The sequence below is a fragment of the Rhizobium sp. CCGE 510 genome (assembly GCF_000292525.1).
Lineage (GTDB): Bacteria > Pseudomonadota > Alphaproteobacteria > Rhizobiales > Rhizobiaceae > Rhizobium.
The window spans coordinates 795,087-910,429 of record NZ_AEYF01000045.1 but is presented as its reverse complement, the minus strand read 5'-3'; the positions used below and the strand labels follow the sequence as shown (position 1 = coordinate 910,429).

Genomic DNA, 115,343 nt, shown 5'->3' with positions numbered 1-115,343 from the left:
GGCCTGTGATCGCAACGACCGGCTGCAGCGTCAAAGCATCTCTGACGGCAACGACCTCTGGCTTTGCCAGAGGCTCGCGACTGAGAAACGCCGTCAGCTTTTTCTCGAGCTCTCCCGGATCCGTCAGGCCGCCGGCGACGAGACGTTCCGCTTCGTCGAGGGTCTGAGGCACGATGACCGCGGCGCGGCGCTCCGCCTCGCTGAGATAGACGTTGCGCGACGACAATGCGAGGCCGTCGGCGTCCCTGATTGTCGGCACCGATATCACCCGCACCGGCACAGCCAGATCATCCACCATGCGCTTGATGATGACGACCTGCTGGTAGTCCTTCTCTCCGAAATAGGCGGTCTGCGGCTGCACGATGTTGAAAAGCTTATTGACGACGGTGGCGACACCGGCAAAGTGCCCGGGCCGGACCGCCCCTTCGAGCTCGCGGCCGAGATCGGGAACGTCGACGACGGTCAGCATCGGCTGGGGATACATGTCCTCGACGCCGGGCGAAAAAAGGAAATTGACCCCGACTTGCTTCAGCATGGCTGCGTCGCGTTCCAGATCGCGCGGATATTTGCTCAGGTCTTCGGCCGGGCCGAACTGCAGTGGATTGACGAAAATCGAGACGACGACGATGTCGTTCTCGGCGCGCGCGCGCGCAACGAGTTCCATATGACCGGCATGAAGATAGCCCATCGTCGGAACGAGACCGACAGTCCTGCCCTGCCGCTTCAGCGCATCGAGCGTGTGGCGCAGCTCGTCAATACTCGAGAAAACCCGCATATATCCTCCCCGCGGCCGGTCACTCCATCTTGGGCGCGGATAAGGACTGTAATCGATGCTGGAGGTCAATGCATTTGCTTGATAAAAACGATTAGATGAAACGACATTCCGAAACGCCGAGGGACATCAGCCGGGGAAACGGCATTTCGCCACAGGGCTGCCGCGCCGCTTCCGAGCGGCTTGCAGCGCGAGCGACGATGTGCGACTTCCATCACTCGCCCTTTTCGTCAAGATACCATCATAGTCGGTCGCTATGGACGTTACATGGAGGACGCATGGACAAGCCCTGGAAGATCAGCCGTGGACCGATTGCGGCAACCGAGCTCGACGTTGAGAAGGCAACCGCAATCAATATGCTGTTGATCCGGCCGGTCGGCGTGCTTCCGGCCAAGCCTGGAGATCCGATCCTTCCCTTTGCCGTCGGCCTCTTCAACGAACTCCGCCCGCTCCTGAAGCCCGAAGGCGGCGTGACGACGTTGAGGCGGGCGACCGCCGCCTATGTTCACTGCCGGCGCTACTATTTTGCAAGCGCCCAGCCCGATTCCGTGCGGCATGGCGTTGACGGCGAACCGGTCGAACCAATGTCGCCCGAAGACCGGCTGGTCGCGCAAAAACGCTTCCTGAGCCTCAAGCAAAGCGCCGGTAAAGTCGACGCGCCCGAGCCGGCAGCACCGGTTCCCCCTCCCTTGTTGAGCAAGAGCGAACAGATCCGCGCAGCCCTTCTCGGCAGGAAGGGCGCGTCAGCCAGAGCAGGATGACAATGGGTTTGCCGACATCCTTCAAGCCGTTCGTGCGTCTGCAACACCGATATAAGTAGAACCTGGTGTTGTATTTCGCCGGAGATAATATCCGAACTGCTGGCAAAACCTTCATGCCGGCCTCAAGTATATTTTGCTTTACATACCGTTAATGCAATTGCGCTAATTTTAGCATCAGTCAGAAACCTCCTTCGGACCTGTTAGAATGACGCGTCTCCTGATTGCAGCTTCCCTATTCGCATTGGCCGCAGTCCAGCCCGGCGCGGCCGCCGATCTTTCCGCCTATAAACGGCCGCTGACGGTCCCTTTCGAGGGGGTGACGGCCTATTCCCCGCAATTGGCGACGCTTGGCAAGATGCTGTTCTTCGACCCCAGGCTTTCCGGCAACAAGAACATGACCTGCGCCAGCTGTCATAATCCTTCCTTCGGCTTCGAGACGCCGGTGAAGACCCCGATCGGCGCGGCCAATACCGCGCTGGCACGCCAGGCGCCGACGGTTTTGAACGTTGCCTGGGTGTCACCCTTCTTCTGGGACGGCCGCGCGCCGAACCTGGAGCAGCAGGCGGCGGGGCCGATCACCGCTGCCGCCGAAATGAACGGCAAGCTCGACGACGCCGTGGCCGAAATGCAGGACATACCCGATTACAAGAATTGGTTCGGCGAGGTGTTTCCCGACAAGGGCATCAGCAAAGAGACCCTTCTGACGGCGATCGCCACCTATGAGCGGACGGTGGTTTCCAACTGGTCGCCCTTCGATCGCTGGGTGGACGGTGACGAGAAGGCGGTCTCCGACAGTGCCAAGCGGGGCTTCGAGTTGTTCACCGGCACGGCGGGCTGTTCCTCCTGCCACACGGGTTGGAATTTCACCGACAACAAATTCCATGACATCGGCCTGCCAGGCGACGATATCGGCCGCTACAAGATCGATGCGAGCAGCCCTGGCAATAAATACGCTTTCAAGACGCCGGGCCTGCGCAACACGCTCTACCGTGGCCCTTACATGCATGACGGAAGCCTGAAGAGCATGGACGAGGTGATCGTCCATTACGAAAGCGGCGGCGTCAGCCGCCCATCGCTCGATCCGGCGATGTCGCCCTTCCTGCTGACGGAAGAGGAGAGCAAGGATCTGATCGCCTTTCTGGGAACTTTGACCGCCGAAAAGCAAGACATCCCCTTGCCGACGCTGCCGAACTGAGGTGCAGGCAATGAAACTCTCCATACGCATGCAAATTCTCGTGCCGATGGTGGTCACGATCGTCGTCGGCTTCGGCAGCGCATTCCTGATCGGCGACCAGGCGGTTACCGGCCAGACCCGGGTCGCCGCGGTGGTGCAGGAGGCGGTGAACGCCAAGCTGGCCTCCGCTCATATCGAACAACAGTTCCGGCAGGCCACATCGGTGGTCGAGCGGGTGCTATCGATGACGAACTTCGTACCGGCGACCGAGGTCAAGGCTCAGTTTGACGCGACCGACGGTGCGCTCGCGCAATCGCTCGATGAGCTTGGCCGCATCGATCTAGCGACGTCGTTGACCGAGGGGGTACGATCCCTCCGCCAAGCGCATGAGGTCTGGGAAAAGGATGTCAGGATCAGCCTTGGGCTGCAGCACGCGGACGAGGTCCCGACGACCGAAAAGCTGGTGCGTTCGCAGCAGGCGATCCTGACCGGGATTGCTGCCGTCAATGCCATCGTCGACAAGATTGCGACAGAGAGTGTGGCCGACGCCGGCAGCGCGCTGGAGACGAAGATCGAAATCGAATTGGCCTTGGCGGGCCTTGCGGCGGTCGTCGGCCTGGGCATTCTGATCGCCATCGCCCGGCACGTGTCGCGCCCGATCCAGCGCATCACGCAATCCATGCAGCAGCTCGCGAGCGGCGAGACGGACAAGGCGATCCCCTATGCGGGGCGCCGCGACGAGATCGGCCTGATGGCGGGCTCGGTGGAAGTCTTCCGCCAAAACGCCATTGCCCGCACCCAGCTCGAAGGCGAAGCCGCGGAGAACCGGCGGCTTGCGGAGGCAAACCGACTTGCCGACCAGGAGCAGGCGGAGGCGAGCGCGGCCGAGCGGTTGACGGTTGCCACGTCGGGGCTCGCGGCCGGTCTGAAGCGGATGGCGGAGGGCGATCTCGCCTTCAAGCTCTCGGACCGGTTCGCGCCGGAATTCGAACCCCTCCGAAATGATTTCAACGCCTCCGTCGAGCAGCTCGGCGGTACGCTCCTTTCCGTTTCCGAAAGCGTGTCGATCATCAATTCCGGCACTCGCGAGATCAGCAACGGCTCCAATGAACTCTCCGGTCGCACCGAGCGGCAGGCGGCGACGCTCGAACAGACCGCCGCGGCGCTCAGCGCCGTGACTGCCAAGGTCAACGAAGCCTCCAAGATCGCCGAAGAGGCCCGCGGTGTCGCCGACAGCGCCAATCGCAGCGCCGTGGCCTCAGGCAAGGTCGTGGCCCAGACGGTCGAGGCCATGGGGCAGATCGAGGAATCGTCCAAGCAGATCAACAACATCATTAGCGTCATCGACCAGATTGCCTTCCAAACCAACCTCTTGGCGCTCAATGCCGGTGTCGAGGCTGCCCGAGCCGGCGAGGCCGGCAAGGGTTTTGCCGTCGTCGCCCAGGAGGTGCGCGAACTCGCACAGCGCTCGGCCCAGGCCGCCAAGGAGATCAAGGACCTGATCGGGCGGTCGTCCGCCAAGGTCACCACCGGCGTCGAACTGGTCAGTCAGACCGGCGCAGCACTTGGCGACATCGGCCGCTTCATCGTCGATATCAACCGGTTCATGGAAGCACTGGCAGGCGCGGCGCGCGAACAGTCCACCAACCTGTCGGAAGTCAATGCGGCCATGCACCAACTCGACCAGGTGACGCAGCAAAATGCCGCGATGGTGGAGGAAACCACAGCCGCCAGCGTCACGCTTGCCGGCGAGGCCGAGCGCCTGCGCGAACTGGTCACCCAGTTCGAACTGGGCAGGACGGAACCCGGCGCACGGAGCTATCGCGACGCTGCCTGAGCGGGTGCGAGGGAGATGAGCCCCTCGCCCGCGATAGCGCCATCAGCATCGGGCCGAGCGCGAACTCGCTGCGTTCGGCGCGGCGCGCCAGATCCCTGAGATAGCCGCCGGCGGAGTTGATGCTCTCTCCCCGCTGTAGAATACAGGCCATGACGGCGGCGGTGTTCTCCGGTCCCATCACCTTCGCCGCTTCTTCATAGGCTGACGGGCTTACGCCCAGCATCGAGCGCACGACGACCGCCGCTGTCATCAGGTCCCGCCAACTGGCGATCGTGGCGCCTGGCCCATAGTCGACAATGTCAGGGCAGGCCTGCAGAACCATGCCGAGCGGGAAAGATTTCAATACCGCAGCATTCTTCCGGGCAATGGCCCGCGATCCCTCCCCGTCCTTCCCCGCCATTCCGGATTCGCGCCTTTCCAGCCCTGCCCTCGGCTCGTAGTCTCGGTTCGCCTTCTGCCGCGTTTCCAAGCTCGGTTCAGATTCAGATGTGGATTCAGGGTTCGAATTCTGTATGTGGCGCTCAATATGGGATTCATTGGTGCTCGCTATCTGACTTTCTTCTTGCGATTCCAATGTGTTGATGATGCCAAGTCGCATCGCCTCGAGTTCTTCGAGTATAGGCGACAGATTTTCGAGTGTTGCTGCCCTCGGGATGCGCTGCAGGAGCCCATGAAGCATCGAAGAGATGCGCTCCCAGTCGCCGGGGATCGCCTCCGCAACGGCCGCGGAGACAAGCTTGGCGATATCCCGACGGCAGATCGTCAGCCGCTCCTTCATTGCGCGCAGCATCTGCCGGTCGGCGGCGATGCGGGCGGCGATCGTTTCGATCTCGGTGGCGCGGGCAAGAAGCGGCGCCAGGCTGAAGCCGTAGGCCTCGTCGACCCCGCCTTCCCTGTTGCGCTTGATATAGCGCTTGCCGTTCGGACTGTCTTTGCGGGAGACAAGCCCGGCCTCGACGAGACCAGCGAGATGCCGGCGCAATGTCGCGGCGGCCATGCCGCGTGCCCTGAGGCAAAGCTGCATGTTCGAGGGAAAGACGACCAGTCCTTTTTCGCCGGACAGCTCGTCGTCAGGAAAAAATGTCAGCAGCGCATCGAGCACCGTCAGTGCACGATCGCTCACGCCGAGACTCGCGCGGGCCTCGCAGACCGATCTGAACAGCTTCCACTTGTTACGCCTCGTTCCGGCCTCGATCGCTTCGCCTCGCCGCTGTTTCAGCAGCATGGCAAGCGACATCGGCCGCCGCCCGAAGGGCGTCGTCACACATTCACTCTCCATTTCCTTCACCTTTCAATCAGGCAAAAGAAATCCGCTCACCAAACGGTGCCGACTCTTGACTGGAATTCGTGAAAATGCGATTCTCTGTCTTGCTTAAGGATAGGAGAAGGGCTTCCACGACCTGGTCGTTTGGGGGCCTTTTTCTTTTGCGGTTTCAGTCTCCTTGATTGCTCTCCTCGGCGAGGAATTGCTCATAGAGCGCATCCAGCTTGCTGGAGAGAAATTTTCCGAAGCGGCCGGCATTCCTGGCTTTCATCGAAAGCGAAAATGCCTTGCCGTCATTCTTGATTTCCGCCTGGATTGCCTTGTCCCCCGGCTGCCATTTGACCCTGCCTGCCGCGGCCTGGGATTTTTTCACCGGCCGGTCGCTTTTGTTCAGCGCCGTGTAGAGCGCTTCGAAACGTTTGTCGGAGGGTAATCCAAGAAAGTCGTTGCCTTTCAGGACCTTGACGATATCCGCCGCATTGGATGCCTTGCCGGCGAGCAGCGAAAGCTCCACCCAGCGCTCACGGCCGATACCTGGCGCTGCGCCGATCGCCTGGACGACCTCCGGTGAGATCCGATCCGTCACCGAAATCATCTTCGAGATCGAAGCTGCATTGGCGGCGAGTGCTGTCGATATGACCTCCCTATCGTAGCCAAGCTCCTCCAGCCGCCTGGCGAAGAGCGCGCGCTCGATGAAGGTAAGATCGGCTCGGGCCGAATTTTCCTGCCCCTGGGCGATGACATGAGTCCGGTCGTCGATCGCCTTGACGACCGCCCTGACATTGCGGCCGAGTTCGCGGGCCGCGCGCAGCCGCCGATGGCCGAAGACGACCTGATAGCGGCCGTCGATCTTGCCGTGGGGACGCACCAGGATCGGCGTATCCTGCCCGCGGGCGCGGATCGCTTCGACCAGCGCGCGGAATTCCTCGTCGTCCTCGGACAGGCGGTCCTTGACGAAGGAGGCCTCGACGACATCCGGATCAAGATCGACGACCGCCTCGCCCTCCAGGAACTTCTCCGCCTGTTTGGCCAGTTCATCCAGCGAGCGGACAAGCGACCGGCCGGCCCCGCGCATCGGATAGTTGGGCGCGCCAGCGCTCTCGTCAGGCATGTCGGCCAGCCCTTCCAGAAGATTCTTTCGTGCCATCACGTCCTCCGATTGCGGTCAATCAATTGATTCGGTTCAAGGAAACGGTGAATTTGTCAGCCGACAAGTTCATCGCCCCCATGCCTGGTGAATGAGATCGGCAATCTCTGCGTTGACCGAACCCATCGCCTCCAGCGCCCGATCGTAGGTTCCCCGGTTCATCGACGAACGCTCCACCTCGTAGAGCGTCTGCTTGGTGATCCCGGCATCCGAGATCGCCGTCGACTTGACCATCTGGTTCCGGAGCATGAACTCGTGGAACATCGTCGACATGAAGCCGACCATCTGCGCCTGCGGCACGTCGGTCGGCTCGTAGCGGGTGATCAGATAGCGATACCAGGAGAGGTTCACTTCGGCGCCGGCGGCGCGGATCGGCTTCAGGATGCCGCCGAGCATCAGCAGGAACTGGCCCATCGACATGACGTCGAGCATCTGCGGATGGATGGTGATCAGCACGCTTGTTGCCGCCGTCAGCGCCGTCAAGGTGAGGTAACCGAGCTGTGGTGGGCAATCGATGACGACGACATCGTAGCGATCGTCGACTTCGGCAAGGGCGCGCGAGATGCGGGTGAAAAACGTCTTGCCCTCATTGGTCGATTTGTCGGCCATGGCGAGCGGCGTGTCGTATTCGTATTCCTGCAGATCGAGATTGGCCGGCACGATATCGAGGCCGGGAAAATTCGTCCTGTGGATGATGTCTGCGAGCGGCTTCCTCTCGCCGTCGTAGCGGATCGCTTCGTAAATGGATGAGGCCTGGTCGAACTCCGGCTGAAAACCGTGCAGGGAGGACAGCGATGCCTGCGGATCGAGATCGACGGCAAGCACGCGGTGGCCGGTCAGCGCAAGATGCTGGGCAAGATGGGCTGATGTCGTCGTCTTGCCGGAGCCACCCTTGAAATTGACGACGGCCAACACCTGCAGCTTCTCTTTACCGCGGCGATGGGGAACATACATCCGGCTTTCGGAGCGGCCATGGACATCGAGATATCGCCTCAGTTCCAGCATCTGCTCGGCTGTGTAAGAACGGCGCCCGGAAGGCGACGTCTGCGGGCAGGGGCCTTTGCCTTCGAGATGCAGTTTCTTCAACGTGCTTTGCGAGGCGCCGACATAATTCGCCACCTCCGCCAGGGAGAAGCGGCGCAGCGTCTTCTGCGCATTGGGCGGAAAGCGCTGCACGCTGAGCAGATGCAGCTTCTTTGAAATCACGTCGCCCTGTTCGAGAATCTGATCCTCGAATTGCAACGGCGCCTTGTTCAAGGCGGTCAAATTAGCGTTCATCGGCAGCAATCTTTCGGATAACGATTTTCGGGCTCAAAAGCCCTTCTAATCGTTATTATCCGCGATTCTCCGATGCCGGCCAAGAATTTTAAGGTTAACGCATATTAACCTTTTCGGTGCTCGTCCAGGTACTTGGCCGATGCAGCATGAATGTCGGGAGGGACTGAAAACTTCGGGGCCGGGGGCACGGAAAGCGCGCCCCCGGCCGCCACCCGGCCGAAGGGGAGGGGGCATCGGCCGGCTTAATTCACAGGGGTTTCCCCTGACGTGATCCGCTGCTCATCGGCGGCAAACAGGTGAACGGCATCATGGATCGGAGCAATCCTCAGCACTTCGCCGGGAGCCGCCCTGATCCGCTCCCGGAAGACGCAGGTGAGTGTCTGGGTTCCCAACCGGACGATCACCAGTGTTTCCGAACCCGTGGGCTCGACGACGACGGTCGTCGCCTCGATGCCGCTGGGATCCAGGAGAATATGCTCGGGACGAATGCCATAGGTCACGGCATCGCTCGGGCGGCGCTCGCTTGGAAGCAGCAGCCCGTCGGCAGTTTGGAACCCGTCCTCGGTCATGTTGCCGCCGATGAAATTCATCGCGGGCGAACCGATAAAGCCGGCAACGAAAAGGTTGTTGGGGCGGTCGTACAATTCCAGCGGCGAGCCCGACTGTTCGATCACCCCGTCCTTCATCACCACGATCTTGTCGGCCATGGTCATGGCTTCGATCTGGTCGTGGGTGACGTAGATGGTGGTCGTCTGCAGCCGTTGATGCAGTTCCTTGATCTCGGAGCGCATCTGCACCCTGAGCTTGGCGTCGAGGTTCGACAACGGCTCATCGAAGAGGAAGACGGCCGGGTCACGCACGATCGCCCGACCCATGGCGACGCGCTGCCTCTGGCCGCCCGACAGCTGTTTCGGATATCTCTCCAGCAGACTTTCCAGGCCGAGGATCTTGGCGGCGTTGCCGACCCGCTGATCGATTTCCGTCTTCGGCATTCGTTTCAGCCGCAACGAAAAACCCATATTCTTGGCAACGGTCATGTGCGGGTAGAGCGCGTAATTCTGGAACACCATGGCGATGTCCCGATCCTTGGGCGCAAGCTCGTTGACGATATGCCTGCCGATCTGGATCTGCCCTGAGGTGATGCCCTCCAGGCCGGCGATCATCCTGAGCAACGTCGACTTCCCGCAGCCCGAGGGGCCGACCAGAACGACGAACTCGCCGTCGCCGATGTCGACCGATACGCCTTTGATGGCTTTGAAAGCGCCGTAATCCTTGCGCGCATTGTTGACCGAAACATGGGCCATTGCAGTCCTCCTGAAATCGCTATCAAAGCCTGCTCAAGACATTTTTGAGATAATCGAGGCCGAGACGCTCGCCCTCCTTACGCGCCGACAGATCCTTGCCAGGCCAGCCATAGGCGGCGTCCTCGTGCTCGATCGACAGCGTGCCGTCAAAGCCGGCCCCACGCGCCTGGCGCAGCAACCGCGGCCAGTCGATGAGGCCTTGCCCCGGCAGCTTGTATTGCCACCAGCCCTTGCCGTGATAGCCGACGGCCTGCAGGACCTCTGTATCGACTGCCGTGTCCTTGGCATGCAGGATGGCGATGCGATCCTTCACCGCTTCCATCGCCTGATAGGGATCGACGCCGATGCGGATGAGGTGCGAGGGGTCGAATTCCAAGCCGAAGCGAGGATCCGGGATCCGCCGAAAAAGCTCCTGCCATCCTCTCGGCGTCGTACCGATGAAATTATCCCTAGGACCCGGCCAGTTTTCGATCGCGAAGATCAGGCCGGAGGATTGCGCCTCGGCGATCAGCTTGATTGCGAATTCGGCGAAGTCGTCATAATTGGCGTCTTCGCCGGCGCTGTCGTCGCGGCCGGGGAAAATCACGAAGATCGGGACGTCGGCCTCACCGATTGCCTTGGCAAAATCGGCGGTTTTCGCCCGAAGCTCCCGGCGCTTGTCGCGGTCGGCGTCGAGCTGATTGCCGAAATAGGTGATCGAAGAGACGAACAGGCCGCGGCTGCGGGCGAGGGCGACGGCGTTCGGCACCTGATCCGGCGTTTTGATATGGCCGCCGACATCAATTTCGATGGCGTCGAACCCCGCCGATGCGGCGAAATCCACCACCTCCTCGAATGGGCGATCATTGAATGTCGAGGTATAAAAGCCGATCTTCATCAAATCCTCCCATCCCTACCAAAATCACTGGGTCCGTGCCGGCCGTTTCAGCTGTTCAGGCGATCCATGTTTTTGAGCGGCGACCGGGTACGTTGAGCGGCGTCAGCCGATGCGAGCATCAGCGCCGCCGCCATCGGCATGGCCGCCGCCCCCATCGCCGAAGCATCCTCGCCGAGCGACGCGCGATGAAGCGAGGGCAGGTTCCTATCCTCAGGGTCGAGATGCTCGTGCACATAACGCAGCAACTCGTCGACGATGCGGATCGGCAGCCTGCCGCCGACGAGGACGGCGTCGGGATCGACGATCATGCCGATATGCTTGACGGCAACGGCCAGATGCGCGCTCATTTCCTTCAGCCACTGCGAAACCAGGCGCCTGCCATGCGCGTCCAGGGTCAGGAGGTCGTGTGGAACACTCACCTCGACATCATGCCGCGCAAGAAAATCGTAAAGCGAAAACAGCGAGAATATCTCGCCGAGGAGCTGGACCTTATGGCTCTTCTCGTCCCTGCCATCGGCAATTGGAAGCCAGCCAATCTCGCCGCTGAGGCCCATGGCGCCGCGATGACCGTTGCCGTCAAGCACGAGACCTCCGCCGGGGCAGGCATTGATGGCGATGTAGAAGAAGCTGCTGCTTTCGGCACCCAGTCCATAATCGAGCTCGGCAAGTGCTGCGGCATTGGCTTCATTTTCGATGAAGACAGGATGCTGTGTCAGGTTCTCCAGTGCCGCGCGCACGTCGAATGCCGTCCATTCCTGATAGGTCTTGGGTTTGCCGAGGAGCGAAATCTCCCCAAGCCAATCCGGCATCGCCAGACCGATGCCGGCCAGGCGCGCGTCGTCGATCAGCCGGCTGCGCTGGAAATGCGAAATCGCATCTGATGTCAGCTGCAGGAATTCCGCCGGCAGGATGAAGCGCTTTTCATGATGCACGCGGGCACGAACATTGCCGACGGCATCGACGGCCAGGACGGTCAGATGATCGCGATCGATATTGATGCCGATCGCAAAACAGGCATCCGGATTGATCTCGAGCTCGATCGCCGGCTGCCCTCTCAACCCATGCCGCCGGCGGGCTTCCATGATCAGCCCCTCATCCAGCAGGCGATCGACGATCCGGGCGATCGCCGGTTTGGTAAAACCCGTCTGCCGAGCGATTTCGGCGCGTGAGATCGGTGCCTGGCGATGGATGCAGCGCAGGACGACGGCCCTATTGTGCTCGCCTGCATCTTCGACATTGGCGCCGGTCAGATCTGGCGACGGCCTTGCGCCGAGCGTCTGGTTCATGGGGTCGAATCCTTCCTCACGCATGGAGATTGACCGACCCTCATCCCTTCACCGCGCCGCTGGTCATCGCGCCGAGGATCAGCCTCTGGAGCGACAGGAAGGCCACGATCGCCGGAACGACCGAGATCAGGCAGGCGGCGGCGAGAAGCTGGATGGACGAGTCGGTCTGCATGCCACGGAAGTTAAAGATTCCGACGCCGATCGGCATCAGGTCATTTTTGGTGAGCAACAGGAAAGGCACCAGGAATTGCGACCAGCCGGCAATCACCGTGATGATGAAGACCGAGGCGATGCCCGGCGCCGACAAGGGCAGAACAATACGCCAGAACACCGAAAACCTGTTGCAGCCGTCGATCATCGCGGCTTCGTCAAGGCTGCGCGGAATGCCGTCGACCGTGCTTTTCAAGAGCCAGGTCGCCAGCGGAACGCCGAGCGCGATATAGACCATGACGACGGCAAAATGGGTGTCCAGCATTCCGAGACGGTTCATGTAGCGGTAGAGCGGCACCATGATGACAAGCGGCGAAATCATCTGGAAAAGCAGCAGACCCATCATCGACAGGCCTTTGCCGCGGAATTGAAAGCGGGAAAAGGCGTATGCCGCGGGCAGTGCTACGATCAGCACGCCGAAGCCGCTCAAGGCCGCAAGCTTGAGACCGTTCCAGAGATAGACCGGAAAATAGCTGTTGTTCAAAACGGTGATGAAATTGTCGATGGTGGGGTTCTGAGGAATATAGCGCGCCGCGCCGCGATAGATCTCGCGCTTGTCACGCATCGCCATCGACAGGAGATAGGTGAGGGGGCCGGCGAAGAAGATGAACATCACCAGCATGAAGAGATAGCTGAAGGCATCGCCGAGCCGCGTTCCGGTCCGTCCGCTCATTGCTCCTCCTCCTTCGGCAGGAATGACGCGTAGACGAAGGCAAGCCCGAGGCTGATGATCAGCATCAGCACGGAGAGCACGCTGCCGCCTGACAGATCGTAGTTTCTGAAGACGATATTGAAAACGTAGAGCGAGATGACCTCGGTCGCGCGCCCCGGACCGCCGCCGGTCAGCGTGATGATCGCATCGAAGGTATTCACCGTCTGGATCGTGATGAGGATCATATTGACGAGGATCGCCGCGCGCAGCTGCGGAAGGGTAATGAAGAAGAACTGCTGCGATGCGGTTGCGCCATCGACCTCGGCTGCTTCGTAGAGCGAGGGATCGATCGCCTTCAGCGCCGCATACATGACGACCATCGAAAAGGCCGTGCCACGCCATATGTTGGAGATCAGCGTCGACCATGGGGCAATTGCGGGATCGGAAAGCCAGGCGACGGTCGGCATGTGCATCAGCCGCAGGATGCTGTTCAGCGCGCCGTACGGCGCTTCGGAAAACAGCATCTGCCAGATGATGCCGCCGGCAATGCCGGGGACGACCCAGGCGATCAGCGCCGTCGTTCTCAGGATCGTGGTGCCGAACAGGCCGCGTTTTTCGCCGCGGATAACCACGACGGCAACGGCAATACCCAGAATTTGCTGGCCGATGACGCTGCCGCCGACGAAAATCAGCGTCGCCCATAAAATGTCGGGCAGCTGCGGCGAGCTCAAGGCATTGACGATCGAGCCCAGCGTATAGTCCTGATTGTCGCCGATCAGCGTCGCATTGGTAAATGACAGCCTGAAAACGTCGATGACCGGATAAAGATAGAAAATGCCGATGACGATGATCACCGGCATGATCCAGGGCAGGGGCGCCCCGGCGAAACGGCGCATGAACGATCTGCTTTGAGGCGGGATGTCAGCCTCGATGGCAATAGGGCTCATTGGCTTCTCTGTCCTGACTTGGCAAAGCCGGCGACGCCTACGGGCAGGCGCGGCCGTTGTCTGAGGCGTTGGAGATAGCTGCCCCTCACCCTAACCCTCTCCCCGTAAAACGGGGAGAGGGGACGTGCCTTACGAGGCGCTGGTGAGGGACGGAGAACTCGCGGCTTGTCCCTTCGCCCCGTTTACGGGGAGAAGGTGGCGGCAGCCGGATGAGGGGCTGGCCACGCACAGCATCACAGACGCTTGTAAGCCTCCATTGCCGCATTGAAGGCGGCCTTCAAAGCGTCCTCCGGCTTTTTGGTGCCCGAGAGAACGTCGCCCATCATGATCTGGATCTGGTTGGAGATCTCGGGGTAGATCGGCACGCCGGGGCGTGCCTGTCCGTCGACCAGAGCCGCGGCGAAGGTCTTGTTGGCTTCGGTGGAGAACACCTCATATTTGTCGAACAGCGATTTGCGGGTCGGCAGCTGCTGCTGCAGCGCGTTTGCCGGCCCCATATAGACCTCGCGTGCGAGGTTGGCGCACATCTCGACCTTGTCCTTATCCTTGCTGAAGGAGGCGATCGTCCAGCCGCCGGTCCCGGTCGAGCGCTGATCGGCACTGGGACCAGGGATTGGCGAGAAGGTCCAGTTCTTGAACTCGTCCTCGTCGAGCGTGGTCTTCAACTGCGCATATTGCCAGTTGCCGCCGATGAAGAGCGCCGTCGTCGCCGCTGCGGCCGCAGCATTCATGTCGTCGTAATTGGCGATGGTGCTGACGCGCTTGGGCGCTGCGCCGGAATCGACGAGATCCTTGAAGTAATTCAGTGCTTTGAGGAATTTCTCCTTGTTCTCGCCTTCGCCGAATACCGGCTTGCCCGAGTCGTCAACGAGCTTGCCGCCGAGCGCCCAATAATTTGCGAGCCAGTCGAAGGTCGTCCCTTCCCAGCGCCCGCCGTTGAAGAGCACGCCTTCCATGCCTTCCTTGGTGGAGGCGAGCGCGGCCTTTTTCAGATCGTCCCAGGTCTGCGGCGCATCCGCGACGATCGACTTGTTGCGGTAGAGCACCCGAAGGTCCGTGTCCCACCACCATGCCCGGACCGTCTGGTCTTTGTCGGTGATGCCGCTGCGGATGAAGGGGAAGAGGTCAGCCACTTCGTCTTTCGAGAAGTAAGGCGTGAAGTCCGCCAGCACGTGATTGACCATGAACTGCGAAAGCACGAAGGAGTCGACTGCGGCGCAATCGGGCGCATTGCCGGCCTTGGCCTGCTCCAGCATCTTGGCCTGTTCGGTGCCGATATCAGACGACATGAACTGCATCTGCAGTTTCCAGTCGGGATGCTTCTTGATGAAATAGACGAAGAGCTTCTGATAGCCCTCGGCGATCGCCGGATCCGCATTGTTCGGACTGTCGTTCGTCAGACGGACGACAAGGGATTTCGGGGCATCGGCAAGGCCGATCCTGTCCTTGGTAGCAAGTTCCTGGGCATATGAAACGGATGCTGAAAATAACATTGTGCTCAGCGCAAATGCGCTGACGGTGGCGCTCTTCATGATGGGTCTCCTCCCCATTTGGAACGAATACAGCCTGGCGGTCGGTTGACCTCTCCTCATTTCCGTGCTGCATTAATTAGATTAAGTTACTTTGATTTGATGTCAAGCCAGAGCTTTGGCAGGCCAGACCTTGGGAGGTTGAGATGCTGGCGACGATCAACAGCAGCTAGCGCATATTCCGGCAATTTCCAGAGGAAGAGCACGAGGCAATCGCGGATCGCCGCGACGGCCCGGGCCGTCTTGCCCGGCTGCGGAGGCGGCCGGAAACTGTAACTCTATGGGAGGAAAACATGCGCTTACTCATTCTCGGCACCGGCGGCATGGCCAACCAGCACGCCGCAAAATTCAAGGCGATCGAAGGCGTCAGCGTCGTCGGCGGCGTCGATGTCGTTCCGGAAAGGCTTGCTGCCTTTTGCACCGAACATGGCATCGCCAATCAATTCACTACCCTCGAAGAGGCTCTCGCCTGGGGCGAGTTCGATGCGGTTGCCAACGTCACGCCTGATAACATCCACCACCCGACGACGCTTCTGGCGATCGCCGCCGGCAAACACGTCTTCTGCGAAAAGCCGCTTGCCACCGATGCGCTCAAGGCGATGGAGATGACCGAGGCGATCGAACGATCCGGCAAGGTCGGCATGGTCAATTTCACCTATCGCAATTCGCCCGCCCTGCAGAAAGGCCGGCAGATGGTGCTCGCCGGCGAAATCGGCGCGGTGCGCCACGTCGAGGCCTCGCACCTGCAAAGCTGGCTGGTCGGTCGACACTGGGGCGACTGGAAGAGCGAAAGCAAATGGCTATGGCGGCTGAGCAAGAAGCATGGATCGAACGGCGCACTCGGTGATATCGGCATCCACATCGTCGACTTCGCCTCATACGGTTGTGGGCTCGACGTCGCCCATGTCTTCGCGCGGCTGAAGACCTTCGACAAGGCGCCCGGCCGCAAGATCGGCGAATATGATCTCGATGCCAATGACAGCTTCACGATGAATGTCGATTTCAGCAATGGCGCGATCGGCACGATCCAGGCGACACGCACGGCAGCCGGCCAGATGGATCAGCTGCGTCTGAGGGTTTACGGCGAAACCGGCTCGATCGAGATGATTTACGATACCGGACAATCAACGCTGCGCGCCTGTCTCGGCGAAGACGTGCACACCGCGACGTGGCGCGACGTGCCGTTCGATCCTGTCGAGACCAACTACCAGCGTTTCGTCCAGGCCGTGCGGGCCGGCAGGACGCAGGAACCGTCGTTCCGCCGCGCCGCCAACATCCAGAAAGTCCTCGATAAGGCGCTGGCCTCCGATCTCGGCCACGCCGACGAAGCGCTGGCGTGATGCAGGATGCGAATGCGTCAGGCGGAAGCCGGCGGCAGCAGCAAAGTGTTGAGGAAGGGCAGGAGCGCGGCACCGAGTGCCACGCCGCCGCTGAAGCTCGCCGGTTTCATCGGCGAAATCCACGGTGTCAGCAACGGTCTCGTGGAAGTGTCGCGCCGCTCGATCGAAAGTTGATGGATCAGCGCTTCGATCACGCCTTGTGGCAGATCGCTGCCGATCATGACGACACTCGGCGCAAGGAAGCCGGCCATGGCGATGATCGGGTCGAGCAGATGGCCGGCGGCCTCGCGGATCCATTGCGACAATGACGGCGAGGAGAATTCCTCCCCGTCCAGCAGCCGCGTGAATTCCTGGTCGCCGATCCTCGACCGCAGCGACTCGAAACCGACGACGGTGTTCAGCTGCACATTGTCCGGGCCGGTCAGCATTTCGCCGATGCTGCCCGCCCGGCCATGGACGCCGGAATAGGGAATGCCGCGAATGAGAAAACCAGCCTGAACGTCATCATCGATGATGATCATCGCCAGCCCGCCCTCCCGCGTAAAGCTGCCGATCGTGCGCTCGGCGAGAAGGCTCGCCGTGCACTCGTTCTCGACATAGGGACGGGCGATCGACGATAGTGCGGCGATTTGATCGCTTTGCTCGTCCGTCCAGTCGTTGGCGGCGATGCCAAGGCCGAGGATCGGCAAGGCGGCGTGGCGATCGGCGATATCCTTGACCGCGGCATGCACCGCGCCGACCCTGTCTGCGGGGTCCAGGCTGAAATAGACCCGATCATGAGCCTGGCCGCTGAGATCGATGAGCACGATCTCGCCGCGCCGCTGGCGGATTTTGACGCCGATCGAGAAGGCGCCTTCCGGACGCAAGGCGAACTCGGTGGCGGTCGCCCCGCTACCGAGGCCGTTGCGGCGATGGGAGGTGACAAGCTTCTGGTCGGCCAATCGGCGAAGGATATTGGTAATACCGGGGCCCGACAGGCCGCTGTGCCGGCCAAGCTCCATCCGCGTCAACGGACCATGGCGGCGGATGGCTTCCAGGATGACGCGAATATTCCGATCGGCGATTTCACCGGACCTGAGACCAATTGTTTTCACGCGCGGGGCGCCCATGTCCTGGGTTTGAAGCCGACGCGGCCCTGATCGAAGATACCGTATGATCGTCTTCCCTAGAGCATGATGCCGAAAAGTCTGTGCGATTTTCTCATGACATCATGCTCTAACTCTTTAATGTCGAACAGGATTCAAATTTTAGGCCGTTGGATGCGCGTAACCAACTGATTCTATTGTATCAGAAACCATCCTGTCGCAAAGCGCAGCCCGGCAAAGTCGGGCTCGTTTGGCAAAGCGGTCCGAGCAGCGGTTCGCATGTCGGTACGGCCGCGCCTGCCGTCTTTACCGCAGCGATTGTCGTCCGACAGCCCAGCCGAGGTAATCTCGCGGCGCCATCCGACTTGGATTATCGATTTAATAGAGCCACAAGCGATATCGGCATTTCGACCGCGAAAAAATCCATTGCCATACCGATAATCACCGCCCACACGACTATCAGGAAAATCAGCGCTATAATCCTGATTTCTACTGGTTGCATTATTTGCTCCATCCCAGCATATGCGTCCCCCCCGAGACAAAAGCTTATTGTGCCTCGCGCAGATTCGCTATGCGCGAGGATGATGTGCGACCGAAGAGAGCGTGGACGAATGCCGCGGCGAAGGCTTGGCTCTCTCAAAACCGATGTCGCTTTGACCGATCAAATCGCCGGACATCACCCTGTTGCTGCGTTCGAGATAATGACCATCAAGGAAGGAGCGGTAGGCGTCTGCGATGCCCTCCTTCAGACCGATCTTGGGAGACCAGCCGAGAGTGCGAAGCTTGTCGATGCTCAAGAGTTTACGTGGCGTGCCATCTGGCTTGGTGAGGTCGCGCGTGATCTTGCCTTCGAAGCCGACGACCTTGGAGACGAGTTGTGCCAATTCGAGGATGGATATGTCTTTGCCGGAACCGACGTTCACATGACCTTCGGCGGAATAGGTCTTCATGAGATGGAGGCAGGCGTCGGCACAATCGTCAACATGCAGGAATTCGCGCCGCGGCGTGCCAGTACCCCAGATGCATATCTCTTGCTGCTGGTTGATCTTGGCCTCATACGCCTTGCGTATGAGCGCCGGCATGACATGGCTCGACCCGAGGTCAAAATTGTCCTCGGGACCATAAAGATTGGTCGGCATGGCCGAGATGAAATCTCTGCCGTGCTGTTTGCGATAGGCTTGGCAGAGCTTTAATCCGGCAATTTTGGCGATCGCATACCATTCATTCGTGGGCTCAAGCGATCCGGTCAGAAGCGAGTCCTCAACGATCGGCTGATCGGCGAATTTTGGATAGATGCAGGACGAGCCCAAAAACATCAGTTTTTCGACGTCAGCTCTATGGGCTGCGTGGATGACGTTCGCTTGGAGAATTAGGTTGTCGTAAAGGAAATCGGCCGGATAGGTAGCGTTCGCGAGAATGCCGCCGACCCTCGCGGCGGCCAGGAAGACCGCGTCGGGACGATTCTTACTCATCCAGGCCTCGACCTGCTCCTGCCGCCTGAGGTCGACCTCGGCGCGGGTGGCCGTCAAGATCTCGCAGCCCTCTGAAGCGAGACACCGGACGATCGCAGAGCCCACCATGCCGCGGTGGCCCGCGACATAGACCCTTTTTCCGGCAAGGCTATAGATCACCTCAGGCATGAGCAAAGCCTTTGGTTGCGCTTACCGACGGAACATTTCGTGCCATGATTTTCAGATCCTCGCGAACCATCTCTGCAACCAGCTGATCAAGGCTGGTCTCGTGTTTCCAGCCAAGCTTGGTGTGCGCCTTCGTCGGATCGCCGATCAAAAGATCAACTTCAGTCGGACGGAAGTAAGCTGGATCGACCTCCACCACACATTGACCGGATGTCTTGTCGTATCCCTTTTCCTCAACCCCGTTCCCACGCCAATCAATTGCCATGCCCACCTTGGCAAAAGCCTTGTCGACAAAGGAACGAACCGAGTGCGTTTCGCCGGTCGCCAGGACATAGTCCTCCGGTTCGTCCTGTTGCAGCATCAGCCACATGCCGCGGACATATTCCCGTGCATGTCCCCAGTCGCGCTTGGCATCCAGATTGCCGAGATAGAGCCTTTCCTGCAGGCCAAGATGGATGGCCGCCGCCGCCCGGGTGATCTTGCGGGTCACGAATGTTTCGCCGCGGATAGGGCTTTCATGATTGAACAAGATGCCGTTCGAGGCGTGCATGCCGTATGCCTCGCGATAATTGACCACAATCCAATAGGCGTAGAGCTTAGCCGCGGCATAAGGTGATCGAGGGTAGAACGGCGTCGTTTCGCTCTGCGGGACTTCCTGGACTTTGCCGTAGAGTTCTGAGGTCGAGGCTTGATAGAAGCGGGTCTTCTTGGTCAGCCCCAGGAGGCGAATTGCTTCAAGTAGCCGCAGGGTGCCGGTTCCATCCGCGTTGGCCGTGTATTCCGGCGTCTCGAAAGAGACTTGAACGTGGCTCTGTGCGGCGAGATTGTAGATCTCGTCCGGCTGGGTTTCCTGAACGACACGGATGAGATTCGTTGAATCGGTCATGTCCCCGAAATGCAGGATAAAGCGAGGATTCTCGATGTGGGGATCCTCGTAGAGATGCTCGATGCGACTGGTGTTGAAGGACGATGAGCGTCGCTTGAGGCCGTGAACGATATAGCCCTTCTCCAAGAGCATTTCGGCCAGATACGCACCGTCCTGGCCTGTTATGCCCGTAATCAGCGCAACTTTTCGGTTCTCTCTCATTCCGGTATCCATGGTTCCTCCAACTCGAACTAAAGCGAAGCAAATTATGCTGTGCGGTTTGGGTAATTTTAAAAAAGAGAGCGTTTAAGCATCGCGTTCGATGTATTCATGCTTTGCATTTGTAGTATTTCATCAGGGATTTCGAAAATAGCTCCGAGTCGCTGAAATTATACAATGCATGCTTTTCGGGGTTTACGTTGTTGATCGCGACAACGAGTTCCGAATTTCGCGAGCTTTTCATTTGCTGAAGGCTGAACTCGACGGCGCGGCGGCTCGTCTTTCCCCATCTAACGATTGCCAATGTTCTTTCCGCCAGGGCAGTCAAATGGACGGTATCTGTCGAGGCGAGCACAGGCGCGCTGTCGAAGATGACGATCTGGCCAGCAGCGACCGCCATCTCGACGATTTCTGCCAGGCCGTTCGGACGGACGCGCCGCTGGAGACTGAATTTTCCAGATGGAATGAAATCGATGCCGCTTGGATGGTGGTAGACGATGTCGCGGAAATCGGCCTGACCATTCAGGAATTCGTTCAGTCCGTACATGACCCCCGACCTGAAAAACGTATCGAGTTTTCCCCGTCGAAGGTCGCCATCGACCAGCAGCACCGGAATCGCGGCGGCGGCAAGTTCCATAGCCAGCGATCGCGCGACAAGCGACTTGCCGTCTCCGCTGTGAGCCGAGGTAACGACGATACTGTTCGGCAACTTGCCGCTATTGGACTGCTTGAGTGAAAGCACCACGGTCCGGATTGCTTCGTCAAACATCGGGACCGGCATATGTGCGAACATCGTCTTCGAATTTTCACTCCGCGCCAGACGCGGGATAAGTCCAGCCGGTACGGTGCGCGCCATTCCAGCTATTTGATCGAAACTCCGGACCGTCCGGTCCCACATTTCGATCACGAAAGCAGCCGTTACGGCGGCAGAGATCGCAGCCAGGAGGGTGCCCACCAGATAGGAAAGCCGTCCGCGTCCCTGTGATGCGAGCGGCACTGTAGCCGGTGTTAAAACTTCCAACTCCGCCCCCGGCAGCATGGCCTTCGCGGCGAGGTCGCGGCGCTGGTTCTCGAGCTTGTCGAGTGACGTTTGTTCCTTTTCGGCGATTTTCTGCAGTCGCAACAATTCCGTCTGCACCAGCGCATCACGTATGCGTTTTTCATTCGCAACAACCAGCCTGGATTGTACTGCTTCAGCTTCATGATCAAGTGCGACGAGCTTGGTCCGCATTGTCTGGAGATATTGCTTGGTCGCAAGTTCGAGATCGGCACGGGATTCTTGGATCTCTCCACGTAGCTCCACCACGGCCTCGGCATTGCCGTCATATGTCTCGAGAAGACGGGCGAGATCCTGTTCCTGTCCGCGAAGATCGCGTTGCTTCACAGCAATGCTGTCGGGGACGACGATATTCTGCGCAGCGACCGAAGCGTTATCGGCTGTTTCCAGCGTCGAGATCACCGCCTCTACCTCAACCCGGCTTTCTTCGATTTTTCCTTCTCGGCCAGTGAGTTCCAGAAATGACTTGATCCGTTCTTCTTGAGCGTCCTCTTTCGAGACGACGTCCATCGATTCTTGATAGTCGCGGGCAGCGTCGCGAGAAGTGTCAGCGCGAACCTGCTGTTCGGTGATGCGCTGTCGTATCCATTCTTCCGCTGCATCCAGGCGGCCACGGACACTCTCCTTCCGCTCATCGAGGTAGATGTCGATGATCCGGTTCGGAACCGCGGCTGCGAGCTCAGGATCAGTCGAATTGAAGCTGATCTGGATAACGTCACTCTTATCTTCATGCCACACGCCGAGCGCCCTATAATATTCCGGGATGATGGCGTTGATGTTGTCCCGTAAAGGCGCGGTGGGTTTTTCTGTGTCGAACAGGCCGCGCAATTTTGCCCGGATCCTTTCAATGAGCGAGATCTTCCGCAGGGCTGGATTGAATTCCTCCCGCACGTTAAGCTGCAGTTCGCGGACAACTCGCTCTGCGATGCCTCTGGATAAAAGCCGCTCACTCTCCGATTTCGCGTCAAGTAGATCACTGCGGCTGGTATCTTCCGCATCAAGTGATGTTGCCAGCGGCTGGTGGACAATCAACCGAGCCCCGCCCTGGTAGGTGGGCTTCAGCCCAAAGATCATAATCGCCGCGGGCGCCATCAGCAGCATGGTTATCGTGATGATCATCATCATCCTCCGCCGAACGAGACGGTAAATGGATGCCAAATCGAAGTTGTCCGCCTTGGTCTCTACCTGAAAGCGAGGATCATAGCGCATCGGCGAGATCGGAAGGTTGCGGTCCGGCGGAACAGTGGAAATCGTCATCGTGCGCCAACCACTGCTTGAGGTTTCGCGGAAACGGTTTCGTAAAGTTTCTCGAGTGACCGCATATAGGCTCTCATGCTGAAATGGTTGAGGTAATGCGCACGCCCCTGGACCGAGAGGCGGATGCAGATTTCTGGATCGGTCACCAGTTTCGCCAGCGCTGCGGCCAGGGCATTCGGATCTCCGACGGGGACGAAGATCCCGGTTTCACCGTCGGTAATGACTTCGTCATGCGCCCCGACACGCGTGGTGACGACGGCTAGCCCGTGGGAAAGCCCTTCGAGCACGGCCATTGCCAGACCTTCGGCGTGCGAAGGCAAAACCAGGATATCTGCACGCGCACACAGGGCTCGCGCCTCATCGGCGTCGAGCCAGCCGGGCATCTCTACCCGATCGGAAAGCGCCATGGCGTCAGCCTGACGGCGATAATCCTCGACAGGTCCGTCCCCTGCCAATACAGCCCGCCACTGGAGTTCTTTCATGACCGGGTGGCTGAGGGCCAACAGAAGCTCCGTGACGCCCTTGCGTTCGCTCAACCGGCCGAGGAATACGATCAACGGTGTCTGGCCGACGCGAATTTCGTGCGCCCCGGGATCGGGGACGCAATTATGGGCAATAACGGTGTGGCGCTCGTCAACGCCCAGAAGTGTCGTCAGCGTCATGCGATCGCGCAGGCCCAGCGCCACAACGCAATCGGCATTCTGAAACATCCGACGGATGAGCCGTTGTTGGCGCGGCGAGCGTTCCGCAAAGTCGCTGGCGTAATCGTAATCGTGTAGATGCAATAAATGGCAGCACCCGAACAAACGGGCAGCCCCGGTCAGGATCAGTTTTCGCGAAGTGCTGCCGCGGCCGGCGATATGGATATGGTGAATGCGGTCGGGTGCAACGATCCGGTCCTTTGCCATCGTCAGAATGGCGCCAAGCAGGCGTGCGGGTGACGTCACCTTGGACCATCGCGCCCCTCTGGTATCGGTGACGAAATGTTTCGTGCCGGTCTCTTTCGCCGTCTCTGTTATATAGCCGACCAGCCTGCCAATGCCGCCGCCGTTCTCGCAGCCGCCCGGAACATAGTGGCGGACGCTGGCTGCGCTGCGTGCTGCCATTCGACTTCTGTCCGTGAGGGCCTCTGTCAGCATGTCCCGACTACCTCCCGATAAACGGCCGCGGCCTGGGCACCGACCCGTTCAGGCGAGTTCGGTCCTTTGGCCCATTCGAGCGCATTGGCACCGAAATTGTTTCTCAGCTCGCCGTTATCTGCCAATGTCCTGATCGCTGCCGCGAGCTCTTCGGCGTCTCCGGGGGGGACCACCATTCCCAACCCGTTGGGCTGCACGGTGGCCCGCAACTCGCCGACATCCGTAACGATGACCGGTTTGCCAAATGCGGCGGCAAGGTTGAGCACACCGCTTTGGGATGCTTCCGTATAGGGAAGCACGACGATGTCGGTGTCCAGGAAAAGCTGGGCGACCTCTGCATCCTCGATAAAACGATTGCGAATATCGTAGCGGCCGGCATCCCCCATGAGCGACTGGAATATCGCCGGATTGTCGCCACGGCCTGCGACCGTGATGCGCAGGTTGGGAAGCACGTCCTTGAGCATCGCCTCGGCCCGGACCAGATGTTCCAGGCCCTTGTATGCAAAAATCCGTCCGAAGAGCAGGACGCGTATGGTTCCATCCGCTTCGCGCGGCGCCATCTTCTGTCGCTGGGCGAGTTCCGCATAACGAAGGATGGAGGGATGCGACAGGACATGGACACAGTCCGGCGATTTTGAATATCGATCGAGGACGAGCCGCTTCAGTCCCTCGCCGTGGACGACAAGATGTCCGGATTGCTTCACCATCAATTCAGGGGCCCAGTCGGGCAGCGTCCGCGTATCGGAATCGCCGGGATGGATTTCCACGTCATGAACAGTCGTCACAAGCGGGATCGGGCGCCAGAACGGCACGGCAAGGTTCAGCCAAAGTGTAGAATTGCTGAGGAGATGAATGAGGTTCGGCTGTTCCCGCCGGATCAGACGCGTAAGTTGGTACAGGAACCAGGGATTGGAGAGAGAACGGTGCCGCGGCCAGTCCAGAAGGTGCAGATCGACAGCCGGATCGATGGAAGAGGCGAGATGTGCATAGCGCCGGCGCGGCACGGCAAGCACAACGTCCAGGTGTTGGGCAACGCCGCTGGCGAAGGAGATGGTATAATCTTCCAGTTCGGAAACCAATAGCAGCGCCTTCATTTCGCTGCCTCCGACAGGCCGACGTCTAGGCCGAGCCGTGACAGGTCACGCGCAGAGCGCAAACTATCGCGCGTCCGCCTGAGCAGGTTCGGTTCGCCGGCAAAAAAGAGGCCTTCGACGGCAAGCTTGAACCGGGTGCGTGCATCGGCTCCCTGCAGCTTTGCCGACGCGATGCGATAGGGATGGTGATCTGTCAGACGTAGTCTTGCCGGCAGTTCATGGGTTGAGAGAAACAGGTTCGTCGCTTCAACAGTACGCTGCCAGTGCGTCATCCGCCTCCTTAGTGTGGTGGCATCCTCGGTCGAGCGATACCAGTTGTTATTGTGGATGCGGTAGAATCCAAGCGGATCCGGCATGGCGATGACGTCCCCCAGAAACGGATAGATCCCCACGAGCCAGGCGTCGGCTGATATGCGGAATTGTTCGGGAATGCTGCCTGCAGCATTCCATGCGCTACGTCGTACCGCGACGGCTGACGTCATCGGAAAAGGCCACCAACCAGCCGATCTGGTGAGCAGCGGCGACAAAGCGCCCGAACACAGGGTTCGTGGGATCGGCTTGGAAGTCGGCGTGCCATCGACAAGCGTTGGCTGCAGTCGGTGATAGACGAGCGATGCTTGAGGGTTTGCGCGAAACGCTGCAGCCGTCGCCGACAGCTTGCTCGGCGCCCACCAGTCGTCGGCATCCAGAAAACAGAGGATCTCGCCCATGCTTGATCCCACAGCGGTATTGATCGCAGCCGCCTGTCCTGCATTCTCCTGAAAGATCACCTTCACGCGGCTGTCATACGCTTCCAGAACAGACCGCGACTGGTCGGTAGAGCCGTCATCGACGACGATTATCTCGACGTTGCGCGCGTCTTGGCCCAACACGCTGTCTATCGCCCGTCCAACGAAGCGAGCGTAGTTGTAATTGTTGATGAGGACACTGAGGGCCGGCCGCTCCATGGCGCGCTCTCAGGCGGGGTGCCGCGATGCACTGCTGTACAGCAGCGCAAAGTTGCTCAAGAGGTCGACCTTTACGCAGCCATCGCGGTTTGGAGCCTCGGTGATGGCTATATCCAATATAGCTTGTCGGGCGAATAGTATTTCGCGCAGAGCCGATGAGATCGCCGCTGACAATGCCACGACGAGTACAGCGCCCGTCGTGTTGCATAGAGAACTAGGATCATGACGCAAAAACATAGTAATCCTAACCTTCCAGGCTTCGACTGCAGAGATAGCCCCTGTCAGAATTGTTGCCTCATTGCAGTGAAACCGCGGCTTACCCACCACGCTTCACAAGAGATTCATCGCCACGGTACCGGTGAACGGACAAGCGCAACATCTGCTCTTAAGGGCAATTTGCGGACATGAAGACCCGTCTTTTGGGTAAATGCCGGCTGAAAGCTTAGGCGCAACACCGTCTTTGGGTGAAGCGAAGGTGCATTAGGCGTAGGCCGCCCTTCACTAGAACAGGTTGACCGCGGATGTGGCCGGATGATTGCTTGAGCAGCGCAGCCACGAAGGCCGACACCTGTTTTTTGATCTGCCACGATCAACAGTCGCTTGTCTGTTCAACTCAGTCGGGACGGATAATGAGAGTAGATAGCCTAAGAACTGCCAGCGGACCAACCATCGGTTGGCGGGTCATAGAATGTTGGGGCGCCGGCATATCAATTTTTCTTCAGACAGGCGCTTTTCTGCCTCTTGTCCTGGCAGATGCCGACGGAACGCTCAGCGAATCTGCCAAATCCATACTGCGTCTGCCTTGCATTCCTATATATGTATTTACAGCCGTGATCCTGATACGCAATTTTCCGCAGTTTCTAACGGCGCTCAGGCGAAATCTGATTGTTCCCTTGATGCTTGCCTTGCCGTTTTTGTCTACCCTTTGGTCAATCTCACCTCCAACGACTTTGAGGCGCGCAATCGGCCTTTTGTTTTGCGTGCTTCTTTCCTATGTCCTGGCGATACGTTTTACGCCAAGGCAACTGCTGTTCCTGCTGTTTGTAACCTTGGGAGCCTGTATCGGCCTCAGTGTGGTTATCTCAGTGGTGTCACCAAGCCTCGCCAACATGTCGGATGGTACGATGCGGGGCGTCTTCATTCACAAGAACGTCCTCGGGTGGTACGCGGCGCTGATGATCCTGGTGGCGACGGCCGTGCTGATAGACGGGACGCTCGGCCTGCGGCGAACCGCGTTCGTCTTGTTGGCGGCGGGGGTGATCTGCCTTGCAAGCTCCGGATCGATGACCGCGATCATTGCAACGTCAGTGGCTTATTGCCTGATCGGCTTTTATTCCCTGCTGCAAAGAAGCAGCAGCATTGGCCGCGTCGTCATCGTCCTGTTTTTCGTTCAGCTGTCTCTCGGCATTCTGATTTCGCTGCACGAATTCCTGGTTCCGGCCCTTGAAGCGCTCGGCAAGGACGCGACTTTGACGGGTCGGGTGCCATTGTGGGAACTGGTTGATCGCGAAATATCCGACCGTTGGTTGCTTGGCTATGGTTACCAGGCTTTCTGGACAGTCGCCAACCCCGAAGCGACACATATGTGGTTAAAGCTCGGATGGCCAGCGCCCCACGCGCATAATGGATACCGCGATATCTTGTTGAGCTTTGGAATCATGGGAATGATTCCGTTTGTTCTGATGGTGCCCTATGCAATTCGCCAGGGCGGGTTTCTTCAATGTCACGATCCGCAGTACGGGTGGCTCTGGCTCAATGTCCTTACGATCATGATTTTGGTGATGAATCTGACCGAAAGTATTTTCTTCGTTCAGAATGACGCCATCTTTATCCTGTTTACCACAGCCATCATCATGTTTTCGCTGTACGCGCCCGTCGTTTCGATCAGCCATTCTCCATCTTGGCAGGCGCCCGCGCGTGGCCTTACGAGCGGGTTGCAGACATCATGAGGCGGCGTTTTGGACTGATCCTGAGCATTTTGCCTGTCATGCTCTTTCCACAGTCCGGCAATCCGGCTCCAGTGGGGACAGAGATAGATGCGCCCGAGCGCTTGCAGATGCTCGTCAGGGAGGCGACGTGCGCGGAGGCTTTCGCGACCATGTCAGCCAAGTTGAATGGGACTTCTTTAAGCGGCGTATTGAGCAGCAGCACCGGGGTGCGGACGATATTTTACGTTTCTCCCGATGGCAACGACACCTGGAGTGGCCTCCTTCCCACGACAAATCAGCAGGGCGTCGACGGCCCTTTCGCCAGCATTGAAAGAGCCCGGGATGCTGCCCGTGAAAAGGGCGGCACCAACACAATCGCGCTGGGTAAAGGCGATTATTATCTTACTCAGCCGATCGTCTTTGACTCCCGCGATGCGGGCTTGACCCTCACGGCAAGATGCAATGAAGCGCCGATTTTGCATGGGGGGTTACGCGTGCGCGACTTTGCGCAGCAGGCCGATAGCCGCTGGACGGTGCCGCTGAAATTGCCACCGGGTGAAGGGGTCGGCGACCTTTTCGTCAATGGGATACGCCAAACCAAGGCACGGTTCCCCAACGCCCCCACAGATGGCGATCCACGCAAGGGATGGTTGTTTGCCGCAAAGTGCCAGCCTGCCATCGACGTGTCGGAAGGAAACACGCGCTTTTGTTTCCATGCCGGCGATCTTCCGGCAGTGGGTGATACAAGTGGACTGGTCGTGGACATCGTTGGAGGCTATCAACCCGGAAGCCAGTGGGGCAATGATACGCTTCCGGTTGTATCCATCGATGACGCAGGCCGGATTGTCCATACGGAAGGCACAGGCTATTTCTTTACCGCAGAAGGCAGCCGCTATTTCCTGACCGGAGCCAGGGCCTTGCTCGATGCTCCCGGAGAGTGGTGGTATGACCTTGTCGCGGGCGAGCTTCATTATATCCCTGTTGATCAGTCGTTACCCGATTCCGTCGTCGTTGCCGGCATTCTGCCGACATTCTTCAAGTTGGATGGGGCCAATGGGATGGTTGTATCAGGACTTGAGTTTAGAGACGGAGCTCCTGAAGGCAGCGGCAAGTTCGATACAGAAACCAGAGGATTTGGCGCCATACGGATCGAACACGCCGATAGCGTCAAGATTGTCGGCAACAGCATCGGAAATGTCGGCGTCGGGATCCATGTGACCGAAAGCAAGGATGCGTTGATTGCCGCCAATGTCATTGCGGATGTGGCTGGCAACGGGATCTACGTCGGCACAAATTATGGCACGTTCGGCAAGTCGAACGGCGCCAGGATCCTTTCAAACCATATCCATGACATCGGAAAGGTTTACATTGAAACCGCCGGAATATGGTTCCAGGCGGCTGACAATGTCAGGATCGCCGACAATCTGATCGAAAACACGTCCCAGTTCGGAATTGCCGGCGGTTCGCTGTGGGGTTCGAATGATGCCGTCTATAACGCTGTCATCGAGCACAACGTGATCCATAACGCCAATCAGCAGACAGCAGATGGCGGCGCCATCAAAATGATGGGCGAGCAGGCCGACCCTTTAAACAGCACCATCCGCTCCAATCTCGTGACCGGGACCGGGCATCTCATGAACAGGGCCGATGGGACGTTCTGGCCTCCCGGATATGAGAATTCCAGCGAATGGCCGTCTCCTATCAGCTGGGCGATCTATACGGATGGGAAGGCGAGCGGGCTGCTTATCGAAGGAAATACGCTCTCGGGCAACGTCGCGGCGATCGGTATCAACGGCGGTTGGAGCAACCTGGTGGCGGAAAACGTCATCACACACGGATCGGGCGCGGCATTTCGCGTTGATGACGGCACCGGCAGAGGGTGGCGTCCGTCATGGGCACGCCCCAATCGTATTGAGGAGAATATTGTATCGGTTGGCAGTGACAGCGGCATTGTCGCCTATGTCAACGCTCCCGATCTCGGACTCGGATTTGTGCAATTCGCGCGCAACCGCTACAGCGGCAACTTGAACAGAAAGAGCTTCCGAATAGATCCGAGGGTCATGCGTTCGGGGGAATTTGGCAGTCTAGGGGATCTTCAGAAGGCTGGGGCGGACACCGGAAGTGTGGTGGCGCCGCCCGAGTAACAAAAGGCGCCGCGACGAGCGGTGTCTGCGGCGATAAAGCCGGCAGGGGCCCGCCGAACCGTGGATTAATCGCTCGCGTCAAGGCGAAGGCCTTCAAGGGTCAGGAGAAGCCGCAGCCGGATCCGTCCGAAAATTCTTCTAGTAGGCTTCTATCAGCCAGCGTCGGCATTTGCCCGGCATGTTCGATCCGCACATCAAAGATGACGGCATCGCCGCTCGTACGCCCGGGCTCTCCTCTGGCAAGGTCTCTACCAGGCCCTTGAGATGAGATTTCGGCCGAACCTTCAATGTCGCTGACGCGTCTTCATTCTGATCCCCGAGATAGGCCGCGATCCCCCGGCTTTGTTCACGCGCGAGCGAATATGTTCTGCGGCTCTACGGTCATCAAAAGGAGCAACATGGCAAGCCACGGGGTACATGGACTTACTTCGAATATCGTACGTCATCCCGGCGTAAGACGTAAACGTGAAGTCTCTTCTACGTCCAATAGCTGGAGCGGTAAGTATGGAGGCAATCGGCCTGCCAGGATATTCTGATGGCAGTTTCAGTCGCGAAAGCGCAGGTCATGAGAGATCAACCAGTGGGCAGCAGCCAAACTTCAGCTCTTCATCCAAAAGACCCTTCAGGATGGACGAATGTCCTTGGTGTTCGCGTTTCGGCAGTCAATCTCAAAACCGCGACTGGATTTATCCAAAGGGCGATCGACGACGGCAGGAAGGAATATGTGTGCGTTCGCGATGCACATGGCATCGTCCGATGTCAGGATGATCCCGAGCTCCGGTCGATACATAACCGGGCGTTCCTTGTAACCCCCGACGGCATGCCGCTTGTTTGGGCGCTGCGACATGCCGGTCATATTGAAAGCGACAGGGTCTATGGACCCGATCTCATGTTATCCGTTTTCGATGCCGGCAGCGCCAAGGGCTTGCGCCACTTCCTCTATGGCGCGACGGCCGAAACGCTCGAACAACTGCAGGGGCGCCTTCTCGCAAAATTTCCGCAAGCACAGATCGTCGGCTCCTATGCGCCGCCTTTTCGCAAGCTGTCGACGCAGGAGGAAACGGATATTGCCGACCGGCTCAATCGGTCGGGCGCCGATATCATCTGGGTCGGGCTGAGCAGTCCCAAGCAGGAACTCTGGATGGCACGCATGCGTGATCGTCTGGAAGCATCGATGCTCATCGGTGTCGGAGCTGCGTTCGATTTCCATGCGGGCCTCAAGCGGCAGGCTCCAAGGATCATTCAGAGAAGCGGCTTCGAATGGGCGTTTCGTCTTCTGTGCGAGCCGCGACGGCTGTGGCGGCGCTATGCGCTCGTCGTGCCGACCTTCATCTCCCTGACAGCATTCCAGAGACTGGGACTTCGCAAGTTTCCGATCGAAGACGCGGTTTCTGGATCGGGTGCCTCGGGACAAATGCAGTAGAGGGGTAAAGCGTCATGTTCTCATTTGCGCCGTCAGCGATGACACCGGGTCGATCGAAGGCACCGACACCAAATGACATGACATCGCGGGCGGTTGCGGCAGGGTCCGTGCCGCCCATAGCAGCCAAGACCGCCGATCCGTTTGTACCGGCAGGGCTGGATTTGCCCGTCGCACTACGGCGCCGGCTTCCTCGGCTTGCAACGTCGTCCTTCCTGATCGCCGGCGACATCGCAAGCTATTTAATTGCCTATTTCGTTCTCCTGTCCTTTCTTCCCAGTGGTTCGGAGGACGCGATAGTGGAGCGTGCGTTCACGGTCGCAGCACTGGCTGCGATTGTTCTTTACGCATCGGCCGGCCTCTATCCTGGATATCGGCTGTATGACCACGAACATCTGCGGCGGCGCGCTATAGCTGCCGTCAAAGTGGCTGTCCTGACGGCATTCGGAGCAATTATCCTGCCGGAGGGGGATCGGCTGTTGCTTGCCATTATTGTGTTCCTCGGCCTCGGGCTGATTGTTCAGCCATTTGTGCATTGGCTTGCACGCGGCCTGTGCTGGAGACTTGGAATCTGGGGGGAGCGCGCGGTGGTCATAGGGGGGCGCAACCTTGCTTCCGCGCTCGTGGCACATTTCAACGACCATTGGCAGTATGGCATCAGGCCGGAGCCCTTTTCCACGGATACTTTGGAGGCATTGCCCGATGGCGGACCATCCATTGCCGTGATTGCGGGCGACACCGGCTCGCTTGTGCCCGACTTGGCGGCGATGCGCCGGAAGTTTGCCGAAGTCATCTTGCTGTCCGACACGCCGAGCCTCAAGGTAAGCGGATTGCGACCTGCCGATATCGGCGGAGAGATCGGTATTCGCCTCACCACCGGTGGGAACTCGGTCAACTCGGATCCGGTTCGCCGGATCCTCGACCTCGCAATCGCCATCCCTGCAACGATCGTGGTCGCGCCATTCATCGCGATTGCCGCCGCTGCAATCTATGCCATCGATCCAGGCCCTGTCTTCTTCCGGCATGCCAGGGAAGGGCGGTCCGGCAAGCCGGTGCACGTCCTGAAATTGAGGACGATGTACCAGGATGCAGAACAGCGCCTTGAAGCACTATTCCGAGACAATCCTACGATGCGCGCCGAATGGTTGAGCCACTTCAAGCTCAAGGAGGATCCGCGCGTCCTTCCAATTATAGGACATATGCTGCGCTCTTCGAGCATCGATGAGCTCCCGCAATTAGCCAACATCATCGCGGGCGAGATGGCCTTCGTGGGACCACGGCCGTTCCCAGAGTATCACCTTTCGGCGATGGACGGCGAATTTCGGGACAAGCGCCGTTCCGTCACACCGGGGCTCACGGGCCTTTGGCAAATATCCGAACGAAGCGATGCGGACATCGAGCTGCAGCAGCAACTCGACGAGTTCTACATCGACAACCGGTCCCTGTGGTTCGACTGCCGAATTCTTCTCGGCACAATCCCTGCGGTCTTCAAGCGCAGGGGAGCCTGCTGACTATCCTCGCTTCCACGAGGCAACCATCAACAACGGAGCACACCAATGCACGGTCAAAAGCGAATTATGGTTACCGGCGGCACCGGTTTTCTGGGATCATTCCTGTGCGAAAGGCTTTTGCGAGAGGGCAATGACGTCCTTTGTGTGGACAATTACTACACCGGTTCGCGCGACAATGTGCTGCACCTTCTCGACGACCCACGCTTTGAGATTCTTCGCCACGACATTACCTTCCCGCTTTATGTGGAGGTCGACGAGATCTACAACCTCGCCTGCCCGGCATCTCCGGTCCACTATCAGCACGACCCCGTGCAGACCGTGAAGACCAATGTGCACGGGGCCATCAATATGCTCGGCTTGGCAAAACGCACCAAGGCGAAGATCTTCCAGGCCTCTACCAGCGAAGTTTATGGTGATCCGGCTGTCCACCCCCAACCCGAGGAGTATCGAGGCAGCGTCAATCCCATAGGCCCGCGGGCATGTTATGACGAAGGCAAGCGGTGCGCCGAAACCCTGTTCTTCGACTATCATCGTCAATATGGCGTGGAAATCCGCGTGGCGCGGATCTTCAATACTTATGGGCCGCGCATGCAGACCAATGACGGCCGCGTCGTCTCCAATTTCATCGTTCAGGCGCTTCAAAACCAGCCGATCACCATCTTCGGCAACGGCACGCAGACGCGCTCCTTCTGCTATGTGGACGATCTGATCGAGGGCTTCATCCGCCTGATGGGTACGCCGGCCGGCGTTACGGGTCCGATCAATCTCGGCAACCCGGGAGAATTCCAGGTCCGGGAACTGGCCGAAATGGTCATCGAGATGACGGGATCGAAATCAAGCATCGTCTACAATCCTCTGCCGATTGACGATCCGACACAGCGCAAGCCCGACATCAGTCGCGCAAAGCAGGACCTGGGCTGGCAGCCGACAGTGAACCTGCGAGAGGGGCTTGAGAAAACGATCGCGTATTTTGAGTGGAAGCTTTCCGGCGGAGCCAAGAGCGTGCCTGGCGTCCGGTCCTCGCGAACGGCCTACACCTATCTGCCTACCCCGGCCGTCGGCCTTCCTGTTCCGCAAGCGGCGCCCCTGGGAACGTGAACAGCAACGGCAAAGCGAAAACCAAGGCTCGGTTTCTTTCAATGAACCGAGCCCCAAACCGCGGTTTGCAAAAAGAGCGGCCGCCGTCGGACGTGCAAATCGCCGCAAAAACACTGAGGACATGAAGCATGCGCATTGCTGTTATTACGCCATACTACAAGGAGCCTAACGAGCTCCTTGAGCAATGCCGGGCGAGCGTTCTCGACCAAACCGTTGCATGCGACCATGTTTTTGTTGCCGACGGGTTTCCGAACGCTGTCGTCGGTGGCTGGCGCGCAAAACATTTCATCCTGCCCAATGCTCACGGCGACGCAGGCAACATGGCTCGCGTGATCGGCAGCCTCAGTGCCTTTGCCCAGGGCTATGACGCGGTAGCGTTTCTCGATGCGGACAACTGGTACAAATCCGACCACATCCAGCGCCTGCTCGAACTTCACCGCCGTACCGGTGCTGCGGTTTGCACATCGAGGCGTTCGATGCACCGTGCGGACGGCACCTACATGTTCGACGACTTAAAGAGCGACGGCCGTACGCACGTGGATACCAACTGCTTATTTCTTACGCGACCGTCCCTGCCGATCATTGCGCGCTGGGCTCACATGCCGAGGGAACTCTATCCAGTCGGAGATTCCGTCTATTGGAGCTCGATCCGGAGCTCTCGGCTGTCGTGCGCTCATGAACCGACCGCGACGGTATGCTACCGCACGACGTGGGAAGCCGACTACAAGCGAATAGGAGAGCCTGCCCCTGCGGGCAGCAAGACCCTCGCGTTCACCGACCAGCCGTACTACTGGTTCAAGTCTCTCCCGGCTCGGGACCGCTGGCGCATCTGGCAGGATTTCGGCTTTCCGCTCAGGCGGCGCACGGTGGCAAAGCTGATCGGCCAATATGCGCTGTCAAGGCTCTCCCCCTACTCTTATCTCGGCGCCAAACATGAGTACTGAAAGTCTTGCCGAGTCCGTAATCCCTCGTCTTCTTACCCGGCCCGCCTTGTTAGGGATCGTCTGGTCGCGCGCGAAAACATTTCTCGACGCCTGCGAGAATGAAGCGGCAGACAACGCATAACAACGAAACGATCTGACGTCCGGAAGATCTGTCAAACCAAGTGACGCAGTGCGCACGGAGGAAGAAATTTGCAACGTGTTGATGTCGTAATTCCCTGCTATAACTATTCACATTTCTTGCAGGAATGCGTTGAAAGCGTCCTTTCGCAGGCGGGCGTCGATGTGCGCGTGCTCATAATAGATGACTGCTCACCAGACAATACGCCGGAAGTCGGAATGGCCCTGGCATCCCGCGACAAGCGGGTCACCTATCGACGGCACACGGCAAACATGGGCCACATCGCCACCTATAACGAGGGGATCGATTGGGCAGGCGGTGACTTATTCCTGCTCCTTTCTGCGGATGATTATCTACTGCCGGGCGCGCTGGACCGCTCGGCGGAGCTGATGCGCAATTATCCGGATGTGGGGTTGGCGTTTGGGAACGCGCTCATAGCGGAGCCGGATGGCACGATGAGCAAGCGCGCTGATCCTCTCGGCGACAATTACGTGCACCCGATGCAGATTTTTTCCGGTGGGCAATTCATGCGGTTGAGTGGAGCGCGCAATCTCGTTCCAACGCCAACGGCTGTTGTGAGGACGGCGCTGCAAAAGCAGGTCGGCGGCTATAACAAGGAACTGCCGCATGCCGGCGACATGGAAATGTGGCTGCGGCTCGCATCGCATGCCGGCGTAGGCTTTATCAATGATGATCAAGCAGTATATCGCCAACATGCTTCGAATATGTCGCGGCAATACTATGGAGAAAATATTCTCTCCGACCTTCTGCAAAGAAAAAAGGCTTTCGATACCCTGTTTAGCCAAGCGGCCGATGGTCTCAAGAAAGATGAGATGTTACGACGCTTTCTTGCCAGAGATCTCGCAAATCGGGCGCTTGAACTGGCTGGAATCGCGTTCAACAACTTCGACGTTGCGACGGCCGTGGCTATCCAGCGTTTTGCGCTGGAGGTTTCTCCTGATGTGCGGAATTCGTTCCCTTGGATCAAGTTGGTCTGCAAAAAAACGATCGGGCCAAAGTACTGGTACGCCTTGAATTCTATGAGGCGAAGAGTTGTAGCATAAGGCAGCATCGGACCGAGCTAGTTCATCCGCAAGTGCGGAAAAACAGTCCGTAGTTGGGCTCGATCGCTTTTCATGCCAAGGTCGTGGGAAGCGTAATAGATTGCCCCGGCATTAAAAGACCCGGTGACGCATTCGCGCCACCGGGTGATTTGAGCAAGAATGTGGTTGAAGAAAAGATTTGCTCCAGCCGTAGTGTCAGAACAACGTCTTATTCACGCCAATGCCGGAATAGCATTTTGGAACAAGTCGTTAAGCTTGAAGACAACCTCCGTCCTATTCGTTGCCTTGACCTTTTTCATGATGTTGCGGACATGCACCTTGACGGTGCTTTCCCGCAGGTTGAGCTCATAGGCTATGATCTTGTTCGCCTTTCCGCGCCGCAGTGCCGCTACGACTTCGGCTTGGCGATCCGTGAATATCCCGGCCAGTGGGTGCGCTGTCGGGTTGTTCGACTGCAGCAAGTGACGCATGGCGAACAGGGCACTTGCAGGCACGAAAAGTCCGCCTGCCACCGATAGCGCAATGAGCTCCATGCAGACGCTAATGCTGACGCTGGCAGGTATGTAACCCTTGGCTCCGTAGTCGATCGCCTTCACGATCTGGGCGAAGTCGTCACTATCAGACAATATGATGACCGGTGTCGACACGAATTCCGACGAAAGGCTCTTGATCTGCTCCGAAACGACAGGGTCGTCGACCGTCTTGCCGCCGACGTTCAAGAGGATTGCAGAAAGCGGAGGATATTCCTCGCGCCTTTGCTTCCACTCTTCAATCGATCCGAATGCCAGAATCGCGAAGTCTGCCGTGTGAGCGGCCATGCACTGCGCAAGGCAGTGCCGATCAAGTTCCCTCTTGTCGAGAATAACAAGCGAGTGCTTTGACTTTGACGGTCCGGCAAACGCCGTCGAGCCGTCTTCGATCTCTAACGGAAGAGATACGTTTTCCTGCCTGTGGTTTATATTTATTGTATCCAAAGCCCCATCCTCCCAGTCTTTTTCTACGCGGTACTTCAAAGTCGAACATCAAACTCCTCTGTAAATATGGGAGTTTAATTACCAGAAGTGCTAATTTAATACCACAGTTCCGAGGATGTTAAACTAATTAATAGTGGTTACCTCAGCACATAAGTTCCATGCAGAGATACAAATGGTTATTTCGTTGAAATTGACCAATCTGTATCTAATTCATTTGTATGTCGACCGATGAGGTTGCTACGAATATTCATTCGACCTCGCTAAACCTATGTAAAGCATGCCCGTCTTCGACGTAGAGGATCAGGATCGATCGTCGCGTGACGTGTCGCTGCGGATGTTCGTTGGCATAGACGTTCGCATGCGATCATCATCCAATTTTCGTAAGCAGATACGCCTTTAGGTGGACGAGCTTCAACGTTTTGTTTCTTTACTAAGATGAAGAAAACAATTCTTTTTGAAGCGAAGAAATATTTGCTCTGACGAAACGAAACCTTGCATTCATTCTTGCGATTGTCGGTTTCACCCAAGTCAGGGTCTGTTGAAGAGTAGGGGGCGAGTTGGGATGATTGCATCGAACGTCAACCTGGGTGACGGCTGCGTTATCCACCATCGGGATCTTGTAAATCTCTACGGCTGCACGATCGGCGCGGGAACGCGCATCGGCACCTTCGTTGAAATCCAGAAAAACGTCATCGTCGGAAAAGACTGCAAGATCTCTAGCCATTCCTTCCTCTGTGAAGGCGTGACGCTGGAGGACGGCGTTTTTGTCGGCCACGGGGTCATGTTCACCAATGATACCTACCCGCGGGCCGTCAATTCGGATGGCAGTCTGCAGACGGAGGCCGACTGGGTTGTTATCCCCACCCTGGTCAAGCGCCATGCGTCGATCGGCAGCAACGCCACCATTCTGCCCGGCGTGACCATCGGAGAGGCCGCACAGGTCGGTGCCGGCGCGGTTGTAACGAAGGATGTGCCTGACGGGGCCATTGTTGCCGGCGTTCCGGCGAGGATCACCGGTCGCGTTCATGACCGGTCAGTTAACATGCAAGCGTTGGGAGGAATGCGATGATCGGCATTGCTGTTGTTGGATATGGGTATTGGGGTCCGAATCTGGTTCGGAACATTTCGGAAGCGGCCGGCGCACAGCTCCTTTCGGTCTGTGATCTGAATGTCGAACGGTTGGCGGCCGTTAAAAGCCGGTATCCCGCGGTAACGATCACCGACAATTTCGAGGAACTTTTGCGCGATCCGAAAGTGCATGCAATCGCCATCGCAACGCCGGTCTCGACCCATTTCAAGCTCGCAATGCAGGCGATGATGGCCGGAAAGCATGTCTTTGTCGAAAAGCCGATGGCATCGACGACGGAGGAAGCCGCGCGGATGGTCGAGGAAGCCGCGCGCAGACGCCTCGTGCTGGCCGTAGATCACACCTTCGTCCACACCGGCGCCGTCCGCAAGATGCGCGAACTGGTCGAAAGCGGCTTGGGCGACATGTATTACTACGACTCGGTTCGGGTCAATCTGGGGCTGTTCCAGCATGATGTCAGCGTCATCTGGGATCTCGCGGTGCACGACCTGTCCATCCTGGACCATGTCCTGCAGGAAAAGCCGGTGGCTGTTTCTGCGACGGGCATGAGCCATGTCCTCGGTGAGCCGGAGAACATCGCCTATCTGACGCTGTTCTTCGAGAGCAAGCTCATCGCACACATCCACGTCAATTGGCTCGCGCCGGTCAAGGTGCGCCGCACGCTCATCGGCGGCAGCAACAAGATGGTCGTCTATGACGATCTTGAGCCCAGCGAAAAGATCAAGGTCTACGACAAGGGCATCACGCTGAACCCAAATTCTCAGGCCTACGGCGAGAAGGTGCATCAGATGATGGTGGGTTACCGCAGCGGCGACATGTGGGCGCCCAAGCTCGATATGACCGAAGCGTTGAAACGCGAACTAGATCAGTTCGTCGATTGCATCGAGCAAAATTCGCGGCCCATTACCGACGGGCTCGCCGGACTGCGTGTCGTCCGCATCCTTGAAGCCGCGAGCCGGTCGCTCGCCCAGCGCGGTCGTATCATCGAACTTGAAGAGGCGAGGCGCATTGCATGATCCCGTTCCTGGACCTCAAAGCACAATATCAATCGATCAAGAGCGAAATCGACGCCGCGGTGCTCGGTGTTCTCGCCTCGGGGCAATACATACTGGGCGAAGAGGTTGCGCGTCTCGAGCAGGAGTTCGCTGACTATTGCGACGTCAAGCACGCAATAGCCGTCAATACCGGAACGAGTGCTCTGCATCTGTCGCTTCTTGCGGCAGGCGTCGGCCCCGGTGATGAAGTCATCACCGTGCCATTCACCTTCGTCGCCACCGTATCGGCGATCTGCTACGCAGGTGCACGACCGGTCTTCGTCGATGTCGAGCCCGTGACGCTCACCATGGACCCGGCTCAGCTCGAGGCAAAGATTACACCCCGAACCAAGGCCATTATTCCCGTCCATCTTTATGGCCAGATGGCCGATATGGACGCGATCAAAGCGATTGCCGACCACTACCGGATACCGTTCATCGAGGATGCCTGCCAGGCGCACGGAGCGCAATATAAAGGCGCGCGCGCCGGCAGCATCGGCACATCCGGCTGCTTCAGCTTCTATCCCGGTAAAAATCTCGGCGCCTGCGGCGAGGGGGGTATCGTCGTCACCAACAGCGACGATCACGCCAAGACGATGCGTATGCTGCGCGACTGGGGGCAGGAGCAGCGCTATCACCATCTGCTGAAGGGCTTCAACTACCGCATGGACGCCATTCAGGGTGCGATCCTGCGGATCAAGCTCCGTCATCTCGAAGCTTGGACCGAAGCAAGGCGCGCCCATGGACGCCGCTACTCGTTACTGCTTGGGGGTTCGACGAATTTGAGGACGCCTGTCGAAATCGCCGACCGGCGCCACGTCTATCACGTCTATGCCATCAGAAGCCGCGATCGCGACGAGCTTCAGCGTGTACTGACCGCGGACGGCATTCAGTCCGGGCTGCACTATCCCATCCCCGTTCATCTGCAGAAGGCCCATGCCGACCTTGGTTACCAAACCGGCGATTTCCCAATCTCGGAAGCCGCCGCACGGGAGGTCCTCTCGCTGCCGATCTATCCCGAGATGCCTGCGTGGCATGTCGATCAGGTGGCCGCCGCGCTGGAGCACGCCTATGTCAGCTAGTCGTGCAGGGGAGGCCCGGATCGTGCAGGCGGTCCACGGCCGTCATGAAAGACCGGCGGACCCTGCTTACCAGGCCGGTCTGGCCGAAGAACTCAGGGTGTCTTATGGGCGCGCTGGTCTGATCGAACTCTACGCTCGCTTCGCGACGGGGGATGGTGTCGTCGACACCATGATGCGCAAAGCCATCTGGCAAGCGATCACGCGGAGCTGTGGCACGGGATTGCAGGTTGCAGGCGGTGCCGGTTTCAAACATCCGGAAACTTTCGAAATCGGTGATGGAGTGTTCATTGGCGCCCAGGCCTATATCCAGGGACGCTTCGACGGTACTTGCGTGATCGGCAACAATGTCTGGATCGGCCCGATGGCCTATTTCGACGCGCGCGACCTGGTGATCGAGGATTGTGTCGGCTGGGGGCCCGGCGCCAAGGTGCTTGGCTCGACCCACACGGCCCTGCCGGTGGATCAGCCAATCATCCGCACGGATCTCGAAATCAAGCCGGTCCGTATCGGCGCATGGGCCGACATCGGTACCAACGCCACAATCCTTCCCGGCGTGACCATCGGGAAGGGCGCGATCGTCGGCGCAGGCGCCGTTGTCGTCTCGGATGTCGAGCCGTTTTCAGTTGTCGCCGGTGTGCCGGCGAAGTTCGTACGCTGGCGCACGGAAGCCGATCCTGTGCTGGATATATCGCATGGAGGAAGATCGTGAGAAATCAACGGGTGCTCATTACCGGCGGAGCCGGCCTGATCGGGTCGCATATTGCCGATCTCGTCGCATTGGAAAAACCGCGTGAGATCATCATCCTCGACAACTTCGTGCGTGGACGCAGGGACAATCTCAGCACGGCAATTGCCAGTGGGGTCGTTAACATCATCGAGGGAGATATCCGCGATAGAGCGCTTCTGGTAAAAGCCTTCGAAGGCGTCGATATCGTCTTTCATCAGGCCGCCATCCGCATCACGCAATGCGCGGAAGATCCACGGCTGGCCTTCGATGTCCTTGCGGAGGGCACGTTCAACGTTCTCGAATCTGCCGTCAAGGCAGGTGTCTCGAAGGTGGTTGCTGCTTCCTCGGCTTCCGTGCTGGGGCTTGCCGAAAGCTTTCCAACGACCGAAGAGCATCATCCGTACAATAACCGGACGATCTACGGCGCGGCGAAAACATTCAACGAGGGGCTGATGCGCAGCTTTGCGGAGATGTACGGCCTGCGCTATGTCGCGCTGCGTTATTTCAACGTCTACGGCCCGCGCATGGACGTCTACGGCGCCTATACGGAAGTTCTGATCCGTTGGATGGAACGTCTGGTGGCGGGAATGCCGCCCCTCATCTATGGGGACGGTAGCCAGACGATGGATTTCGTCGATGCACGCGACATCGCCCGCGCAAACATTCTGGCGGCGAAAAGCGATGTCACGGATGAAGTGTTCAACGTCGCGAGCGGCCAGGAAATAAGCCTGCTGGAACTCGCGAAGATGCTGAGCGACATTATGGGGTCTTCACTCGAGCCGGAGCACAAAGAGGCCCGAACGGTCAACGGCGTGACCCGTCGTCTTGCCGATATCAGCAAGGCCGAACGGCTCCTCGGCTTCAAGGCGGAGATCTCTATGGAGCAAGGGCTTCGTGATCTCGTTGCCTGGTGGCAAAAGCAGACCGACGCAGGGGGGCAGGCAGCATGAGCTCATCTCAATCCGCAATTCTGGCCACAATTCCAGTCGCCAAACCCGTCCTCGGGGAGGAAGAGGCTGAGGCTGCGCGCCGCGTTATTCTGTCGGGATGGGTGACGCAGGGGCCGGAAGTCGCGGCTTTCGAGCGTGAATTCGCTGCCTTTGTCGGCGCCGCGCATGCCTGCGCCATGTCCAATTGCACGACCGCGTTGCATCTGGCTCTGAAGGCGGTCGGCGTATCCGCCGGTGATGAAGTCGTCACGGTCAGCCATTCCTTCATCGCGACCGCAAACGCGGTTCGGTACTGCGATGCGGTGCCCGTTTTCATCGATATCGAAGAGGATGGTTACAACATCGAAGCCAGCCTGATCGAAAGGGCAATCACACCCCGCACCAAGGCAATTCTCTGCGTCCATCAACTCGGCATGCCTTGCGATCTCCGCGCCATCGTCGAGATCGGCAAGCGCCATCAGATACCGGTCATCGAGGATGCAGCCTGCGCGACGGGAAGCGAAATCCTGTGGGACGGGCGTTGGGAAAAGATCGGCAAAGCGCATGGTGACATCGCCTGCTTCTCCTTCCACCCGCGGAAAGTCGTCACGACGGGCGATGGCGGCATGTTGACCACCGCCAATCCCGAATATGACCGGAAGTTTCGGCTCTGGCGCCAGCATGGCATGAGCGTCACCGATGCCGTTCGTCACGGCTCGAAACAGGTCATCTTCGAAGACTATGACGAGTTGGGTTACAATTACCGGATGACCGATCTTCAGGCGGCCGTCGGACGCGAGCAGTTGCGCCGGCTGCCGGAGTTGGTTGCCCAGCGCAGACTGCTTGCCGAGCAATATTGCGAACGTCTGTCAACGATTGCCGGGCTTTCTCTGCCGGTCGAACCGGGCTGGGCTCGCAGCAACTGGCAGAGTTTCTGTGTGAGATTGCCCGATACGGTCGACCAGCGGGCTGTCATGCAGACCCTGCTCGATCAGGGTATATCGACCCGGCGTGGTGTGATGAACATTCATCTGGAGGGAGCCTATTCAAGTGCGAGCTCCCACCGCGCTGCCACAAGCCTGATGCGAAGTGTATCTGCGCAGCAGCAAACGCTCATCCTGCCGCTTTATGCCCAGATGACGGTGTCTGACCTGGACCGGGTTGTCGAGGCACTTCGCGCAGCTCTTGCGGAAGCGACCGTCGGAGCCGCGAGCGCGCAACGTGTCATGGATGTCGCTGTCGCCTGAACCCGCATTTGCCTGACGTCACATAACAATCGGCATAACGAACAATGCGCGTATCTCCCGGATGCGCGCATTGTTCGTTATGCCGATTTAGTGATCCATCTGCGGATGGCTGCTGGCACGGATTCCGGTGGAAGCAGGTCGATCAGCATACGCAGCGAATAGAGCCCGCAGAGAACGACGGCGACGAAGCCAATCACCGTCGCCGGCCATAGCGGCAAAATCGAGAACATCAGGAATACCAGTCCCGATGCGGGCAAGAACAGCAGTCCGTGTCTGCGATTGGCGGCGGACCAGCGAAAACCGGTCAGCTTCCGCACGATCACATAGATCAGGATGCTGTGCCAGACATAGAGGCCAAAGAACGCCATGCCGGCTCCTTGCGTACCGAGCAGCGATACGAAGAGCCAGGCAAGCCCCACATGGACGACTGCCGCCGCGACCTCCGTCCAGAAGAAAATCGCCTGGGTACGCTTCGCCACGACGATGAAACCCATCGGCCAGGAAATAATCCGCAGCATCATTCCAAGGCAGATCCAGCGCAGAAGCTCGACTGCCCCATGAAACTCAGCCGAATAGAATAGGCTCATCATGAGCGGCGCGAGCGTCAGCGTCCCGAGCAGGCCGGGGCCAGCGAGCAGCATGCTGATTTCGGCCTGTTCATTGACCAGCCGATTGCATTCGGCATTGTTGTCGATCGTTGCGGTCAGGCGCGGATAGAAATCCGTTCCCATGGCCTGCAGGATGAAACCGGCGTAGAGACCGCCGAGGCCCCAGGCCGCTTGATACAGTCCCGCCGCCATGACGCCGCCCTCCTTCAGCACGATGATACGGATGGCGTAGGCCGCACCGAAGGTCAGAAGTCCACTTGCCATGAAGACGAACCCGAGCCGGAGCAGCGCCGACACCTCCCGGCTGAACTGGCGTGTCGGCATTGGCGAGGGATGCGGGAAGATCCGCCGGCTGTACCACCAGGTCGGAAGGATTGAGGCAGCTGCAATCACCACGAGCGACGGTGCGATCGCCTGGATCCCGAACAGGTAGATCAGCGGGATACTCACGGCTGTACCGAAGAGCCCGGCCAGCACGTTGATGCGGGCAAGATCCGCAATGCCGCGCATGCCCTGGATCAATGCGCTCTGCCCCGCAGACACCAGCCGGAAGAAGACGGCGAGCGACAGCAGTACGATGCCACCGACGTGCTGGTAATCACCAAAGGTGAAACTTGAGACAGGATATGCAAGTGCGGCGAGAAGAAGCGCGCCAAGCAACGCCAGCACCACCGATATGCGTCTCAGTACGGTCGCCGACTGGGCAATCCTCGCTGCGTCGCCGGTGCCGGCAGCTTCCGCGACCTGACGCACGCCACTGCCCCCGACGCCCAGACCCGCGATAGACTGCGCGATATCGACGATCGAGCTATAAAGGCCCATAAGCCCGATGCCTTCCGGCCCGAGCAGGACGGCCATCGCCTTGTTTCTGATAATGCTGAGTGCGACATTCACCAGCGAAGCGCCGCCCATCAGCATCGTCGACCTGAGGATCTCAGTGTAGGTCTGGCTGCTGGGTGGGGTCATGCGCAAAGTCATCGGAAGCCCCCAGCCGTGTTTCCCGTGCCGGCGTTCAATCCCCGCCGCAGGCTCGATTGCAGCACATGCTTTTCGCTTATCACCGGCTTACCTGACTGACATGCGCCTCTGTCTGAACAGGCAGAGCTGCGGCGTCTTCGGACGGCGCATCCCCGATGCGGGCCCGGGTTACCCTGACCACGTCACCGGGCGCCAGCTCGGTCGTTTCGGAGGCCTGGAATTGATTGACCTCACCCTTGTCCCGCCGGTTCACGATGAACGTCAGGGGGAGTTCTTCAACGCGGCTTTTCGCGTTGGCGCCGATCGACACGTCTTCGAGAAGCAGTTGTTGCGTGGTGTCGCGCTTCAATTTGAGCTGATCGAGATTGGCTTTCTCAGCCTGCACCTCGGAAGCGATCTCGCTGCGGCGCGTGTCGGAAAGTCCCTCGAGACTGCGCGTCGTCTCGTTGATCGCCTGGCGGCCCCGCATGATGGCGGTGACGAGATCGAGCCTGTCGGAGCGATAGGTGGTGAGCAACCGTTCCAGATCCATCTGGCGTGAGGTGATCGTCAGACCCTTCTGGACCAGCGTCTTCACGCTCGTCAGTTGCTCTTCGACCGACTGGATATTGTCATCCGAGCCTTTCAGCTTTTCTTCCAGTGTTTCGATTTCCGCCGTCAAGAGATTGCGCAATTCGACGAGTGCCACCGACTGCTTGTCCAGCGCGTTTGCACGGGCCTGAAAAATGACCCGCTCCTCCTGGTAGAGACTTTCGGCATATTGCCGATCGACAGCAGGCGGCTGATCGAAGACGATCTCTTTCTCCCCGGCCATCTCCGCCTGCAGCCGCGCCAGCTTTGCCGAACTGCGCAGCAGCGAATGGTCGATTTCCTGCAAATCGCCGGCAAGCCTGATCGTCTGCGATTGTTGCTGTGCGGCAGCCCGCAACGGGCCGCCGCTCATGGCCAGGGATTGCAGGACGCTGAGCCTGGAGCGAAACTTGTATTCTCCCGGCGCTACTACGTCTCCGACGATGTAAATGGAGGGATAGTCGAGGATATCGATGGTCACCGCAGGTGCCTGGGCCAGACCCATCTTCGCCTGAAGGCGCTTGCCGATCTCGTTGGTGAGGCCCTCATTATCCATATTTCCAACCGCCAGCGACCCCAGGAAGGGCAGGGAGACGGTACCTGCATCCGAAACCGTATAGTCGCCGCCAATCCCCTCCCATCGCTCAAACTGGCCTTTGGACTGGATCCATTGGACGATCGTCAGGCGGATTCTCGTTTGTGGAGCCAAGGGGGCGCTATCGGCGAGCGCTGGCGACACTGCTCCGGCAAGAAAGACGAGTGCGCTGATGACAGACGTCGCGCGGAGGAACACGCGAGGGGCGCGGTGCGATGGATTCATATACATGTCTCGCCTGCAAACATTCTTACACGGACGCTGATACGATACTTTGAACTCTGCTCGAACGCCGGAAGCTAATTCCGAAGCTGCATCGCCAGTGTGCAGTCTGGCGAAGCCTTGAGGAAGGTGGAGGTCGTTTGCTTTGCCACATCAATATTGATGAGGTGGGGAGGTGCTCCGGCCTAAAGTGAGTAGAAGCATATATCGTCGGTGCCACACACAGGCGTCGTCTCGGAAAATCAACAGGTTCTGCACGCAGAAATAGGCGCGCTCGCTTCGGTAAAGCGCAACCGCTCCGGCAGTGCCTTTATGTTCGGGATCGTCGATTTTACCGCACGATGACCGGCCGCTTCGCTACCTCTGCGGCCTCGAGCCTTGCCCAGGAAGCGGCGAATTTCTGCCCTGGCGCATCTGATCCATCGCGTGGGCGACGCAACACGGCCGTTTGCCCAAAGGATGCCGCCTGTAGAGCGAAAGGCGTAGGATATACTCGCTTATTTTTCGACTACAATTCAGGGCCGCGTATCGAACGGTCCTCATAGATTCGATCCTGTTAATTTCACGAGAGGTGTCTGCCATGTATCGCAACGCTCGTCGATGGACCTCGCGCTCACTCCTGGTGGATTCGTTGTTTCCCGGTTGGTTGACCGCCAGCGGAAAGGGAAAGCCGCACAAGCCTGCCGAAAAGCGCGGCGATAGTGCTCAACTTGCGGCATCCGTCCAAACTACGGATGGAAACAAGCATGGTGCGCTTGTCGACAGTCCCGACAACAACGCGGCGCTCAACGAGCATGACGCTGAACATAGAGCGGGTGTGATCGGCGAAGCGGACGATCGGGCCAATATCACCCGCACACCGCCGGCCTTAGCCGACGCTTTCGAAGCAAATCGGGAGACGGAGCTTCGACGCGGTGACAGTGCCGCGTCTCGGGTGTCCGCTCACACGCCTGGTTTTGCAGGTTTCGAGCGGAACGCGAACGGGGTTGCATTGGGAGCGCAATCGTCGCTTTATCGCACCTACGCTGGAATGAGCTTCATCGGCGACGATCCTTTGGCTCCGTATCTGCCGCAAAGCCCTGCACCGACAGTTTCGGTGCAGGGTTCTGCGACCGTAGCGGGCGGGCGTGCGTCCTCGGGCAAAGTCGTCATTCTCGAGTCGAGCCCGTCGGCGCAGTCGACCGGGCAGCATGCTGGAGCAAATGCGCTGGCGTTTGGCATGCCCTTTGGTGTGTGCGGGTGCGGCTACTATACGTCTCCCACACGGATTCTCGATTGGGCCCATGGCGGCGCCTTGCTTCAGCAAGATGGTCAGTTGCCGGGAACACGGCTGACCGAAGGGCCGGACTATGTGGAGTCGATCAAGAAGGCCATCGGAGCCTCGGTTAGCGACCCGCTTCTCGATCGTAGCCTGTCTCCTCTCTCGGGCTGGACCGGAACCGCAAATTGGACAGAATCCACGGCCCTGAACGGATCGTTGCCCGGCGGCGGAGAGACCGGAAAGGGCACCACCACGAAGGGTGTCGGCATCCTTTCCGGCTCGGTGATGACACCGCCTCAACCTTCTGCGCAGCGCTCGTTGACGACGCAAGATCTGGCGGCCGCTGCGGCGGCGACCAGCAACGCGATCGTGCTGGAAAACCAGAAGCAGGGCAATCCGGAGAGCGAGTGGGGCATCGACGGTGCCGGCAGCACCAACATCGAGGGGTTTGCGACCGACATTAGCGTCGACAACGGCAAGACCGTCAGCTTCAAGATCAACACAAATTCCACCAACTACCGGATCGATATATACCGGCTCGGCTATTATGGCGGCATGGGCGCCCGCAAGGTCGCGACCATGCAGCATACCGGATTGCAGACCCAGCCCAGCCCGTTGCGCAATGCTACGACCGGCACCGTCGATGCCGGCAACTGGGCGGTCTCAGCTTCGTGGACCGTACCTGATGATGCCGTCTCAGGCGTCTATATCGCCAAACTCGTGCGCCAGGATGGCACCTCTGGCGAAAATCAAATCCCGTTCATCGTGCGCGACGATGCCAGCCACAGCGACATCGTCTTCCAGACCGCAGACGAGACCTGGCAAGCTTACAACGGCTGGGGTGGTGCAAACTTCTATGGCGGCAACGGCCCCGCGACGGGCCAGGGCGCTGGTCGCGCCTATGCTGTCAGCTACAACAGGCCGATTGCGACCCGCGGCGGGGTTGGCACCTATGCAGGCCCACAGGACTATCTGTTCGGCGCCGAATATGCGGGCATCTACTGGCTGGAACAGAACGGCTATGACGTCTCCTATATGTCGGGCGTCGACGTCGACCGCTATGGCAGTCTTCTGCTCAATCACAAGACCTATATCGATGCCGGGCACGACGAATACTGGTCTGGACAGCAGAGGACCAATGTCGAAGCTGCACGCGATGCCGGCGTCAACCTGATGTTCTGGAGTGGCAACGAGGTCTATTGGCGCACCCGTTGGGGCAATGCCTACAGCGCTGACGGAACGCCTTATCGGACCCTCATCTCCTACAAGGAGACATGGTCGCCCAGCGCCAGCATCGACCCCACCAACCAATGGACGGGCACCTTCCGTGATCCGCGTCTAAGCCCCCCTGCTATCGGTGGCGGAAACCCGGAAAACTCGCTGACCGGGCAGTTGTTTAAGGTCGACGATGTCGGCAGCAATCTTAGCGCGATTACGGTCGGATACGACGACGCCAACCTGCGCTTCTGGCGCAATACGAGCGTCGCCAATCTTCAGCCTGGCCAGACGGCGACGCTCACCAAGAACTATCTCGGTTACGAATGGGACGAAGCGCCCGATAACGGCTTCGATCCGGCCGGCCTCGTGAAGCTGTCATCGACGACGCTTCCGGTCAGCACTTACTTGCTCGACTACGGAAACACGACCGGCAACGCGACCGCCACCCACAATCTGACGCTCTATCGTGCGCCGAGCGGTGCACTGGTGTTCGGGGCCGGCACAGTCTACTGGACATGGGGGCTGAGCGACAATCACGATAATCAGGCGACCCCGACCGATCCCCGCGTGCAGCAGGCGATGGTGAATTTGCTGGCCGACATGGGCATTCAGCCTGGGACGCTGCAATCCGGACTCGTCGCCACGACCGGTTCTACGGACCATGTTGCACCGACTTCCGTTATAACGGGGCCGTCAGCGGCAACCGTTGGCTCCACAGTCACGATTACAGGTACCGCCACCGATACGGGCGGCGGTGTCATCGCCAGTGTCGAGGTTTCGACCGACAACGGGGCGAGCTGGCATCCGGCGACAGGCGATGAGAATTGGACTTATACGTGGTCGCCGCAGGTCGCGGGCAGTTACACTATCCGGTCGCGGGCCGTCGACGATAACATCAACCTTGAAACACCCTCGGCCGGACGCACGGTCACCGTAACCGGGGCAAGTTTTACCTCTCTCTTTGGCGCGGCGACACCGGCGGTGGTCAATACCGATGATTCGTCAGCCGTCGAGCTCGGTGTCAAATTCCAGACCTCCGCGGCAGGCACCGTCACCGGTATTCGTTTCTACAAGGGCAGCCTGGACACGGGGACGCATACAGGCTCGCTGTGGTCGAGCACTGGGACGCGGATTGCGACCCTCACCTTCACAAACGAGACCGCCAGCGGCTGGCAGACTGCCTATTTCACCAGCCCAGTGAGCCTGACGCCCGGGCAGACCTACACGGCATCCTATCACACCAATACCGGCAATTACTCGACAACCACCGACTACTTCATCGCCAATGTGACGAGCGGACCGCTGACGGCGCCAGCCAGCGGCAACGGCGTATACACCTATGGCGGCTCCGCTACCGCAGGCATTTTCCCGAATGCCACCTTCAACGCCGCCAACTACTATGCCGATGTGGTCTTCCGCCCGGCATCGACAACGCCGAACACGACACCGACGGCGGTTGCCGATGTGGGCGACGCGACCGAGAAGGGCGGAGTGGCCAACGGTTCGGGCGGCGCGGTTGCCAGCGGCAATGTGCTGACCAACGATACCGATGCGGATGCCGGAGACACCAAGACCGTCACGGCAGTGGTCTTTGGTGCGACGTCAGGCACGCTCGGCACGGCATTGAATGGCACCTATGGCAGTCTCGTGCTCAGTGCATCGGGCGCCTATAGTTATGCCGTCAACGAGAGCAATACCGCCGTCCAGGCTCTGCGCCTGTCGACCAACACGCTGAGCGATGTCTTCAGCTACACGATGCGCGATACCGCCGGCGCGACCGCCACGGCAAATATCACCATCACCATCCATGGCGCTAACGATGCGCCGGTGCTGGCCGTCCAGACGGTGGGCCAGAATGCCACCGTCGGCACTGCCTTCTCCTTCGTCGTTCCAACGACGACTTTCACCGATGTCGACAGCGGCGAGACGCTGGCCTATTCGGCAACGGCCGCCGACGGCACGGCACTGCCCGGCTGGCTGAGCTTCAACGCCACGACGCGGACCTTCTCCGGCACGCCGACGACATCAGGCACTTACGGCGTCAAGGTGACGGCGACAGACCTTGGCGGCCTTGCCGCCAACGAGAGCTTCAACATCGCCGTGTCGACGCCTGGCAATACGCCGCCGACGGCAGTTGCCGATGTGGGTGACGCGACCGAGAAGGGCGGGGTGGCAAACGGTTCGGGTGGTGCGGTTGCGAGCGGCAACGTGCTGACCAACGACACCGATCCGAATGCCGGTGATACCAAGACCGTCACGGCAGTGGTCTTCGGTGCGACATCAGGCACGCTCGGCACGGCATTGAATGGCACCTATGGCAGTCTCGTGCTCAGTGCATCGGGCGTCTATAGTTATGCGGTCAACGAGGCCAATACCGCCGTCCAGGCTCTGCGCCTGTCGACCAACACGCTGAGCGATGTCTTCAGCTATACGATGCGCGATACCGCCGGCGCCACGGCCACGGCCAATCTTACCGTCACCATCCATGGCGCCAACGATGCGCCGGTGCTGGCCGTCCAGACGGCGGCCCAGAATGCCACCGTCGGCTCCGCCTTCTCCTTCGTGCTGCCGACCACGACCTTCACCGATGTCGACAGCGGCGAGACGCTGACCTACTCGGCAACGGCCGCCGATGGCACGGCGCTGCCTGCCTGGCTGAGCTTCAACGCCACGACGAGGACCTTCTCCGGCACGCCGACGACCGCTGGCACCTACGGCGTCAAAGTGACGGCGACCGACCTTGGCGGCCTTGCCGCCAACGAAAGCTTCAATGTCGCGGTGTCGGCGACGGCAACGACCTACAGCCTGTTCTCCGCCTCCAGCACGCCGACCCAGACCAACCTCAACGATGGTCAGCAGCTCGAGCTTGGCGTCAAGTTCCAGTCGAACGTTGCCGGTGACGTTACCGGCATCAAGTTCTACCGCAGCGCCAACGACAACGGCCAGAACGTCGTCGACCTGTGGACCACGACGGGCACCAAGCTCGCCACCGCCACCTTCGCCGGCACCACCGGGAGCGGCTGGCAGACGGTGAACTTCACAACGCCGGTCACCATCGCCGCCAATACAGCCTATGTCGCCTCCTACCACACCACCGGTGGCTACGTGGCAACCGATGGTTTCTTTGCCAGTGCCGTCACCAACGGTCCGTTGACGGCCCAATCAAGCGCGGTCGCCGGTGGCAACGGCGTCTATGCGTATGGCGGATCCGCCACCGCAGGTCTCTTCCCGGCCAACTCCTACGATTCATCGAATTACTATGCCGACGTGGTCTTCCGACCGCAGCTCGTCGGGTGAAGCAAGGACAAGGTTACGAACGGGGTTCAAATGAGGCTAATACGACGCAAATCGCCGCGGCGACGGTCCCTCGGGCCGCTCACGTTCAAGGGATGCCGATGAACGGGATCGAGCGGCTCCCGGTAACCGTGCTGGCCGGCTTCCTCGGCGCTGGTAAGACGACGCTCCTCAGCCATGTGCTGAATAACCGTCAGGGCCTGCGGGTCGCCGTCATCGTCAACGATATGAGCGAAGTGAACATAGACGCCAGTCTCATTCGAGACGGCGGCTGCAACCTTTCGCATACGACGGAGACATTGATCGAGCTTAGCAATGGCTGCATATGCTGTACCCTGCGCAACGACCTCCTGACGGAAGTACGACGACTGGCCGAAGAGCGGCGATACGACTATCTGTTGATCGAAGGCACCGGCATTGCCGAGCCACGCCCCATTGCGGCAACATTTTCCTTCCGCGACGAGAACGGCGCCTCGCTCGCCGATTTTGCCAGGCTCGACACAATGGTCACCGTGGTCGACGCTGCAAACCTGTTAGCCGACTACAGCAGTGCCGATCTGCTTGCCGATCGCGGCCTGCAGCGCGACGGTGAGGACCGGCGCACACTCATCGACCTGCTGGTGGATCAGATCGAGTTTGCCGATGTCGTCGTGATCAACAAGATCTCGGACGCGACTGATAAGGTCCGCGCAGAGGTGAGCAAGATAGTTACGTCTCTCAACCCGGACGCACGCCAGGTGGAGACGGATTTCGGCACGATTTCTCTTTCAACCGTCCTGAATACAGGCCTCTTCGATGAAGCAAAGGCCGCTGCGCATCCCCTGTGGCACAAGGAATTGTACAACCCGGATGAGCATGTTCCGGAAACGGAGGAATACGGGGTCTCAAGCTTTGTCTATCGCACGAGGCGTCCCTTCGATCCCATGCGGTTTCGGGCATTCCTGGACGAGCCCTGGCCGGGAGTGCTGCGCGCCAAGGGTCATTTCTGGCTTGCCACGCGCCCGCGCCATGTGGGCCTGATGTCGGCTGCCGGGGTCCAAAGGCGCTGCGAGCCTATGGGGCTCTGGTGGGCAGCCGTGCCCCGACAGGACTGGCCGAGCCATCAGCAGTTTCATCGGCATCTGCAGAGCCGATGGGACAGCGCTTGGGGCGACCGCCGGCAGGAATTGGTTTTTATCGGCGTTGATATGGACGAGACAAGTGTGCGGACCGCACTGGACGGATGCCTCGCCAGCGCCGATCCGCGCGACTGGGCCGCCCTCGAAGATCCGTTTCCGGCCTGGTAGCACGGGGCGGCGCAGAACAACGCTCGAGTTGACCAGCGGGACCGGCGAAACAATACGAAATCAGAATTCCTTTCAATCAGCGTCAGCCACTTGGCAGATCCGTAGGCAGCTTTGGGGTCGGCCGGTATGCGGTGAGCATCATCCTATGGGCGTAGGGAATACCTCCCTCATACCCCGGATTGCTGTCGTACGTTCCCTTAGCAAAGGTGCCAGAATGAACGTCTTGCTATGGCGGTCGAAGGGCCGGCGATGCGGAAGGGGACGCCGCTGATGCGGAGAATTCATGTGAGTAATCGTGAGTATCTGAGTACATTTGGTGGAGTGTTGAGTATCTGTCGTGCACCCTCCGCCTGGAGCGCAGTCCTTGCATCCGCGACGGTCGTGTCGTCGAGAAGTACCGATGGTTCCCCAAGCTTTGCCAATCAGGGCAGCGCAACCGTCCAATCCTCCTTCACAAGCACGGTCACATCTTCCCTGATACCATCAGGCGACATGCAATCGTCCCCTGCATCGTCGACGACGATGCAGGCACCTGCTGGCGATGGCGGTGCACAGGACACGTCCACAAAGACGGCGTCGGTTGCGACGGTCTTCCAGACGCCTGCCTCGACATTGCAACGCACGGTGCTTGGCCCGGATCCGTCCGAGGAGGCTGCGACACTGCCTGCCGCGCCCGCGCTTACAGGTGTTACTAGCGATGCCGATACCGGCAGTGTCAATACGGCGGCGCCGGTCGGTTCTTCCAGCAGTGTCGGCACGGCTTCGTTGCGCCTTCAGGCCTCGATAGCATCCATCTCGGTGGAGCCGAGCCAGGATGTTTCTGCTGAGACGACCGCGGCCCCGACAGCGCTAGTGGCACCGGTGGCGCCGGCTTCGGCTGCGGCGACGCCCAACAAGATCGCCCTCGAAAACCTGAAGCAGGGCAACCCGATCAGCGAGTGGGGTCTGGAGGGCGACGGCGGCGGCACCATCCAGGGCTTCGCCACCGAAATCAGCACGAATATCGGCCAGACGGTCGATTTCAAGATCGCCACCGATTCCACCCATTACCGCATCGATATCTACCGAATGGGCTATTATGGCGGCGACGGCGCGCGCAAGGTCGACTCGATCGAACAATCGCTGACCACGGCGCAGATCCAGCCGCATCCGATCGTCGATATGTCGCTCGGCCTCATCGATTGCGGCAACTGGTCGGTCTCGGCGAGCTGGCAGATTCCGACCGACGCGGTCTCCGGCGTCTATTTTGCCAAGCTGGTGCGGGAGGACGGCACCGAGGACGCCAGCATCATTCCCTTCGTCGTGCGCGACGACGCCTCCACCAGCAATATCGTCTTCCAGACGTCCGACACGACATGGCAGGCTTATAATGCCTGGGGCGGCGCCAGCCTCTATTATGGCGAAGTGCCCGTCGATCCGGCTGCCATGATCGGCTACCTGCCGCCGAACTGCAGCTGCGGCCTGCAGGCGATCGGCCGTGCCTCGGCGGTCAGCTACAACAGGCCGATCATTACCAATACGAGCCCGATCGGCGGCTCGCACGACTACATCTTCGGCGTCGAATCCTCCGCCATCTCGTGGCTGGAGCAGAACGGCTACGACGTGTCCTATATTTCGGGCGTCGATGCTGCTCGCAGCGGCAGCCTGCTGCTCAACCACGATGCCTATCTCTCCGTGGGACACGACGAATACTGGTCTGCCGAACAGCGCGCCAATGTCGAGGCGGCGCGCGATGCCGGCGTCAACCTCGCCTTCTGGAGCGGCAATGAGTGCTACTGGAAGGTTCGCTGGGAAAGCAGCATCGACGGTAGCGGCCAGGCCTACCGCACTATGGTCTGCTACAAGGAAACCTGGGGCACGAGCTCGGATCCGAGCAATGTCGGCACCGGCACCTGGCGCGATCCGCGCTATGCCGATGCAGGCCAGGAGCCGGAGAATTCGCTGACAGGCACGATGTTCCAGGTGGACAGCTACCGCCAGGATACGATCTCCATCCCCTACGACTATTCCAACCTGCGCTTCTGGCGCAACACCGATGTCGCCGAGCTGCAGCAGGGCGAGAGCTATAATCTCGTGCAGAACCTGCTCGGCTACGAATGGGATTCCGATGTCGAGAATGGCTTCCGTCCGGATGGGCTGATCAACCTGTCGCTCTCCTCGGTCTCGGTGAGCACCTATCTGCGCGATTACGGCACCACGGTCGGCGATGCGGTGGCGACCCACAGCCTGACCATGTACCGGGCGGCAAGCGGCGCGCTGGTCTTCGGCGCCGGCACGGTTTTCTGGTCCTGGGGTCTGAGTGACAACCACCAGGGCCCGGCGACGTCGACCGATCGCAACGTGCAGCAGGCTATGGTCAACATGTTCGCGGACATGGGTATCCAGCCGACCACGCTCGATGCGAGCCTGATCCTGGCCACTCAATCGACCGACGCGCTGAAGCCGACCTCGTCGATCAGCTCGCCGATCATCGGCGCAAGCTTTGTCGAAGGGCAGCACGTGACGATCACCGGCACGGCGCAGGATTTCGGCGGCGGCATCATTGCCGGCGTGGAAGTTTCGACCGATGGCGGCCAGCACTGGTTCAAGGCCACCGGCCGCGAGAGCTGGAGCTATAACTGGGTCGTCCAGGCAAGCGGAACCTATACGATCTTGTCACGGGCGGTCGACGACAGCGTCAATCTGGAGGCGCCGTCGAGCGGCAAGCAGGTTACCGTCACCCTGCCGGGCACGCAGGGCCTCTGGACGCTGGCGGAAAAGCCGGCGGTCGAAGTGGCGATCGATCGCGATTCCGTCGAGCTAGGCCTGCGCTTCCAGACGACGACGGCAGGCTCTGTGGAGGGCATCCGCTTCTACAAGGGCTTCTACAATATCGGCGACCATGTCGTCAGCCTCTGGAGCGCCAACGGCACGCTGCTGGCGACCGGAGTGTCCGTCGACGAACCGCTCTCCGGCTGGCAGACAGTGATGTTCTCCTCGCCGATCCAGATTGCCGCCGGCACGACCTACGTGGCCTCCTATCACAGCGGCGGTTTCTTCTCGCTGACAAACAATTATTTCACCGGCGGCACCTATGCCAGCGGCGCGGTGAAGGCTGTCGATGGCGGCGGCGTCTTCGCCTACGGCACCACTGCCGGCACGTTCCCCGGCCAAAGCCCCGGCACCGGCACCAATTACTGGGTGGATGTAGTCTTCGATGCCGGGCCCAACAGCGCGCCGGTTGCGACCGACGATACGGGGCTGACCATCACCCGCAACGACAGCGTCGTCATCTCGATCGCCTCGCTCATCGGAAACGATACGGATCCGAATGGCGACGCAATGACGATTTCGGCCGTCGGCAATGCCGTCAACGGCACGGTGACGCTCAATAGGCAGAACGGCACCGTCATCTTCACGCCGACCAACAATTATTCGGGGCCGGCAAGCTTTACCTACACGCTGTCGGACGGGCGCGGCGGCACGGATCAGGGCAACGTCAGCCTCACCGTAAACCAGGGCCCTGCTGGGGAAACACTGTTTACATCAAGCGAAGGGCCGACGGGCGCAAGCTTCAGCGAAGGTCAGTCGCTGGAGCTCGGGATGAGGTTCGTCGCGTCGTCTAGCGGCATGATTTCCGGCATCCGCTACTACAGGGCGGTCGGCGATACCGGCGCCCATACCGGCTCCCTCTGGGCAGCCGACGGCACGCTGGTCGCGACCGTCACCTTCGCCGACAGCGGATCGGTGAGCGGCTGGCAGACCGCGACATTCACCAACCCGGTGCACATCGCCGCCGGCACCACCTATGTCGCCTCCTACCACACAACGGGCTCCTATGTGGCGACATCAGACTATTTCACCTCAGCCCATACCAACGGCGCGCTGACGGCGCTCGCCGGCAGCAACGGCGTCTTCGGCAATGGCACCGATTTCCCGACCTCCAGCTACCAGTCGTCGAACTATTGGGTGGATGTCGTCTACAGCCAGACAAGCAATGCCGCGCCGGTCGCCGCCAATGACAATGGCTACACGACTTATTCCAACACCGCGCTGTCGATTGGCGCAGCCAGCCTGCTCGCAAACGACCATGACGCCGATGGCGATCCGCTCAGCATCACCGGCGCGACTGGTGCGGTCAACGGAACCGTGTCGTTCAACAGCCAGACCAAGTCCGTCACTTTCACCCCGACGGCAGGTTATATGGGCGCGGCAAGCTTCTCCTATTCGATCTCGGATGGATATGGCGGCACGGCGTCGGCCACCGTCAGCCTCGCGGTCAATTCGCAGCCTGGCGGCGGCACGACCGCAAGCCTGTTCACCGGCGCCGACACCTCGGCTGTTGCCGCCGCCAATGACCCCAACTCGGTCGAACTCGGCGTCAAGTTCATCGCATCGGCCAACGGCCAGATCACCGGGCTCACCTACTACAAGAGCGCTCAGGATACCGACACGCATGTCGGCTCGCTCTGGACCGCGAGCGGCCAACTCGTTGGCCAGGCAACCTTCATCAACGAGACGGCGAGCGGCTGGCAGACGGTTTCCTTCACCCAGCCGATCAATGTGACGGCCGGCGCCACCTATGTGGCGAGCTACCATTCGAACGGCTTCTATTCCGCAACGGCAAACTACTTCACGACGGACCATACGAACGGTGCGCTGACGGCGCCGTCGAGTGCGGCGAGCGGCGGCAATGGCCTTTATGCCTACGGCTCGGGCAGCCTCTTCCCGGCCGCTTCCTACAATGCCAGCAATTATTGGGTCGACGTGCTCTATCAGCAGGGCGGCGCGCAGAATGCGCGACCAGTCGCCGCCAATGACAGCGGTTTCTCGACCAATACCGGCACGCCAATCACCATTCAGGCCTCGGTGCTCCTGGCAAACGACGCCGATGCCGATGGCGATCCGCTTGTCATCACCGGCGTCAGCGGCGCCGTCAACGGCTCGGTCGCCTACGATGCCCAGGCCCAGACGGTGACCTTCACGCCGACGGCAGGCTATTCGGGACCGGCGAGCTTCAGCTACGCGATTGCAGACGGCAAAGGTGGCACGGCGTCGGCGCAGGTTGCCCTCACCATCAACGGCGGCCAGACGGCAGGGCCGGAGCAGAACCTCTTTGCCGCCGGTGCAACGCCGTCAATCGTCTCCATCAATGACAACCAGCAAATCAATCTCGGCATGAAATTCCAGGCCGATACGTCAGGCTGGATTACCGGCATCCGATTCTACAAGGGGGCCGACAATACCGGCTCGCATAACGGTTATCTCTGGACCGCCTCGGGCACGCTGCTCGGCAGCGTCACCTTCAACAACGAGACGGCCAGCGGCTGGCAGACTGCGCAGCTCACCCAGCAGATCGCCATCCAGGCGGATACGGCTTACGTCGTTTCTTATTCGAGCAACGGCAATTACTCGGCGACCGGCAATTACTTTGCCAGTGACGTGACGAACGGCGATCTCAAGGCGCCGGGCGGCAGCAACGGCGTCTATGCCTACGGGGCGGGCGGGTTGTTCCCGACAGCCAGCTATAACAGCACGAACTACTATGTGGATGTGGCGTTCAAACCGCAACTCGCGGCGTAAAGCCGCGAGGATGCAAGGCCAAGCATGCTGTAAAGAGTGAGAGTTTCGATGATGGGTGCAGACAACAGATTGCCCGTAACGGTTCTCGCCGGGTTTCTCGGCGCCGGCAAGACGACTGTGCTCAATCATGTCCTGGGTAATCGGGATGGTCGCCGGGTCGCCGTCATCGTCAACGATATGAGCGAGGTCAACATCGATGCGGATCTCGTGCGCGAGGGGAGTGCAGACCTTTCGCGCACCGACGAGACGCTGGTAGAACTCACCAACGGGTGCATCTGTTGCACCCTGCGCGACGATCTCCTCAGCGAAGTGCGCCGGCTCGCAGCCGCCGGCCGTTTCGACTATCTGCTGATCGAGGGAACCGGCATTGCTGAGCCGCTGCCGGTCGCCGCCACCTTCTCCTTCCGCGACGAGAGCGGGGCGGCCCTCTGCGACGTGGCGCGTCTCGACACGATGGTCTGCGTCGTCGATGCGGTCAATCTTCTCGCCGATTACCACAGCGCCGAGTTCCTTGCCGATCGCGGTGAAAGGCGTGACGGGGACGATGAGCGCAAGCTCGTGGACCTGCTCGTCGAGCAGATCGAATTTTCCGATGTCGTCATCATCAACAAGGCAGGCGACGTGCCGTGCGCCGACCTTGCCGAGGTTCGCCGGGTCGTCGCGGCGCTCAATCCGGATGCCCAGGTCGTCGAGGCGGTCTTCGGCCAGGTGCCGCTTGGCGCGATCCTGGATACCGGCCTCTTCAGCGAGGCGAAGGCCGCCCGCCATCCGCTCTGGCACAAGGAACTCTTCGGCTGGGGCGATCATGTGCCGGAGACCGAGGAATACGGCATAACAAGCTTCGTCTATCGCAGCCGCCGGCCCTTCGACCCACTGAGGCTCAAGGATTTCCTCGACCGGAAATGGGCGGGCCTTATCCGCGCAAAGGGCCATTTCTGGCTGGCGACGAGGCCTGACGAGATCGGCCTTTTGTCGATTGCCGGCACGCAGTGCCGCATCGAGACCAGGGGGTACTGGTGGGCCTCGGTGCCACGGGTGCAATGGCCGCGCTTTCCGCAGTTCCGCCAGCTCCTCGACCGGCATTGGGACGATGTCTGGGGCGACCGCCGCCAGGAGCTTGTCTTCATCGGTTCCGGCTTCGACGAGGAAGCGATCCGCGCTGCGCTCGGCGATTGCCTGACCGGGGAGGAGACGGGTTTCGATCCGCAGACCGCTGTCGGCCTTCGCGATCCGTTTCCGGCATGGCAGCACGGGCATATCCATGCACATTCAAATAGTTAGAGTGCCATAGTGGGCGTAAGACGGCCTAATGTGAAGACGTTTTGATTATCAACCGGAGGAAAGAACAATGAGCGACGAACTTTATGCAGATGGCATCGGCGAAATCACCATTACGGGAACGATCGTGCGCATCGACCTGATGTCGCTTTCGGCAACCGATCGTGACGCCAACAACAACCCAAAGCCGGTCTTCCGCCAGCGCATCATCATGCCTGTCGATGCCTTCGCCAATGCGGTCGATCTTATGCAAAAGGCGCTCGGCGGGTTGGTCGAGGCGGGTGCGGTCCGTCGTATCGGCGATATGTCAGCGGCGGCGGCTGCCGATATCCAGTCGGTGCAGGGCGGCGCTTCTAACGCTTCGCCGAACTTCAACTGATAAACAGGTCTAGAGCGCCGTGCGTCCATCCGGACGCACAAAGGACGCTCTAACTGTTTGAAACTAATCCTCGGTCTCGTATTGTTTCGGGTGGGCCATGAGTGGTTTTTTGCATACCAACCTGCACTGTCTAGCGCTCGTCGCGCGTCATCACGGCGTCGATCTTGCGCCTGAGCGATTGCAGCACGATTATGCCGTCGGCAACGATCCCGTTGCCGTGCGGCAGTTGCTGCGCATGGCCAAGGATGCAGGCCTCAGAGCCCGGCATCTGACGCTCGGCTGGCGATCCCTGTTTCAGCTCGGCGAGGCCTTTCCGGTGCTCGCGGAACTGACGAACGGCAACTGGGTGGTCATCGCCGGCGCCGTCGGGGAGGGCGAGGAGGAGAGGATCCGGGTTCTCGATCCGCTGGCGTCACGCGCCGAAGTGATGATGCTCAGCGAAGAGCAATTCGCCAAGGCCTGGCTCGGATCGGTGATCATGCTGAAGCGCAATTATCGCATGTCCGATGAGGACCGGCCCTTCGGCTTTCGCTGGTTCGTCCCTGAGATCATCAAGCAGCGCAGCTTCTTCCGCGATGTCGCGCTCGCCGCCTTCGTGCTCTACGGGCTGGGGCTGACGACGCCGATTTTCTTTCAGCTCGTCATCGACAAGGTGCTCGTGCATCAGAGCTATGCGACGCTGACGGTTCTGACGGCGGGCATTGCAATCGCGCTCGTCTTCGACGCGACTTTCACCTTCCTGCGCCGTTATCTGCTGCTCTACGCGACCAACAGGATCGATATCCGCGTCGCGACACGCACCTTCGGCCATCTTCTGAACCTGCCGATCGCGCTTTTCGAGCAGGCTTCGGCCGGCGTTCTCGTCAAGCATATGCAGCAGACGGGCCGCATCCGCGAATTCCTGACCGGCCGGCTGTTCCTCACTCTTCTGGACGGCGTTTCGCTGCTGGTCTTCGTGCCGATCCTGCTTCTCTACAGCGTCAAGCTGACGCTGGTGGTGCTGGGTTTTGCAGCCCTTGTCGGGCTGGTGGTGATGCTGCTGGTCGGGCCGTTCCAGCGCCGCCTGCAGGCACTCTACCAGGCGGAAGGCGACCGGCAGGCATTGCTGGTCGAAACCGTGCACGGCATGCGCACCGTCAAATCGCTGGCGCTGGAGCCGCGCCAGCGCAAGGTGTGGGACGATTATTCGGCCCAATCGATTTCCGTGCGGTTCCGGGTCGACAAGATCTCGACTATCGCCCAGGCAATGACCGGACTGCTGGAGAAGCTGATGAGTGTCGCGATCATCGGCCTCGGCGCGCTCGATGTCTTCAGCGGCACGATGACCATCGGCGCGCTTGTCGCCTTCAACATGCTGGCCGGCCGGGTCTCCGGACCGCTCGTCCAGATCGTCACCATGGCGCATGAATATCAGGAAGTGGCGCTCTCCGTGCGCATGCTCGGCGAGATCATGAACCAGCGGCCGGAGCAGGCGGGCCGCGGGCGTGGCGTGCGGCCGCATCTGCAGGGCCGCATCGAATTCGACAGGGTAACCTTCCGCTATGCCCCCGATAGCGCGCCGGCGCTCGACAATGTTTCCTTCGCCATTCCCCAGGGCTGCGTCTTCGGCGTCGTCGGCAAGAGCGGCTCGGGCAAGACGACAATCACAAGGCTCATCCAGGGGCTCTATCAAAGCCAGGAAGGGCTGGTGCGCATGGACGGCTATGACAGCCGCGAGATCGACCTCGTGCATCTGAGAACCAGCATCGGCGTCGTGCTGCAGGATAATTTCCTGTTTCGCGGCACGGTCCGCGAGAATATCGCCGCTGCCAAGCCGGATGCCAGCATCGAGGAGATCATGGAAGTCGCCCGCATCGCCGGCGCTGAGGAGTTCATCGAGCGCCTGCCGCGCGGCTTCGACACGATGCTGGAGGAAAATGGCTCCAACCTTTCCGGTGGCCAGAAGCAGCGGCTGGCCATTGCCCGCGCGCTGATCACCGATCCGAAGCTTCTGATCTTCGATGAGGCGACGAGCGCGCTCGACCCTGACAGCGAAGCGATCATCCGCGACAACCTCAGCCGCATCGCTGCCGGCCGCACCGTCATCATCGTCTCGCACCGGCTTTCGACGCTCGTCGATGCCGATGCCATTCTCGTCGTCGACCGTGGCAAGGTCGCCGATATCGGCCGGCACGATCAGCTCGTATCGCGCTGCATGACCTATCGCCACCTGTGGGCCCAGCAAATGAGGCAGGTCGCATGAACGCGCACGCTAGAAAACCCAGCGAAAACCTCCCGGTCCATTCAAATAAGGCCCCTTCAGACCGCGGCCCCCCAGACAAGGGAAGGGCACTAACCGCCCGCCCACCGCTGCCGCCGGCAATTGCCGAATTCCAATCGGATGCCGTCGAGCTCGAAGAACGCGCGCCGCCGCGGGTGGCGCGCATGACGCTCTACTGCGTGACGGCGCTGCTTGCCGCAGCGATCACCTGGGCCTCGGTCTCCTCCATCGACGAGGTGGTGATTGCGCCCGGCAAGCTCGTCACCACCCAGCCGACCATCGTCGTTCAGCCGCTCGAAACCTCGATCATCCGTACGATCGAGGTGAAGGCCGGCGAAGTGGTGCATGCCGGCCAGACGCTGGCGACCCTCGACGCCACTTTCAGTCAGGCCGATGTCGACCAGCAGCAGGCGAAATTCTCCGCACTCGACGCCCAGGTGAAACGCATCGAGGCAGAGCTTGCCGGCGACGACTATACGAAGATGGCGGGAGATACGCCCGACCAGATACTGCAGGCGCAGCTCTTCGGCCAGCGACGGGCCTTCTACGCGGCGCAGCTGCAGAATTTCGAGCAGCAGATCGCCGGCCAGTCGGCATCGCTCGCCGCCAGCAAGAACCAGGAAGCGGTGTTGACCCAAAGGCGCGATGGGCTCTCGCAGATCGAGGCAGCGCGGGAGCGGCTTTATAACACCCAGAGCGGCTCGCTGATCACGCTGCTCGGCTCCCGCGACGCCCGCCTCGACGTCGAGTCCGACCTGACCGCGGTCCGCGGCCGGGCCGACGAGGCCGCCCACTCGTATGCCAAGCTCCGAGCCGACCGCCAGGCCTTTATCGAGGATTTCCGCCGCGCCGCAATGGAACAGCTGGTGGAGCTGCGCGGCCAGCGCGACATGGCTGACGAGGAACTGAAAAAGATGGAACTGCGCCGTAACATGGTGTCGCTGACCGCACCCGCCGATGCCGTCGTGCTCGATCTGGCGCAGCGCTCCATCGGCTCCGTCGTGCGCGAGGCCGAACCGGTGGTGACGCTGGTGCCGATCAACGTGCCGCTTGAAGCCGAAGTCTCGATCAACACCCGCGATATCGGCCGCGTCGCCGTCGGCAAGGAAGCGCGTATCAAGCTCGACGCCTATCCCTTCCAGAAATACGGCACTGCCACGGGCGAGGTGAGAACCATCAGCCAGGACACATTCCTCACCGGCCAACAGGAACAGACTGCCACCCCCGGCCAGCCGGCAGCCCCCTTCTTCAAGGCCCGGATTCTGCTTGCCGATACAAGGCTGAATGCCGCAGATGTGCCGGTGCGGCTGCTTCCCGGCATGACCGTGTCCACGGAAATCAAGGTCGGCAACCGCACGGTGATCTCCTATTTCCTGTATCCGTTGCTGCGTGGCCTCGATAGCGCAATACGCGAACCTTAGGACGCGACGGATTGGTTCGCCCCGAACGAGATCCCGAGTGACTTCAATTTTGGGGGCGTATGCCGTCCACCGGGGTTGCTGCTTGACGCCCCCCATACACGACCTCACACTCACGGTGTCGAAGGTGAGTCGGACAGACTGTGCCGTTTTCACAGCTGTTTCTCACTTCAGAAGGAGTAGCCGGCAGAGGCTGATTGGTTCATGCGCCGACCGACGCCGGTTGGTCGCAAACAGAACGAGATTGATTGAGTTCGAACTCGAATCCGCTGCTATTTTGCTCGTGAGGTCGCGCCGTGGATAAGGTGTTATCAGCAGTGGATCCGCCTCACGACATCCCAGTTCGGCACAGGAATCTCCTATTGCGAAGCAACCGCCGCTGGCTGCTTTGGCCAGTGCTTTTGATATCCGTTTTGCTTGTTGCCGGCGTTGTTTTTTATCGTGAAATTCACCACCTCGAAGATCCGGTCGGGCTCTCTGAAAATCGAGCTCTCAACAAGGCTGCCCGATCGGCGCCCGTAGCCGTCCGTACTGTTACGGCGGCTGCTTCTCTTCTCCCGCCAATGTCAATCTCGCTGCGGCTGATCGAGGTCCCGAAGCCGGAGTTGGCAAGTCAGTTTCTGCGGACGTGGCGCGTCTCGGGGCGGGTTATTTGCGGTGCCCTTCGAGAGGCCGGCATCGAGATGAGCGAATGGAAAGCCGCATCGATGCGCAATCGCAATTATGAATGCTATTTTCAGCGCATCTACGAACGGGACGAGGTGCGTCCGCTCAGTTCCACCTTCGTCAAGGTTCGTGGAAATGAAGTTGGCGATATTCTTGAGATCCGCGCCAAGATCGTTGGACCGACGACAGATGCCCAAGGGCGTCTCGCCCCGGCAGTCCTGCGCATTTTCGAGATCATTGTCAGGCAGGCGTGCTGGCGTGATTTCGAGGATACTCTCGCGTCGATCCAAAACCTTCGAAATGTCGAAGACGAACGGTTCGGCTCCTATCTCAGCTTCACGCGCGAGGCCGGCAGCGGAAATAATTTTGATTTTGTTCTTGGTCTTAAGGCGACTTCAGGTTCGCAGGTGAGGACTAGGACGTATTTTTCCACAGAGCGCTGGCTAGCCCCAACCCCCCGCAATGTTTCCGCGAATTTCATCCTCATGGACCCTTTGGACACGTCCATATCAGCCACTTGCGCTCACTGACGGCGTAACCCGAGCTATCGGGTGACATTTGAGATCGCAAATCATGGCTCGCAGCATTCATCCGCGCCAGAACTGCGTCGAATGAATTTCCTTCGGGCTTGACGGGAAATCAAAGTTACTTAATCTAACGAGCTCGGAACTCTTGGAGGAGCGGGACCGATCTCTAGCGGTCTCTGTCGCACCATCTTCATCGCCCAAAGCCATGATTCCGGATCGTTCGCCGTCGATTCTCAACAGGATAAGCCATGTCTCTGACCATTACCCAACGCCTTAATGGCCTTAAAGTCCGCATTGCCGAACTAGCGCATTGGCGGGACCGCCAAAGCGCGGCGATCAAGGGTTGGACATTTGAGGGCGAGCCGATCGGCCATCAGCAGGACTGGCCGCATCGTCGGGGCGTTGTCCATTTTGCCGCGAGCGCTGAAGCCCCGGCGGGCTGGCCTCTCCAAGATATCCGCCTGCAGCTAGATCTCGGCGGCGAGAGCCTGATCACGCTGACCTATCCCGATGGCCAGAGCGAGACATTCGGGCTCGATCCCTACCATCAGGAATTTCCGGTCAAGGGGCGCCGCTTCCAGATTGCGACGGAAAGCGTCGCCCGTTTTCCGTTCGGGGAGCCGAACCGGGCGCCGAGGCTGAACAAGGCCCGGTTCATCTGGCTCGACGGTGCTGCGCATCGCCTGCATCTTCTGTTGAAGCAGGTTACCGAAGCGATCGACGTGTTGGGCGAGCACGATGTCGTGCCGCATCTGATGGAGGCGGCCGAGCATGCGCTTCGCAGCCTCGACTGGCCCTCGGATACGGCGGCTTACGTCTCCCGCACGTCTGACGCCGTGATGCAGCAGAAGATCTGGGAGCTGCCGGAGCTTGAGGCAAATCCGGCGGGCCTGACCGACGAGCAGAGCGCTTCGGCGGCCTCCGCCTTCGAGGCTTTGACGGAAAGATTGAAGGCGCTGCAGAAGCGATTTCCCCCGAATGGCGAATTGCTGCTGACCGGCCATGCGCATATCGATCTCGCCTGGCTTTGGCCCTATCGCGAGACTCGGCGCAAAATGCGGCGCACCTTCAACACGGCGCTGTCGCTGATGGAGCGTTCCGACGATTTCCGCTTCAACCAATCGACCGCCCATTATTACGCGCAGATGGAAGAGGAAGACCCGGAGCTTCTCGAACGCATCAAGCGGAAGGTTGCGGAAGGAAAGTGGGAAACCGTCGGCGGCATGTGGGTGGAGCCGGACACGAACATGCCGACCGGCGAAAGTCTTGTCCGCCAGGTTCTCTACGGCCAGCGCTATTTCGAAAAGACCTTCGGCACGCGCCACACGGTCTGCTGGCTGCCGGATTGTTTCGGTTTCTCCGGCGCCCTGCCGCAGATCCTGAGGCAGGGCGGCATCGACAGCTTCTTCACCATCAAGGTCAATTGGAGCGAGACCAATCATATTCCCTCCGATCTCTTCTGGTGGAAGGGGCTCGACGGGAGCCAAGTGCTGACCCACACCTTCGACAATCCGATGCAGGGTTATAACGGCTTCGTGCAGGCCGATTGCTACGTGCCGACATGGAAGAATTTTCGCGGCAAGACGCAGCACGAGACCTCGCTTCTGGCTGTCGGCTATGGCGATGGTGGCGGCGGCGTGACGCCCGAAATGGTCGAGCGCGAAGTGCAGCTGCGCGATTTCCCGGCGATCCCGCAGGCACGCTGGGGCACGGTCAAAGGCTTCTACGAGCAGGCGCACCGCACCGCGAGGGAAAAGAGCCTCCCCGTGTGGGACGGCGAAATCTATCTCGAACTGCACCGTGCGACGCTGACGAGCCAAAGCGGTGTCAAGCGCAAGCATCGCCAGGCGGAGCGGGCGCTGATCACCGCTGAAACCCTGGCGTCGCTCGCACATCTGCTGGGCGCAGACAAGCCGAAAAGCCTCGAAGCGGATTGGCGCGTGGTGCTGAAGAACGAATTCCACGACATCCTGCCGGGCTCGAGCATCCGTGAAGTCTATCAGGACGCGGAGCAGGAACTCGGCGGCGTCATCGACAATGCTACGATCGAGCAGGCAAATGCATTGCAAGCGCTGTCAGCCAATCTGCCGAAGGGCGGGGTCGGCGATGCGCTCGTCGTCGTCAATCCGTCGCTTGCGCCGCGGCCATTGAGTGCCATGCTTGCCGACGGCACTGTTGTTTCGGCCGCCGATATCGTCGCCCCCTTGTCCGTCGCGGTCTTCGACAAGCGCGCACTCCAGCCGGCGGGCGGGCTGAAGGCCGGCCCGGAGCGCCTCGAGAACGCCCATCTCGCCATCATCATCGGCAAGGACGGCGCGGTTGCGAGCCTCATCCACAAGGCGACGGGCCGCGAAGCGGTCGATGGCTCGGCCAACCAACTCTGGGTCTATCCGGCCGACAAGCCGCGCAATTGGGACGCCTGGGATATCGATGCGGATTATGCCGAAAAGGCTGTTCGCCTCGATGTGCCGGAGAGCATCTCCCTCGTCGAAAGCGGCCCGCACCGCGCGGCGATCCGCGTCGTCCACCGATACCGAAATTCGAGCGTCACCCAAACCTATGTGCTGACGGCCAACGCCAAAAGGCTCGACATCGAAACGACGATCGACTGGCATGACCGCCGCACCCTGCTGCGCACGCTCAACCCGGTCGACGTAACGGCCCGGAAGGCAACGTTCGAATGTGCCTATGGCGTCGTCGAGCGGGCAACGCACACGAACACCTCCTGGGAGCAGGCGATGTTCGAGGCTGTCGCCCATCGTTTCGTCGATATCAGCGAGCCGGGCTTCGGCGTCGCGCTGCTCAACAATGCCAAATACGGCCATAGCGCCCGCTGCAATGTGATCGGCATGAGCCTGGTGCGCGGGCCGGTCTATCCCGATCCGCTAGCAGACGAAGGCGCGCAGAGCTTTACATATGCGCTGATGCCGCATGAAGGCGCCTGGCATGAGGGCGGCGTCCTCGACGAGGCAATCGATCTCAACCAGCCGCTCGTCGCGACCGAAGCCAAGGGGCTCTCCACCGGCAATATCACGCCACTCACCATCGCCGGCACCCCCGTCGCCTTCTCGGGCCTGAAACCGGCAGAAGAGGGCAATGGCCTGATCCTGCGCCTCTATGAACCCGCCGGCCGGCGCGGCCGGCTCGCGCTTGCCCTGCCTTCCGGATGGTCGGCGTCGCAACCGCTCAACATTCTCGAGGAGCCGATGGAGCGGAAGGGGCCTGCCGACATCATGCCGTTCGAAATCAGGACCTGGAGACTGCAAAAGGCCTAATGGTTCTTTTTTGAGAGAGCCAGCACCGCCGCTCCGTTGCGGCGGTGCTGGCTCTCGATCTTCGGCTGCAGCCGCTCGAGCCATCCCAGGACTGTACGGCGCGCGCCCAGTCAGCAAGATCGCGAGAGCGGTCGCCAGTCTTATCCACTTCCGGCGCTCACCATCCCGATCGCGCATTCAAGTTCCCGGCTCGGTGAAAGCGGAACCTTTTATTACATGTTTATCGACGGCGGCGCCGGTGAGATGCGGATCGCCTCAGGAAATCTGTCGCAACGCACGGAGCAGCAATCATCATGACAAGTCTGCTGCCGGTAGAGACGCCTCAGGTCGGGCGGCAAAATTCTCGACGACGAAATCCACGAAAGCGCGGACTTTCGGTGAGAGCTGGCGGTTGGATGGCAGACGAGCGAGATCGAGCCGAAGGGCGCCATGAAGTGGGTGAGGACGGGGACCAGGTTACCTGCTCGGATTTGGCCTGCGCGACATAGACGGGCAGATGCGCAAGCCCGAGACCGTTCTGTGCCGCCCGCAGCCCGGCATCGGTATTGTTGAGTGTCAGGGTTTTCGGCAAAAACAACCGCTCGTACGGCTTATGGAATGCCCACGGCTGCCGGGCTGGTGTTGATCCATTCCAGCATTTGCAGGGAAGTGCATGACGAGGTGCCTTATGACGATCTTGCGTCACGAATGCCGGGCCTCATTATGCCGGCACCGGCGCGCGACGGGCAAAGCAGCGCCGATGAAACGCTTGAAGATATCGAGTTCCAGCGGAAATACCTGTCAATGGAATCTGCGAAGGCATTCACTGCATTTTCATTTCATTTCATTTCATTTCATTTCGGGGCGGCGGGGATTTCCATTGAAAGCCGGAAGATCACCTGCCCCAGCGTGGTCATTTCAGCCGCCAACGATGAAGCCGATGATCGCCGAGGCCGGGCGACGGCTCGGCACATCGGCGGCGAATATCTGGGTCTTCAGGAGACGACACATACGGGTTTGCTGGTCGGCCAAAGATATCACGAAGCGGTAAGCCGCATCATGGATTGGTTGGCCCGCTTTGATGGAAGATAAATCCAATCAGCCTTCCAAACCGAGGCTTGCCAGCAGTCGGCCGACATAGGCTTCCAAGCCGCCGACCATGTCGAAGCGGGTGGGATCGCGCAGCCAGAGCATCTGAAGGCCGTCCATTACTGCGATCAGTTCGGCGGCCATCGTCTCACCATCGATCTTGGCGTCGATCGTGCCATCAGCGATGGCTCGTTCGAAGGTCGAGGCGACGCCGTTCTGCATCTGGGTGGCGCGAGCAAGAAACCAGGGCTTGGCGGGGTGGTCCTTCATCAGGCTCTCGGCATTCAGGATGGCGAAGGCCCTGACGACCTCGACCATTTCGGCGTTGCGGCGGAAGATGGCGACCATGCCGTTGAGCAGGCCGCGCAGATCGGCGCGATAGTGTCCGATGAAATCCGCGCTTTCGAGATCGCGCTTGGCAAGGATTGCGAGCAGGAGATCGACCTTGGTCGGGAAGTGGTGCAGAAGGCCGGGCAGCGACAAGCCGACATCCCGGGCGATATCGGCGATGGGGGCGTTCTGGTAGCCGTCGTCGGCAAAGCGCCGCATCGCCGCCGTCAGGATTTCTACTCGGCGCGCTTCTCCCTTGGTGGATCGGCGCCGCCGCTTTTCATCCTGTGTGGCCTTCTCGTCTGTCATCGTCTCTCCGGTCAGCCTCCTTTGGCGGCAGGGCGCCGATCGGCAACCCTGCAGCCCTTTATACATACATCAGGCCGGGCCGGTTGACATCTTAAAAATACCGAGTAATCGGTAGGTTTAACGGAAGAGCAGCGGCGCCAGAGGAGGTTTGCATGATCGATTCCATTCTCGACCAGATGACGCTCGAAGAGCAGGTCTCGCTGTTGTCAGGCGCTGATTTCTGGACGACCGTTCCCGTCGAGCGTCTCGGCGTGCCGAAGATCAAGGTGACGGACGGGCCGAACGGCGCCCGCGGCGCGGGTTCGCTGGTCGCGGGTGTCAAGGCGACCTGCTTTCCCGTCGGCATAGCACTCGGCGCCACCTGGAATCCCGATCTCGTCCAGCAGATGGGGGCGGCGCTTGCGCGTCAGGCAAAGAGCAAGGGTGCGGCGGTACTGCTGGCGCCCACGGTGAATATCCATCGCTCCGGCCTCAACGGGCGCAATTTCGAATGTTACTCCGAAGATCCGATGCTGACCGCCGAACTCGCCGTCTCCTATATCGACGGCGTCCAGGGCGAGGGGATCGCGGCGACGATCAAGCATTTCGCCGGCAATGAATCCGAGATCGAGCGGCAGACCATGTCTTCTGATATCGACGAGCGGACGCTGCGCGAAATCTATCTGCCGCCCTTCGAACAGGCGGTGCGCCGTGCCGGCGTGATGGCGGTCATGTCTTCCTATAATCGCCTCAACGGCACCTATACGAGCGAGCACGAGTGGCTATTGACCAAGGTGCTGCGCGAGGAATGGGGATTTGACGGGATCGTCATGTCCGACTGGTTCGGATCGCATTCGACTGAAGAAACGATCAATGCCGGTCTCGATCTTGAAATGCCGGGTCCGGCGCGCGATCGCGGCGAGAAACTGGTTGCCGCCGTGCGCGAGGGCAAGGTTGAGGCCGCGACTGTGCGGGCGGCGGCGCGGCGGATGCTGCGTCTGCTCGAGCGGGTCGGTGCATTCGAGAATAAGCCCGATCTCACCGAGCGGGCGATCGATCTGCAGGAAGACCGGGCACTGATCCGGCGCCTCGGCGCAGAGGGTGCGGTCCTTCTCAAAAATGATGGCATCCTGCCGCTTGCCAAGACCTCGCTCGACCGGATTGCCGTCATCGGACCCAATGCGGCAAGCGCGCGCGTCATGGGCGGCGGCAGCGCGCAGATCGCAGCGCATTACACGGTCAGTCCGCTTGAAGGCATTCGCGCCGCCCTTTCCAATGCCAACAGCATCAGCCATGCGGTCGCCTGCCGCCACAACCGTCTGATTGACGTGTTCAAGGGAAAGATCACCGTCGAATATTTCAAGGGCCGCGGCTGCAAGGGCGACCCGCTCCATGTCGAAATCGTCGACAAGGGTGAATTCTTCTGGTTCGAGCTGCCGTCGAGCGAACTCGACCCCGCCGATTTCTCGGCCAGGATGAGCATGCAATTCGTGCCGGAAGAGAGCGGCGAGCACCTCTTCGGCATGACCAATGCCGGCCTGGCGCGGCTCTTCGTCGATGGCGCACTGACCGTCGACGGCCACGACGGCTGGACGTGCGGCGAGAACTATTTCGGCACGGCCAATGACGAAGAGCGCGGAACGGTGACGCTCGATGCCGGCCGCGCCTATGCGTTGACTGTCGAGTATGAGCCGTCCACGGCGAGCGGCGATGGCATCAACCTCATCGCCGTGCGTTTCGGTCTGGAAAAGCCGCTCGGCGACGCCGATATCGACGCAGCCGTCGAGACGGCCCGCAATGCCGGTGTGGCGCTTCTCTTCGTCGGCCGCGACGGTGAATGGGACACCGAGGGTCTGGATCTGCCCGACATGCGGCTTCCGGGCCGGCAGGAGGAGCTGATCGAGCGGGTGGCAGCTGTTAACGTCAATACCGTCGTCGTGCTGCAGACCGGCGGCCCGGTGGAAATGCCCTGGCTCGGCAAGGTTCGCGCCGTGCTTGAGATCTGGTATCCCGGGCAGGAGCTGGGCAATGCCGTCGCCGACGTATTGTTCGGCGACGTCGAGCCAGGCGGACGCCTGCCGCAGACATTCCCGAAAGCGCTTGCCGACAATTCCTCCATCACAAGTGATCCCGTAGTTTATCCCGGCAAGGACGGGCATGTGCGTTACGCCGAAGGCGTCTTCGTCGGCTACCGTCATCACGACACACACGCCGTCGAGCCGCTCTTCCCCTTCGGTTTCGGCCTTGGCTATACGCGCTTTGACTGGAGTGCACCGCGGGTGTCGGCCGGCGAAATGGATACTGAAGGCGTGACGGTCAGCGTCGATCTGACCAATATCGGCGACCGGGCAGGCTCGGAACTGGTGCAGCTCTATGTGCGTTCACCGAAGACCAAGGTGGAGCGGCCGGACAAGGAATTGCGCGCTTTCGCAAAGCTATCGCTGCAGCCCGGTGAGACCGGCACGGCCACAATGAAGATCCTGCCGCGCGATCTCGCTTATTTCGACATCGAGGCCGGCGCCTTCCGCGCCGAACCGGGTGACTATCAGCTGGTCGTGGCGGCGAATGCCGCGGATATCAGGTTCGTCATCGATCTGTCGTCGCCATCGAGCTATGAGTGGCGGCCCTCTAGCAGCAGGCTGGAGGCGCGTTGAGTGGTTCGATCTGCAATCAAGCCGCGTCGGGCTGAGTGCGGAGGTTGGTGACAACGCGCCTGTTCTGCACCTTGCAGGAGCGATCCGTGCAGTCGCGAACTTCGCGATCGTTGCCATAGCCCTTGGCCCACATGCGCTTGGCATCCACACCCTTCGAGGTGAGATAGGCCATCGCCGCATCGGCGCGCTTCTGCGACAGCGTTTCCATTTTGGAAGCAGAACCGGAATCGTCGGCAAATCCCTGCAGCTTGAGCAGCCAGCTCGGGTTCCTGTTGAGCCAATTGGCCTGGTTATCCAAGGTTGCCATGGCGACGGAATCGAGCGCGGCGGAGTCCTGCTTGAAGTAGATTCGCCGCCCGACATTGAGGATAAAATCCTCTTCGCTGCCGGCCGCGACGTTCTCGAAACCGGGCGCTGGTTCGTTGGTTTGGCCGGTCGTCGGCGCTGCAGTGGGTTCTTCCAGGGAGGCGATCTCGGTGGTGGAGCAGGCGGCAAGCGCCAGGAGCATGGACACGGCGAGAAGGCGGCTGGTGTATCCGGTCGTAGCAGACATCAGGTGATATTCCTTATTCGACCGGGATGGTTTGGCTGACCTGCGCGGCGCTTTCGGCCTGGTCGGCGATATGCGGCAGAACCTGTACCGCTGTGCCGATCGGGCAACGCTGGTAGAGGTCGATGGCGTCTTCGTTGAACATGCGGATGCAGCCGCTGGAGGCATCCTTGCCAATGCTCCAAGGCTCAAGTGTGCCATGGAAGCGGTAGCCGGTGTCGACGCCGTCGCGATGGAGGTACATGGCGCGGGGCCCGAGCGGGTTCTTCGGTGAACCTCCGGCGACGAATTCGGGCAGTTCGGGATGGCGCTTGCGCATTTCCGGCGGCGGCGTCCAGCGCGGCCAAAGGGATTTGGCATCGATGGTGGCGCGGCCAAACCATTTGAACCCCTCGCGGCCGACGCCGACGCCGTAGCGGATGGCGGTCTTGTTCTCCATGATCACATAGAGGAAATGGTGCCTGGTATCGACGACGACGGTGCCGATCGGCTCGCTGCTGAAATATTTGACGACCTGGCGGTGCCACTGTTTATCGATCTTGGCGAAGTTGGTCCTTCGAAACGTCACGGCATTATCGACCATGGTGCCATCGAAATAGGAAGACGCGGCGGCGAGCGCCGGTTTCCCGACTGCACCGGCGCCAAGTAACGCCAAACCACCAAGCAAAATATCCCTGCGGGTCCCCACCATCGGCAATATCCCCCTTAAAGCCAAGCAGCGAAACGTCAGTAAATCAGATTTTTCATTTGCGACAACAGAAAATTCTTCTGCTCTTAAACGACCGAGATCGGGTTGCCGGTCTTCTGGATAAATTTTGCTCCGATCGTTGCTCTGAAAAAGATGACACCAGCTTGCAAACCCGCGGGCCGCTTGCGCGACAGATCGCTGTCACCGGTCCTGTCGTTTGAGATCATTCATCATTGAGATGGCAAGCCGACAGGTGCCCCGGTGCAATTTCCTTTTTCACCGGTACTTCCATATGACAGCGGTCGATCGCGAACGGGCATCTCGGATGAAAGTGACAGCCTTTCGGCGGGTTTATCGGGCTGGGGAGTTCGCCATCGACGGGCTTGAATTGCCGCTTGCCGGGTTCGATGCGCGGCACCTCGGCCAAGAGCGCTTTCGTGTAAGGATGATTGGGCCGCCTGAAAACCTCCTCGACGGGCGCCTCCTCGACGATGCGGCCGAGATACATGATCGCAACGCGGTCGGAAATATGTTCCACGACGCCGAGATCATGGCTGACGAACAAATAGGTCAGGTCAAGCTTGTCACGAAGTTCCATGAACAGGTTGATGACCTGAGCCTGGATGGAAACGTCGAGCGCTGCGACGCTTTCGTCGCAGACGAGAAACTTCGGCTGCACGGCGAGCGCGCGCGCAATATTGACGCGTTGCCGCTGGCCACCGGAAAACTGATGCGGGTATCGCTTTTTCATGGCCGGGTCGAAACCGGCCAGCATCAAATATCTGTCGACATAGGTGTCGCGTTCCGTCGAGCGGGCAAGCCCATGCGTTCGGGGCGCCTCCCAGATAAGCTCCTCCACGGTCATGCGCGGATTGAGAGCCGCCATCGGGTTCTGGAAGATCATCTGGCTGGCGAGACCGAACTGATGCTGCTCGCCTTTCGACATGACGCTTCGGTCCATCCCCTTCCAGAGAATGTGGCCCTGGCTCGGGGAGGTGATCCCTGCAATGGCGCGGCCGAGCGTCGACTTTCCGCAGCCGCTTTCACCGACAAGGCCGACAACCTCTCCGGGCCAAATGCTGAGGCTGACATTATCAAGCGCATGAACAACAGGCGCCGGTTTGGCCAGTTTGAGCTTGAGCGCGATCTTGGCGGCGAGGTCGGGCTTGGCTCCGAAGCGCTGCGACACGTTCCTCGCTTCGATCAGGGGCGCGGCGGTCGCCGTCATCATGCTACCTCTTTCGTTACGGGATGAATGCAGCGGAAGGAGCGATCGCCTTCCGGCATGAGCGCCGGCATGACCAGACAGCCGTCGGTTGCCCGATCGCAGCGCGTACGAAAACTGCATCCCTGCGGGAGGCGGTTGATGGCCGGTGTCATGCCGCGGATCTGGTGAAGGGGTTCTCCACGTCTGTTTTGCGAAGGAACGGACGCGATCAGACCGGCAGTGTAGGGATGGTGAGGATCGGTTAGGACCTTGCCCACCGGTCCGGTCTCGACGAGGCGGCCGGCATACATGACGGCGATCTCGTCGGCCAATCTTGAAACCACCGCCAGATCGTGGGTGATCCAGATCATTGCCGTATTTCCCTCTTCGGTGAGCTTCTGGAATTCGGAAATGATCTGGCTCTGGATCGTCACATCAAGCGCCGTTGTCGGTTCATCGGCGATGATGAGGTCCGGCTTGTGAAGAAGCGCGATGGCAATGGCCACGCGCTGGCGCATTCCGCCGGAAAACTGATGCGGATAGGCGGCAAGCCTTTCTTCAGGGCTTGGTATTCCGACCAGCGCCAAAGCATCCCGCGCTCGCTGCCGGGCGGCATCCTTCGAGACTCGCTCGTGTGCCTGGACGGCTTCCACCATCTGCGTCCCGACCGTCAGGACCGGATTAAGCGTCATCATCGGATCCTGGAATACCATGGCGATCCGCTTGCCGCGCAGCTGCCGCATCTCTTCGTCAGAGCATTTCGCGATGTCGGCGCCGTCGAAGATGACCTGGCCGCCGGCAACCCGGCCGGGTTTGTCGAGGAGCCGCATGATCGAGAAGCCGGTCACCGACTTTCCTGATCCGGATTCTCCCACGAGACCAAGGACCTTGCCGCGCTCCACGGTGAACGACACATCGTTGACGGCGCAAAGGCTGGGGCGTCCCCTGCCGTCGCCGAATTCGGTGACAAGATTGCTCACTTGCAGCAATGGCGTCATGACATGTTCCTCGGGTTGAGCACATCGCGCAGCCGGTCGCCGACAAGGTTGATCGTCGCGATCGTGACCAGAAGGGCAATGCCGGGAAAGAAGCTGATCCAGTAGAGGCCTGTCAGAAGGTACTGGTAGCCCGTCGAGATCAGCATGCCGAGCGAGGGTTCGGTCACGGATGCACCGAGACCGAGGAAGGACAAAGTTGCTTCGAGGCTGATTGCCCGGGCGATCTGCATGGTGGCGATGACGATGACCGGCGCAAGACAGTTCGGCAGCAGGTGCTTGAAGAGGATGCGCCAGCCGGGCAGGCGCAGCATCCGGGCCGCCTCGATATATTCCTTCTCGCGCTCGACCAGAGCGGTGCCGCGGACCGTGCGGGCATAGGTCGCCCACTCGGCGATGATCAGTGCGATCACGACGTTGGGCACGCCCTTGCCGAGCACGGCGAGCATCATGAGCGCCATCAATATGGTGGGAAACGAGAGCTGCAGGTCGACGAGCCGCATCATCGCGGTTTCCGTGCGCCCTCCCATGTAAGCGGCAAACAGTCCGGCTGAGGTTCCGATGATGGCAGCAGCGAGAGCCGATAGAACGCCCACCAGCAAAGAGGTACGCAGACCATAGAGGATACCGGACAGAATATCGCGGCCTTGGCTGTCGGTACCGAGGTGATAAACAAGCCCAGTCATGGATTCGGACCCCGGCGGCAGTCGTCCATCCATGATGTCGAGCTGCATCAAATCATAGGGATTTTGCGGAGAGATCCATGGCGCAAACAGTGCCAGGCAACATATGATCACCAGCGTGAGGAAGGCGATCGCGGCTGCCGGAGAGCTGAAGAAATCCGCGATCCCTTTCGACAGGCGACTGGGTTCGGGCGTTGGAGCGCTTGTGTCTTGCGTGTTTGGTTCGGCCATGGGGTCAAGCCTTTCCTTCCAGCCGGACCCGCGGATCCAGAAGGGTATAACAGATATCGATGATGAAATTGAGGGCGACGAAGAGCAGCACCATCATCATCAGGTAGGCGACGATGACGGGGCGATCGAGAAGGTTGATCGAGTCGATGATGAGCTTGCCCATGCCCGGCCACGCAAAGATGCTTTCGGTGACGACCGAAAAGGCGATGAGTGAGCCGAACTCGAGCCCGATAATCGTCACCACCGGGATCATCAGGTTCTTGAGAACGTGCACGGAAATGATCCGCCGCTCTCGCAATCCCTTGGCGCGGGCAAACTTCACATAGTCCTGAGGAAGGACCTCCTGCACGCCGGCGCGGGTCAACCGAAGAATGAGCGACGTCTTGAATAGAGCCAGGTTGAAGGCCGGCAATAAAAGGTGCCGGATGCCGTCCCCGGTCAGAAACGACCATTGTACGCCAAGCAGCTCCTGCGTCGGGCCGCGGCCATTCGTCGGCAACCAGCCGAGCTCGACGGAAAACACCATGATCAGCATGAGACCGACCCAGAAGGTCGGAAGCGAGAAGCCCAGAATCGAGCCGCTCATGATGAGCTTGGAGGAGATCCGATTGGGGTAAAGCCCTGCATACAGCCCGAGCGGCAAGCCGAACAGCAGCGCGATGCCGAGAGCCGTGATCGCCAGTTCGAGCGTCGCCGGGAGACGTTCGAGTATCAGACCCAGCGCCGGCCGCCCATAAACGAAGCTGTTGCCGAAGTCCCCGTGCAGAAGCCCCTGCAGAAACAGCAAATACTGTCTCCACAGCGGCTGATCCAGACCGTAATGCGCGATGACGAGTGCCCGCTCCGCCTGATTGGCGTCCGGGTTGATGAGGATGTCGACCGGGTTGCCGATCACATTGACGCCGATGAAGACAATGATCGTCATCGCGACAATGACGAACAGCGCCTGTATCAACCGCCTGATAATGGATGTGACCATTGAACCTCTCCTACAGCGCCGCGCGTCTTTTCGAGAGCCGCAAAGGACGCTGTAACACTTTGAATCGACATCTTTGTTTTACGCATGTCGTTGTCGCAAAACCGCTGCGCACTTTTGCGCGACATGCTTTAGGCGACGGAAATCGCCATCCCGTCGCGCTGCGGATCGGCTGCGCCTTTCGAGATGCCGCCGTCAATCTTGATCGCGTGGACTGCGGCGAACGCATATGTCTGCGGCGACCGCGCCACCTGGTAGCCCTGCGCCCGCAGCTCGTTTTCGACAGAGTGTCGAATGCGATTGCAGATGTCGATCGTGTTTGACACCCCTACGATTCTCGGCGCCGAGACGGCTTCGAGCACGGACATGTCGAAATCGATCATGTTCATCAGGCATTGCGCAACGGCGGGGGCGATATAGCTGCCGCCCGGCGCTCCGATGACGATGCTGGGCTCGTCGCCCTTGAAGACGATCGTCGGTGCCGCCGAGCTCGGACGCCGCTTGCCGGGCGCGATGGAGCCGGGTTTGCCCGGAAGCGGATTAAAGCGGCTCATCGTGCCATTATACATGAAGCCGAGGCCATCGGTGATCGCGCCCGAGGGACTGCCGAGGGTGTGGGTCATCGCGACGGCATTGCCGTCCTTATCGATCACCGAGATGTGGGTGGTGTCACGCTGCGACCCATCAAGCCGCGAGACGCTGGCGATCTCACCCGCCTTGATCGCGCCGGCGTGCGCCTTCGCATGCTCTTTCGACAGCAGCCTTTCATAGGGCACGTCGACATAGGCGGGATCGCCCATATACGCGTCCTTGTCGATCGTCATCCGCTTCATGGCTTCGAACAGGATGCGGACATGATCGGCGCTGCCATGCTGCAGCGAACCGACGTCGAACTGCTCCATGATATGCAGGAGTTCCAGCATCGGGAAGCCCGAGCCTGGCGGAGGCGAGGTGGCGATGCGGTTGTCGCGATAGTCGCCCCAAACGGGCTTGACCTTCGACAATTCGTAGCGCGCCAGATCTTCCCGATCGATCAAGCCGCCATTTGCCTTGAAATCGTCGGCGATCTGTTCGGCCAGTTCGCCGTGATAGAAGATGTCCGAGCCGCCGCTTCGCGCGATGCGTTCGAGGGTCTCTGCGATGTCCTTGTTGACGAGCAGGTCGCCGACATTCTTGAGCGTGCCGTCGTCGTGGAAATAGACTTTCCGGCCCGTTTCAGAAAAGCGCAGCTTGTCGAGCGTGTTGGCAAAACCGTCGTTCGACTGGTCCTTGGCCCAGTACCAGTGCATGTGGTTTCGGATCATGAAACCGTTACGGGCAAGGCGAATGGCCGGCTTGATGAGATCGGCCCAATCGAAGGTGCCGTAGTCGCGCAGCGCGGTCTCATAGCCCTTGAGCGAACCGGGGGTGCAGACGGCAAGGTAGCCGATATCGGAAATATTGCCTTCAAGCACGTAGCCGAAGCCGTCGCGGCTCTGGTGCTTGATTTTGTCGAGCCACATGTCCGGCGCGGCCTTCAACGGCGCGCGCGCATAAAATTCGAGAATCTCGTGCACGCCCTTTTTCGGCATATAGACATGCATGGAGCCGAAGCCGCCAATGCCGGCCATTTGCGGGTCGACCACGCCCTGGACGAAAGCACAGGCGAGTGCTGCGTCGATGGCATTGCCGCCGCGCTCAAGAATTTCCGCGCCGGCTTCGACAGCTTCCGGCTGAGGCGCCACGATCGTTGCATTTCTCATTTCGCGCGCCGATCTTTCAACACCCTCGCCAGGAAGGCCTTGACGTTACCGAGAACTTTCATCCGGTCGTGAGAGACGCCCGGAACACGATCGAATGTCACATCGACACCCGCTTCGCGGAATGAGCTCGCCAGGGCGGCAAGCCGCTCGGGCCGCGTTTTGCCGGCATCGTTGGCGCCGTCCATATAGTATTTGCCACCTGGCTTATGCGTGATTTCCCAGGTCTCCAGATCGGCGTCGCCGACGATCATGTGCACCGGCACCTTGGCGAGATCTTCGGGCCGGAAGGCCTTGCCGAAGCGCGCCTCCAGATCCCGAATGCCGACCCACCAGTCACGCGTCGGATCCAGAAGGGTGACGGAACCAGGTGCGCCGATCGATGCCGCCCAGAGCTTTTCCGGATGCAGAATGGTGAAACGGTGCACGAAATGGCCGCCACCGGAGAAGCCGAACATCGCGAATTTGGACCAGTCCTGGCGGTATTTGTCGGCCATCTCCGCGACCATGGCAAGGACGACGCGATCGTAGCGGATGTCGCCTTCCTCAAGGAACTTGTAGCCGGAACGCGCGCCATCGCCGAGAACGCCAACCGGGAAGATCGGACAAAGGATGGCGCAGTCGTTGTAGAGCCCGAATTCGGCAAAACCGTCGCGGAAGTCGATGGCCGACGTACGGCCGGTGCCGTGGACCGCGACCAGAAGGTCGAGCTTGCGGCCATCTGCCGCCGTCGGTGGCACATAAAGCACCATATGCAGGCGGGGATCGGCCTGAGAGGCGAAGATGGCCGTCTGGCCATAGTCATAGATGGCCTTCGCCCGGGCGACGGCTTCGCCCGTTCCAAGTTCCTGCATGAATGTCTCCTGGGAGATGAAGAAAGGGACGGCCCTGGTGCGGCCCCATGCTGCTGTCTTAAACCGCGTCGCATCGAATGGATCGATGCGACGCACTTCAAATCTTTATTTGGCCCAAAACCGCTGCACGCTTTTGGGCGACATGCATTAGTCCGCCGGCTTCACGTCGTAAGCGAGCGTATATTTGTCGCCGCGCGGGGTGTAGGACACGGTCTTCTTTGCACCCAGCACGACGTTTTCGTAATGCATCGGGAGGAGCCAGAGGTTGTTGAAGGTTTCGGTCGACAGCGCCTCGAGCAGGGGCGCGCGTTGGGCTTCATCGAGCGTCGAACTGGCCTTTGCCAGTACCTCGTCGATCTTCGGATCGGACACGCCGCCGCCGTTATATCTGCCGGTCCCCTTTTTCTCGTCGCGCGTCGCGACGAGCGCAACAGTCGGATTGGTGGTTTCGCCGGTGTTCACGCCCCAGGAGCCGAAATAGGTGCTGTAGGTGCCCTTTGAATAGGCTTCCGAGTACATCGACCAGGGCAGGACCTCGACCTTCGATTTGATGCCGATGCGCGTGAACATCTGGCCGACCGCCTGCAGAACTTCGGCATCCTTGACGTAGCGGCCAGAGGGACCATGCAAGGTCAGGCTGAAGCCATTGGGATAACCGGCCTCGGCCAGAAGCGCCTTAGCGGCGGCAGGATCATAGCCCACCTTCTCGACTTTTTCGGAGTAGCCCGCATAGCCTTGGGCGACGAATTGATCGGCCACCGTGCCGTTCTTCTGCATGACGCGGTCGACGATTGCCGGGCGGTTGATCGACATCAACATTGCGCGACGCACCCGTTCGTCCTTGAGCGGGTTCTTGTCGAGATCGGAACCATCCGCAGCCTTCACGAAAGGCGAAACATCGCGGCTGACATCGAGGCCAAGATAAACGAAGCGGGAAGACAGGCCGTTGATGACTTGCAGATTATCGCTCGCTTCCACGCGTGCCATTCCATCGGCAGGAAGGGTTTCGACAATGTCGATCTCGTTGGAAAGAAGCGATGCCAGACGGGCGCCGTCATCGGGCAGGAAGCGGAGCGTGACGTTCGACCAGTGCGGGGGGCCAGCGAAATAGCTGTCATTGCGCTTCAAGGTCAGGCTGCTGCCTGGCGAATAGGAGACGAAGGAATAGGCCCCGGTTCCGATTGCACATTTGCCGTTGTCGAAATCTTGGACCGGCGCCTCCTTGCAGTCGGCGCTGATAATGCGAATTCGGCTGACGGAATTCAGCAGGATCGGATCCGGAACCTTCGTCTCGACGACGATGGTATAGGGATCCGTGGCCGTAACATTGACAATATTGCGGGTGTAGGAAGCAAAGCTCTGGCTGGGCTTGTCGCGGGCACGCAGAAGCGAAGCGATGACGTCATCGGCGTTGAACTCGCTGCCGTCATGGAATTTCACGCCCTTCCGCAGCTTGAATTCCCAGTGGGTCGGGTCGACGACCTTCCATTCGGTGGCGAGTTCCGGCGCATTTGCCGACGTTCCGGTGAGATTTATGAGGCTGTCCCAGATATGGCGCGAGGTCGCATTGTTTGGCGCCGAACTGTCTTCATGGGGATCCAGCGTCGTCGGTGTCGTCGACATCCCGATCGTCAGCGGGGCTTCCTGTGCCACGACCATTGCAGGAATAGCAATCGTTCCAAGCAGCCCAATCGCTGCCCGCGTCAATGTTGTTGCGGCCATTTCTTCCATTCCTGTTTAGCGTTCTTGGGCCGACCTTGCTTGGTCGGTACGAGCAGGTTCCCGTCCACTCTTGACACAAATTGGTAAGGGCGCCTCAAGGGGGCTGTCAAACGGAAAACAAGCGCGTTACGATAGGCGTAATATAAAATTATGCCCCTCCTTCAGCCTTGGTCGCGGAGAAAATTCTGGTCCCATGGACAAAAGACAATCATCAAAAAGCGATATCGTACAATCTGTTGACGTCTGCATCGAGGTATTGCTGAATGTCGCCAAAAACCCGGACATCAGACTGACCGAGGTGGCGCAAAACCTCGGGGAAACCAAGCCAAGAATTTTGCGGATGTTACGCACACTGGAACGGCGCGGCCTGGTGCGGAAGAGCGATACAGGCACTTACCGGTTGGGGACGACTGCGATCATTCTCGGGACCGCTGCCTCGACACAGGTTGATCTGGTGCGAATAGCCAATCCTATTCTTGAAGAAGTCGGCCAGAAGGCCAACGAAACGACCCAGCTCAGGATCATCGACAATGGCGAATCTCTGTGTATTGCAAAGTTCGAACCGATGCGCGACTTGCGGGTGCAGGCGATGATCGGTCGAAGACGGCCGCTCACGGCCGGCTCGTACAAGGTGCTTCTCGCCTATCTCCACCCCCAGGTGCAGCTGCAAATGATCCCCGAGACTTTACCGCGGCTGACCAAGCGCACGATCACCGATCGTGGCAAGCTGGTTGCTGAATTGGATAAGATCCGCCGCCAGGGATTTTGTGTGAGTTACGGTGAAGTCAGCGATCAACTCGTCTCCGTCTCGGTGCCGGTTCTGGCATTCGACGGATCGGTGATCGCCGCGGTGAATGTCGGCGCCCCGGCCTTTCGCACGCAAAAAAGCGATGTCGACCGCTTCATCGTTCTGCTGAAGGAGGCCTCCAGCAAGATATCGGCCCGCCTGGGATGGTAGAGCTTTTCGTTCCGCGCCATATCGGAAAGCCCCTTCTTTAAGCAAACTCAGGGGAAAAGATCGGGGAGTTCGGAGCGGGCGATGCGTCGCAACCTGACCGCTTCCGCCATGTCTATCGAGCGATAGGGAAACCGCAGACGGGTACCCACGGGTCCCCAATTGCCGATGGCGCTCAAAAGCTTGTCGAGAGCGGCATTCGAATAGCCAAACTCCTGCCGAAACGGGACGATATAGGCGTCCATAAACGTGCAGATGCGTCTTTCGAGATCGAGCGCGGCATCGAGTCCGTTTCGCATCGACACCGTCCAGATCTGAGCACCGCGGGGGCTAAGACAGGACACATTGGAAAAGGAGCCTGCCGCAACGCCCTCCTTAGTGCCGGTTGCGAGATGATGGCCGGGGACGAAGAGCGAAAGCCCGGTCAAATGCCGGCGTGCCTCGGCATACCATGAGGCATCGCCATCGGCGAGCTTGATGCCGATCACCTCAGGCACTGCCGCACAGATCGCGCCGAGTTCCTTTAGTGCCAGCACGCGTTTTGCATGCGGCGGATTGTAGAGGATGAGCGGAATTCCGTCGGCAGCCTCGGCTGCTCGTTTCAGGAAGCCAATCGCTTCGGCATCGGTAAGCGGCCACCAGTCGGGCAATATGACCTGAATGGCGCGGGGATCGAGCGCGGCGGCGCGGCGGACGCGATTGAGCATGATCAGCGGGTCGGGCTGGCAGGCGCCGATCACGAATGGCATGGAGGAGGCGTTGCAGCGTTCGGCCAGCATTGCCTGGATCCTGTCGAATTCCTCCTCAGTCTGATTGTGGAATTCGCCGGCGGTGCCGTTCGAATAGATGCCGTCGACGCCGGCATCGATGAGGGTGTCGATCTCCTCGCCGAGCTCGTCGAATTCGATGCTGTCATCGGCTGCGATCGGCAGAAGCAGGCTCGCCCAGTTTCCGCCGATGGTAGAATGCGGCGTCTTCGCGTTCATCTGTTTTCCCCGGTGGATGACGGATCAGTCGAGGTCGTCGCGAATGCAGGCCTTGAAATGGCTGGGCGCGATTTCCCGCAATTGCGGAACGGTGCCGGCGCAGGCCTCGAGCGCGCTCGGACAGCGCGTGCGAAAAACGCATCCGCTCGGCGGATTGGCCGGGCTTGGAATATCACCCTTCAGGATCTGCCTGTTACGGCGGGCATCCGGATCGGGTGAAGGAATCGCCGAGAGCAGCGCGCGCGTATAGGGATGCTGCGGCCTCGCGTAGAGATCGGCACTCGGCGCGATTTCCATGATGCGGCCGAGATAGAGGACGATCACCCTGTCGCAGATATATTCGACGACGGCCAGATCATGCGAGATGAACAGCATGGTCAGGCCAAGCCGCTGCTGCAGCTCGCGCAGCAGGTTGATCACCTGCGCCTGGATCGATACGTCGAGTGCCGAGACCGGCTCGTCGGCGACGATGAATTCGGGCTGCAAGGTCAACGCCCGGGCGATGCCGATGCGCTGGCGCTGGCCACCGGAAAATTCATGCGCGTATCGATTGATCGCCTCAGTGGGTAGATCGACCTCTGCCAAGGCCGACTGTGCCCGTTCGAGCCTGTCGCGGGTGGTGCCGATCCCCTGGATCTTCAGGCCCTCGGTCAGGATCTCGCCGATCGTCATGCGCGGCGACAGGCTGGCGAAGGGGTCTTGGAAAATATACTGCATGCGCCGCCGTTGCCGCCTGAGCGCTGCGGCGGAAAGTGCGGTGAGTTCATTCCCGTCGAAGCGGACGCTGCCTGACGAAGGTTCGACGAGCCGGAGGACGGAACGCCCGATCGTGGTCTTTCCGCTGCCGGATTCACCGACAAGCCCCACCACTTCACCCTTGCCAATATCGAAGGAGATGCCCTCAAGAATATTCAGCCGCGTGCCGCGGGAGGTATAATGTTTCGAAAGGTCGCGGACGGAGAGGAGTGGCGCGCTCATCTAGATCTCCTGCCATCTGATGCAGCGGCTGTGGTGCTGCGGATTGACCTGTTCGAGCGCGGGAATGGCCGCGCGACAGGCATCGACGGCGAATTTGCAGCGCGGGGAAAAGGCGCAGCCGCTCGACATGTTCATCAGGCTCGGAACCATGCCGGGAATGGCGGCGAGTTTTTCGCCCGCGTGTTTCATCCGCGCGGCGTCACCCAGGCGCGGCATGGAGGCAAGAAGACCCATCGTGTAGGGATGCTTCGGATTGAGGAAAACCTCGCCGACCGGCCCTTCTTCAACGATCCGCCCGGCATACATCACCGCGACGCGATGGGCGATTTCGGCGACCACGCCGAGATTGTGGGTGACGAAGAGCATGGCCATGCCGCGCTCGCGCTGCAGCTTGAGCAGCAGATCGAGAATCTGCGCCTGGATCGTCACATCGAGCGCCGTGGTCGGCTCATCGGCAATCAGCAGCGCCGGATCGCAGGCGAGCGCCATGGCGATCGTGGCGCGCTGCCGCATGCCGCCCGACAATTCGTGCGGATATTGGCCGGCGCGGCGTCGGGCGTCCGGTATGCCGACGCTTTCAAGCAAGGCGACGGCTGCATCCATCGCCGCCTTGCGGCCCGCCCCACGATGGATGCGGATCGGCTCGGCGATCTGGTCGCCGATCGTGAAAACGGGATTGAGGCTCGACATCGGCTCCTGGAACACCATGCCGATGTCGTCGCCCCTGATCCTGCGCATGTTCTCTTCATCAAGAGAAACAAGATCCCGAACCGTGCCGCCCCTCGTCATCAGGCGGATGCTGCCTGCGGCGATCACACCGATGTTGCGGGTGAGCAGCCGCATGACCGACAGGCTGGTGACCGACTTGCCGGAGCCGGATTCGCCGACGAGCGCCAGCGTCTCGCCGGCAGCAACGGTCAGGTCGATATCGTTGACCGCCGTGATCTCGCCGCCGCGGATGCGGAAGATCGTTCGCAATCCCCTGATGTCGAGTACCGGTTCGGTCGCCTGTTGCATCGGCCGGCTCAGTTCAGCAGGCCGGTTGCGCGCAGGATCTCGTCGATCCGTGCGGTTTCGGCATCGTTGAGGGAGGCGCGCGGCCGCGGCATGACGGCGCTGTCGATGATGCCGAGGCTCTGCATGGCGGCCTTGAAGGCGCCGATGCCCGCTGCGCCGCCGCTGACACGGCCCTGTGCGACCCAGACGATTTCGAACAGGCGGCAGAGCCGTTCCTGCTCCTTCCTGGCGGCGGCCCAGTCGCCGCGCTGGGCGGCATCCCAGAGCCTGACATAGCCGTGCGGATCGACATTGGCGATGCCGGGAACGACGCCGTGGGCGCCCATCAGCAGGGCGGTGTCGACGACGATCTCGGAGCCGGTCATCAGGAAAACGTCCTTGTGCTCGGCAAGGTCGAGGAGCGCATAACGGAAATTACCGTCGTCGCCGCTGGAATCCTTGAGGCCGATGATGGCGCCTTCCCTGGCCAGCGTGACCACGGTCTGGCGCTGCAGCTTGACGTGAACGCAGACGGGAATGTCGTAGGCGATCAGCGGGATGTCGACCGCATCTCTGACATAACGGAAGTGGTCGAGGATCTCGGACTGGCTGGTGACCGTATAGAATGGCGCCGTGACCACCACGGCGTCGGCGCCGGCGGCCTTTGCGACCTTCGAATGGGCCACCACCCGATCGGTGGTCGGATCGATGACGCCGACGATCAGCGGCACGCGGCCATTCACCACCTTGGCCGAATGCTCGATGATTTCGCGTCTGGTCTTTTCGTCATGGAAGATGACTTCGCTCGTCGACCCCAGCACGAACACGCCGTGGCAGCCGGCATCGATCAGATGTTCGAGCACCCTGGTATAGGAAGGGTAGTCGACGGTCAGATCCGGATTGAGCGGCGTTACGACGGGAGGGACGACACCCTTGAATTTGGTCATTTTCGCTTCTTTCGGTTGTCAGTTCAGTTCGGCACGCGGGTCGAAGGCATCTCTGAGGCCATCGCCGATGAAGTTGATGGCAAGCACGGCAAGGATCAGCGCGCCGCCGGGGAAGAGCCATTGCCACGGATATTGTTCGAGCACAGCCGTCGAGCGCGCCGCATTCAGCATATTGCCCCAACTGGCCGCCGGCGGGGCGATGCCAAGACCGAGGAAGGACAGACCTGCCTCGAGCAGGATGGCATTGGCAATCTGCAGCGTTGCGTAGACCACGAGAATATCAATCGAGTTCGGCAGCCCATGGCGAAACAGCAGATGTCCGATGCCGGCGCCCATGCCGCGGGCGGCCATGACGAAGTCGCGCTCACGCAATTCCAGCAGCCGGGAGCGGATCATGCGCGCCAGCAGCGGCCACGAGAGCAGCGAGATGACCAGCACGGTCGGCCAGATGCCGGTGCCGGCAATCGAGGCGAGCACAAGCAGGAAGATGACGGGCGGCAGGGTCATCACCAGATCGACGAAGCGCATCGAGATCGCGTCCGTCCACCGTCCCGCAAGCGCCGAGATGGCCCCGAAGAGAAAGCCGATGACTGCGGAAAATGCGGTCGATGCAACGGCGACCAGCAGCGAAATCCGACCGCCTTCGAGCACGCGCGCAAAGACATCGCGACCGACGCCGTCGGTTCCGAACCAGTGCGTTGTCGTCGGGCCGCTGTTCATCGCCAGAAGATCGATGTCGTTCGGCTGGAAAGCCCACCATAAAGGATAGGAAAGGATCAGCAGCAGCATCGGAACAGCCATGCAGACGCCGGCAACCGCTGCGCGGTTGAGTAGGAAACGGCTAAAGGCGCGGGCAAGCGGCCCCGGGCTGCGGCGTTGGGGGGAGCGTGCCAGCATGGTCAGCCCACCTTGATGCGCGGGTCGACGACCGCATAGGTGATGTCGGTCAGAAGATTGACCAGGATAACGCAGGTGCCGATAACGAGCGTCGCTCCCATGATGACGGGATAGTCGCGGGTCTGCACCGCATCGACGAGCAAAAGCCCCATGCCCGGCCAGTTGAAGACGCTCTCGATGAAGATGGCGCCGCCGATGGCAAGCCCGATGGTCGAGCCGATCAGAGTGACGATCGGAAGAAGCGCATTGCGCAAGGCATGCTTGGCGATGACCCAGAACTCGCGAACGCCCTTGGCGCGCGCCGTGCGCACGTAATCCTGGTTCAGGACTTCCAGCAGCGAAGCGCGCATGTAACGCATGATCAATGCGGCTTGCGCGACGGACAAAAGGGCGGCCGGCAGGATCAGATGGTGGAGGAGATCACCGATCGAGAATTCTTCGCCCGGCGTCAGCATGCCGCCCGACGGCATCCAGCGCAGGCGGACGGAGAAAATATAAAGACCGATCAGCGCGCTGAGGAATGCCGGGCTTGAAATGCCGGCAAGTGCAACAACCGATAAGGAGAGATCGGCAAGCGAATTGCGGCGGACGGCGCCGATCACCCCGCAGGCAATCCCGATGACGATGGCAAAGGCAAGTGCGGTGCCCATCAACAGCACCGTCGGCCCGATCCGCGACAGCACCAGACCGAGAACCGGCTGGTCGAGGCGCTTGATCGAATAGCCGAGATTGCCCGTCACTGCCTGCTGCAGCCAGCCCAGATACTGGACGGGCAGCGGCTGGTCGAGCCCGAGGTTTCTGCGCAGATCGGCAAGATCCGACGGCGACATCGGCAGGTTCGGATCGATATAGGCATCGATCGGATCGCCGGGTGTCAGGCGCAGCAACAGGAAGATCAGCATGCTCAGGGCAACGAGCATGCCTACCCCTATGATCAGGCGTCTAAGACTATATCGGAGCATCGTCAATCCGTCTCGTCGGGCCGTCTCGTCGGGCCGTCTTATCAGACCGTCCTGTCAGGGTGGCCGAAGCGACCCTTGAGCCTTTGCGGAAACGCCTATTCGGCGAGCGACCATTTCTGCGGGTCGGCCTGGTAGGGGCCACCACCCGGCGCCGGCGTCCAGACGAAATCCTTCGCCTTGGTCGAGACGATGCCGTAACGGTTTGCCACCCAAAGCGTCGCCCAGGGAAGGTTCGCGTTCATCACCTTGCAGACGTCCTGGTAGTCCGCATCCCGCTTGGCGCTGTCAGGCTCGGCAAGCGCGCTATCCAGTGCCTTGGTCAGGTCAGGCATGCGAACCCTGGCGACGTTCGGTCCGGCCGGAGGGATCTGCTTCTCGTTGAGGCCGACATTGATGCTTCCGGCATCCGGCCCGTTTTGCAGCCCGGCATAAACCATCTGGAACTGGGCAATATCCGGCGTCGCATTGAGCACGATGCTGTTATAGGTCGGCGCATCGACGGCGCGCGGGACGATGTTGATGCCGACCTGAGCAAGCATCGCCTGGACTGCGGCAAGCACGTTGGTCGCCAGCGGCGTGGTGTAATAGGTCAGAAGCGTAATCGGTTTGCCGCCGTTGAGCTGGTCCCAGCCGGCGTCCTTCAGCAACTTCTTGGCCTTCTCGGGATCGTAGGCATAGGTGTCGATGCCCTGGGGTATCAGCTGTTCGGCGACATAGGCGCAGTTGGCTGGCTTGGCCGCACCGCCATAGAGGCTTTGAATGATGGCGTCGCGGTTGATCGCATACATCACCGCCTGGCGGACGCGTAGATCCTTCCAGATCGGGGAATCGTGGTTGAAGCCGAGATAGTTGACGACGAAAGAATTGCCTTCGATGACCTTGAAGTCCTCGTTGTCCTTGAAGGTCGGCACGTCGTTGGAATCGACATAGGTGAACTGGATCTCGCCGGATCTCAGCGCCGCGATCGCCGCGGCCGGGTTGGCGAAATAGCGGTTGATGACGCGTTCCAGTGCGGGTTTGCCACCGCGATAATCGGTGTTTGCGGCAAGCTCGACATACTGATCCGAGACGTATTTGGTGAATTTGAACGGCCCGGTGCCGATCGGCGCGGTCGACCACCACGTGTTCTTCGCCAGCTGCTCGGCCGGTATCGAGGCGAGCGCATGCTCGGGCAGCATCATCACCTTGGTCATCGTGTCGAGAAAACTGCTGCTGGGTGCACCGAGCTTGATGACGACCGTGTGATCGTCCGGCGTCTCGACGGATGATATGCCCTTCAGCCGGGCGGCGAGCACCGAGCCGGTCTTTGCATCAATCGCAAGGCCTATGGTGAATTTCGCATCCTTGGCGGTGAAGGGCTTGCCATCATGCCATTTGGCGTCCGCCAGCTTGAACGTGTAGGCCATCTGATCCGCGCTGACCTCGTAAGAGCTTGCCAGTGCACCGACGACCTTCTGCAGCTTCTCATCATAGGTGATCAGCGGTTCGTAGTAGATGCTGAGCCAGGTGAAACCGGCGGTCGCCGCAAGCGGATTGAAGTTGCCCTGGAAGCCTCCGGGGCCGACATCGAAGCCGCCGGACAGGGTGGCTGCCTGAGCCTGGATCGTAGCGCCCGAAACGACAAGAGCCGGAACGGCTGTTGTCGACAGCAGGGCGCCAAGCGCGATAGCGGATAATCTAGACAGTCTTTTCATGTGTTCCTCCCACGTTTGAACTTGTCTTGTTGTTGGCAATCACCCGAGCAATACCCTCGTAATGACGATCCAGGCGTCTGCGCGCCTCCTCCAGATCCTTTGCCTCGATCGCATCGACGATCGCGGCATGATCGCGCCACGTCGCCATCGGATCGGTATTCTCAAGATTGACGAAATCCGATGCCTTGTAGAAGGCGAGCCAGAAGACATCGATCAACCGTACGAGCGTCTCATTGTCCTGGCAGCGAAACAGTAGCCGGTGGAACAGTTGGTCGTCTGCCGCGAAGGTTTCACCGCGCTCGGCATGGGTGCGCATTCGATCGACGGTGGCGCGCAGTTCGGCGATGTCCTCCTCGCCGATCACATCGATCGTCTTGCCGATCAATCCCACTTCCAGCGTACGTCGGATTTCGAGAACCTCCTCGATCTGCCGTAGGGCGCCGCCGAGGCCGTAAGCGAGGTTGTCGAGAAGCGGCTCGAAGGAAAAGGCCTTCACGAAAATGCCGACGCCGCGTCGTGTCTCCAGCACGCCGAGCGATTCCAGCGCCTTGATGCCTTCCCTCAGCGAATTGCGACTGACACCGAGCTGGGTGGCAAGCTCTCCTTCCGCCGGAAGCAAGGTTCCAGGGGCAAGGCCATTATCGTCGATATAGGCGCGCAGACTTTCCTGCACGGAGACGTGCAAAAGCGGTGCGCGCGTCAGCGGCTTCATCGATTTCAATGTCATGCCGGGTCGCTTTCTCATATCGCCGATAAGATGCCTGTTGCATATATACTTGTAGGATATCTGTCAAATGGTCAGGTTGATAGTGGTGCGTCTGGCAAAGTCGTTGCGGCCACATCGCCCGTGAAAAATAGCGTCCGGCGAGAGCCCTTCACACTTCGATGTCCGGATTTTGCAGTTGAAACACACGGTTGGGCGTCGTGCCGAGCCTCGGTGATGCGTGCAACCTGTTCGGGAGTACGGACGCTGTGGATTTGATCAACAAAAGATGACTAAAATAATCATCTTATGTTGACAAGGCTTCTTTCGCTCCATAGTTTCCGCCCGCATCCGTGAGGTAGGGACCAAGAATGGCGCGTGTTTTTTTGAATGTTTCTAATGTTATACCGCGAATTTACAGGAATAGCCTGTTTGCCACGACAGCTCTGATCGCGACCGGCATCGCAGCCTTACCGGCTGCCGCCCAGAGCGCGTCCACAGCTGACACCGCAACGGCGCTGGAACCGATCGTCATTCAAGGTGCAGCCTCTGATAGCAAGACCGACCGGACGTCGGTCACCGCCAAGAACAGTTCGGGCGCGACCAAGATCAGCACGCCGCTCGTCGAAACGCCGCGGTCCATCTCGGTCACCACCGAGAAGGAAATCGAGCAGCGTGGCGCCCAAAGCATCATCGAGGCAGTGCGTTATTCGGCCGGTGTGACGACCGGGCCGAACGGCTTTGATCCGCGGTTCGATCAGATCTTCATTCGCGGCTTCAACGTCACGACGGTCGGCGACTATCGTGACAGCCTGCGCCAGCCCTATATCAATTACGGCATGTTCCGCACCGATCCCTATCAGTTGCAGCGCGTCGAGGTGATCAAGGGACCGGTTTCCGTTCTCTACGGTTCGGGATCGCCGGGTGGCCTCGTCAACAAAATATCGAAGCTTCCGACCGAGGAGCCGATCCGCGAAGTCGGCATTACCTACGGCACCAAGGACCGGTTGCAGGGGATGTTCGATTTCGGCGGGCCTATCAGTGAGGGCAACGACGATTTCCTCTATCGCATCGTCGGTCTCGCCCGCCGCGGCGACACCAATTTCGATATTGCCGACGACCGCTATTTCCTGGCGCCGTCGTTTACCTGGAAGCCTGACGAGGGCACGACTTTCACGGTGTACGGTCTGGCGCAATCGGACGAGACCGACTCCAACGTCGGCGCGATCACCACCGCGGGTGGTAAGATTCTCGACATCAGGCAGAGCGACCCCGACTACGACTACCAGAAGGTCCGTCAGCAGCAAGTCGGCTATCAATTCGAACACGAATTCGACAACGGCCTGACATTCCGCCAGAACCTGCGTTATTCGCATCTCGATCTCAGGGCTCGTTACCTCGGCGTTTCCAGCTGGACCGGGACCGTCGCGCATCGCAACGCAAGTTCGATCCGCGACGAGATGAATGTCTTCCAGATCGACAACCAGCTCGAGGCGAAGTTCGATACCGGCCCGCTTGCCCACACGATGCTGTTCGGGCTCGACTACACCAATCTCCAGTCAAACTGGGGCTACGGCATCGGCGCCGTCAATTCGGCATTCGATTTCGATATCGCCAATCCAACCTATGGCGTCTCGGGAGCCACGCCGGCCTATAACTTCATCGTTGCCGATGCCGATATGCGGCAGGTCGGCGTCTACGCGATGGACCAGATCGAGGCCGGCAATTGGCGCTTCAATCTCGGTGGCCGCCAGACCTGGGTGAATCAGACGCGTGATACGATCTATCCCTCCTTTGGTCTGAGCGACTCCGAAGACGTCGACAAGAGTGCCTTCTCCTGGCAGACCGGCGCCCTTTACCTCTTCGACAACGGCATTGCGCCCTTCGTTTCCTATGCGACTTCGTTCGATCCGGTGACCAATCGGTCGACATCCGACAAAATCCTCGAGCCGACAGAGGGCGAACAATACGAGCTCGGCGTGAAGTACCAGCCGCCCGGCACCGATATCCTGCTGTCGGCGGTCGCCTATTACATCGTCGAAAAGAACAAGCCGGTGCTGGTCAATGCGTTGACCCTTGCCTATGACTCCCTTGGCGAGGTGACGGGAAAGGGCATCGAGCTTGAAGCTCGTGCGGCAGTGGCCGATGGTCTCGATATCATTGCGGCCTACACCTACAACCATTCCGAGGTGACGGAGGGCGACAACGAGGGCAACACTCCGGCCGTCACGCCTGCGCATGTCGCAAGCCTCTGGGCCAACTATACTTTCCAGGAAACCAATCCCTTCAACGGCCTGTCGGTCGGCGCGGGTGTCCGCTACGTCAGCGAGAATTGGACGGATACCGCCAATACCTCGAAGAACCCATCGGGCTTTTATATCGATGCATCCGCCGCCTATGATTTCGGGGCGGTCGACAAGAAATACGAGGGGCTGACGGCGGCCTTCAATATCCGCAACATTGCCGACGAGCGCGACACGGTCTGCAACGAAGGCTTCTGCTATCTCGGCCAGGGCCGCAACATGACTGGGACACTGAAGTATCGCTGGTAAGGCTCGCCGCCAAGACAGCGGGCCGCCTCGGCCGCCCGACTTCGATTGCGGTCCTCCTATCGCCCGCCCGGCCGTCCACCTTGACGGCCTGGTGGGCGATAGGATTCGTTTGGCCAAACAGGATTGCCACCTCGAAATCGCCCGGCGGAAATTCTGCTGCCTGCGCTATAACCTGCCGGGCATCAACCACTGCGGCGAAGCCTGGCCCCGCTGCCGGACGGGCGCCATTCGGTCACGTCCACCATCGGCGGGTGATAAAGCCTGCGTTATCCGAGGCATCAAAACGAACACTTTGCAATTCATGCCCGCCGGCGCAGTACGATGAGCAACATCGGGGCTCCCACAAGAGCCGAGATCAACCCGGCGGGGATCTGATAGGGAAAGGCGATCATCCGCCCCGTCCAGTCGGCGATGACGAGAAGGGCGGCCCCGATGAGGGCGGCTGCGAGGAGTTGGGCGGCGGGCCGGCGAAGACCGAGCCCATGGGCAAGGTGCGGCGCCATCAAGCCGACGAAGCTCAAGGGGCCGACGACGAGCGTTGCCGCCGCCGTCATGATCGCCGAGAGCCCGAACAAAACCGCGCGTGCCGGAACGATCCTGAGGCCGAGTTCGCTTGCCGTCTCGGGTCCAAGCTGCAGTAGCGCAAGCCAGCGGTTGGCAAGAAAGGCTGCGGCCAGACAGCCGAGCGCGATCAGAAGGGCGCTTGCCGCCACCGCATTGTCGACGAAATAGGTCGAGCCCGCCATCCAGCGTACCAGCGCCAGGCCTCGCGGATCGCCGCTCGCGGCAAGGACGCCGACCCCGGCGTCGAGTATCGCGCCGAAGGCGATGCCGGCCAGCAGCACACGGTTTGGGCCGAAGCCGGAACGGGCGCTCAAGAGGAAGATCAGCGTCAGCACGGCAAGGGATCCGCCGCCGGCAAAGGCAAGCTGGACCGCCAGGCCGGGTGCCGCAAAGACAAACATGGCGGCCGCAACGCCGAGCGTTGCCCCAGCCGAGACGCCAAGCACCTCGGGGCTCGCCATTTCGTTTCCGGTCAGCCGCTGCAGGATCAGTCCCGTCACGCCGAGCACGGTCCCGGCCCCGAATGCGGCGCCGACCCGCGGCAGCCGCAGGGGAAGGATTTCGTCCCAGGAGGCGGTCGGCAGCCAGGCCCAGGCGCCGTCGGGTGCACGGCCGAAGAAGATCGCGGCAATTGCCAAGATGATGACCAGGACGAGCAAAGCAGCAAAGGACGCCATTCTGTTGTTGGTTGCATGTTGGGATGCCGCCACGCGGGGCAGTGCGCGCGAGGCCGTGGCGAGGCGGGGGAGAAGCGCAATCAGGATCGGGCCGCCGAGCAGTGCCGTCACTGCCCCCGTCGGCACGAAATCGCCTGGAGCAACAAGCTTGATCGTCTGATCCGTCAGGAGGAGAAGCCCGGCGCCTGCAACGGGCGACCAGATTAATTGGCTGAGGATCCGCCTGGCGCCGGCGAGCCGCACGATCTGCGGCGCAACCAGCCCGATGAAGCCAATGACACCGACGGCACTGGTGACGAGGGCGCTGAGCGCGATGGCAATCACCAGCATCAAACTCCGCGCCCATTTGATCGGCAGGCCGAGGCTCGTTGCGCCGGCATCGCCGAGCTGGCTCAGCGCCAGGGGCCTCGTGGCCAGAAAGGCAAGTGCCGCCAGCAGCGTCACTTTCGGCAGCAGCGACGCCGGGATCACCCAGCTCTGCTGCGACAGCGATCCGGCACCCCAGATGAAGATGCCTGAGAGATATTGGTCGTTCATCAGCACCAGGATGGCCGCCGCCGCCCCGCACCAGAGGCCGACGATCATGCCTGAAAGGATGAGAGAAAAAGGCGAAAAGCCATGCCGGGCGCTGATTGAAAAGATGGCCAAGGCGGCAGCAGAGCTGCCTGCAAGCGCGACCGCGTCCCGGCCCCACCCTCCGAGCGAGGGAACAGCGAGCATGACCGAAACCAGCGCCAGATTGGCGCCCGTTGAAATGCCGAGCGTCGTCGGCGAGGCCAGCGGATTGCGCAGCACCTGCTGCAGGATCGTGCCGGAGAGTGCGAGTGCGGCGCCGGCAATCAGCGCCGTCGCCATGCGCGGCAGCGTCGAATAGAGGAGGAGAAGGCGCTCGGCATCATAACCGCCGGTCGCCTCGAGATGGGGGAGTGCCGCCCAAATCTCCCTTACGGCAAGGGCCAATCCGGAAAAGAGCAGGAGGCCCGCAAGTACGGGTGCGCCGAAGTGAGACAATCTGGCCTTCATCGGGCTGAGGCCTCCAGGGTATCGACGACCAGGGTCGAAAACCGCAGCGCCTCCTCAACCATTCCGAACATCAGAACGCCTGGAATGACCGAGAGCCGCTGACGCTTGACGAAGGGAAGGCTGGTCCAGAGCGGGCTTTCGGAAAGCTGGGTCAGGACGTCGGGTGGAAGCAGCGGCGAAACGATGATCAGATGCGCGTCTTCGCCGAGCTCGGCGAGCTGTTCTAGGCCGATCGTCTGAAATCCCCAGTAACTGGCCTCGCCCTTCCAGGCATTCTCAAGGCCGATGCGCTTCATGGCGCCGCTGAAAAGCCCGGGGCCGCCGTAGATGCGCGCATGCCTGTTGTCGATGAAGTTGATGACGGCGACCGGAGGCGCAGACAGGTTTTTTGTCCGCTCCCGCAACCGATCGAAAGTGGCATCGGCGTGGGATAGAAATGCCTTTGCTTGCTCTGCCCGTCCGATCATAGCGCCGAGCCGCAGCGTTTCGGCGTAGGAGCAGTCGAGCGCCTCGTTCTGTTCGGCGTAAATGGTGAACCTCTCCACCGGCGCGATCCGCGACAGTTTTTCGTCCAGTGCCGCCAGGAAAGGGGTGCTGAGAATGAGCGACGGCCGGATGCTGGTGAGCACCTCGAGATTGATTTCCGACGTGGTGCCGAGGTCGATGACGCCTGTCGGCATCGTCGGCACGACCACCCATTCCGACCAGTTTCTCAAGGAAACGACGGCGCGTGGCGTCTGGCCGAGCGCAAGCATCGTCGATGCCAGTCCATAGTCGAGCGAAACGACCGCGCCATCGCCAGCGCGCACGATCGCGGGTGCGCTGGTCATTGCCAGCGCGCCAAGCAGAAAGTCTCGTCGTCTCAACGCGTCGTCTCACCTGCCTGAACGCCGGCGAGTGGCTTGACCATGAACAGGCACGGGTGGTCCTCGTGCCATAGCTTTGCAAAGACCTCCGCGCTGATAAAGCCGTTCCGGTCATAGAAGCGCCGCGTCGCCTCGAATTGCGGCTCTTCGCGGTCGCGCGGGGCGAGCGTCTTGACCGTCAGCAACCGGGCACCCGCTTCATGGCTGAATCGTTCGGCTTCGTCGATCAGATGACGTCCGGCGCCGCGGCCGTGATGTTCGGGTCGTGTCGCGATCAGCGCGATTTCGACGGCGCCGGGCAGGTGCGGCTTCAGGGCCATCAACGCGGTGACGACATCGGCTTCGACATAGCCGAACACCGGCAGGTCTTCTATCGCCTCGGCACTCGCCGCGATGACCTCCGGTTCTGAGAACCAATCAGGCAAGGCCCCCATGATCGAGCGGCAAAGCTCCGCCTTGCCCGTCAGGATCTCAACTGTCTTTCCCATTTTTTCTCGCTTTCACTCCGTCGAATTAAACTTGACTCCTATTATCAGCTTAAAATAGACACTGCAATCAAGTCGTGTACTTTTCCTCCCAAAAAGGAGCGCCACGACCGCATCGACAGCAACGACAGAGCCTGATTTTCCATTTGTAAAAAGGGTACAGGACAATGCAAGCATTGCATCGTGATGTGAACGGAAATGCCGTGGTCAACGCCATGATCGAAAACAAGGACAAACTCCTTAAAACGATTGAAAGCGTTGTCAAATCAAGGTCATATTCCGAGGATATCTTTCAGGATGGAGTCATAAAAGCCTACGGGGTCAATATCGAAGGCATTCGTTGCCCGATCGGTTATGCGTTCCGGATGGTCTATAATCTCGCACTCGACGAGAGCCGCCGCCGCCGTCAGCAGATGAACAACTATAGGTCGATCGATCAAGTTCAGGAGATCACGGCTCCGATCCCCACCGTGCTCGACCAGCTTGTCGCTGCCGAGACCCTGCGCGATGTGCTTGCCTCGCTCGAGGCCTTGCCGAAGCGAACCAACGATGCCTTCATTCGCCACCGCCTCAACGGCGTGCCGCAGAAGGATATTGCCGCCGAACTCGGCGTCTCAAGGACCCTCGTCAACTTCATGATCAAGGCGGCAGAGGAACATTGCCATCTGGCGATCGCCGAACCTGCTCTCCGCCCTGATCATGCGCACCGACAAGAGCCTACCGTTTTGCCGCGTGCAGCGCCTGCTGCAAATCGCTCCACAGCAGTTCCGGCTCTTCCAGACCAACGGCGAAACGAACCGTCTGCTCGCTCACGCCGAACCGGATGAAGGAGGTCATCCGGTCGGGGATCTGCAGCGCCACCTTGGCGGGGACCACCAGCGTCTCCGGTCCTCCCCAACTGACACCGAGGCGGATGTCGCGAAGGCTGTTCACAAAACGTGCGACATCGATATCGGGATTGAGGTCGAAGGCAAATAGCCCGGCATAGCCCGACAGCGTCGCCCGGCCGGGATGATCCTGAAAGGCCGGGTGGCGGACGCGCGCGATTGCCGAATGCGCCTTCAGCCGATCCGCCAGCAGCAGCCCGCTGCGCTCATGCTCCTTGAGCCGAACACGCAGGGTGCGCATGCCGCGCAGCAAGAGCCAGGCCTCGAACGGCGAGAGCTTGGCGCCGACATAGGGATAGGAGGTCGAGTTGATCCTGGCGATGGCCTCCTTCGAGCCGACGACGACGCCGGCGACCGTATCGCTGTGGCCGCCGAGATATTTCGAGGCGGCGTGAATGACGATATCGACGCCATGCTGGATCGGCTTCTGAAAGAGCGGCGTCGCCCAGGAATTGTCGATGATGGTGGTAACGCCGGCCTCCTTTGCCATGGCCGACAGCGCTGCAATGTCCTGCAGCTCGAAGACGAAGGATGTGGGGTTTTCGAGGTAGAGCAGCTTGGCGCCGGAGAGCGCTTTGCGCACCTCGTCATGGTCGGCAGGATCGACGAAATCCACTCCGACGCCGAGCCGGCCGAGCAGCTTCACCAGAAGGCGGTAGACATCATTGTAGAGATGGCGGACCGCAACGACCCGGTCGCCGGCCTGCACGAGGCTCAGGATTGTCGAGGTAATGGCGGCCGTTCCGCTCGAGAAGGCACGTCCATCCTCTGCGCCCTCGAGGCGGGCGACAAGCAGTTCGAATTCGCGAACGGTCGGATTGTCGCCGCGCGAATAGATGTAGTTGCGCGTGCGGCCTGCGAAAACATCCTCCATCGCCTCGTAACTGTCATAGGTGAACAGCGACGTCTGGAAGATCGGCGGCGACACGGCGTTGAATGCCGCCGGATCGACAGGCGTAAAGAGATCGTCGGCGACCGTATGGGCGGCAAGGTCGTGCGGGTTGATCGACTGGTTCATGGTCATCCTCTCATGGACAAAAGCTGGGAGTGGCACGGATGGAGTTCAGTGATCGCCTGAGCGTGCCGAGCGACCTCGCTAGGCAGACGGCCGACAGCATGCCGGTCAGGGCGGAGGCCAGGAACATGGCGGCCAGCAGGCCTGAAAAGCCGAAGAGCGGCGGCAGGAGCGCAAGCAGCGGAAGGAGCAGATATCCATTCTGCGCCAAGCCGATGGCAGTCGCCGCTTTCGGTCGGCCCTGAGCCTGGAAAAGGATCAGCACCGTTTGCCGCAGGCCGAACAGCAGGAGTGGAAGATGGGTGGCGACGATCGCTTGTCCCGCGATCCCGATCGCTGTCGCATCGTCCGTGAAGAACGAGGCAAGCTCTTGGGAGAAACCGATCGCGGCCAATCCATAGGCGCCGCTCACTGCACTGGTGACCGCCGTCAGGATGCGGGCTGCCGAAAGCACCCTGGCCATATCGCCTCGACCCCAGGCAAAGCTTAAAATGGACTGAGCCCCGAGTGAAATGCCAATAACGGGGAGTGTTCCAACAGCGAGCAGCCGCAAGGCAATCCCGATGCCGGCAATGCCGGCTTCCCCGTGATAGGTGGCGGCGAGCGACACCAGGATCGCAATCGCGCTCGCGGTTGTCAGACTGGTCAGCGTCGTCGGTGCGCCCACAGCAAGGACAGGTCTGAGAGTGCGGATATCTGCCAACCGCCAGTCAAGCGTCAGCCGGACCGTCCCAAGCCGTCTGATGTGGTAAACACCATAGATCGAAAGCGCGACAAGCTGGGACAGGATGGTGGCGATTGCCACGCCCTGCAGGCCGAGGCCGAAACCGAAAATCATGATCGGATCGAGAATCATGTTCAGCGCAAAGCAGGCGACCAGCGTCCACATGCTGAAGCGTGCGTTACCCTCGGCGATCGCCAGGAAATCGAGAATGATCTGCGCCATCGTCAGCGGCACCGAAATCGCAATGATCATCAAGTAGTGCTGTGCGAGCGGCTGGAGGGCTGGCGTGGCGCCGAATAGCAGTAGATCCGGGAATGCGACGATGGCGATCGTACTTGCCGCGCCGAACACGACCCCGGCCGCAAGGCTGATCGAAGCAATGGCACCGGCCCGCGACCGGTTGCCGGCGCCGAGCAGCCGCCCGACCTCGGTTGCGACGCCGACACCGATTCCTTCGCCAAAGGCGGCGATTAGCATCAGGATCGGCAGGACGATCATGATGGCGGCGATCTGGTCTTCGCCGATCATGCCGACGAAGATCATGTTGATCGTGTGATGCGCGGCATTGATCGACAGGCCGAACATGGCCGGCAGTCCAAGCCGTAGCAGCAGCCTGAGAAGATGGGGGCTGGCAAGATCCTCAGGTGCGAGGCGCCGTTTGCGGAGGCTGCCGCTCATCTCGCTCATGTCGTTCATGATGCCGGCACCCAGAGATGGTCGCCGAAGAAACGCTCGCGGGTCAGCATCACGAGCAGCGCTCGCTTGTGCGGAAAATTGAAATGCTTGACCTTGGCAAAGCCCGAGCGATCGAGGTTGCGGATCTGCTGCTCGTGACTGGCGCGCGGCTCGCCGACGATGCGCCTAGTGCGCGGATCGTCGAGGAAGATGAAATGCATCAGCGAGGGAAGCCATGCGCTGATCCATTTCTTGCCGCGATAGTCGGGCTCGCCGATCGCCACGTGCCACCCACGATCGTAGTCGTCGGCGTCGTAGAAGGGACCGAGCCGGTTTTCTTTGGCCCAGTAGACTTCGAAATAACCGAAGGGGATGTCTGCAAAACTGCCGATCAGCGGCAGGACATGCGGATCTGCGATCCGTTCCTGCAGGATCTCCCGGTGCTTGTCGCGCGAGCCCGCATCCTCCCAGATCGTGTTGACTTGTTCGTCGTTCATCCAGCGGTGAAAGATGGCGAGATCGGTCTCAGGGTCGGCCACCCTGAAGGTGATATCGCGTTCCAGCCAGGGGATGAACCGCCGGTAAACCGTGCCCTTCGGCTTTGCCGGCCGGCGCGGATGATAGCGGCCCGCCGTTATCTCCTGCACGGGCGGCAGCGGATAGGAGAGCTGCGGCAGCCACAGCGACGGCCATTGCCACAGGATCTCTGAATCCAGCCTGCCGCCGGCGCCCGAAATATGCGATGGGAGGCTGGTCTGATGCCCCTCGAAGACGATTGATTTGATCGAGCGATCTTCTGCCGTCACGGCTTCGGCCGCCGCCATCAGAAGCTCCGCCGATCGCGAGGAATCACCATGGTAGAAGGTCAGCGTCGCGGTGCCGCCCTCGACCTCGAACGCGGCCTCGTGGTGCCCGTGTGCGGTCTTCAGATGGATGAGATTGGGTGCAAGGCTGATGTAGCTGCGCGACGGCAGAACGCGCCCTTGTTTGGCGGCGTCGAAATCCATGATGTTCTCCTTGGCCGATAGGGGTTTTTGATGCCGCGAGCATGAAGCCCGCTCTTGTGCCTATTTGGTAGAATGACGATCCATCTCCGGGCGGATTTAGGGGTAAGTGAAGAAAAAAATTCTCAGCGATTTTCTAAACTGCAGCCATCGGGATCCGTCATTTGCGCAAGACCATCATCACCGCAGGAGATGCGAATGGATAATCTTGAGCCTCACGACGATCTCTGGATCGCCGTCATCGACACCGAGCGCCACTACTCGGCCTGGCCGCAGGACAAACAGATTCCCACGGGCTGGGAGCCGGCCGGCTTTGCCGGTTCACGCCAGGAATGCCTGGCCCATATCCGTGACGTCTGGACGGACCCGCGCCCCCTCTCGCTGCGCTCGGCAATGGCCGGCGATGCGCGTCCCTGAATAACGTCCGGATCGTCAAGATGAACAAGCAAATCACCAATTTCGCCGATGCTTCCCCGACCGATGCTGCAATGGATGCGGTCTTCGAGAGCTTTCCACTGACGATCGCGCAGAAGCGGATCTGGTCGCTGGAGCAGATCGGCAATTACATCGTCTTTCCCGATCAGATCATCGGGTTGCGATTGAGCCCGGCGGTCGACCTTGAGACGATTGCCGGGGCCTGCCGGGCGCTCGTGGCGCAACATCCGTCGCTTGCGACGCGTTTCCGCCGGTTGGCCGGTGGCCGCGTCGAGCAGTACAGCGGCATGTCAACCGCAGTGCCGATCGAGATTGTCGGCGAAAGCGCCGCTCTTGACGAGCCGGATGCATTGGCCGCCGACAGAGCCTTCCGCGACAGGCGCTTCGATCTCCTCGGCGGTCCGCCGGCCCGTGTTCAGATTATCCTGCTTGCCGACGGGCATTCGCTTCTGACGATCGTTGTCCATCCCATCATCTGCGACGATCGCGAGAAATCCATTCTTGCCGGCTCCCTGACGCAAATTCTCGATGGCGCACCCGGCGAGATGCACCCGCCGGAAATCTCCGCTGGACTGCGGGAGGCTGATTGGCTGCAGACCAATCAGGCACAAGAATCCCTCTCCTATTGGAAGGATATCATCGGTTTCGACTCCGCCGCCTCGACCTTTCCCACCCGCTTCAACAGTGGCGGGCTTGCAGGTGTGGCGCGCGCTCAGCATCGATTCGCGATCGAGCCGGATCTCTGGGGCAAGCTCGAACGACATGCGCAGCACAAAGGGCATCAGGTCGAACGCGTGCTTCATGCCGTCTTTTGCGTGCTGCTGGCACGCTACAGCGGCAGCTATGCTTTGCAGACCGGGCTTCTGGTCGCGCGACCCCATAAGCAGCATCTTGCTGACCGCGGCCGTGCCGAACAGGTGCTTCCCCTGATTCTGTCGCTGGCATCGAGAAGTTCTCTCGACGATGTCATCGCGGCGATCTCATCGGCGACGGAAGAGGGGCAACGCCGGCTTGTGCCGCTGGAGCGCATTACCCAGGAACTGGTCGTCGACGAGGCGGCTGCCCAGGAAGCGGTGGTCAAGGCGCTGTTCGAATTCCGTGAATCCTATGCGGTACCCAGCCATGCCACAAATCTGGAGCCGCTGGGTGCACGCGCCGATAGCGAACTGTCCCTGGTGGTCGAAGCGCGTCTGGATAGGGCCGCATCCGGGCTGATCGATTATGCGCAGGATCTCTATGACGGCGCCCTGGTTGCCCGCGTCGCTCGACATTTCTGCCTCGTGCTTGAGCAGGTCGTCGCGCGGCCGCATCTGAGGATCAAGGATATCGAACTCGTCGGGGACGACGAGCTCGATTGGTTGTCGGCGCCTTACGAAGACGACGTCGTCAACGATGACAGGCCGGTGCATGAATTGATCGCCGCTCGTTCGCGCCAGACGCCGGAGAAAACGGCGATCGTCTATGGCGACGAGGAGTGGAGCCATGGCTGGCTGGAGGCGAGCACCAATCGCCTCGCGCATCGGCTGCGGCATCTCGGCGTTCGCGCCGAGGTGACGGTCGCCATATTCATCAAGCGTTCGCCGGAGGCCGTCGTCGGCATCCTCGCGACACTGAAGGCGGGCGGCGCCTATATTCCGGTCGAACCCGATCATCCGCCGGTCCGCAACCATCACATCCTGCGTGACGGCGGCGTCAAGATCGTTCTGACCCATAGCTGGTTGCGCCATCGGCTCCCGGAAGAGCTCGACACCATTATCCTCGAGCTCGACAAGCTCGACCTCGACGGCGAGCCGGATACGCCGCTCCATATTCCCACCCACAAGGATCAGCTCGCCTATGTCATGTATACCTCGGGATCGACGGGATTGCCGAAGGGCGTCGCCGTCGAACACGGCCCGCTGACACACCATCTGCAAAACACCTCGCGCGTTTACGGCATGAGTTCGGAATCCCGCGAACTGCCGTTCCTGCCCTTTAGCTCGGACGGCGGGCATGAGCGGTGGATGAACCCGCTGATGGAGGGCGGCAGCATCATCCTTCCCGATCAGCCGCTCTGGACGCCGGAAGAAACATTGACGGCGATGCGTAAACACGGCGCCAACAATGCCAGCATTCCCACGACCTATCTGCAGCAACTGGCGGAATGGGCGGATGTTACCGACGGCGCGCCGCCGATGCGGCTTTACTCCTTCGGCGGCGAGGGGTTGGCGCAGCCGACCTTCGATCTGCTGTCGCGGGCGCTGAAATCGGAATGGCTGATCAACGGTTACGGACCGACTGAAACCATCATGACGCCGATGGTCTGGAAGGTGAGGGCGGGCACGAAGTTCCAGGGGGTCTATGCTCCGCTCGGCCGGGCGGTCGGGCTGCGGCGCGTCTATGTGCTCGACCCCGACCTCAATCTGTGCCCGATCGGCGTGACCGGCGAGCTCTATATCGGCGGCGAGGGGATTGCGCGCGGTTACCTTGGCAAGCCGGACACGACGGCGGATCGCTTCATCCCCGATCCGTTCTCCAAGGAGGGCGGCCGGCTTTATCGCTCGGGCGACCTGACGCGTTGGCGCGATGACGGAACCGTCGAATTCGTCGGCCGTGTCGACCATCAGGTGAAGCTTCGCGGTTACCGGATCGAGCTCGGCGAGATCGAAGCGGCCCTCCTTCAGCAGCCCGGCGTCGGCGAAGCCCTGGTCGTCCTGCGCGATGACGATGCCGGCGAGAAGGCGCTGGTCGCCTATGTCGTTCCGAAGAAGGACGAGACGTTAAACGTCGAGACGGTCCGCGCCGGCCTCGAACGCAGCCTGCCCTCCTATATGGTACCGGCGGCCGTGGTCGGGCTGGAAAAGATGCCGACCAATCCGAACAGCAAGCTCGACCGTTTCGCGTTGCCTGCACCGCAGCCGGTCCGGCGCGAAATCGTCGAGCCGGCGACCACACTCGAAGAGGAAGTGCTGGATGTCTGGCGGCAAATTCTCAAGCTGGAAGCCATCAGCGTCGAGGATAATTTCTTCGCGATCGGCGGCAATTCGCTGGGCGCGATCCGCATCCTCTCGCAGCTCAGGCAGCGGCGGCCGAAAACACCGCTCACCGTCGTCGATATCTTCAACAACCCAACCATCCGCGCCTTTGCCGGCGTGATGGAGCAGGGCGCCGAACGGGATCTGTCGGAGGTCATCGTGCTGCGCGCTTCCGGCGCCAAGCCGCGGCTCTATTGCTTTCCGGGCCTTCTCGTCAGCACCCGCGAATATGTGAAGCTGGTCGATTATCTCGGCGCCGACCAGCCGGCGACCGGCTTCATTTGCCATTCGCTGTCTGAAAAGAAGGAGGTCGGCGCGCCGGTCGAAGACATCATCGGGAGCTATGTCGATTATATCAGGACCCATAGCCGAGGCGCGCCCTGCACTTTCCTCGGCTGGTCCTGGGGCGGGCTTCTGGCCTATGAGGCCGCGCGCGCCCTTGGCAACGAGGTCGACGTCAGGATGATGGCGATGGTCGATGTTTGCGACCTCGGATCGGAATTTGCGATCGGCGCCAAGCCGGGGTTCCGGCCGGGCGAGCGCGACGCGCTTCATCGGGACGTCGAGGCATGGCTTCAAAAGACGGCGATGCGCCCCGAATGGGACCGGCTGCTGTCGACGATGGACGCCGATACCTACGACCAGTTCCTGCGCTTCGTCGGCGACGAAAAGGACCCGCTGCCGGACGACGGGCCGGATATCAGCAGCCGCGAACATACGTTCTGGGTGCTGATCGACAATGCCCTGATCTTCCGCAAGCACAGCCTCGTTCCGCACGATGTGCCGATCTATCCCTGGGCTGCCGACGACAGCCTCAACCGCGGCCTCAACCTGATCGACTGGCGGCGCCTGTCGCCGCGGGCGCGGGCGGCCGAAATCATCACCGGCACCAACCATCTGCATATGATCGGGTCTCCCGCCTTCCACTCAAGGCTTGCCCTGCGTCTCAAGGAAACAGAGAAGGATATCGCATGACCGTCGCTTTTGCCCGCAGGGACGCCCTCAAGGAGCCGCTCGACGTTGCCGGCATCGGTATCGGTCCCTCCAATCTAAGCCTCGCCTGCCTGCTGGAGTCGGTGCCCGAGGTCGGCAGCCGTTTCTTCGAGCAGCGAGACTCGTTCGACTGGCATCCCGGCATGATGATGCCCGGCGTCGAGCTGCAGTCGTCCTTTCTGAAAGATCTGGTCACCCCGGTCCTGCCGACCAGCCGCTGGTCGTTCGTCTCCTACCTGGTTGCCCACAAGCGGCTCTACGCTTTCCTGAACGCCAATTATGACGCCGTTCCCCGGCAGGAGTTTGCACGTTATCTCGCCTGGGTCGCCAACGGCGTCGACGGCTTACGTTTTGGCGCGGAGATCCGCGACGTCGAGCACCGCGATGACCGCTTTGTTCTGCGCTTCGACAACGGCCAGGAGGAAGCGCGAAACCTGGTGATCGGCACGGGATCTTCGCCCTTCGTGCCCGACTGGGCAAAACCGTTTATCGGTGCCGATTGCTTTCATAACAGCGAAGCCAAATCGCGTCTTCGCGATCTCGGCGCCGGCCGCATCATCGTGGTCGGCGGCGGTCAAAGTGGCGGCGAGGTCGTCGAAGCTTTGCTTTCAGATGCCGGTTCCATCAGCGAGCTGACATGGATCAGCCGACGTCACAATTTCGAGCCGATCAACGACACGCCTTTTTCGAACCAGGTTTTCTCACCGGAATATGTGCAAGCCTATCTGAAGCTCACCGGCGAGCAGAAGCAGGCAGCTTTGAAGAACTCGATCCTGACCAGCGATGGCTTGTCGATTTCGACGATTCATTCGATCTACCGGCGTCTCTATGCGTTGCGCTATCTCGAACCGAACGATCTCAACGCCTCACTGGCGCCAAATCGCGATGTGATCCAGATGGAGCGGAACGGCAGCGCCTATCGGCTGATCGTCAGGAATCAATTCGATGGGGGGATAGAGGTGCTTCACGCCGATGCGGTGGTGCTGGCAACCGGCTACCGGTTCCGATTGCCCGATGCTCTCGGCTCGCTGGGTGAACGGATAACGCTCGACAGAAACGGCTACCCCGTCCTCAACGACGATTACACGATGCAATGGACCGGCCCGCGGGCAAACCGGCTGCTTGCACAGAATGCGGGCCGATACTCGCATGGTATCGCCGACTCTCAGCTCAGCCTGATGGCCTGGCGCAGCGCGATGATCGTCAATACGCTTCTCGGCCGGCAGCATTTCGATGCGGAACCGGACAATGCTCAGCTGGCCTTCGCGACGGAGACGGCTTCCGCGATGCCGCATCTGCTCCGGGCCGGCTATTCGGACGGCATGCTGTCGTCCTGAAATATCCGTGTAGAAATGCCGGGCAGTCCGGCTTCCGAGCAAGCAGTCAGTGCGACGATGTGCTGGCTGCCGCCTTCGACCATGCGGTGATGCCAGCGCCGATCGCGGTCGCCGCCCGCCATGAAAGGGATGCCATCCTTCCAGGAAAAGGCAATGTTGCGGGGATCCTCGCGCAGCCCGACGCCAAGTGCCTTCAGATGGCTCTCCTTGAGTGTCCAAAGTGCAATAGCCCCCCGCGCGCGTTCGTGCTCAGGCAATTGCGCGAGCCAGTGCCGTTCGTTCACACTGCAATAGCTCTCCCATGCCGCCTCTTCGATCTCGGCGTCGGCGCGTTCGCAGTCGATTCCAACGCAATCACATCCTGACGCGACCGCGACCACCACAAGGCCATCCGCATTGGCGAGGCTGAATTGTGGGGTATCGCGACCCTCGAGCCTCGGCTTGCCGTGCTTGTCCGGAGACAACAGGATCTTGCCCGGCAATTCCCCGCTATGCACGCTTAATAGCCGCCGCAAGAGATAGCGGCCGGCAACGAACGAAGCCCGATCTCGCTCAAACCGGTAGGTCGCGGCGCGCTCCCGTTCATCCGCTGAAAGTGACTGCATCCAGCGGTTCCAGTCCCGTTCGTTCTTGGAATAGTGCCAGAGGGCGATTTCAATGCCGGCAGGTTGGTTCTCTGATTGCTGCATGGATCCAGTATGTGTCCCCCGGAGCCGTTGGCAAGCATGTAGGTGCTTGCCAACGGCAGGGGAATTGCGTCAGGCGAGACATTTCGCTCGCCATGGCTGCTTTTTTTTGAAGTTTCCAGGAACTCTAAGTCGTGCTGCGATTCCAACTAATCGCGGAAGTGTCGGTCAGCGCAAAAGTTTTCTAAAAACGACACCGGTTCATTGTTTAGTTAATACTAAATTATTGAATCTGGTGCGAGATTTTGCACTAACCGGCAACCCGGTCATCCCATCTGTCTTCGAGGAGACCCGCATGAAGCGCCCCAGTATCAAGCAAGCCCTGATCGTGAAGCTGTCGATCATCAGCCTGTTCATGGTAGGCCTGTCCTATGTCTCGCTGAGCACGATTTCGACACTCCGTGCCAATACCGAGCAGATCGGGACCTTCTGGATGCAGCGGCTCGTGACCGCTCGCGAGATCAAGGATAATTTCCTTGAGCTGAAACTGGTCTACGCTCAGTACCTTCTGGAGGATACGGCGGAGGGACGGACCGTCGCACGGCAAAAAGTCGATGCCGCCGGCGCCGGCGTCGACAAGGTCGTCACCGAATACGAAAAGGGCGTCCGTACCGAGCGAGGTCGCGAACTGATCAATCAGATCAAACCTGAACTGAGCAAGTATCGCGGATTGGCAGAGCAGATGATTGCGCTGCAAAACAGTGACAAGGCATCCGACGCGGCTCATTTCTTCAAGGAGAATATGGAACCGCAATCCGAGCTGGTGGACAGGGCTGTGGGCGATCTGGTTGCTTTCATCCGCAGCCAGGCCGAAGGTTTTGTGGCCGCTAGCGATGGTTCCGCGACGTCCGCTTTCATGTTGACAGCCGCAATCGCCGCGCTCGCCGTGCTCATCGCCATGGCCGGCATCCTGTTTGCAATATTCGGCATCGCCAATCCGATCCGAAGCATTGCCTCCGCCATGAGGCGTTTGTCGGACGGTGACCTTGATAGCGACATACCCGGTGCCGGCCGCGCCGACGAAGTTGGCGAAATGGCCGGCGCCGTCGAAGTCTTCCGCCAGAACGCTCTCAATGTCGTCAGGCTTGAGAAGGAAGCGGCGGCATCCCGCAGCGAGAGCGAAGCAGTGCGCGCAGCAGCCCAGCAGCGCGCCGAACGCGAGGCCGAACAATTGCGCTTCGCAACCACGACCTTGGGTGGAGGCCTGCGCCGGCTTGCAGCAGGCGACATCTCCTTCCAGCTTTCGGAGCAATTTGCCGCCGAATACGAAACTTTGCGCGAAGACTTCAACGCTTCGCTCCGGCAATTGGGCGCGACGATCGGGGCCGTGCTCCAGACGGTACACAACATAGATAGTGGTAGCGGCGAGATCGCATCCGCTGCGCAGGACCTTTCCAAACGTACCGAACAGCAAGCAGCCTCTCTCGAGGAGACGGCCGCAGCTTTGGATGAGATCACGTCGAATGTGACGATGGCGTCCAAACGCACCGACGAGGCACGCAATGTGGCCCAGGAGGCCGATATCAGCGCTCAGCGGTCGGCAACTGTCGTAGCGGAGGCGGAACAGGCCATGCGACGCATCGAGGATAGTTCGGAGCAGATATCGAACATCATTGGCGCCATCGATGAGATTGCCTTTCAGACCAACCTGTTGGCCCTGAACGCCGGCGTTGAAGCCGCCCGTGCCGGTGAGGCGGGCAAAGGTTTTGCCGTGGTCGCACAAGAAGTCCGTGAGCTTGCCCAGCGCGCTGCTCAGGCAGCCAAGGAGATCAAAGGCTTTATCCAAAAGTCGTCAACCGACGTCAAAAATGGCGTGAAACTGGTTCTCGAAACCGGCACGTCGCTCAAGTCGATTGGCGAGCACGTCGTACAGATCAACCAGCTCATGGATGCGATTGCCACCTCGGCGCGCGAGCAGTCGACTGGACTTGCCGAGATCAATACCGCCGTCAATCATATGGACCAGGCGACCCAGCAAAATGCCGCGATGGTCGAGCAATCGACGGCTGCCGCCGCCTCTTTGTCCTCCGAGGCAGGCCGCCTGCGGGATCTGGTCAATCAGTTCCAATTGGACGGCGACAAAAGCGCAGCGGGCGTGGAGCGCGGCGGGCGGGCCTTCGAAGGCAACATGCCAATCCGGCTGGTCGGTCCGCGACGCGTAACGCAAAGATGAGCACGACTGACGTCCGATCAGATACACGAGAAAACCGCCCTGCGTTTGTCGCGAGGCCGATACGGTCAGCACCGAGCTGCTCTTGCATCTCAGCGACAAAGGGCTGTCGTGTTCGACGTCGATATTGGTTTGCAGCCTACCCGACGTCGATGCGCCGGAGAAGATCTACCAGCGCAGCAGGCGCGGGCCGGTGACGGCGCCGAGCGCGCCGGTGAGCAGGATGCCGAGGGAATACCAGATCAGCACGAAGGGCATGCCGTTCTCGGTGCAGAACCAGGAATAGACCCAGGCGCCGGCGGCTCCCGCGGCAAGGCCGGCGACGAAGCCCGTCAGCCGCAGATCCGAGGGCGCCGCGCGGCGCAGTGACCAGACGGTGCCGGCATAAACGGGCATCGCGAATCCGAGGATCAGCAGCGGGCAATGGAGCGCCGAGGAGCCAAGGATCAGCACCGGGTAAGTCTCGGTCGGGGCCATCATCAACTGGGCGGCTGCCACAGCTGCCATGGCGGCGATGACCAAGGCAAGCCAACCGAAAAAGCGACCCTCGAAACCGTCGGGGCGGGAGAGCCGATAGACGGTGAGGAAGGCTGCTATGGCAATCAGCGCATTATAGGCCGACTTGATCCAGAAGACCGGCAGCATCAGCACGTCAGGCATATCGACCCGCGGACCGAGAACGAGCAGCATCAATAGCAGGGAGAGCCCGAGGGCTGGCACGATGCCGAGCACAAAGCGCCGCCACAGCGCATAGCGCGGCACCGGCGTCAGGTCGCTCACCAGGCGTTCGATGATGTCGTCCGTCGTTGTCACGATGCGCCTCGCAATCTCTCTCCCAGCGCCTTGAGCGCCCGGTGGATGCCGACCTTCACCGCCGATTCAGACTGGCCGGTGCGGCTTGCGGTGTCGGCAACCGACTGGCCCTCCAATTTCACCAGTCGGATCAGCTCTTGCTGTCTCAGTGGCAAGCCGTCGAGCAACCGTTCGACGTCCATGCGGGCCGTCAAGCTATCCTCGCTGAAGTCGCCTTCGATTTCCTCGCCAAGCTCGGTCTCTGCCAGCCTGCGTCCGCCGCGACCGCGATGATGGTCGATCAGCTTGTAGCGGGCGATCGAGAAGAACCAGGCCGTGAACGGTCTTTCTCGGTCATAGGTGGATCGGCGGGAATGCAGTGCCAGCAATGTCTCCTGGATCAGGTCTTCCATATCCGCTTTCGTCGCCGCGGCCATCCTGCGGCTGTAATACCCGACGAGCAGCACGCGCAAAGCCGCCAGCAAACGCCGATAGGCCGCCTCGTCCCCGTCAAGGGACAGAAGCATCAATGCTTTCAGGGCTTCTTCCGAATGGGCGGTTGTCATGCTGTCGGGGAGTTCATTCGCTGGAAGCGGCCAATCGGTTACAGGGAAGGATCAAAAAAGTAACGGCATCACAGCTCTATCACATGCGCGTGAGACTGTAACGCATCCCGACGCTCTCTCGAATAGCTTGGTGTGAGCCATCGGCAGGCCGCCGGCGGACACGAAATCCATTTCCAGGAGAGTTCCATGACCAAGCTTTTTTCCAGCCTCGCAGCCTGCACCTTTGTCGTCGGTCTGTCGCTCGCAGGCGTCGCATCGGCTGAGGACGCGATGAAGACCGATGCGATGAAGAAGGACACTATGGAGAGCAGCAAGATGTCGAAGGATGCCATGAAGATGTCGGGCACCAAAAAGGACTGCACGCACAAGGCGGGCATGGAAAAAGACGCGATGAAAAAGGCCGACATGATGAAGGCCTGCGACGCGATGAAATAAGCGTTTCCTATCTGCGCGGCCGCTGAAACTTTCTACAGCGCAGCGCGTCTTTTTAGACGTGCAAAGGACGCTGTAGCACTTGAATTATGCAGCAGTCGGCGGCCGCGTCTTCTTGTCCCAAAATGTCCATTCATCCGGAGAACAATCATGGCGACGATCGATGCCGGCACGAAAACCGGGCGCATGCTTGTCTACCGCCACACCCTTGCCGTGCGCCTGTCGCATTGGGTGAACGTGCTGTGCCTCACCGTGCTGCTGTTCAGCGGCCTGCAGATATTCAATGCGCATCCGGCGCTCTATTGGGGCCAGTATGGCGCCGACAACGACCCGTCCTTCCTCTCCCTGGAAGCCGTCGAAGATGGCAATCAGGTGAAGGGGTTGACGCATGTCGGTTCGCTCACCTTCGATACGACAGGCGTCCTCGGTCTTTCGAATGTCGACGGCGAGGCGACAGCGAGGGGGTTTCCCAGCTGGCTTACCCTTCCAAGCTATCAGGATCTGTCGACTGGTCGGCACTGGCATTTCTTTTTTGCCTGGCTATTCGTCCTCAACGGCCTCGCCTATCTCCTCTATGGGCTGATCAGCCGGCATTTCCGCCGGGATCTCGCCCCTGAGGGCGCGGAGCTGACACTCGCGCATCTCGGTCATGAGGTCGTCAACCATGCCCGGCTGCGTTTTCCCAAGGGAGCCGAGGCACGCCACTACAACACGCTGCAGAAGCTGACCTATCTCGTGGTGATTTTTCTGCTGCTGCCGTTGATGGTTGCGACGGGGTTGACGATGTCGCCGGGTTTCAATGCCGTGGCGCCCTGGCTGCTCGATATATTCGGTGGGCGGCAATCGGCCCGCACGCTGCATTTCCTCACGGCCTTCTCGCTCGTCGCCTTCGTCGTGGTGCATGTCGCCATGGTGATCCTATCGGGTGTCTTCAACAATCTGCGTTCGATGATCACCGGCTACTACGCCATCGAACGGGGAGATGAACAATGAGCCGCCTCATCAGCCGCCGCCGCTTCCTGATCGGTTCGACCCTAACAGCGTCCGCACTGGGATTGAGCGGCTGCGACGCACTGGTCGAAAGCGACCGGACGAAGTCGGTCCTGAAAATCGCCGAAGGGTTCAGCATGAAGGCACAGCGCTTCCTGCAAGGCGACAAGGCGCTGGCCCGTGAATTCAGCGAGGCGGATCTCTCACCGGTCTTTCGCTCGAACGGCACCAGCATGCCTGACAACCCGCAATATCTCGAATGGATGAGCCAGCAGTTTTCGACCTGGAGACTTGATATCGGTGGACTGGTGGAAAAACCGGCTCAGCTCTCGCTTGCCCAGTTGAAGGCGATGCCGTCGCGCACCCAGATCACCCGCCACGACTGCGTCGAAGGCTGGAGCGCCATCGGCAAATGGACGGGCCTGCCGCTCGGCGCCCTGCTGCAATCGGTCGGGCTGAAGCCCGAGGCGCGCTATATCGTGTTCCATTGCGCCGATGAATACGAAAAGACGCTGGATGGTACCGGCTGGTACTATGAGAGTGTCGATCTGGTCGACGCCTTCCATCCGCAGGCGATCCTTGCCTATTCGATGAACGGCCGTGACCTGGAAGTAGCGCATGGAGCGCCGCTGAGGCTGAGGGTCGAGCGGCAGCTCGGTTACAAGCAGGCGAAGTATCTGACCCGCATCGAAGCGGTCGCGGATCTCGGTCGGCTTTACGGTGGCAATGGCGGGTTCTGGGAGGATCGCGGCTACGAATGGTATGCCGGCATTTAACTCGCAGGCAGGTCGGACTGACGCTCGGCATCCCGATCTTTCGCGCAGACTCCTGTTTAAGTTTTATGCGGCAGATTGACGCACAACCTCGGCGATGATACCTATGCGCCAATTGGTCAGGCCAGTTGACCAGATGCGTGCTTGAGGAGAAGCTCGCCGGGAGGCCCAGGATGTTTTCGCCTGTTGAATCACGCCGCCTCTACAGGCAGGTGGCCGACCAGATCCGTTTGATGATCGGCAGCGGCGAGCTTGCCGTGGGTCAGCGGCTGCCCGCCGAGCGCGACCTGGCGGAACAACTGTCGGTGTCGCGCCCGACCGTCCGCGAAGCGCTGATCGTCCTGGAGGTCGAAGGTCTCGTCAATATCCGTATGGGATCCGGCATCTACGTGCTGCGCCAGCATGCGGCGAGTGTGGCTGGGAGCGAGCGCGAGCCGGTGGAGGGGCCCTTCGAGCTGCTGCAAGCGCGCGCCATCATCGAATGCGCCATTGCCGAAGAAGCCGCAGGATGCGCTTCGCCCGAAGGCGTCGCCCTGCTCGATGAAGCACTGACGCGTATGAGCGGCGGCGTCAACGATGCGAACACGGTGCTTGCCGCCGATCGTGCCTTCCACACCGGCATTGCCGCAATCGTCGGCAATGCGACCCTGATCCGGGTAACGGGCGAGATGTTCGACATGCGCATGACGCCTTATTTCGCCAAGCTCGCCAGCCACTTCGAGGGGCCGGGAACATGGCGCATCGCTGTGGACGAGCATCGGGCCATTCGCGACGCGATCGCCGCCGGCGATGCCGCGGGCGCCAAGGCGGCCATGCGCGCCCATCTCACGATGTCGCAGAAGAGGTTTTCCGAGAGCTTCGGGGAGGAGTTTTCGGGAGAGGAGGAGCGCGGCCGCAGCACGCGGCCTGCGAAAGGAACGGCCAAGACTTGAGACTTAACTGAACTCGGAGGAGAGAGCGATGAAGAGCAGACTGGCAACGATACTTTGCACCGCAGCGGCGATCATGGCGACGACGGCGGTCGCGCATGCTGAGACAGTGCTGAAATGGGCGCATGTCTATGAAACGTCCGAGCCCTTCCACACGGATTCCCTCTGGGCCGCGGAAGAGATCACCAAGCGCACCGACGGGCGCTACAAGATCGAGGTCTATCCGGCCTCGCAGCTCGGCAAGGAAGCCGATATCAACCAGGGCCTCA

General features: G+C 60.3%; 86 protein-coding genes and 2 pseudogenes (2 of these 88 cut by a window edge). 40 read left to right on the top strand and 48 right to left on the bottom strand.

What is annotated here, in order from left to right:
• Positions 1 to 775: the 5' portion of a pantoate--beta-alanine ligase gene (gene panC / locus RCCGE510_RS28155; RefSeq protein WP_007635916.1), read on the bottom strand. It extends 137 nt beyond the left edge of the window; only the first 775 of its 912 coding nucleotides appear in the window; the start codon lies at positions 773 to 775; its stop codon lies off the left edge, out of view.
• Positions 776 to 1,050: 275 nt separating this feature from the next.
• On the opposite strand from panC, the gene RCCGE510_RS28150 reads away from it, so the two are divergent.
• The 3 genes from RCCGE510_RS28150 to RCCGE510_RS28140 all read left to right on the top strand — a co-directional run bounded on the left by RCCGE510_RS28150 (position 1,051) and on the right by RCCGE510_RS28140 (position 4,544).
• Positions 1,051 to 1,533, top strand: coding sequence for a ProQ/FINO family protein (locus RCCGE510_RS28150; RefSeq protein WP_007635914.1), 483 nt, complete (start codon positions 1,051 to 1,053; stop codon positions 1,531 to 1,533).
• 205 nt (positions 1,534 to 1,738) lie between these two features.
• Positions 1,739 to 2,728 (top strand): cytochrome c peroxidase, encoded by a 990-nt coding sequence (locus tag RCCGE510_RS28145; protein WP_007635911.1) that lies wholly within the window; start codon positions 1,739 to 1,741, stop codon positions 2,726 to 2,728.
• A 10-nt stretch (positions 2,729 to 2,738) separates the two neighbouring features.
• A complete protein-coding gene (locus RCCGE510_RS28140; RefSeq protein ID WP_007635909.1) occupies positions 2,739 to 4,544 on the top strand; it encodes a methyl-accepting chemotaxis protein in 1,806 nt (601 codons plus the stop codon).
• Here the strand turns inward: RCCGE510_RS28140 and repC are convergent.
• From repC to RCCGE510_RS28095, 9 genes are all read right to left on the bottom strand, one after another.
• Entirely contained in the window at positions 4,483 to 5,823 is a 1,341-nt protein-coding gene (gene repC / locus RCCGE510_RS28135) for a plasmid replication protein RepC (protein ID WP_007635907.1), read from the bottom strand. The genes RCCGE510_RS28140 and repC overlap by 62 nt on opposite strands.
• Positions 5,824 to 5,977: 154 nt before the next feature.
• Entirely contained in the window at positions 5,978 to 6,955 is a 978-nt protein-coding gene (gene repB / locus RCCGE510_RS28130) for a plasmid partitioning protein RepB (RefSeq protein ID WP_007635905.1), read from the bottom strand.
• A 69-nt stretch (positions 6,956 to 7,024) separates the two neighbouring features.
• A complete protein-coding gene (gene repA, locus RCCGE510_RS28125; RefSeq protein WP_007635903.1) occupies positions 7,025 to 8,233 on the bottom strand; it encodes a plasmid partitioning protein RepA in 1,209 nt (402 codons plus the stop codon).
• A gap of 242 nt (positions 8,234 to 8,475) precedes the next feature.
• The gene (gene ugpC / locus RCCGE510_RS28120) at positions 8,476 to 9,537 is read right to left on the bottom strand and encodes a sn-glycerol-3-phosphate ABC transporter ATP-binding protein UgpC (RefSeq protein ID WP_007635901.1); all 1,062 of its coding nucleotides are present in this window, start codon (positions 9,535 to 9,537) and stop codon (positions 8,476 to 8,478) included.
• 22 nt (positions 9,538 to 9,559) lie between these two features.
• Positions 9,560 to 10,414: a sugar phosphate isomerase/epimerase gene (locus RCCGE510_RS28115; protein ID WP_007635899.1), complete on the bottom strand. Its 855-nt coding sequence runs from the start codon at positions 10,412 to 10,414 to the stop codon at positions 9,560 to 9,562.
• A 47-nt stretch (positions 10,415 to 10,461) separates the two neighbouring features.
• Positions 10,462 to 11,700 (bottom strand): ROK family transcriptional regulator, encoded by a 1,239-nt coding sequence (locus tag RCCGE510_RS28110; RefSeq protein WP_007635897.1) that lies wholly within the window; start codon positions 11,698 to 11,700, stop codon positions 10,462 to 10,464.
• A 40-nt stretch (positions 11,701 to 11,740) separates the two neighbouring features.
• Positions 11,741 to 12,583 (bottom strand): carbohydrate ABC transporter permease, encoded by an 843-nt coding sequence (locus tag RCCGE510_RS28105; RefSeq protein WP_007635896.1) that lies wholly within the window; start codon positions 12,581 to 12,583, stop codon positions 11,741 to 11,743.
• The gene (locus tag RCCGE510_RS28100) at positions 12,580 to 13,509 is read right to left on the bottom strand and encodes a sugar ABC transporter permease (protein WP_007635894.1); all 930 of its coding nucleotides are present in this window, start codon (positions 13,507 to 13,509) and stop codon (positions 12,580 to 12,582) included. The genes RCCGE510_RS28105 and RCCGE510_RS28100 overlap by 4 nt, the downstream gene beginning before the upstream one ends.
• A 233-nt stretch (positions 13,510 to 13,742) precedes the next feature.
• A complete protein-coding gene (locus tag RCCGE510_RS28095) occupies positions 13,743 to 15,041 on the bottom strand; it encodes a hypothetical protein (RefSeq protein ID WP_007635893.1) in 1,299 nt (432 codons plus the stop codon).
• Between the two features lie 290 nt (positions 15,042 to 15,331).
• Between RCCGE510_RS28095 and RCCGE510_RS28090 the strand changes: the two genes are divergently transcribed.
• Entirely contained in the window at positions 15,332 to 16,378 is a 1,047-nt protein-coding gene (locus tag RCCGE510_RS28090) for a Gfo/Idh/MocA family oxidoreductase (RefSeq protein WP_007635892.1), read from the top strand.
• A gap of 17 nt (positions 16,379 to 16,395) precedes the next feature.
• On the opposite strand, the gene RCCGE510_RS28085 is transcribed toward RCCGE510_RS28090, so the two are convergent.
• The 7 genes from RCCGE510_RS28085 to RCCGE510_RS28055 form a co-directional block, all read right to left on the bottom strand.
• Positions 16,396 to 17,532 (bottom strand): ROK family transcriptional regulator, encoded by a 1,137-nt coding sequence (locus RCCGE510_RS28085; RefSeq protein ID WP_037079881.1) that lies wholly within the window; start codon positions 17,530 to 17,532, stop codon positions 16,396 to 16,398.
• Positions 17,533 to 18,032: 500 nt separating this feature from the next.
• On the bottom strand, positions 18,033 to 19,103 hold the full coding sequence (locus tag RCCGE510_RS28080) for a GDP-L-fucose synthase (protein ID WP_007635889.1): 1,071 nt from the start codon (positions 19,101 to 19,103) through the stop codon (positions 18,033 to 18,035).
• A complete protein-coding gene (gene gmd, locus RCCGE510_RS28075; RefSeq protein ID WP_007635888.1) occupies positions 19,096 to 20,199 on the bottom strand; it encodes a GDP-mannose 4,6-dehydratase in 1,104 nt (367 codons plus the stop codon). The genes RCCGE510_RS28080 and gmd overlap by 8 nt, the downstream gene beginning before the upstream one ends.
• A 94-nt stretch (positions 20,200 to 20,293) precedes the next feature.
• Positions 20,294 to 22,498 carry a polysaccharide biosynthesis tyrosine autokinase gene (locus RCCGE510_RS28070; protein ID WP_007635886.1) on the bottom strand — a complete coding sequence of 735 codons (2,205 nt, stop codon included), beginning with the start codon at positions 22,496 to 22,498 and terminating at the stop codon, positions 20,294 to 20,296.
• The gene (locus RCCGE510_RS28065; protein WP_037079878.1) at positions 22,495 to 23,637 is read right to left on the bottom strand and encodes a glycosyltransferase family 4 protein; all 1,143 of its coding nucleotides are present in this window, start codon (positions 23,635 to 23,637) and stop codon (positions 22,495 to 22,497) included. Before RCCGE510_RS28065 ends, RCCGE510_RS28070 begins: the two co-directional genes overlap by 4 nt.
• Positions 23,631 to 24,731: a glycosyltransferase family 4 protein gene (locus tag RCCGE510_RS28060; RefSeq protein ID WP_007635878.1), complete on the bottom strand. Its 1,101-nt coding sequence runs from the start codon at positions 24,729 to 24,731 to the stop codon at positions 23,631 to 23,633. Before RCCGE510_RS28060 ends, RCCGE510_RS28065 begins: the two co-directional genes overlap by 7 nt.
• On the bottom strand, positions 24,728 to 25,678 hold the full coding sequence (locus RCCGE510_RS28055) for a glycosyltransferase (RefSeq protein ID WP_007635876.1): 951 nt from the start codon (positions 25,676 to 25,678) through the stop codon (positions 24,728 to 24,730). The genes RCCGE510_RS28060 and RCCGE510_RS28055 overlap by 4 nt, the downstream gene beginning before the upstream one ends.
• Before the next feature lie 629 nt (positions 25,679 to 26,307).
• Between RCCGE510_RS28055 and RCCGE510_RS28050 the strand changes: the two genes are divergently transcribed.
• The 7 genes from RCCGE510_RS28050 (at position 26,308) to RCCGE510_RS28020 (ending at position 35,905) form a co-directional block, all read left to right on the top strand.
• The gene (locus RCCGE510_RS28050; RefSeq protein ID WP_037080044.1) at positions 26,308 to 27,627 is read left to right on the top strand and encodes an O-antigen ligase family protein; all 1,320 of its coding nucleotides are present in this window, start codon (positions 26,308 to 26,310) and stop codon (positions 27,625 to 27,627) included.
• Positions 27,624 to 29,750, top strand: coding sequence for a right-handed parallel beta-helix repeat-containing protein (locus RCCGE510_RS28045; protein WP_037079875.1), 2,127 nt, complete (start codon positions 27,624 to 27,626; stop codon positions 29,748 to 29,750). Before RCCGE510_RS28050 ends, RCCGE510_RS28045 begins: the two co-directional genes overlap by 4 nt.
• A 535-nt stretch (positions 29,751 to 30,285) precedes the next feature.
• Positions 30,286 to 31,173 carry a WecB/TagA/CpsF family glycosyltransferase gene (locus tag RCCGE510_RS28040; protein WP_240539690.1) on the top strand — a complete coding sequence of 296 codons (888 nt, stop codon included), beginning with the start codon at positions 30,286 to 30,288 and terminating at the stop codon, positions 31,171 to 31,173.
• A 14-nt stretch (positions 31,174 to 31,187) separates the two neighbouring features.
• Positions 31,188 to 32,681: a sugar transferase gene (locus RCCGE510_RS28035; RefSeq protein ID WP_037079872.1), complete on the top strand. Its 1,494-nt coding sequence runs from the start codon at positions 31,188 to 31,190 to the stop codon at positions 32,679 to 32,681.
• A gap of 45 nt (positions 32,682 to 32,726) precedes the next feature.
• Positions 32,727 to 33,779, top strand: coding sequence for a UDP-glucuronic acid decarboxylase family protein (locus RCCGE510_RS28030; RefSeq protein WP_037079869.1), 1,053 nt, complete (start codon positions 32,727 to 32,729; stop codon positions 33,777 to 33,779).
• 128 nt (positions 33,780 to 33,907) lie between these two features.
• Entirely contained in the window at positions 33,908 to 34,723 is an 816-nt protein-coding gene (locus RCCGE510_RS28025; RefSeq protein ID WP_007635864.1) for a glycosyltransferase family 2 protein, read from the top strand.
• Between the two features lie 189 nt (positions 34,724 to 34,912).
• Positions 34,913 to 35,905: a glycosyltransferase family 2 protein gene (locus RCCGE510_RS28020; protein WP_007635862.1), complete on the top strand. Its 993-nt coding sequence runs from the start codon at positions 34,913 to 34,915 to the stop codon at positions 35,903 to 35,905.
• A 212-nt stretch (positions 35,906 to 36,117) separates the two neighbouring features.
• Here RCCGE510_RS28020 and RCCGE510_RS28015 read toward each other — a convergent pair whose 3' ends face one another.
• Positions 36,118 to 36,879 carry a response regulator transcription factor gene (locus RCCGE510_RS28015; protein ID WP_007635860.1) on the bottom strand — a complete coding sequence of 254 codons (762 nt, stop codon included), beginning with the start codon at positions 36,877 to 36,879 and terminating at the stop codon, positions 36,118 to 36,120.
• A gap of 562 nt (positions 36,880 to 37,441) precedes the next feature.
• Here RCCGE510_RS28015 and RCCGE510_RS28010 point away from each other — a divergent pair.
• From RCCGE510_RS28010 to RCCGE510_RS27985, 6 genes are read left to right on the top strand one after another with little or no spacing between them, the layout of a single operon-like run.
• Positions 37,442 to 37,948 carry an acyltransferase gene (locus tag RCCGE510_RS28010; RefSeq protein WP_007635858.1) on the top strand — a complete coding sequence of 169 codons (507 nt, stop codon included), beginning with the start codon at positions 37,442 to 37,444 and terminating at the stop codon, positions 37,946 to 37,948.
• Complete coding sequence (locus RCCGE510_RS28005) at positions 37,945 to 38,982, top strand: Gfo/Idh/MocA family oxidoreductase (RefSeq protein WP_007635857.1); 1,038 nt, start codon at positions 37,945 to 37,947, stop codon at positions 38,980 to 38,982. Before RCCGE510_RS28010 ends, RCCGE510_RS28005 begins: the two co-directional genes overlap by 4 nt.
• Positions 38,979 to 40,082, top strand: coding sequence for a DegT/DnrJ/EryC1/StrS family aminotransferase (locus tag RCCGE510_RS28000; RefSeq protein WP_007635855.1), 1,104 nt, complete (start codon positions 38,979 to 38,981; stop codon positions 40,080 to 40,082). The genes RCCGE510_RS28005 and RCCGE510_RS28000 overlap by 4 nt, the downstream gene beginning before the upstream one ends.
• Positions 40,072 to 40,791, top strand: coding sequence for an acyltransferase (locus RCCGE510_RS27995; protein ID WP_037079866.1), 720 nt, complete (start codon positions 40,072 to 40,074; stop codon positions 40,789 to 40,791). Before RCCGE510_RS28000 ends, RCCGE510_RS27995 begins: the two co-directional genes overlap by 11 nt.
• A complete protein-coding gene (locus tag RCCGE510_RS27990) occupies positions 40,788 to 41,759 on the top strand; it encodes an NAD-dependent epimerase/dehydratase family protein (protein WP_007635851.1) in 972 nt (323 codons plus the stop codon). Before RCCGE510_RS27995 ends, RCCGE510_RS27990 begins: the two co-directional genes overlap by 4 nt.
• A complete protein-coding gene (locus tag RCCGE510_RS27985; RefSeq protein ID WP_007635850.1) occupies positions 41,756 to 42,985 on the top strand; it encodes a DegT/DnrJ/EryC1/StrS family aminotransferase in 1,230 nt (409 codons plus the stop codon). The genes RCCGE510_RS27990 and RCCGE510_RS27985 overlap by 4 nt, the downstream gene beginning before the upstream one ends.
• Before the next feature lie 77 nt (positions 42,986 to 43,062).
• Here the strand turns inward: RCCGE510_RS27985 and RCCGE510_RS27980 are convergent, their stop codons facing one another.
• Positions 43,063 to 44,571, bottom strand: a complete 1,509-nt coding sequence (locus tag RCCGE510_RS27980; RefSeq protein WP_007635849.1) for an O-antigen translocase — start codon at positions 44,569 to 44,571, stop codon at positions 43,063 to 43,065.
• Between the two features lie 79 nt (positions 44,572 to 44,650).
• Positions 44,651 to 45,961: a polysaccharide biosynthesis/export family protein gene (locus tag RCCGE510_RS27975; protein WP_192815359.1), complete on the bottom strand. Its 1,311-nt coding sequence runs from the start codon at positions 45,959 to 45,961 to the stop codon at positions 44,651 to 44,653.
• A gap of 577 nt (positions 45,962 to 46,538) precedes the next feature.
• On the opposite strand from RCCGE510_RS27975, the gene RCCGE510_RS27970 reads away from it, so the two are divergent.
• The 9 genes from RCCGE510_RS27970 to RCCGE510_RS27930 all read left to right on the top strand — a co-directional run bounded on the left by RCCGE510_RS27970 (position 46,539) and on the right by RCCGE510_RS27930 (position 68,382).
• Complete coding sequence (locus tag RCCGE510_RS27970) at positions 46,539 to 51,734, top strand: N,N-dimethylformamidase beta subunit family domain-containing protein (RefSeq protein WP_007635847.1); 5,196 nt, start codon at positions 46,539 to 46,541, stop codon at positions 51,732 to 51,734.
• A 98-nt stretch (positions 51,735 to 51,832) separates the two neighbouring features.
• Positions 51,833 to 53,017 carry a GTP-binding protein gene (locus tag RCCGE510_RS27965; RefSeq protein ID WP_007635845.1) on the top strand — a complete coding sequence of 395 codons (1,185 nt, stop codon included), beginning with the start codon at positions 51,833 to 51,835 and terminating at the stop codon, positions 53,015 to 53,017.
• A 249-nt stretch (positions 53,018 to 53,266) separates the two neighbouring features.
• A complete protein-coding gene (locus RCCGE510_RS27960; protein WP_037080038.1) occupies positions 53,267 to 58,579 on the top strand; it encodes a DUF4082 domain-containing protein in 5,313 nt (1,770 codons plus the stop codon).
• 48 nt (positions 58,580 to 58,627) lie between these two features.
• A complete protein-coding gene (locus RCCGE510_RS27955) occupies positions 58,628 to 59,860 on the top strand; it encodes a GTP-binding protein (RefSeq protein ID WP_007635838.1) in 1,233 nt (410 codons plus the stop codon).
• Positions 59,861 to 59,927: 67 nt separating this feature from the next.
• The gene (locus RCCGE510_RS27950) at positions 59,928 to 60,236 is read left to right on the top strand and encodes a hypothetical protein (RefSeq protein ID WP_007635836.1); all 309 of its coding nucleotides are present in this window, start codon (positions 59,928 to 59,930) and stop codon (positions 60,234 to 60,236) included.
• 97 nt (positions 60,237 to 60,333) lie between these two features.
• The gene (locus RCCGE510_RS27945) at positions 60,334 to 62,478 is read left to right on the top strand and encodes a peptidase domain-containing ABC transporter (protein WP_007635834.1); all 2,145 of its coding nucleotides are present in this window, start codon (positions 60,334 to 60,336) and stop codon (positions 62,476 to 62,478) included.
• Positions 62,475 to 63,917, top strand: coding sequence for an HlyD family type I secretion periplasmic adaptor subunit (locus tag RCCGE510_RS27940; protein WP_037079863.1), 1,443 nt, complete (start codon positions 62,475 to 62,477; stop codon positions 63,915 to 63,917). The genes RCCGE510_RS27945 and RCCGE510_RS27940 overlap by 4 nt, the downstream gene beginning before the upstream one ends.
• Positions 63,918 to 64,276: 359 nt before the next feature.
• The gene (locus RCCGE510_RS27935; protein WP_240539689.1) at positions 64,277 to 65,110 is read left to right on the top strand and encodes a DUF6030 family protein; all 834 of its coding nucleotides are present in this window, start codon (positions 64,277 to 64,279) and stop codon (positions 65,108 to 65,110) included.
• Positions 65,111 to 65,355: 245 nt separating this feature from the next.
• A complete protein-coding gene (locus tag RCCGE510_RS27930) occupies positions 65,356 to 68,382 on the top strand; it encodes a glycoside hydrolase family 38 C-terminal domain-containing protein (RefSeq protein ID WP_007635827.1) in 3,027 nt (1,008 codons plus the stop codon).
• Positions 68,383 to 68,673: 291 nt separating this feature from the next.
• Here RCCGE510_RS27930 and RCCGE510_RS35705 read toward each other — a convergent pair.
• Positions 68,674 to 68,989: pseudogene (locus tag RCCGE510_RS35705) on the bottom strand (LysR substrate-binding domain-containing protein); the annotation flags it as partial.
• A gap of 2 nt (positions 68,990 to 68,991) precedes the next feature.
• Here RCCGE510_RS35705 and RCCGE510_RS27925 point away from each other — a divergent pair.
• Positions 68,992 to 69,453 (top strand): annotated as a pseudogene (locus tag RCCGE510_RS27925) (hydrolase); the annotation flags it as partial.
• 6 nt (positions 69,454 to 69,459) lie between these two features.
• Here the strand turns inward: RCCGE510_RS27925 and RCCGE510_RS27920 are convergent.
• The gene (locus RCCGE510_RS27920; protein WP_007635823.1) at positions 69,460 to 70,089 is read right to left on the bottom strand and encodes a TetR/AcrR family transcriptional regulator; all 630 of its coding nucleotides are present in this window, start codon (positions 70,087 to 70,089) and stop codon (positions 69,460 to 69,462) included.
• 152 nt (positions 70,090 to 70,241) lie between these two features.
• On the opposite strand from RCCGE510_RS27920, the gene RCCGE510_RS27915 reads away from it, so the two are divergent.
• Positions 70,242 to 72,722 carry a beta-glucosidase gene (locus RCCGE510_RS27915; protein ID WP_007635822.1) on the top strand — a complete coding sequence of 827 codons (2,481 nt, stop codon included), beginning with the start codon at positions 70,242 to 70,244 and terminating at the stop codon, positions 72,720 to 72,722.
• 16 nt (positions 72,723 to 72,738) lie between these two features.
• Here RCCGE510_RS27915 and RCCGE510_RS27910 read toward each other — a convergent pair whose 3' ends face one another.
• The 9 genes from RCCGE510_RS27910 to RCCGE510_RS27870 form a co-directional block, all read right to left on the bottom strand.
• A complete protein-coding gene (locus RCCGE510_RS27910; protein ID WP_007635821.1) occupies positions 72,739 to 73,275 on the bottom strand; it encodes an OmpA family protein in 537 nt (178 codons plus the stop codon).
• 13 nt (positions 73,276 to 73,288) lie between these two features.
• Positions 73,289 to 73,963: a L,D-transpeptidase gene (locus RCCGE510_RS27905; protein ID WP_007635820.1), complete on the bottom strand. Its 675-nt coding sequence runs from the start codon at positions 73,961 to 73,963 to the stop codon at positions 73,289 to 73,291.
• Between the two features lie 220 nt (positions 73,964 to 74,183).
• Positions 74,184 to 75,191: an ABC transporter ATP-binding protein gene (locus RCCGE510_RS27900; protein WP_007635819.1), complete on the bottom strand. Its 1,008-nt coding sequence runs from the start codon at positions 75,189 to 75,191 to the stop codon at positions 74,184 to 74,186.
• Complete coding sequence (locus tag RCCGE510_RS27895) at positions 75,188 to 76,165, bottom strand: ABC transporter ATP-binding protein (RefSeq protein WP_007635818.1); 978 nt, start codon at positions 76,163 to 76,165, stop codon at positions 75,188 to 75,190. Before RCCGE510_RS27895 ends, RCCGE510_RS27900 begins: the two co-directional genes overlap by 4 nt.
• Positions 76,162 to 77,076 (bottom strand): ABC transporter permease, encoded by a 915-nt coding sequence (locus tag RCCGE510_RS27890; protein WP_007635817.1) that lies wholly within the window; start codon positions 77,074 to 77,076, stop codon positions 76,162 to 76,164. The genes RCCGE510_RS27895 and RCCGE510_RS27890 overlap by 4 nt, the downstream gene beginning before the upstream one ends.
• A 4-nt stretch (positions 77,077 to 77,080) precedes the next feature.
• Complete coding sequence (locus RCCGE510_RS27885; RefSeq protein ID WP_007635809.1) at positions 77,081 to 78,055, bottom strand: ABC transporter permease; 975 nt, start codon at positions 78,053 to 78,055, stop codon at positions 77,081 to 77,083.
• A 128-nt stretch (positions 78,056 to 78,183) separates the two neighbouring features.
• Positions 78,184 to 79,794, bottom strand: a complete 1,611-nt coding sequence (gene ggt / locus RCCGE510_RS27880) for a gamma-glutamyltransferase (RefSeq protein ID WP_007635807.1) — start codon at positions 79,792 to 79,794, stop codon at positions 78,184 to 78,186.
• Complete coding sequence (locus tag RCCGE510_RS27875; protein ID WP_037079860.1) at positions 79,791 to 80,645, bottom strand: hydrolase; 855 nt, start codon at positions 80,643 to 80,645, stop codon at positions 79,791 to 79,793. The genes ggt and RCCGE510_RS27875 overlap by 4 nt, the downstream gene beginning before the upstream one ends.
• Positions 80,646 to 80,792: 147 nt before the next feature.
• On the bottom strand, positions 80,793 to 82,367 hold the full coding sequence (locus RCCGE510_RS27870) for an ABC transporter substrate-binding protein (protein WP_037079857.1): 1,575 nt from the start codon (positions 82,365 to 82,367) through the stop codon (positions 80,793 to 80,795).
• 193 nt (positions 82,368 to 82,560) lie between these two features.
• On the opposite strand from RCCGE510_RS27870, the gene RCCGE510_RS27865 reads away from it, so the two are divergent.
• Positions 82,561 to 83,325: an IclR family transcriptional regulator gene (locus RCCGE510_RS27865; RefSeq protein ID WP_007635802.1), complete on the top strand. Its 765-nt coding sequence runs from the start codon at positions 82,561 to 82,563 to the stop codon at positions 83,323 to 83,325.
• 47 nt (positions 83,326 to 83,372) lie between these two features.
• On the opposite strand, the gene RCCGE510_RS27860 is transcribed toward RCCGE510_RS27865, so the two are convergent.
• The 8 genes from RCCGE510_RS27860 to RCCGE510_RS27825 form a co-directional block, all read right to left on the bottom strand.
• Positions 83,373 to 84,308 carry a dihydrodipicolinate synthase family protein gene (locus tag RCCGE510_RS27860; protein WP_007635800.1) on the bottom strand — a complete coding sequence of 312 codons (936 nt, stop codon included), beginning with the start codon at positions 84,306 to 84,308 and terminating at the stop codon, positions 83,373 to 83,375.
• A gap of 24 nt (positions 84,309 to 84,332) precedes the next feature.
• Entirely contained in the window at positions 84,333 to 85,286 is a 954-nt protein-coding gene (locus tag RCCGE510_RS27855; RefSeq protein WP_007635798.1) for an oligopeptide/dipeptide ABC transporter ATP-binding protein, read from the bottom strand.
• Entirely contained in the window at positions 85,287 to 86,303 is a 1,017-nt protein-coding gene (locus RCCGE510_RS27850) for an ABC transporter ATP-binding protein (RefSeq protein ID WP_007635795.1), read from the bottom strand. It lies immediately after the preceding gene.
• Between the two features lie 8 nt (positions 86,304 to 86,311).
• Entirely contained in the window at positions 86,312 to 87,229 is a 918-nt protein-coding gene (locus RCCGE510_RS27845; RefSeq protein WP_007635794.1) for a dihydrodipicolinate synthase family protein, read from the bottom strand.
• Positions 87,230 to 87,247: 18 nt separating this feature from the next.
• Complete coding sequence (locus RCCGE510_RS27840) at positions 87,248 to 88,126, bottom strand: ABC transporter permease (protein ID WP_037079853.1); 879 nt, start codon at positions 88,124 to 88,126, stop codon at positions 87,248 to 87,250.
• Positions 88,127 to 88,128: 2 nt separating this feature from the next.
• Complete coding sequence (locus tag RCCGE510_RS27835) at positions 88,129 to 89,088, bottom strand: ABC transporter permease (protein WP_007635789.1); 960 nt, start codon at positions 89,086 to 89,088, stop codon at positions 88,129 to 88,131.
• Between the two features lie 95 nt (positions 89,089 to 89,183).
• Positions 89,184 to 90,782: an ABC transporter substrate-binding protein gene (locus tag RCCGE510_RS27830; protein WP_007635787.1), complete on the bottom strand. Its 1,599-nt coding sequence runs from the start codon at positions 90,780 to 90,782 to the stop codon at positions 89,184 to 89,186.
• A complete protein-coding gene (locus RCCGE510_RS27825; protein ID WP_007635785.1) occupies positions 90,766 to 91,509 on the bottom strand; it encodes a FadR/GntR family transcriptional regulator in 744 nt (247 codons plus the stop codon). Before RCCGE510_RS27825 ends, RCCGE510_RS27830 begins: the two co-directional genes overlap by 17 nt.
• 347 nt (positions 91,510 to 91,856) lie before the next feature.
• On the opposite strand from RCCGE510_RS27825, the gene RCCGE510_RS27820 reads away from it, so the two are divergent.
• Positions 91,857 to 94,037: a TonB-dependent siderophore receptor gene (locus tag RCCGE510_RS27820; RefSeq protein ID WP_007635783.1), complete on the top strand. Its 2,181-nt coding sequence runs from the start codon at positions 91,857 to 91,859 to the stop codon at positions 94,035 to 94,037.
• Positions 94,038 to 94,336: 299 nt separating this feature from the next.
• Here RCCGE510_RS27820 and fhuB read toward each other — a convergent pair whose 3' ends face one another.
• From fhuB to RCCGE510_RS27805, 3 genes are read right to left on the bottom strand one after another with little or no spacing between them, the layout of a single operon-like run.
• Positions 94,337 to 96,301: a Fe(3+)-hydroxamate ABC transporter permease FhuB gene (fhuB, locus tag RCCGE510_RS27815; protein ID WP_007635781.1), complete on the bottom strand. Its 1,965-nt coding sequence runs from the start codon at positions 96,299 to 96,301 to the stop codon at positions 94,337 to 94,339.
• Positions 96,298 to 97,131, bottom strand: coding sequence for an iron-siderophore ABC transporter substrate-binding protein (locus RCCGE510_RS27810; RefSeq protein WP_007635780.1), 834 nt, complete (start codon positions 97,129 to 97,131; stop codon positions 96,298 to 96,300). Before RCCGE510_RS27810 ends, fhuB begins: the two co-directional genes overlap by 4 nt.
• Positions 97,132 to 97,163: 32 nt before the next feature.
• A complete protein-coding gene (locus RCCGE510_RS27805; RefSeq protein ID WP_007635778.1) occupies positions 97,164 to 97,655 on the bottom strand; it encodes a GNAT family N-acetyltransferase in 492 nt (163 codons plus the stop codon).
• Positions 97,656 to 97,819: 164 nt separating this feature from the next.
• Here RCCGE510_RS27805 and RCCGE510_RS33810 point away from each other — a divergent pair, with 164 nt between their 5' ends.
• Entirely contained in the window at positions 97,820 to 98,479 is a 660-nt protein-coding gene (locus RCCGE510_RS33810; protein ID WP_081525792.1) for a sigma-70 family RNA polymerase sigma factor, read from the top strand.
• Here RCCGE510_RS33810 and RCCGE510_RS27795 read toward each other — a convergent pair.
• The 3 genes from RCCGE510_RS27795 to RCCGE510_RS27785 are packed head-to-tail and all read right to left on the bottom strand — an operon-like array spanning position 98,370 to position 101,960.
• Positions 98,370 to 99,557 (bottom strand): PLP-dependent transferase, encoded by a 1,188-nt coding sequence (locus RCCGE510_RS27795; protein WP_007635776.1) that lies wholly within the window; start codon positions 99,555 to 99,557, stop codon positions 98,370 to 98,372. The two genes, RCCGE510_RS33810 and RCCGE510_RS27795, sit on opposite strands and share 110 nt — an antisense overlap.
• A 10-nt stretch (positions 99,558 to 99,567) precedes the next feature.
• Entirely contained in the window at positions 99,568 to 100,974 is a 1,407-nt protein-coding gene (locus RCCGE510_RS27790; RefSeq protein WP_007635775.1) for an MATE family efflux transporter, read from the bottom strand.
• Complete coding sequence (locus RCCGE510_RS27785) at positions 100,971 to 101,960, bottom strand: GNAT family N-acetyltransferase (protein WP_007635774.1); 990 nt, start codon at positions 101,958 to 101,960, stop codon at positions 100,971 to 100,973. Before RCCGE510_RS27785 ends, RCCGE510_RS27790 begins: the two co-directional genes overlap by 4 nt.
• Positions 101,961 to 102,155: 195 nt before the next feature.
• Between RCCGE510_RS27785 and RCCGE510_RS27780 the strand changes: the two genes are divergently transcribed.
• Genes RCCGE510_RS27780 through RCCGE510_RS27770 form a run of 3 tightly spaced genes read left to right on the top strand, consistent with a single transcriptional unit; the run spans position 102,156 to position 107,736 of the window.
• Positions 102,156 to 102,374, top strand: coding sequence for an MbtH family NRPS accessory protein (locus RCCGE510_RS27780; RefSeq protein WP_007635773.1), 219 nt, complete (start codon positions 102,156 to 102,158; stop codon positions 102,372 to 102,374).
• A gap of 20 nt (positions 102,375 to 102,394) precedes the next feature.
• The gene (locus RCCGE510_RS27775; RefSeq protein ID WP_007635772.1) at positions 102,395 to 106,381 is read left to right on the top strand and encodes a non-ribosomal peptide synthetase; all 3,987 of its coding nucleotides are present in this window, start codon (positions 102,395 to 102,397) and stop codon (positions 106,379 to 106,381) included.
• Complete coding sequence (locus RCCGE510_RS27770; RefSeq protein ID WP_007635771.1) at positions 106,378 to 107,736, top strand: SidA/IucD/PvdA family monooxygenase; 1,359 nt, start codon at positions 106,378 to 106,380, stop codon at positions 107,734 to 107,736. The genes RCCGE510_RS27775 and RCCGE510_RS27770 overlap by 4 nt, the downstream gene beginning before the upstream one ends.
• Here the strand turns inward: RCCGE510_RS27770 and RCCGE510_RS27765 are convergent.
• On the bottom strand, positions 107,709 to 108,425 hold the full coding sequence (locus tag RCCGE510_RS27765; RefSeq protein WP_007635769.1) for a 4'-phosphopantetheinyl transferase superfamily protein: 717 nt from the start codon (positions 108,423 to 108,425) through the stop codon (positions 107,709 to 107,711). The two genes, RCCGE510_RS27770 and RCCGE510_RS27765, sit on opposite strands and share 28 nt — an antisense overlap.
• Positions 108,426 to 108,717: 292 nt before the next feature.
• On the opposite strand from RCCGE510_RS27765, the gene RCCGE510_RS27760 reads away from it, so the two are divergent.
• Positions 108,718 to 110,595 (top strand): HAMP domain-containing methyl-accepting chemotaxis protein, encoded by a 1,878-nt coding sequence (locus RCCGE510_RS27760; RefSeq protein WP_007635766.1) that lies wholly within the window; start codon positions 108,718 to 108,720, stop codon positions 110,593 to 110,595.
• Positions 110,596 to 110,760: 165 nt separating this feature from the next.
• Here the strand turns inward: RCCGE510_RS27760 and RCCGE510_RS27755 are convergent, their stop codons facing one another.
• Positions 110,761 to 111,405, bottom strand: coding sequence for a DUF1109 domain-containing protein (locus tag RCCGE510_RS27755; protein WP_007635765.1), 645 nt, complete (start codon positions 111,403 to 111,405; stop codon positions 110,761 to 110,763).
• Entirely contained in the window at positions 111,402 to 111,950 is a 549-nt protein-coding gene (locus RCCGE510_RS27750) for a sigma-70 family RNA polymerase sigma factor (RefSeq protein ID WP_007635764.1), read from the bottom strand. Before RCCGE510_RS27750 ends, RCCGE510_RS27755 begins: the two co-directional genes overlap by 4 nt.
• A 186-nt stretch (positions 111,951 to 112,136) precedes the next feature.
• Here RCCGE510_RS27750 and RCCGE510_RS27745 point away from each other — a divergent pair, with 186 nt between their 5' ends.
• The 5 genes from RCCGE510_RS27745 to RCCGE510_RS27725 form a co-directional block, all read left to right on the top strand.
• Positions 112,137 to 112,385, top strand: coding sequence for a pentapeptide MXKDX repeat protein (locus RCCGE510_RS27745; protein WP_037079846.1), 249 nt, complete (start codon positions 112,137 to 112,139; stop codon positions 112,383 to 112,385).
• Between the two features lie 147 nt (positions 112,386 to 112,532).
• On the top strand, positions 112,533 to 113,375 hold the full coding sequence (locus RCCGE510_RS27740) for a cytochrome b/b6 domain-containing protein (protein ID WP_007635762.1): 843 nt from the start codon (positions 112,533 to 112,535) through the stop codon (positions 113,373 to 113,375).
• Complete coding sequence (locus RCCGE510_RS27735; RefSeq protein ID WP_007635761.1) at positions 113,372 to 114,148, top strand: molybdopterin-dependent oxidoreductase; 777 nt, start codon at positions 113,372 to 113,374, stop codon at positions 114,146 to 114,148. The genes RCCGE510_RS27740 and RCCGE510_RS27735 overlap by 4 nt, the downstream gene beginning before the upstream one ends.
• A gap of 170 nt (positions 114,149 to 114,318) precedes the next feature.
• Positions 114,319 to 115,077: a FadR/GntR family transcriptional regulator gene (locus tag RCCGE510_RS27730; RefSeq protein WP_007635760.1), complete on the top strand. Its 759-nt coding sequence runs from the start codon at positions 114,319 to 114,321 to the stop codon at positions 115,075 to 115,077.
• Between the two features lie 28 nt (positions 115,078 to 115,105).
• On the top strand, positions 115,106 to 115,343 hold the beginning of the coding sequence (locus tag RCCGE510_RS27725; protein WP_007635759.1) for a sialic acid TRAP transporter substrate-binding protein SiaP. It continues 737 nt past the right edge of the window; only the first 238 of its 975 coding nucleotides appear in the window; the start codon lies at positions 115,106 to 115,108; its stop codon lies beyond the right edge, outside the window.

Coding starts and splice junctions, on each gene's coding strand:
- RCCGE510_RS28150 (WP_007635914.1), top strand. CDS start 1,051: ATGGACAAGCCCTGGAAGATCAGCCGTGGACCGATTGCGGCAACCGAG.
- RCCGE510_RS28145 (WP_007635911.1), top strand. CDS start 1,739: ATGACGCGTCTCCTGATTGCAGCTTCCCTATTCGCATTGGCCGCAGTC.
- RCCGE510_RS28140 (WP_007635909.1), top strand. CDS start 2,739: ATGAAACTCTCCATACGCATGCAAATTCTCGTGCCGATGGTGGTCACG.
- repC (WP_007635907.1), bottom strand. CDS start 5,823: ATGGAGAGTGAATGTGTGACGACGCCCTTCGGGCGGCGGCCGATGTCG.
- repB (WP_007635905.1), bottom strand. CDS start 6,955: ATGGCACGAAAGAATCTTCTGGAAGGGCTGGCCGACATGCCTGACGAG.
- repA (WP_007635903.1), bottom strand. CDS start 8,233: ATGAACGCTAATTTGACCGCCTTGAACAAGGCGCCGTTGCAATTCGAG.
- ugpC (WP_007635901.1), bottom strand. CDS start 9,537: ATGGCCCATGTTTCGGTCAACAATGCGCGCAAGGATTACGGCGCTTTC.
- RCCGE510_RS28115 (WP_007635899.1), bottom strand. CDS start 10,414: ATGAAGATCGGCTTTTATACCTCGACATTCAATGATCGCCCATTCGAG.
- RCCGE510_RS28110 (WP_007635897.1), bottom strand. CDS start 11,700: ATGAACCAGACGCTCGGCGCAAGGCCGTCGCCAGATCTGACCGGCGCC.
- RCCGE510_RS28105 (WP_007635896.1), bottom strand. CDS start 12,583: ATGAGCGGACGGACCGGAACGCGGCTCGGCGATGCCTTCAGCTATCTC.
- RCCGE510_RS28100 (WP_007635894.1), bottom strand. CDS start 13,509: ATGAGCCCTATTGCCATCGAGGCTGACATCCCGCCTCAAAGCAGATCG.
- RCCGE510_RS28095 (WP_007635893.1), bottom strand. CDS start 15,041: ATGAAGAGCGCCACCGTCAGCGCATTTGCGCTGAGCACAATGTTATTT.
- RCCGE510_RS28090 (WP_007635892.1), top strand. CDS start 15,332: ATGCGCTTACTCATTCTCGGCACCGGCGGCATGGCCAACCAGCACGCC.
- RCCGE510_RS28080 (WP_007635889.1), bottom strand. CDS start 19,103: ATGCCTGAGGTGATCTATAGCCTTGCCGGAAAAAGGGTCTATGTCGCG.
- gmd (WP_007635888.1), bottom strand. CDS start 20,199: ATGGATACCGGAATGAGAGAGAACCGAAAAGTTGCGCTGATTACGGGC.
- RCCGE510_RS28070 (WP_007635886.1), bottom strand. CDS start 22,498: ATGACGATTTCCACTGTTCCGCCGGACCGCAACCTTCCGATCTCGCCG.
- RCCGE510_RS28065 (WP_037079878.1), bottom strand. CDS start 23,637: ATGCTGACAGAGGCCCTCACGGACAGAAGTCGAATGGCAGCACGCAGC.
- RCCGE510_RS28060 (WP_007635878.1), bottom strand. CDS start 24,731: ATGAAGGCGCTGCTATTGGTTTCCGAACTGGAAGATTATACCATCTCC.
- RCCGE510_RS28055 (WP_007635876.1), bottom strand. CDS start 25,678: ATGGAGCGGCCGGCCCTCAGTGTCCTCATCAACAATTACAACTACGCT.
- RCCGE510_RS28050 (WP_037080044.1), top strand. CDS start 26,308: ATGAGAGTAGATAGCCTAAGAACTGCCAGCGGACCAACCATCGGTTGG.
- RCCGE510_RS28045 (WP_037079875.1), top strand. CDS start 27,624: ATGAGGCGGCGTTTTGGACTGATCCTGAGCATTTTGCCTGTCATGCTC.
- RCCGE510_RS28040 (WP_240539690.1), top strand. CDS start 30,286: ATGGCAGTTTCAGTCGCGAAAGCGCAGGTCATGAGAGATCAACCAGTG.
- RCCGE510_RS28035 (WP_037079872.1), top strand. CDS start 31,188: ATGTTCTCATTTGCGCCGTCAGCGATGACACCGGGTCGATCGAAGGCA.
- RCCGE510_RS28030 (WP_037079869.1), top strand. CDS start 32,727: ATGCACGGTCAAAAGCGAATTATGGTTACCGGCGGCACCGGTTTTCTG.
- RCCGE510_RS28025 (WP_007635864.1), top strand. CDS start 33,908: ATGCGCATTGCTGTTATTACGCCATACTACAAGGAGCCTAACGAGCTC.
- RCCGE510_RS28010 (WP_007635858.1), top strand. CDS start 37,442: ATGATTGCATCGAACGTCAACCTGGGTGACGGCTGCGTTATCCACCAT.
- RCCGE510_RS28005 (WP_007635857.1), top strand. CDS start 37,945: ATGATCGGCATTGCTGTTGTTGGATATGGGTATTGGGGTCCGAATCTG.
- RCCGE510_RS28000 (WP_007635855.1), top strand. CDS start 38,979: ATGATCCCGTTCCTGGACCTCAAAGCACAATATCAATCGATCAAGAGC.
- RCCGE510_RS27995 (WP_037079866.1), top strand. CDS start 40,072: ATGTCAGCTAGTCGTGCAGGGGAGGCCCGGATCGTGCAGGCGGTCCAC.
- RCCGE510_RS27985 (WP_007635850.1), top strand. CDS start 41,756: ATGAGCTCATCTCAATCCGCAATTCTGGCCACAATTCCAGTCGCCAAA.
- RCCGE510_RS27980 (WP_007635849.1), bottom strand. CDS start 44,571: ATGACTTTGCGCATGACCCCACCCAGCAGCCAGACCTACACTGAGATC.
- RCCGE510_RS27975 (WP_192815359.1), bottom strand. CDS start 45,961: ATGAATCCATCGCACCGCGCCCCTCGCGTGTTCCTCCGCGCGACGTCT.
- RCCGE510_RS27970 (WP_007635847.1), top strand. CDS start 46,539: ATGTATCGCAACGCTCGTCGATGGACCTCGCGCTCACTCCTGGTGGAT.
- RCCGE510_RS27965 (WP_007635845.1), top strand. CDS start 51,833: ATGAACGGGATCGAGCGGCTCCCGGTAACCGTGCTGGCCGGCTTCCTC.
- RCCGE510_RS27960 (WP_037080038.1), top strand. CDS start 53,267: ATGCGGAAGGGGACGCCGCTGATGCGGAGAATTCATGTGAGTAATCGT.
- RCCGE510_RS27955 (WP_007635838.1), top strand. CDS start 58,628: ATGATGGGTGCAGACAACAGATTGCCCGTAACGGTTCTCGCCGGGTTT.
- RCCGE510_RS27950 (WP_007635836.1), top strand. CDS start 59,928: ATGAGCGACGAACTTTATGCAGATGGCATCGGCGAAATCACCATTACG.
- RCCGE510_RS27945 (WP_007635834.1), top strand. CDS start 60,334: ATGAGTGGTTTTTTGCATACCAACCTGCACTGTCTAGCGCTCGTCGCG.
- RCCGE510_RS27940 (WP_037079863.1), top strand. CDS start 62,475: ATGAACGCGCACGCTAGAAAACCCAGCGAAAACCTCCCGGTCCATTCA.
- RCCGE510_RS27930 (WP_007635827.1), top strand. CDS start 65,356: ATGTCTCTGACCATTACCCAACGCCTTAATGGCCTTAAAGTCCGCATT.
- RCCGE510_RS27920 (WP_007635823.1), bottom strand. CDS start 70,089: ATGACAGACGAGAAGGCCACACAGGATGAAAAGCGGCGGCGCCGATCC.
- RCCGE510_RS27915 (WP_007635822.1), top strand. CDS start 70,242: ATGATCGATTCCATTCTCGACCAGATGACGCTCGAAGAGCAGGTCTCG.
- RCCGE510_RS27910 (WP_007635821.1), bottom strand. CDS start 73,275: ATGTCTGCTACGACCGGATACACCAGCCGCCTTCTCGCCGTGTCCATG.
- RCCGE510_RS27905 (WP_007635820.1), bottom strand. CDS start 73,963: ATGGTGGGGACCCGCAGGGATATTTTGCTTGGTGGTTTGGCGTTACTT.
- RCCGE510_RS27900 (WP_007635819.1), bottom strand. CDS start 75,191: ATGATGACGGCGACCGCCGCGCCCCTGATCGAAGCGAGGAACGTGTCG.
- RCCGE510_RS27895 (WP_007635818.1), bottom strand. CDS start 76,165: ATGACGCCATTGCTGCAAGTGAGCAATCTTGTCACCGAATTCGGCGAC.
- RCCGE510_RS27890 (WP_007635817.1), bottom strand. CDS start 77,076: ATGGCCGAACCAAACACGCAAGACACAAGCGCTCCAACGCCCGAACCC.
- RCCGE510_RS27885 (WP_007635809.1), bottom strand. CDS start 78,055: ATGGTCACATCCATTATCAGGCGGTTGATACAGGCGCTGTTCGTCATT.
- ggt (WP_007635807.1), bottom strand. CDS start 79,794: ATGAGAAATGCAACGATCGTGGCGCCTCAGCCGGAAGCTGTCGAAGCC.
- RCCGE510_RS27875 (WP_037079860.1), bottom strand. CDS start 80,645: ATGCAGGAACTTGGAACGGGCGAAGCCGTCGCCCGGGCGAAGGCCATC.
- RCCGE510_RS27870 (WP_037079857.1), bottom strand. CDS start 82,367: ATGGCCGCAACAACATTGACGCGGGCAGCGATTGGGCTGCTTGGAACG.
- RCCGE510_RS27865 (WP_007635802.1), top strand. CDS start 82,561: ATGGACAAAAGACAATCATCAAAAAGCGATATCGTACAATCTGTTGAC.
- RCCGE510_RS27860 (WP_007635800.1), bottom strand. CDS start 84,308: ATGAACGCGAAGACGCCGCATTCTACCATCGGCGGAAACTGGGCGAGC.
- RCCGE510_RS27855 (WP_007635798.1), bottom strand. CDS start 85,286: ATGAGCGCGCCACTCCTCTCCGTCCGCGACCTTTCGAAACATTATACC.
- RCCGE510_RS27850 (WP_007635795.1), bottom strand. CDS start 86,303: ATGCAACAGGCGACCGAACCGGTACTCGACATCAGGGGATTGCGAACG.
- RCCGE510_RS27845 (WP_007635794.1), bottom strand. CDS start 87,229: ATGACCAAATTCAAGGGTGTCGTCCCTCCCGTCGTAACGCCGCTCAAT.
- RCCGE510_RS27840 (WP_037079853.1), bottom strand. CDS start 88,126: ATGCTGGCACGCTCCCCCCAACGCCGCAGCCCGGGGCCGCTTGCCCGC.
- RCCGE510_RS27835 (WP_007635789.1), bottom strand. CDS start 89,088: ATGCTCCGATATAGTCTTAGACGCCTGATCATAGGGGTAGGCATGCTC.
- RCCGE510_RS27830 (WP_007635787.1), bottom strand. CDS start 90,782: ATGAAAAGACTGTCTAGATTATCCGCTATCGCGCTTGGCGCCCTGCTG.
- RCCGE510_RS27825 (WP_007635785.1), bottom strand. CDS start 91,509: ATGACATTGAAATCGATGAAGCCGCTGACGCGCGCACCGCTTTTGCAC.
- RCCGE510_RS27820 (WP_007635783.1), top strand. CDS start 91,857: ATGGCGCGTGTTTTTTTGAATGTTTCTAATGTTATACCGCGAATTTAC.
- fhuB (WP_007635781.1), bottom strand. CDS start 96,301: ATGAAGGCCAGATTGTCTCACTTCGGCGCACCCGTACTTGCGGGCCTC.
- RCCGE510_RS27810 (WP_007635780.1), bottom strand. CDS start 97,131: ATGACCAGCGCACCCGCGATCGTGCGCGCTGGCGATGGCGCGGTCGTT.
- RCCGE510_RS27805 (WP_007635778.1), bottom strand. CDS start 97,655: ATGGGAAAGACAGTTGAGATCCTGACGGGCAAGGCGGAGCTTTGCCGC.
- RCCGE510_RS33810 (WP_081525792.1), top strand. CDS start 97,820: ATGCAAGCATTGCATCGTGATGTGAACGGAAATGCCGTGGTCAACGCC.
- RCCGE510_RS27795 (WP_007635776.1), bottom strand. CDS start 99,557: ATGAACCAGTCGATCAACCCGCACGACCTTGCCGCCCATACGGTCGCC.
- RCCGE510_RS27790 (WP_007635775.1), bottom strand. CDS start 100,974: ATGAACGACATGAGCGAGATGAGCGGCAGCCTCCGCAAACGGCGCCTC.
- RCCGE510_RS27785 (WP_007635774.1), bottom strand. CDS start 101,960: ATGGATTTCGACGCCGCCAAACAAGGGCGCGTTCTGCCGTCGCGCAGC.
- RCCGE510_RS27780 (WP_007635773.1), top strand. CDS start 102,156: ATGGATAATCTTGAGCCTCACGACGATCTCTGGATCGCCGTCATCGAC.
- RCCGE510_RS27775 (WP_007635772.1), top strand. CDS start 102,395: ATGAACAAGCAAATCACCAATTTCGCCGATGCTTCCCCGACCGATGCT.
- RCCGE510_RS27770 (WP_007635771.1), top strand. CDS start 106,378: ATGACCGTCGCTTTTGCCCGCAGGGACGCCCTCAAGGAGCCGCTCGAC.
- RCCGE510_RS27765 (WP_007635769.1), bottom strand. CDS start 108,425: ATGCAGCAATCAGAGAACCAACCTGCCGGCATTGAAATCGCCCTCTGG.
- RCCGE510_RS27760 (WP_007635766.1), top strand. CDS start 108,718: ATGAAGCGCCCCAGTATCAAGCAAGCCCTGATCGTGAAGCTGTCGATC.
- RCCGE510_RS27750 (WP_007635764.1), bottom strand. CDS start 111,950: ATGACAACCGCCCATTCGGAAGAAGCCCTGAAAGCATTGATGCTTCTG.
- RCCGE510_RS27745 (WP_037079846.1), top strand. CDS start 112,137: ATGACCAAGCTTTTTTCCAGCCTCGCAGCCTGCACCTTTGTCGTCGGT.
- RCCGE510_RS27740 (WP_007635762.1), top strand. CDS start 112,533: ATGGCGACGATCGATGCCGGCACGAAAACCGGGCGCATGCTTGTCTAC.
- RCCGE510_RS27735 (WP_007635761.1), top strand. CDS start 113,372: ATGAGCCGCCTCATCAGCCGCCGCCGCTTCCTGATCGGTTCGACCCTA.
- RCCGE510_RS27730 (WP_007635760.1), top strand. CDS start 114,319: ATGTTTTCGCCTGTTGAATCACGCCGCCTCTACAGGCAGGTGGCCGAC.